The sequence below is a fragment of the Marinobacter sp. DSM 26671 genome, from assembly GCF_900112835.1.
Classification (GTDB): domain Bacteria; phylum Pseudomonadota; class Gammaproteobacteria; order Pseudomonadales; family Oleiphilaceae; genus Marinobacter; species Marinobacter flavimaris.
Genome location: NZ_FONF01000008.1, coordinates 114,357 through 226,374 on the forward strand (window position 1 = coordinate 114,357; position 112,018 = coordinate 226,374).

A 112,018-nucleotide genomic window follows, 5' to 3' on the forward strand; every position below is an offset into this window, starting at 1 on the left:
GTCACTGGAGGGTGCCGAGGTTTCACCCTCCGTGGACGCGGGCAATGCCCCCTTACCCGCTGCCCCCGAGAGCGTCCGCGCCCGGCCCGGCGAGGTTTCTTCCAGATACTTGGGTACGAACTCATCCCAACCCACGAATATGCCGCGAATCTCGCGGGAACTGCCGAACTTCACCTTGATGTCGCAAGGACCTACTTCGATGGTCGCCTTGCCCCGGAAATCAGGCCCCTCGACCTCAATGCGAGCACCAAGACTGATGCTGATTCGAATGGTACCCAGGAAGGTTTTTATCTTCACACCGGCGGAAATGCGGGCGTAGGCGTCCGCCATGAAGTAGAACGGATCGAAATAGACAATGGCATTCGCACCAAAGGCTATGCGGGCCCAGGCGAAGCCAAAGTCGGCACTGACCTCCACTGCCACCCCTGCCATCAAGGCTTCTGATGTGAGGGCAAAGTAAGAGACACCCTTGATCACAATGGCGTTGGACACCCGCCATTGCAGGCCCAACCTGGCAACAATCGGATACCCGTCACGCTGAAAGCTGGGATGATAGCCACCCAAGGTCAGAACAAACTGGCCCGCATTGGGGCCGAGCCACCAGGTAGCAAAAGCAAAGCCCCCCGTCAGTCGGACTTCGGGGTACAACAGCCAGCTATTGTCGGTAAGCTGCGCCTGAATCAGGAACAGCCCCTCCGAGGACGAGAACCGGGCTAGCAACCCCAGCTCAATGGATACCAGTGCGGCCTGGGGCCTGGGCAAAGCCATTCGAGCCAGACCAAAGAGATTGAGTTCCAACCCGTTGCCCACGGAAACCGACAACACCGCGACACCGTCCACCAGAGAAAAGCTGGTAAAACTGATGCCGGCGGCAAACCAGAAGTTACCCGGCTCCGGAGGGAAGTATTCGGCAAGCTTTCGCAACTCCTCCAATGGATCGGAGGACACGCTCGCCGCGGGATCCAGAGCCTTGATGAAGGGGTATTCGCCAAACTTTGACAGGTCATCCGGAACGCGTAGCCCCCGTTTGATACCCAGACCGCCCCCAATACCAGTCAGGAAGAAGGCGGGAGGACCACCAATGGGGCCTTGAATGGCACCGAATACAAAGAACGAAGGCAGCCCTTTGTCGTCGCTGTATCCGCCGAACAAGGAGAGTCCATACACCCCGAAGCGACCCATCAGCATTCCGACGTAGCCGATCTGTCCCTCCAGGTCTGTTTTCAGAAGACCACCAGCGATAGACAGACCACTGAAGTCCCCGGAAACACCCAGGCCTTTCAAATCGACCGCCCAGTTGGTCAACTCGAAAACGTCCCCACCGAGCCAGTGCAGGCCAAGCTCCTCAACCGATGCCGTTAGCCCGAACAGTGAGACGCGCGCATCGAACAGCAGCGAAATCCCGGTAACGGACCCATCAACTTCGGTGACATCAAAACCGAATTGCTCGAGATAAAGCGGGCCTAACTGTCTCTGGATCGCCAGCCACCAGGGGCCAGGCGGATCCCCTGCCCGCAATGAAATGCCAAGGTCGCCGCCCGGGTTCTTCTGAATCGCCAACGCCGGGCTGAAGGCAGGACAGGCCGAGGGCGACGCATCGTTTCCGGCGTCGCTCATGATGTTATTGGCAACCGCATTGTCGCCGCCAGCCGCCGAGGGCACGATGGCCAGCCCATCAAGCTGAACCTGAACGCCGCCACCTAACCCTGCCGGCACCGCCTCGCCGTATAAATGAACGCCGATGGCGTCGATACTCATAATACCCAGGTTCAGCAAAGGCCCTGCATTTTTGCCAACGCGAACGCCCAGACCAGCGATGGAGAAACCCGCATTCAGTTGAAAATCGCTGCCGACCTTTTCAACGAGCAAGATCGACAAACCCGGCGCGATTCCGGGCGACGTCACCCAGTTGGCGACCACTTCGAGATCCACCGTCGGGTCGCTGCCGCCGAGCGAAATACGCTCGCCCGGGGGCAAAGACACGAAGATGCCTGCAAGATCGCCGTTGCGGGTGAAGCCGACATCCACTTTGCCATCAATGGTAATTTTCAGGTTGTGGTCGGCCAGGTTGAAGCCGAGCTGGAACAGGCGCTTCAACAATGCTTCCGGGTCGACGATGTCGTCAAACAAAGTGGGATCAAGAGTTGGTGTGCCACCGGTGAACAGGACATCCTGCAGGGCATCAACCGCATCCGCTCCCAATGTACCAAGTGCTTCCAAGGTGACACCCGCTGCCATGGAAACAGCCTGGGACAGGAGCGCCAGGGCCACAGCTGCGGGCTCGCTGTCTTCTGTTTCACCGGACGGCGACTCTTCAACAACAACCACCCGCGGCGGCGTCTGATTCAAAGCCCACCGGAACTGAACGGACTGGTCACCCGCACCATCGGTGACGAGACCAAGGGCGGCCATTCGGGAGAAACCGGCGCCGGACACGCCGGCTTCAATTTTCGCTACAGGGCGAAGAATCAAACCATTGCCAACGTCGAATCCGCTTGCCACATAGGAAACAGCAACTGCAACGCCGCTCGCGCTGAGTCGCACCCGGTCGAATCCGACCGTTCCGACATCCGCTATCGAAAGAGCCGCGGCCAGTTCAATGGCAGGGCCCGTGGGGCTGGCATCCAGAGTGATCTCCACAGGATCCGTGCTACCCAGTGACAGTCGACAGATTCCCGTCGCAGGCGTCGATGTCGAAACGACAGTACCCGCAGGGTCGAGAGCATTGGCCAACTGCGAAATTGCGGTAACAACCAGATTGGGCAGGCGGGATAAAAGTACCCCGGCGGGGTCTGCGGCAAAGGTCTGAATTCTGGCGTCGGCAAACTGATTGGATTCCAGAAGATCCAATGCGCTACCCAACTCAAACACTGCCGTAGCCACATTTTTTTGCAGCGACGGCGTCGGGTTGGCCCTTTCGGCAATCAATGCGTTAAGCGCGACCGGGATGGCCATACCTGCTCCAGTCGCCAGAAGTGATCCCAGGCCCGGTCCCGAAGGGTAAATCTGCATGGGCGCTGCAGGGGCAGCCCGCAAGAGGTCGATGCGAATGTCTGGCGATAGGGAGATAGCAACGCCCTTCCCATCAAAGGTCGCCGAACTGGAAACGAGGGTGCTAATCGAGCCGTTGGTGGCTATGGACAGGCCGCCGCCCAGGCTGATGATGACCGGAGTCGCGCCCAATGAATGACTTGTTTCGATGGCGACGGCTACATTCAGCCGTTCTGAGGCCACCCCGTAGGTTACGGACACCTCATTACTGAAATCGAATCCGCCTCCGGTGAAGCCGGGTATCAACAACTGGCCGAGCGCATCGAACGCCTGAATCGCCTGGCCAAACGGGTCGGCCTTCCAGGGTGCAGCGCCTGTCTTCAGCCAACCCACCGGGTCCATAAACAACGCCCAGGGCAGCAACACCCTACGTGAGGGCAGTTCAGAAGGCGGCGCCAGCAAATCCAGGCCATCCATTATCACCTCAATGGCGACCCTCGCATCGTCAGAAGCGGTTTCGCGGAGGTGATCAACTAATCCCGCCAGAAGCGTTGACGGGATGAATCCCGCTCCCAGTTTCGCCAGGGCGGCCTGCTCGGAAGTGCTTAGCGATGAGAGAAGATTGATTGACGTCGCGGACAATGAACCGGGAGTTTGCCAGGCAATAGTCAGGGCGGGTGAAACTCCACCCGTTGCTGCACTGGCTACAAGCCGAAGACCACCCACATCCGGCTCGATTGCGCCGATGGAGCCGGAGATGGAGACCGAGGATGCCGAAGCAAATAGCGTCAGGCCCAGTGGAACAAGGTCTGCCGCCACATGGTTTACGTCCAGAGCAAAGGCGCGGGAGTTCAGATCGACGGCAATGGTTGCCGCATCGAGTGCCCAGGATATCTCGGCGCCTGCGCCACCAAATCCGCCAAGCGCCCTTAGTGCGCCGGCAAGGTTGGCCGGAGATGCATCTACCGCCGCGTTGATTGCGGCACTGGTATCCAGAATAAGCTGATCAAAACCTTCCGGATCATAACCACCTCCGGCAACCAGCCCGATGTCGGCAAGCAGTTGGCTGAGATCCGGAGATGCCGCAGCCAAGCGCCCCACAACTTCGGCCAGAATCAAATGAACCTCAGACGTGGGCAAGCTCGGCGAGGCTACACCAGCCCCGCTTTCAATCACCCACTGGTCCCGCCGCACCCCGAAGCAGTTGGCCTCGTGCAGAACTATCCGGGCGCCAGATACCCGCGTGCTTCCGGCCAAGGGCAGGTACAACCGGGCAGATACCCAGCGCACCTCAATGTCGTTCTGGCCGGCGCCCGGGCCACCAACAAGCCAACCATCCTGAACGCCGAAATGCAGATCCACGATGACCTGCCTATCTGTTTGCACCTCAAAGCCATCGCCACCGGGGCCTCGATCGCAGGTCGCCAGTTCCAGGATGGCCCCCGCCCCGAGGAAGACGCCGCCGAGATTGGCATCAATAACTGGCAGATCCACACCGGCGTGCAGTTTGGTTGGTGGCGTTGCCGGAGGCTCATAGGTTTCGTGGCGGTAGGCAATGGCACCGGCAACGGTTGCAGCAAGACCGGCTTCCAGGGCTTCGGCGTCAAGGGCGCCGAATACCGCGTCTACCGGAAGGCCGGACCGGATCGCTTGCTGGTCCGCCCGCAAAAGCTCATCAAGGCTGTCGGGTGTTAAACCGGCGGCCCGGGACGCCCGCTCAAGAACATAGCCAAACTGCAAGAGGGCGTTGGATTCTCCGGCAATCTCCTCTTCGTTAATCGTCTCGGGCTCTGGTCGCTGGAGCTGCAAGAGGAGCCGCAACGCGTCGCCGCTCAACCCCGACAACAAGCCATTCAGGGAAACCGGCGCCCAGGGCGCGCCTACCGTTACCACCCGATCAATCGAAGTGATCGTACTTGCCGCCTTGATGGCAGCCGCCCCGGCGGAACCGAAGGCAACAACCGTTATGGGCGTGGCCCGATCCTGCAACACCTCGATCAGGCGCTGGCATTGCTCGTCTATGGCACCACGATCAGGTCTCGCTGCCGCGGCTGTTGTTGGATTCGGCAGGCAGATGGACCAGTGTCCGTTGGCGGACGCCGGAACGCCGGGTCCGCTGACCTCTCCCCGAACATCCAGGCTGTCGCTTCCGAAACAGGTACTCCAGAGGTCCTCACAGCCCACGTAAACCACAGAGTCAGGTGCGCTTCCGAAGGCTTCCTGCGGCAACAGGTTGATGGCACCGAATGCCACCAGTTCACGATAGCTCAAGCCTCCAATGTCGATGCCATTCACACCGGTTGGCAGCGAGGCTGGGCGGCCGATCAGGCCGTCGGTACCGGTGAAGCGATCAATTAACGCCTGAAACCCCTCGTCCAGGCGGTTCCGGCCCGTCATCAGATCGGCGAGCTCCGGAAGCTCCGTACCTGCCGTCCGAATCGCTTCTGCAATGGAGGCCAACTCCGTCGGCTCGCTGGAATCGAAATTGCCAGCTGGAGGTTGATACCGCCCGCGGTGGATGTCGCAGCCAGGGTCCAGCCACACCGCAACGCCCGGCGCCCTGGAGTCTGCGGCAATGGCGGCTCGATACGGCGTGCGTTCATTGCCATTGCCCAGCGGTGCCCACTGGCGGAAGCCGCTGAAAAGGTATGAGAGCGGGCTCATCGCCACCCGAACATTGCTGCAATTCAGTACCAGATCACCCATCCAGGATTTCAGAGCAGCTTCCGGGTCGCTCAAAAGCTGCTCAATGGATAGACGAGCTCCCTCGCCATTCCAGCCAATCAGGTCCGTAAGCGCGGTGATAATCGGCGAGCCCAGTCGCCGAAGCAACGCGGCCACCGCGTTTTCGATGCCCCCCCAATCCGCGCTAAAGCGGACCGTGCCATCGCTGCTGAACTCAGGCAGCGGCAACGGAACTTCGATGGTTGAACTGTCGGATGCATCGACGGCTTCAACTTCGACTGACAGGTCTGGCGCATCCACACGCACGGCAAAGCCCGTTGAAGCCCCCCAAACCACCGAGGCACCGATCGACCGGGCCGAGACATCAACCTGCCCCATATCCAGCCTGAGATCAGATCCATCGGCTTCCCGCAGCCGGGTGCCAGCGTTAATTCGGCTCAGGAACTCCGCACTCGGCGCCGAAAAATTCAGCCGCAACAACCTTGCGCTGACAAAAACGTCTGATCGCTTGTCGTCCAGAACAGTGTTTTCGAGGCGAGCTTCCAAATCAAAATTGATCCAATCACCGTCGATCGAAACCTCAAGCGCTACAGGGTCCAGATCAATGCTCCAGGGATCCGCTGCCGTCCCGGCGCCCGAAACACTGGTTGAGTTACCGGTGATGAGTTCCTGGGTTGACGTTAAAACAACCGCCATGGCTGCCGGCGAGGCAACGAGTGAATTCCAGTAGGCGGCCGTTTTACCCAGAGGGTCGGTCAGGAGTTCGATCGCCGAAGGGCCGGAGATACCGGTGGGCGGATCAAGCCCCAGCAGTTGGGAACAGATCTCGCCGGGGCGACCCAGAGTGGCCAATGCCGAAACCAAAGCACCGTCGACCAGGCTCTCGGCGGCGTCCAGCGCGGCATCGGGAGACGACAGATCCAATAGCTCATGATTGGTGCCGCCGAGCGTGACGTTGTGAGCCGTCAATGCAAAAGCCGGTTTTCCGCCGGTCAGAGTAATACCGGTTTTGATTGATCCAATTGCCGGGTCGCCCGCAAGCAGTGGCGACCCCATGCCCGCTACCTGCCCGAATACAGCAAGAAGCGACAAATTCGGCACGGCTTTGATACTGCCATCCAGGGTTGCCAGCGTAAGCAGGTCCACCTGCGCCTTCACTTCCGCCCCGGCCTGAGGTCTGAGCGAACCTTCCAGCCAGGGCGTGATGATCAATCCCCCGGCAGCTGACGACGCCACACGTAAACCAACGGCTCCGGCCAATGATCCGTCACTGAACTCAATGGCGCTTCGGCCAGAATTGACAGTACCGCCCAGCAGCGTGGCCCACTGGCCGAGCCAGGCATTGCGAGCGGGTGCGGAAGAAAGGATGGATTCAATCCAGCCGGTCAGCGCAGACACGCCATTTGTAATCAGTGACTCCAGCGGAAATGGTGGAATATTCGGAACAGATCTTAATCCCGCCAAACCGGTGAGCGCCGCAAACGGAGCGGTCGCCGCATTGGTGGTATCGAGCGCCTCGGCCTGGGCCTGAATCAGGCCCGTCATGAATTCCAGAAAATCGGAGCCCAGCTCGTTAATGTTATCCACGGTGAGCTCAAAATCCCTGGGCGCATTGGTGCCAGGGAGCTGAAGCCGTTCAAAACCGAGACTGAATTCCAGATCATCAGAGGGGCTGGTTGGAACGTCCACACCCACGGATACGGCGCCAATGTATAGGTCCCCTGGCGCAGGGGCATCGTTGGAAATAATGACTTTGATGGCTAATTCGATGTGCGCGTCGTCCCGACCCAACACCAGCCAATCGGGTTGCGCCCCGGAAATGTCCAGCGCTCCAGCGCCTTCCCGTTCGAACTGGAATACCGGAACATAGGCACTTACAGAGATTGCGGGCACTGAGCTAGCGCTGTCGTATTCGATGCCAAATCCGACTCTGGCGCCGTTGTCGGCCTCCTCCACCACTACGAAAACAGTCGCACCGGAGTCGCTGAAAAGCGGGACCCAGATAGCGCCCCCTTGCTCTTCCCTGTCCGGTGCTCCCAGCACGTCATCAACAAAAGCGATCAATGCCTCTCGCTGCTCGTCGAGGTACATCATCGAACTGAGGCCGCGCTTGCTACCGTTGGGATTGCCTAACGGGTCCTGGAACCAGTCACCCTGTAGTTCACCGTCTCGGGTCAGGCCAACTGCTTCCGCCAGTGTGCCAAAAACGTCCAGATTCTGGTCAGCACCCATGTCAGACTCCCGGCATCAGTGAAAACCGGGCAACAGGTTGCACCAGCATTTTGTTCGGAGCAGCGGCGATCGCGCCAGGAACCAGCGGCAAACCACGCTTGTCGTTGCCAACCTCGGCGCAGAACACGGAAGCGACTTCCAGCACGGACTCCCAGGCGAACGCCTGAATCGCGTCCCGCCAGGCCAATATAAGTTCTTCCGGGCCCTCGAGGTCTTCGAACGTGGACATAACAAGGCCGCTTGGCGACTGTTTGGTGCCAACGCCAATCGGTACCGGAATACTGAGCTTTCCATGCTCTTCGCATTCCGCGCTCACCGTTACCGTGATAACGCCGCTGGAGAATTGAATACGGGTTTGGTCACTGTGGATGAGCAGCTCGCTGTCGCCTTTGGTCCAGACAACCAGGGGTGTGCTGTTTCGCGGCAAATCGAGAACCAGTCGAACCACTTCCGAAAGCACACGCTGGGCGTCTTTACCGGGAACAGTCAGCAGGTCTGGTGACAGGTCACCGACATCAAGCAGAACATCAGCATCGATGCGGTTTAGCCAATCGAATTGGGAGAAGTCGACGGTGATAAAGCGGGCGAAATTTGCCATAGCGATCCCTCGCAGCGAATGTCTTGCGCAGGTTTCGAGACCGGCAGGAAAAACATCCTTCTTTCCCGTGGTAGCCGGACTGCAGCATCAAAACCCTGTTGCGTAGATTCAGGCCATAGGCCCCGGAAACAGCAAACAGCGTCATGAATTCAAGCTATGACATAAGGGAGTATAGGCAGGGTGAAGGAGGGTGCAAAAAAATTGGATAAATTTTAATCAAATGAGCCGATTAATCATACATATCATGAGTATCGGATCATGATTAACGGGCTTTCAAGGCCCCGGAATACCCGCTTCGGCGTTGGTCAAGAAAGGTCGCAGGTACGTCAAATCAGGCATGCGCCTTCCAAAATAATGTGAAAATCTGGTGACTGCGCAGAGTCATTCAAAACCTGCCTCAACCATTCAGCCACCGCTTGGCCTCAGCTATCACAGTATTCATTCTCGCCTGAAGTGATCGATTCCGGGGAACGCTGAGATACAACGTTTCGCTGACCGGGTGAGAGAGACGATGAGCTTTGATGCCCTCAGACTTTTCAAAGGCCTCAACGGCATGTGCTGGTAAAACAGCAAAGCCCAGCCCCAGGCTGACCGGCTCCAGGATCAAACCGATCTGGTTCGAGAACCCCTTTCTGGGATACAGGCTACTGTGCTGAAACTCGGTGTAATTGGGACCAAGAAGCAAGCCGGCGTGATGACTTCCATCAGGGTGGTCGATAAACCCGAGGGTCATCAACGTCTCCCAATCCGGTTCTTCGACCGTAGCAGGTGTTACCAACAGCAGTGATTCTTGCGCGATGGGCGTACAACTCACTTCCGCCAGGGTAGATTTTGCCGTCATGAATCCGATATCAACAGTGGATTCGGCGATTGCCTTTTCCACATCAGGATTCGGCGCAAACCGGTAATCAATAATGAGCTTCGGGTGCTTGCTCTGCAGCGACAACAAATGAGGATACAGCTTCAGCCCCACACTTCCCGGAGACATAAGCCGCACAGTTCCCTCATAGGGCGGGTCCTCACCAACTGTTTGCTCAAGATTCGACAACGCCAGGAGAATGTCCTGCGCCTCGGCATAAAGCTTTTCGCCGGCACCCGAAAGCGAAAATTGTTTCCCCTGTCTGACGAGCAATTCCGTACCAAGCTGCTCCTCAAGCTTACGCACATGCTGACTTACCCCCGATTGTGTCATGTGGAGACGTTCGGCTGTGCGGGTGAAATGTCCCACTTCAACCAGCGTGCAAAACGAGCGTAACCAGGTGGTATTTATCATTACTTTTCGTAATCTTTTAAAGAATAAATGATAATTTTAGCTGATAAACACCAGCATGTAACCTGCTCTCAGTCTCACTAAAGGAGGACAGGCAATGAGCAACGTGTACCCAAGAAATTTCTCGCACATCGGCATATCCGTGCCGGACCTTGAGCAAGCCGTGAAGTTCTACACAGAGGTTATGGGTTGGTATTTGATTATGGAACCAACCGAGATCGAAGAGGACGAAAGCGCCATTGGGGAGATGTGCACCGATGTTTTCGGTGCCGGCTGGGGAAGCTTCCGTATTGCTCATTTATCGACGGGCGACAGAATCGGTGTGGAGCTTTTTCAATTTAAAAACCAGACCAACCCGGAAGACAATTTCGAGTACTGGAAAACCGGCATCTTTCACTTTTGTGTGCAAGACCCGAACGTCGAGGAATTGGCTGACCGTATTTTGGCTGCTGGCGGGAAAAAACGCATGGAGAAGCCGCGCTACTATTATCCCGGCGAGAAGCCCTACCGGATGATCTATATGGAAGACCCGTTTGGCAACATTTTAGAGATCTATAGCCACAGCTATGAGTTGATATACAGCGAGGGTGCCTACTGATAAAGGCCAGAACAGTTCAAGGGGGCTTTCCGAGGCGGAGAGCCTCCTGGATTTACCAATACTGAGGATCGTTGAATGCCTCAACGCAACACGCCTGCCCCAGTGGGAGTTTAATACTGCCGCCATCCAACGACTGCCCCAGCCACCCCTCTGGATGGGTTAATTTAAATGGCGCTTCCGCAACCTCTTGAGGTACGTGTTCGAAACCCGCTTTTGAATAGTAGTTCGGATCACCATAGGTGAAAATGAGTTCGACACCCCGTTCACGCAAGTGCTCAATGCCAAAATTAATCAGTTTTTGACCAACGCCTTTCCCCTGATGGTCCGTATCAACGGCTACCGGTGACAACATAAAAGCGTTTACGCGGGAACCGAACGACAATCTCGTGAAAAAGATACACCCGACTATCTGCCCTTGCTCGGTAGCGATGAACCCGAACATGTCATCGGTTTCGGTCCCGTTCATCAACTCATGCACCAGATGGCCAATCAGCTTTTCCTCGGACTCACCTTCCGAATCAGAGAATGTCCGGGTAAACAGGACCTCGATTTCCTGACGATCAGACTCGCTAGACTTCGAGAATTTCATGGCTTGAAAACCCTATTGAGTTCCTTGAAGAACAGGCCGTTTTTATACATAACGGGAAGCAGTGGAAAAATTGTCCGGCGACAGCGGCTGGCTATGGATTATTCGTAGTGGCTCCAGAGCCTGAGGACTTTCACCACTTGCTCGTCCTCTAGCACTTGGTAGACCAGACGGTGCTGAATATTGATTCGGCGTGAATAGGCTCCCGAAAGATCACCTATGAGCTTCTCAAGCGGAGGGGGCTTGCGGTATGGATCTTCTGCTATAAGCGCCAACACTTCCTGGGCTTTTGGTTTGAGACCGCTGAAGGCCAGCTTTTTTGCATCTTTCTGGGCTTGCTTGGTGTAAACCAACTTCCATGTCACCAGTCCAGCTCCTCATCGCATTCATCCTCGGGGGTATCCATCCCCTCACGAATAGACTCCCGCATACCAGGCACGGAGAGCAGGTAAAGCGTTTCCTGAATTGCAGACCAGTCTTCCTCGGAAACCAGGACGGCTTTGTTCCGCTTACCCATGATGACGATTGGTTGGTGGGACTCGGCGGTCTCGTCGATCAACCGATATAGGTTGCTGCGCGCCTCAGTTGCTGTGATTCCGGTCATGACGCACCTCTTGCGTGTTCAACTTTTCACCAAGTGTACGCTTTTGGGTACGTACGTCAAGGCGAACGTATTGCATAACGCCCTGGCTTTGCGGAGCGGCGAAGCGCCAGCTCAGGCGCGTCCGACAAGAGCCTTTGGCTAAATTCTTGAATGCGCACTATCATGCGCATAAACTGAGGCCATGCATTAAATAGCCACTTGGAGGCTGGAATGGCCGAACTCTACAACACAGCCGCACCGAAAAAAGCTGCGAACCTCTCAGTCAATAGCGATCTACTGCGTAAGACCCGTGAACTGAACATTAACTTGTCTGCTACCCTGGAGCGAGCCCTGAAAGAAGAGCTTGCCAAACGCGAAGCAGAACAATGGGTTGAAGAAAACAGGTCTGCGATAAAAAGTTATAACGATTTTGTCGAACAACATGGATGCTTCGGCGATGAATTCAGGGAATTTTGATGGCACAGTTCGATGTATACCTCAACCCAAGTAAAACTAGCAAAGCTCACTACCCTTACCTTGTCGATATTCAAAGCAGCCTGCTGAGCGAACTGGCAACTCGTATCGTCATTCCTTTGGGGAAACGCTCCGCATTCGGTGGCGAAGCCATGCAAGGACTCACCCCAGAAATCAGCTTTGCAGACCAGGAGCTTCTCCTGTTGACCCCGCAAATTTCCTCTGTTTCTGAAAAGCATCTCAACAATCCGATTGGTTCTCTATCACATTTCAGAGATCAGATTGTTGGAGCCCTAGACATGGCTATCACTGGCATTTAGCAGCTAATTACACGAACGCGTTCGTATATCACCCGTTTATCAAACTCCTAAAACTGTTTTTGGAGTGCAAAGCACAGTTGACGAAGGCTTCTAACTCTCCCAGTTACTGGCTGGAATTCGCTTAACGTGGATGTGGCTGATAAGCCGGATGATGAGCTCTTCCCTGCCGAGCTTCAGGGTCAGGGGGTTATCGGTGCGGTTTTCAACCATTCGTCTGGTGGTCTCCGGTCCGGAAGGAGCACGGCGGAAACCGGGTTCCGCCGTGATTGGGATTATTGCATGTCGTTGAAAGCAGCGTCGGTTCTCGCTGCCAGGATGAAGTCGTTCTTGTGCAGGCCGCCGATTTCGTGGCTCCACCAGCTCACTGCAACTTTGCCATATTCCAGAACAACCACCGGGTGATGGTCTTCTTCTTCGGCAAGTTCGCCAATCTTGTTGGTGAACTCCAGGGCCTTCAGAAAGTTTTTAAGTTTGTAGACCTTATGAAGCTGTCCTTCCCCGTCAATTTCCAGAATTTCCCAGTCTGGGACCTCTTTATGCAGCTGCTGCTTTTCTTCCTCGGTCGCCTTGCTTGCGTTCGGGCTGCAAGCTTCACAGCTGTGTGCTTTCAGGTCACTCATTTCAACCTCCATGGTTGATGGCTGTATTACAAGCGTGGGTCGTGCCCTTCGCTTTATCAACCCTTCTCTTGAAATCCGGCGGCTTTCCGAATACTGTATATTTAAACAGTATTTTGAGAGTTTTCATCATGAGCGAGCTTCTGAACACGCTGATGCAGGATGCCCGTGTCTGGCAGGGGCACCGCCACACCCAGACCACACAGCCTGCGCAATCAACCGGTTACCAGGTGCTGGATAACCAGCTCGGAGGCCTGGGCTGGCCCCGGGGTGCCTTGAGCGAATGCCTGCTGGATGCACCGGGTATTGGTGAGCTGCATTTGCTTCTGCCGCTGATGCAACGGGTGTGCGAAGAGGGCAAAAGCGTGTTCTGGCTGAACCCGCCGCATACGCCCTATGCCCCTGCCCTGGCCCGGGAAGGCGTCAACCTGGACCAGGTGGTGCTGATCCATACCGATGATGAGGGCGACTTTTTGTGGACACTGGAGAACTGCCTGCGCTCACCAGTAACAGGCCTGGTAATGGCCTGGCCGGGCAAGCTGGCCTCACGGGAAGTCCGTCGCCTGCAACTGGCCGCCGAAGCCGGGAGCAATGTGTGTGTGCTGTTCCGGGAACGACGTTACGCCGGGCAGAATTCTCCGGCTGCCCTGCGGCTGGAGCTGGAACCGGGGGAGCAGCAGGATCTCAAGGTGAATGTGCTCAAGCGCCGGGGTAGCTGGCCCGGGCAGCGCTGTTCACTGGCCATGGCCCAGCGGGCCGATCTCTCCTTCCGTGAAACCACCCGGGTTGTCCGGGGCCCCTGGTCGGGTTCAACCGGGTAATAACGCTCCATGCTCTGGCTGTATCTGCATTTCCCGCACCTGGTGCTGGACCATATTCGGCGCACCCGTGAAGATGAGGGCGCCCTGGTGGTGGTTGAAGGCTCTGGCCAGAAGGTGATCCAGGCCTGCCCGGACGCCAGGAGCCAGGGTATTCGTAGCGGCATGCGCCTGAAAACCGCCATCAGCCTGGCTCCGGATCTGGGCATGGTGCGGGCCGATGAAACCCAGGAAGCCAGGATTCTGGAAGATCAGGCCCGCTGGCTGTACCGCTATGCGGCCCATATTGTGTTGGTGCCGCCCGATGGTCTGCTGGCCGAAATTGGCAGCCTTCAAAAACTGTATGGCGGGCTGCCCGCCGTTTGGCAAACCGTGGAACAGGGGCTGAATGAGCGCCAGCTGAATGCCTGGATCGGTATTGGCTATACCCCTCTGTCGGCCCGGCTGATTGCCCGCGCCGGCAAGGGGGAATGCACGGCAGACAAAGGCCACATTCTTCGAAGCCTGAGCCAGATGCCCCTGTTGGCAGCTGAATTCAACGAGAAAGCCTGTACCCGTTTGCAGCGCCTGGGGCTGAACACGTTGGGGGAGGTGTTTGATTTACCGCCCGGCGAACTGGCACGGCGTCTGTCTCCGGAGTTACTGGCTTACATCCAGAAAATCCAGGGCACCCGGCCAGATCCCCGCACGCCCTGGCAGCCGCCCCACTCGTTCCGGCAACAGGCGGATTTTGTGCAGGAAATAGAACACACCCAGGGGCTGCTGTTTCCGCTCCAGCGCATGCTTGTCGAACTGGAAGAGGATCTGTGCTGGCGCCAGCAGGATACCGACAGCCTGCGGCTGGTTCTGAAGCACCGGCATGCGGAACCAACCCGGCTGCAGATTCGCACATCCGGGCCGGAGCACCGGGCCGATCATTTCTTGAACCTGGTTCGTCTGCGGTTGGAGCAACATTCCCTGAGCGCCCCGGTTATCTCCATGGTTTTGCTGGTGAAGCGTTTCCTGTCACGGGAAGCACCCTCCGGGCAGGATCTGCTGGGTGAAACCCAGGATCTGAATGAAGCCTGGCATACCCTGATCAGCCGGCTGCAGGCGCGCCTGGGCGATCAGGCTCTCAGGCAGCTCTCGCCCCAGGCGGATCATCGTCCCGAACGGGCCTGGTCGGCCTCGGAAGTTCTGCGTAAAACCGGAACGCCGCCAGTACCGGCAGCAGAACTGCCCAGGCGGCCGCTCTGGTTATTGAAAGGCCCGCAACCGCTGACCGAGGCGCCCGTTACCTGGTTTTCCGGGCCTGAGCGCATCAGCGGTGGCTGGTGGGATGGCCAGCGCGTGCACCGGGATTATTACATTGCCCAGTTGAGCAGCGGCCAGTTGGCCTGGGTCTTCCGGGATGCCCGGGAAGGCTGGTTTGTGCATGGGTGGTTTGGCTGATGTCCGGGCAGCAGTATGCAGAGCTGTTTTGCTTCAGCAATTTCACCTTCCTCACCGGGGCCTCTCATCCCCACGAACTGGCTGAGCGAGCGCATGAGCTGGGCTACACCGCCCTGGCCATCACCGATGCCTGCTCCGTTGCCGGCATTCCCCGGGCCTGGGCGGCGCTGGCAGAAAGTCCTGTAAAACTCATTACCGGCAGCTGGTTTGAGTTGTCGGATGCCCCCACCGGCGCCGCTTCTCCTCGCTTTATCCTTCTGGCCCGCACGCGCAAAGGCTATGGCCAGCTTTGCCAGTTGATCACTACCGGCCGCCGGCGGGCTGAGAAAGGCCATTACCAGCTGTATTACCGGGACATTGAAACCCACACCCTGGATGACTGCCTGTGTCTGTGGCTGCCCCCATCGCCTACCGAAGCGGATTCCGATCAGGCGCTGGCCTGCGGCGAGTGGCTGGCCCGACTGTTTGACCCCCGGATCTGGATTGCCGCGGCCCGCACCCTGGAATCCGGCGAGGAGCAGCGGCTGGCACGGATACACTGGCTGGCCGATCAGCTGCGCATTCCCGTGGCTGCCGTGGGCGAGGTGCACATGCACAGCCGGGAGCGCCAGCCGCTGCAGGATGTACTGACAGCCCTGCGCAATCACACCAATCTGGAGAATGCCGGCCACTGCCTGTTCCAGAATGGCGAGCGATACCTGCGCCCCCTGCCCGTTCTGCAACGGCTGTTTCCGGAAGCCTGGCTGCATGAAACCCTGACCATTGCCAACCAGTGCACCTTCGAGCCCGGCAGCCTGCGCTATGAATACCCGCCAGACCTGGTGCCGGAGGACGAGACTCCGGCCGGCTACCTGAAACGGCTGACCCGCGAAGGCGAGCGCCGGCGTTACCCGGATGGCACACCACTGCAGGTTCAGAGCCTGATCCGCAAGGAGCTGGGCCTGATCTCGGAGATGAACTACGAGCATTACTTCCTCACCATCCACGATATTGTCGACTTTGCCCGCAGCCGGGGGATTCTCTGCCAGGGGCGGGGGTCGGCAGCAAACTCTGCGGTTTGTTATTGCCTGGGCATCACCGAGGTGAACCCGGCCCGGGTGGAACTGCTGTTCGAGCGGTTTATTTCCAAAGACCGAAACGAACCGCCCGATATCGATGTGGATTTCGAGCACGAACGTCGTGAAGAGGTTATCCAGTATATCTACCGGCGTTATACCCGTGAGCGCGCCGCCCTGGCTGCCACGGTGATCCGTTACCGGCCCAAAAGCGCCATTCGGGATGTCGGCAAGGCCCTGGGGTTTGATCCGGCCCTGGTGGAACAGCTGCTGGAAGGCATCGACTGGCGGGACAAGGCCACCAACTGGCGCCAGCAGATTCTCGACAAGAAAATCACCCGCAACCCACAGGTGGCGGACCAGTTCTTCACCCTAGTGAATACCCTGCTGAGCTTCCCCCGACATCTGTCCCAGCACGTGGGCGGTTTCGTGATCAGCGCCGGGCCACTGGCCGAACTGGTGCCAGTGGAGAACGCTGCCATGGCCGACCGCACCGTAATCCAGTGGGACAAGGACGACCTTGAGAGCCTGGGGCTGATGAAGGTGGATGTGCTGGCCCTTGGCATGCTCTCCGCCATTCGAAAAGCGCTGGAACTGATCAGCGATGAAAAAGGCCAGCCTTTCCGGATACAGGACATTCCCCAGGAAGACCGTGACACCTACGCCATGCTTCAGACAGGCGACAGCATCGGCGTATTCCAGGTGGAATCCCGGGCCCAGATCAACATGCTGCCCCGCCTGAAACCGGAAACCTATTACGATCTGGTGATTGAGGTGGCCATCGTTCGGCCGGGCCCCATCCAGGGTGACATGGTGCACCCGTACCTGCGCCGAAAGCACGGCCTGGAGCCGGTGGATTACCCGAACGATGCCGTGCGCAAGGTGCTGGAGCGCACCCTCGGTGTGCCCATCTTCCAGGAACAGGTGATCAAACTGGCCATGGTGGCGGCCGGCTTCTCCGCCGGCGAAGCCGACCAGTTGCGCCGGGCCATGGCGGCCTGGAAATCCCACGGCGACCTGACCCCGTTCCGGGAAAAGCTAGTCACCGGTATGCTCGAACGTGGTCACGATGCCGACTTCGCCGAACGGCTGTACCAGCAAATCTGCGGCTTTGGCGGCTATGGCTTCCCCGAATCCCACGCCGCCAGCTTTGCCCTGCTTGTCTACGTCTCCGCCTGGATCAAACGGCACTATCCGGCGGCCTTTTACTGTGCCCTGCTTAACAGCCAGCCCATGGGGTTCTATTCTCCCTCACAACTGGTGCAGGACGCCCGCCGGCACAATGTCACCGTGCTGCCGCCGGATGTAAATGCCAGCCAGTGGGACCACAACCTGCAAGACGAAGACCGCCATCTGCGACTGGGCCTGAGGATTATCCAGGGTCTGTCCGTTAGCGGCGCCGAGCGTATCCACCAGAACCGGCCAGCCGAGGGCTACCGCTCTGCCAGCGAGCTTCGCCGCCTGGCCACCCTGAACCAGCGGGATATGGAACTCCTCGCCGGCGCCAACGCCATGCCGGGCTTCACCGCCAACCGCCACCAGGCGTACTGGCAACTGCTCGACCATGAACAACCTGCGGAGCTGTTCGCTCAGGAGACGGCGGTCGATTATCAACCGGACTACTGTGAGCAATTGCCGGAACCCTCCGAAGGCCAGAACGTGCTGGCCGACTACGCCAGCCAGGGCCTCACCCTGCAGCGTCATCCGCTAGCGTTATTGCGGGAACAGGGCCACCTGAAGTTCTGTCTCAGCGCCGAACAGCTCAAATCCACCAAAGCCGGCATCCCTGTCCAGGTCGCCGGCCTGGTCACCGGCCGCCAACGCCCCGGCTCCGCTTCCGGCGTTACCTTCGTCACCCTGGAAGACGAAACCGGTAATGTGAACGTGGTGGTGTGGCTGGAAACGGCACGGCGACAGCGCAAGCCGTTACTGACTGCCCGATTGCTGCATGTGATGGGAGTGCTGGAGCGACAGGGGGACATTGTGCATGTGATGGCAGGTCGGCTTTCGGACCTCAGCCACCTGATTCAGTCGTTACCCGTGAATTCCAGGAATTTTCATTAGACACAAAAAAACCCCGCACAGAGGCGGGGTTTTTTGTACTGCGGTGAACAAATCAGCCAAGAAGCTTGATCATTACACCCGCAGCAACCGCAGAGCCGATAACGCCAGCCACGTTCGGGCCCATGGCGTGCATCAGCAGGAAGTTCTGCGGGTTGGCTTCCAGGCCCACCTTGTTGGAGACCCGCGCTGCCATCGGCACCGCAGATACACCGGCAGAACCGATCAGCGGGTTGATCTGCTCTTTGCTCAGCTTGTTCATCAGCTTCGCCATCAGAACACCCGAGGCAGTACCCACACCGAAGGCCACGATACCCAGGCCCAAGATACCCAGGGTCTGGGCGTCCAGGAACTTGTCTGCCATCAGTTTGGAACCAACGGACAGGCCAAGGAAAATGGTCACGATGTTAATCAGCGCGTTCTGGGCCGTGTCGCTCAAACGCTCGACCACGCCACATTCACGCATCAGGTTACCGAAGGTGAACATACCCAGCAGCGGCGCTGCATCCGGCAGGAACAGAACGACCGCAATCAGAACCACCAGCGGGAAAATGATCTTTTCCTGCTTGCTGACAGGGCGCAGCTGCGTCATCTTGATCTTGCGCTCTTCAGCGGAGGTCAGTGCTTTCATGATCGGCGGCTGGATCATCGGCACCAGTGCCATGTAAGCGTAGGCAGAGACCGCAATGGCACCCAGCAAGTGCGGGGCCAGAACACTGGAGACATAGATGGAAGTCGGGCCATCTGCACCACCAATGATACCGATAGCGGCGGCTTCCAGAATGTTGAACTCCAGAACACCGGTCCAGTCCAGCAGCGCAGCACCAATGACAGTACCGAAGATACCGAACTGGGCAGCGGCACCCAGCAGCAGGGTCTTGGGGTTAGCCAGCAACGGACCGAAGTCGGTCATCGCGCCCACACCCATGAAGATCAACAGCGGACCAACCGTACTGCCAATGATCACGGAGTAGAAGTTATAGAGCATGCCATTGCCGTAACCGAAATCCTGGGCCAGGGAGTTGGCCATCGCCATTTCGGAGTAGCTGGCCTCTTTTACGGCCACCTTGAAGGCGTCTTTCAACTCTGGCGTCACCGCCTGCCCGACCTGGTAGGCCACATCCAGAGGTGCGGCCAGAGCAGCCAGAATCTGAGTTGACTCTTCCTTCAGGGCAAAATGGATGGCATTTTCCGCCGCAGTCAGGGCAAGGCCTGCCTCCGGAATATTCGCCAGGATGCCGCCGAACCCGATGGGTACCAGAAGCAACGGCTCAAATTTCTTGTTAATCGCAAGATAGAGAAGCAAGAGGCCGATGGCGATCATGATCACCTGGCCGATCTCGATGTTGAACAGGCCACTACCTGTCCAGAGTGTCATTAATTTATCCATGGAATGCTGGCCCTTATGCGATTGTCAGCATTTCGTCATCAGGGGAGACGGCATCACCGACCTTGATGAAGACTTCGCCGATTGTGCCGGCTTTTGGCGCGCGAACCTCGGTTTCCATTTTCATGGCCTCGAGGATAATCATCACATCGCCCTCTTCCACGGTGTCACCCGGAGAAACCAGAACCTTGAAGATGTTGCCGCCCAGCGGTGCAACCACAGGCTCGCCTTCACCCGCTGCAGGTGCCGGAGCCGAGGAAGCAGCCGGTGCGGAAGCGGCACCGCCCTCGCCCTGGATCTGGCTGATCTCGCCACCTTCGGAAACGGCAACCACAAACTTCTTGCCATTCACTTCAACGGTGTAGGTCTCAGGGCCTTCAGATTTCGCGGCCGGAGCAGCGCTTTCAGCGGTCGGAACCGGCTCGAACGCATCCGGGTTGTCACGGTTTTCCAGGAACTTCAGGCCGATCTGCGGGAACAGCGCGTAGGTGAGAACGTCGTCTTCAACGTTGTCAGACAGTTTGATACCCTTCTCGTCGGCCAGCTTCTTGAGTTCGTCAGTCAGCTTGTCCATTTCCGGCTCAAGCAGATCCGCCGGACGACAGGTCACAGGCTCTTTGCCATCCAGAACACGCTCCTGCAGTTCCTTGTTCATCGGCGCCGGTGCAGCACCGTACTCGCCTTTCAGGATCGCAGAGGTTTCTTTGGAGATGGACTTGTAGCGCTCGCCGGTCAGAACGTTCAGTACCGCCTGGGTACCGACGATCTGGGACGTCGGGGTTACCAGCGGGATGAAGCCCAGGTCTTCGCGAACCTTGGGAATCTCGTCCAGAACCTGATCAAACTTGTCGCTGGCGTTCTGCTCACGCAGCTGGTTTTCCATGTTGGTGAGCATGCCACCTGGTACCTGGGCAATCAGGATGCGGGAATCGGTCCCACGCAGGCTGCCTTCGAATTTCGCGTACTTCTTGCGCACCTGGCGGAAGTAGCTGGCGATTTCTTCCAGCAGGTTGAGGTCCAGGCCGGTGTCACGGTCAGTGCCCTCCAGAATCGCAACGACGGCTTCTGTGGGCGAGTGACCGTAGGTCATGCTCATGGAGGAAATGGCCGTATCCACGTTATCGATACCGGCCTCCGCAGCCTTGATGGCGGTAGCGGTCGACATGCCGGTGGTGGCGTGACACTGCATGTGGATCGGAATATCCAGCTCTTTCTTCAGACGGCTGACCAGATCATAGGCCACGTACGGCTTGAGGATACCGGCCATGTCCTTGATCGCAATGGAGTCCGCACCCATGTCGGCAACTTCTTTCGCCAGCTCTACCCACATCTCGATGGTGTGCACCGGGCTGGTGGTGTAGGCAATGGTGCCCTGGGCATGCTTGCCGGTCTTGCGAACGGCCTTAATGGCACGATCCAGGTTACGGGGATCGTTCATCGCATCGAAAATACGGAATACGTCAACGCCATTTTCAGCGGCACGTTCACAGAAACGGTCCACCACATCATCCGCATAATGACGATAGCCCAGCAGGTTCTGACCGCGCAGCAGCATCTGCTGCTGGGTGTTGGGCATGGCTTTTTTCAGCTCGCGGATGCGCTCCCAGGGATCTTCGCCCAGGTAGCGAATGCAGGAATCAAAGGTAGCGCCGCCCCAGGATTCCAGGGACCAGAAACCGACCTTGTCGAGTTTCTCGGCAATTGGCAGCATGTCATCCAGCCGCATACGGGTGGCAAGCAGGGACTGGTGGGCGTCACGCAGGATAACGTCCGTAATCCCCAGCGGTTTCTTTGTGTCAGTCATCGTGTCAGCCTTCTGTTTAAAGGTTCTAGTCTTTTACCGGTTCACTTCTTGTGGCGGGACCGGAATTGTGCAATCGCCTTCTTGATGGCCTCGGCGGTGTCAGGGTCAACCGACGCGGGCGCCTTCGGCTTGGCACGTGGCGTTTTGGCCGGGGTTGCCGGCTCTGGCGGCGCAAACCGTCCTATGAGCTTGGACATGAGGAGTGTCGCGAACACCAGAATAATGAGGAACACGAATACAAACCCCATTCCGGCAATCATCAGATCGACGGCTTGTGACATCAGGTCATTCATATCGAACAGCTACCTGTATTGATTTATATTTCTCCCGATCTGTGCCCGGACTGACCAGTTAGACTAAGGTCTAACACGCTTCCGCGACAATTCGGGGGGCAAAATCCTGCGTAATTTACCGTTTTCAGGGTGCCCGGGCAACCTGAATGCAAAAATCTATACGGGGTTTCCGAGCGTCGCGGTCCGAAAAGACACGCATTTATACAGACGAAGCAATTCTCATTCAGGCATATCGAACGCGTATTTTCCGCCCCTTGACCTTGCCACTTTCGAGCCTGGCCAATGCCTTAGCTGCAAGCGACTTCTCTACCGCGACAAAACACTGATGATCAAACAGATCAATCTTGCCGACAGCTTTGCCAGGCAGGCCTGCTTCGCCCGTCAGGGCACCCAGGACATCGCCGGGACGAACCTTGTCTTTGCGACCACCGGCAATGCACAGGGTCTTCATGGCGGGCACGACCGGTTTCAGCGGCGTCGCCAGGAGTTTCTCTGTGTCTCCCCATGTCACGCTGCGGCCTCTTTCGGACTCGATGCGGGTAATCTTGTGCCCCTGGGCCGGCGTGCAGAAGGTAACAGCATGACCCCGCTCCCCTGCCCGGCCGGTGCGCCCGATCCGATGGGTATGCACTTCGGGATCCCGCGCGGGCTCGGCGTTGATAACCAGGGGCAGAGACTTTATGTCGAGGCCACGGGCAGCCACGTCGGTGGCAACCAGGATGGAGCAGCTCTGATTGCCAAACCGCACGAGCACGCTGTCTCGATCCCGTTGCTCCAGATCGCCATGCAAAGGCAGCGCAGAGAAACCCCGCTCACCAAGTTCCGCCGCCATGTCGTCACACTGCTGTTTGGTGGTGCAGAAAACGATGCAGGACTCGGGCTGACGCTCGGAAAGCAGCGCTACGATGGCATCCGATTTGGAATGTGGCGACACTTCGTAGAACAGCTCTTCAATGTCCGGGTTGTCACCGGCTTCCTCGGCCCGAACGTCTACCGGGCTTTTCTGGTACTGCTTGCTCAATTCACGGATGGGCGCCGGCCAGGTCGCCGAAAACATCATGGTCTGGCGTGATGGCGGAGTCTGGGACAGGATGTCTTCCATCGCTTCCTGAAAACCCATATCCAGCATTCGGTCCGCCTCATCAAGCACCACGGTTTTAAGCCGCGCCAGCGAGAGGGTCTGCTTGCGCAGGTGGTCCTGAATCCTGCCCGGGGTACCCACAACAATATGAGCGCCATGGCTCAGGGACCCGATCTGGGGGCCGATGGCAACACCACCACACAGAGTCAGCACCTTGATATTGTCCCGGGCCCGCGCCAGCTCACGGATAGCTTTGGCGACCTGGTCTGCCAGCTCACGGGTCGGGCACAGCACGAGCGCCTGAACCGCGAACAGACGGGGATTGAGCCGCTCAACCAGGCTGATGCCAAACGCCGCCGTTTTTCCGCTACCGGTTTTGGCCATGGCAATGATGTCTTTTCCCGCCAGCCCCGGGGCAATGGCCTTCGCCTGAATCTCCGTGGGTTGGGCAAACCCCAGCTGGTTAAGGTTCGAGCACATGGCGGTAGACAGGCCAAAGTCGTTAAAAGAAGACATAGAAGAAAATCCCGGATTCAGCGGAAGCTGGTTATGAAGGCAATAATGAGGGCGTATACTAGGCCGAAATGATACCAGAATATGCAACGAAAGAACGGAGTTACTGATGGCATCCCTGCAGGATCAATTGCTGAAGGCCGGCCTTGCCGACGAGAAAAAAGCCAAGGCCATTCGCAGCGAAAAACGGAAGAAAAGAAAGCAGCAACCCAAGGGGGCTGTGGAAGTTAACGAGGCCGAGACCCGTGCACGTCAGGCCCGTGAGGAAAAAGCAGAGCGGGATCGCCAACTCAACCTGGAGCGCCAGCGCGCTGCCGAAAAGAAAGCCATCCAGGCCCAGATCCGGCAATTGGTAGAAACCAACCGGCTGGACCGAAGCCGCGGCGAAACCTCCTATCAGTTTGTTCATGACAAAAAGATCAAGAAGCTCTTCGTAGACGACACTATGGTCGATCAGCTATCCCGCGGCCGCCTGGCAATTGTTTTCGTGAACGATAACTACGAGATTGTGGCGGAAGGTGTTGCCCGAAAAATCATGGAGCGGGATGAGAGCGCCGTGGTGGTACTTCATGATCGCAAACAGGACGATGCAGGCGAGGATGATCCTTACGCAGGCTACGAAATCCCTGATGATCTGATGTGGTAACGCACTACTCAACCGCAGATACACCCTTTTGGTACTACATGCACCCGGGAAATACATAGGTACTACTCATAACCCCAAAACTTCTGACTTGGCCTATACTTTAGTTATATCCATAGAACGAAGGGGATTAACCATGAGAGTGAAAAAATCATTGAGCTTGATAGCTGGCGCCACGTTACTGGCGTCTTTGGCCAGTATGCCGGTTGCCGCCCAATCGGACGACCAGGTTTTCGGACGGGAACTGATGACCCAGCAAGAGCTGCAACAGCACCGGGAAACCATGCGCAACCTGAACACCGACGCCGAGCGTGCGAAGTACCGCCAGCTGCACCATGAACGGATGATGGAACGAGCCAGAGAGCGTGGCGTTGAGCTCAGAAACGGCATGGGACAGGGTTCCGGACAAGGCATGGGTAAAGGCCAGGGCATGGGCCAGGGTATGGGGCAGAAAAACGGCCAGGGTATGGGCCAGCAAAATGGACAGGGCGCCGGGGGTGGCGGTAACGGCAAGAATCAGCAGTATAAGATGAAAGGCTCGAACAGCCAGTAGTCGGACATTGCTGTTCAGGGCCACAAAAAAATCGGGGCTGATTGTCAGCCCCGATTTTTATTTGCGCCTTTTACCTCGAGATTATTCAGGCATTGCGTAGACGCTTACGCGCCCACAAGCCGCCCATCGCCATCAGCACCAGGCCCGGCAGAACCGGATCGAACGGAGCACCTGGTTTGCCTGCGGTGCAACCAAAGATGGTACCGCCGCCACTACTGGACGCTGCAGTGGGCTCTTCAGGCTCGGGTTCAACCGGAGTATCTGGAATCATCGGATCATCAACTGCACCATTCAGACCGGTAACCCTGAACGTGAAGCTACAAGTCGTACTCACACCATCACCGGTACAGGTTGGCCAATTGGCAGCCGCGCCCACTGAAATTGTGGGGTTGATATTGACGTTGGCGAGATCTTCAATCGGGCCTTGAACATAACCGGCAACGCGTTCATATGCCGCTTCATCAGCCAGAATCGTCGCGTTTACAGCCTCAACAGTTTCGAACGAACCGTCTGCCAACTCATACAACCCATCCTCACCCTCATCAGACCTCCATGTAGCGTAGAGGGAGCCGTCTGAAGTATTGAGCACTTTCGGAGGTTGATTAGCCCACTCGGCGAAGGCATCAATGGCTACAGCCTCGCCATCGATCAGGACTTTGAAACCCTCGCCCGTATTGTTGTAATCGGCAACATACAGGCCAGCAGCAGAAGACTGATTCAATGAAATTGCATCAGGTACAGTATCTTGGGCATCCCCCTCACCCAAGGTATCCACAATTGGCCCTACATCGTCGGCTACGCTCGGGTCGAAGTTAATGCTGTTGGGATCCCATCGATCAGCGAGAGTATCTACCGTATTGTCGCCATCGGCATCTACCTCAACTGTCGTACTAAAGACTTTTTCATAAGTCTGCCAATCCGGCGCGGAAGCCGTTCCGGCGTTATAAGCCAGAAGGATCGAGTCGTTGGCCGGATTACCATCGTGATCAATAAACCATCCCGTGGGCGTTTCGCTCAGCGTCCGCCAATCACCAAACAAAGAACTGTACTGCGTGGCAATGGTGCCATTGGTTTCAAGCACATCTCCATCATCAGCCGTAGCAAGCGATTCAGTAAATGGAGCAACCTCGGTGCTGAAGAAAGGCAATCCCTCAACTTTACTACCGCCGAAAAGGCCGCCGGGGTACTTACCAACAGGCCCGATACTCAGTTTAGCGCCATCTGCAAAGCCGAAACCCAGACCATCACCAACAGATGAACGCATAAACTCGCTTCCAACCCCAAAACCGAGCTCGAAACGGATCGCATTCAAATCACCGCCAACCGAATTGGAGGCGTCGGTAAGATTGGAAAACTTGCCAATCACCCGATAGAGACTTACCGAATCATCGGCTGACACATCGACAACAATGTCGATGGGACCATTGGTTTCGGTTGTTTTAAGCTTGAAACGCTTTCCGGAATCAGGCGGGGCTGTACAGTTGTCGCCGGGGGCACGATCGGGCTGAGCCATCAGGCAACCGGCAAAATCGTATGTCTGCTGGGCGGTGAACGGCTCGTTATAGACCTTGATCCCCAACCCTACATTGCCAAAATCGTTAACCGGATCGAGCCACCCAAAGCTGGCAGTTCCCTCTGTATCGGTATACACCAAGGTTTTACCTTCAACCGGTGGAACCGCAAGGTTTTCTTCGTTCACTCCCTCCATCGTTGCCGCAACAGCCACACACGGCAGGCCAATCATGGAACAAAACACGGCGCTAGCAAGTCGATGTCTCGCAAAATCATTTTTATAGTAGTCATAATGCTTTCCCTAATGCAGTTCAGAAAATCCAAAACATAGAGCAGTTCAAGATTACCGTTCATTCACAATCGTAAAGCACAAAAACCGATAAGCAAATGCTTTTTAGTTACAACTAGTAGAACAATCTAGCACGAACAGTTCTCATGCTTTTGCCAGAAGCGCAAAGCTGCAACATCGCGATCGGCCGTATACCCAGCCATGAGGCGCCCACGAACAGGAATCTCAAGACAATTACCTGTGAAAGAAAACTCCATTACACCGCTCGCAGTTGCAGCCAGTCGTTCCTGTCTAGCCACCGAATCGATAGGTGTGACTTTTTGTCGCACCCTCAAAGCCGAGCAGACCTGAATACCAATCAGGCAGTGTTCACCTTCGAGTCCTTGTAGGCTCACTGCTTAATGATTTTATATTTCGGAGAATTGCTGCATTTCCGTATCAAATAAACTCGTCCAGAAACTATCTGTTACGGTATGCCTCTGGATTCTTTTGATAAAAGCGGCCTTAATAGCTGCAAATAAAAGATTCCAAATTTCCTCGGTGTATCAATTTCGTTTGCTGCCTCGCGCTAAAAATGAGGCAAAACCACGCTTTGATGCTGCCCTCAAGCAAGTAAGGAAAACCATGACAGTCTCGAGCTTCCTCACCAACATGACCATCCGGACCAGATTGGCTGGCGGCTTTGCGGTTCTCCTGCTGCTGACCATCGTAGTGGGATTGGTAGGTGATCGGGCCCTGGAGAGCTATGGCCAACGTTCGAACATTGTTGCCATGCTCGGGCAGGTAAACACCAACCTGACCGAAGCCCGGGTTGAGGAGAAGAACTTTCTGCTGACCGGTGAGGCGCAGGCTGTTGCCCGGACTCAGGCCCAGGGCGACCGGGTTCTGGAGCTGACCAATGAGATCAAGCCGCTGCTCGCAGTCGCCAAGGATATTGAAACCTTGGGCCAGATCCAGGCAGACGTAAAACAATACCAGCGGCTCATGGGCGAGGTTGAAACCAACATTGGTGAACGGGAGGCAGCGCTCGAGCGCCTTGAAACCAGTGCCCGCATCTTCGGATCTTCTTTGAAGGCCCACAGCTCTCTGTTCTTCGCTTCAGCCATTTTCGAGGATATGCGTCGCTCTGAACGCAAGTTCCTGATCGAACATGATGACGCCAGCGTCAAGGCTTATCTCGATGATGCGAAAAGAGTCCAGGGCCCGCTGAAATCAGCGGCGATCACGACCGAGGAAAAAGACCAGATCAATGCTGCGCTGAAGACCTATGTCAATGAATTTCAAACGGTCGTGGATCTCACCAACTCCGGAAAACAGCTGTCGGATGATATGGTCAGCACAGCTCGCAGTGCCATCGAATCGGCAAATAACCTTCGGGCACTTCAGACTGAGAAAATGGAGGCTGATCGTGAGCAGGCTTCCTGGTTGATCTTCGGCGCGACCGGTATCGCCCTTATTCTTGGCATCCTGATGGCCCTACTCATTACCCGCGCCATCGTCTCCCCTGTTAACCAGGCAGTGAGCATCGCCTCCGAGGTGGCTTCTGGCAACCTGACCGTGGATATCAAGGCCAGCGGTACCAACGAGATCGGACGACTGATGGCTGCCCTGGCTACCATGGTGACCAGCCTCCGGGAATTGGTAAGAAGTATTGAGTCGGGGGCCTCCAATATTGCAGCCTCGGCAGAAGAACTCTCAACTGTTACCAGCCAGACCAGCGATGGCATCAATCGTCAGAAGCAGGAAACCGATCAGGTTGCTACCGCCATGAACGAAATGACCGCAACCGTTGGTGAGATCGCCCGCAGCGCCGAACAGGCCTTTTCCGTGGCCGCCGATGCGGCCAGCCAGGCCAGCGACGGTGAGCGGGAAGTCCGCGCGACCGTAGATCAGGTCAACAATCTGGCACGGGAAGTCAGCCAGAGCATGGAGACCATCCAGGGACTCCAGAAAGAAACCGCGAACATCGGCACCGTTCTGGATGTGATCAAATCCGTCGCCGAGCAGACCAACCTGCTGGCGCTGAACGCCGCTATCGAGGCAGCGCGGGCTGGTGAGCAGGGTCGCGGCTTTGCCGTGGTGGCCGACGAGGTGCGCTCTCTCGCACAGCGGACACAATCATCGGCCCAGGAAATCGAGACTCTGGTAACGTCACTTCAGAACAGCGCCGGTGACTCGGTGTCCGCGATGGAGTCCAGCACCACCATGGCCTCGAACACCCTTGAACGTGCCACGGCAACCGGAACGACCATTGAGCGCATTGCCCGTGCTGTAGAGGAGATCAAACAGTACAACAGTCAGATTGCCACAGCTTCCGAACAACAGACTTCGGTGGCCGAGGAAATCAACCAGAACATTACCAGCATTCGGGATGTTACGGATCAGTCCGCCGCCTCATCGAACCAGACCGCCAGCTCGAGCAGCGAACTGGCAAGGCTGGGCAGCGACCTGCAGAACCTTGTTTCACGTTTCAGGCTGTAATTGAACAGCCTGCTGCCTAATCATCCCGATTCCAGTACACCCGAACGAGGTTCGATTCCTTGGTGTACTGGATGTCCAGATTACCGTCGTACGCTCGCTCAATAGCCTCCCCGGTGCCCCGGGGTAGATGCAGATCGGTGAATTTCACCACCAGCTCTCCCTCTGGACCGTCTTCCACACTCATAAGACGTTTCATCGGGTGCTCGAGCTTTTCTTCCTCGACCTTGTTGTGGATGAGTTTCAGGATTGCATCTCGATGCTTACCCAGAAAGCCCCCGGAGAGAGTCAGTATTCCAGCTGGCATATTATCCCGGATTCGCTCACAAGCCGGACACATAAGCTCGTTAAGCTCGCCTGCGGGTGGCGTTGCCCACTGCCAGCGCCCTTTATGGAAAGCTGCACCGCACTCGGAGCATATCGCTGGCTCCTTGGGCTTGGATCTGGCTACGTATGGATCGTGAATCTCTTCTTTGAGAAGCCGGTCATCCCGTCCGTGGCCAGCTGCAACACTGTCTTTGCCGCTCATGCCCTCACTCCTTTCCCTGATGACGGAATCTGGTCGTTCATTGCAGCCCGTGACGGTCAAAAATTTCCCTGACCTCACGTTCGGTCTCTGCAGGCACGATGACCTTGACCAGCTTGGCGTCTTCGTCGATGTAGATGTTATCCCGGGGAATGCCGGTCGCAATCAAGTCATCCCAGGTATTCTTGGCCTGGTCGCGATCCCGATAGGCGCCGTTTACTGTTTTGCTCATGAGTGAAACCTCCTGTTTGATTTCGATTTCCTTACATCTGAAAGAATAGGCAGGGAGGGTGGAGCTGTGCAAATATTGATCAACCGGAAATTGACGGAGAGCAAGACTGGAAGGCTAAAGCAAAACGCCCCAGCCTGTGGGGTGCACAAACTGAGGCGCTTTGGACTTTATTTGGCACGGCTGGGAGGATTATTCGGGCCTTTGGCCCTCACCCCTTCGGGGTCGCCGTCGCATTGCTCCGGCGTTCCTCAACCCACTGCGTGGGTTTCGGTCGAACCTCTTATCGGTTCAAATCCTCCCAGCTATACAAAGCAAAACGCCTCAGCCTGTGAGGTTCACAAACTGAGGCGTCTTGATCTTAATATGGCGCGGCTGGGAGGATTCGAACCTCCGACCGCCTGGTTCGTAGCCAGGTACTCTATCCAGCTGAGCTACAGCCGCTTAAAACTTGTGGCAGGTTGATCGATGGCGCGGCTGGGAGGATTCGAACCTCCGACCGCCTGGTTCGTAGCCAGGTACTCTATCCAGCTGAGCTACAGCCGCACATTGATCACTTGCTGTGGTTGAGTGCTACTTCAACCTGTCTCTCTTTCCTCAAAAAGGAAATGGCGGAGAGGGAGGGATTCGAACCCTCGGTACGATTGCTCGTACGGTTCCTTAGCAGGGAACTGGTTTCAGCCACTCACCCACCTCTCCTTGAGAACGGGGCGTATACTACCATAATTTTTCTGTTTTCATAGGGTTGACACGAGATTTTTCGGGCCCGTTTCCCCACACCATCAAAAAAGCCGTTCAGGTTTCCCTTGAACGGCTTTCTGACTCTCAGCTGTTGCCGGGCTCGGGCTCTTCAGAGCCTTTTTCCGACTGAATCCGCTGGTAGATTTCTTCACGGTGTACCGCGACTTCTTTCGGGGCATTGACGCCAATGCGCACCTGATTGCCTTTCACTCCCAGGACGGTGACGGTGATATCGTCGCCGACCATCAGAGTTTCGCCCACGCGGCGAGTCAAAATCAACATATCCCTTACTCCCTATCCAGAGCTACCTGTTCCGATAAATGGTTTTTTGATCTATTTATTGCTTTTATAGTGGGATCACTTACTGATCTGTAGACGCACATTCCCTTATACGGTGCACGTTTGTCATAGGCTCAGTATATGACGCCCTTTTTTCGGAGGCCCCGCAGACCGACCTTTTATCTGCGGTTTTCAGGCCTCTTCCGATACCGCGGGCTTGTCCAGTTCAAATGCACTGTGAAGTGCGCGAACCGCAAGCTCAAGGTATTTCTCGTCGATCACCACGGAAATCTTGATTTCTGATGTGGAGATCATCTGGATATTGATTCCCTCGTTGGACAGCGCCTCGAACATCTGAGTGGCCACACCAGCGTGAGAACGCATACCGACACCCACGATACTGACTTTGGCAATCTTGCTGTCACCGGCCACTTCACGAGCACCCAGTTCGTCTGCAACACGCTGAAGCACTTCTTTCGCACGCTTGAAATCATTGCGATGGACGGTGAACGTGAAGGCTGTGCGGTTATCCTCACCCACGTTCTGCACGATCATATCCACTTCGATATTGGCGTCACTCACCGGCTTCAGAATACGCAGCGCGCTGCCCGGGGTATCCGGTACGCCGGCAATGGTCAGTTTGGCTTCATCACGGTTAAAAGCGATGCCGGAAACAACCGGTTGTTCCATGGCGTTTTCATCCTCAAGAGTAATCAGGGTGCCCTCGCCTTCCTGGAAGCTGGAAAGAACCCTTAATGGAACGTTGTATTTACCTGCAAATTCTACAGAGCGGATCTGGAGCACTTTCGAACCCAGACTCGCCATTTCAAGCATTTCCTCGAACGTAATCCGTTCAAGCCTGCGCGCAGTGTCGACAACCCTTGGGTCGGTTGTGTAGACACCGTCAACGTCAGTGTAGATCTGGCATTCGTCTGCCCTGAGCGCTGCCGCCAGAGCCACCGCTGTGGTATCGGAGCCGCCACGCCCGAGCGTAGTGATGTTTCCACTCTCGTCTATGCCCTGGAATCCGGCAACCACAACCACTCGACCAGCATCCAGATCTTCGCGCATGCGCTGCTCATCGATCTGTTTGATCCGCGCCTTGGTATGGCTGCTGTCGGTCAGGATGCGCACCTGAGAACCGGTGTAGGACCGTGCTTCACAACCGAGCTTCTGCAGCGCCATGGACAGGAGCGCAATGGTTACCTGCTCACCAGTGGATACCAGCACATCCATCTCACGCGGTGTCGGCTCCTCCATGATGTTGTTGGCCAGGGCGATCAGCCGGTTGGTTTCACCGCTCATGGCGGAAACCACGACAACAACATCATGACCTTCCTTCCGAAAACGGCTCACCTTCTCGGCTACCGCTTCAATACGCTCGGTTGTTCCAACCGATGTGCCACCAAATTTCTGAACCAACAGAGCCATTATTTTCCCAATATCCGAAACGGGGACTCACAGCGGAGTGACACTCCGCCACTAAGAAGAAACGGGCGGGATTATAAACCCCAGCCCGCCGACAAAAACAGTTGCTTAAGCGATATTTTTCTCGACCCAGCCGGCAACACCCGCCAGGGCATCCTCCAGCTTGGATGGATCGTTGCCACCACCCTGAGCCATGTCGGGTCGCCCCCCGCCCTTGCCATCGACCTGCGCGGCCAGATGCTTCATGAGGTCCCCGGCCTTGATCCGGCCCGTGGCCGATTTTGTAACACCGGCAACCAGAGTCACCTTGCCATCTTCCACGCTGGCCAGAACCACAACGCCCTCGCCCAGCTTGTTCTTCAGCTGATCAGCCGTCTCCATCAGGGCCTTGCGGTCAGCACCTTCCAACTCGGAAGCCACCACCTTGAGCCCGCCGACGTCGACAGCGGTGCTGGCCAGATCGGTACCGGCCGAGGAAGCAAGTTTTGCCTTCAGCGCGCCCACTTCCTTCTCAAGCTGACGGTTGCGGTCAATCGTCTGCTGGACCTTTTCAATGACCGACTCGCGGGAGCCTTTCACCAGACGGGCCGCCTCGCGAAGGGTACGCTCGGTGCCGTCGATCCAGTCCAGCGCGCCCATGCCGGTAACGGCTTCGATACGACGGACGCCGGATGAGATGCCACTTTCAGAGGTAATACGGAAAAGGCCAATGTCCCCGGTACGGGAAACGTGCGTACCACCACACAGTTCAACGGAGTAATTGTCGGTACCCATGCTGAGTACCCGAACCACATCCCCGTACTTTTCCCCGAACAGCGCCATGGCACCCTTTTCCTGGGCCTTTTCCATGTCGGTAATTTCGGTCTGGACCGGGCTGTTTTCCAGGATCTGCTCGTTCACCTGGCGCTCAATCTCGCGAAGCTGCTCCGGAGTAACGGCCTCGAAATGGGAGAAATCGAAACGCAGTTTATCCGGGTCCACCAGTGAACCTTTCTGGCTAACGTGCTCACCCAGTACCTTGCGCAGGGCCGCGTGCAGTAGGTGCGTAGCGGAGTGGTTACGCTTGGTTCGCTCGCGACGGGCGTGATCAATCCGCGCATCGACTTCCAGCCCCGGAAACAGCTCGCCCTCGATCAGGGTGCCAAGGTGCAGGTGGTTATCCCCCTCCTTGCGGGTATCCGTTACCTTGAACCGGCCGCCGCTCCAGGTCAGCAGACCAGTATCGCCGACCTGGCCACCAGACTCGGCATAGAACGGCGTACGTTCGAGCACCACAACGGCCTCATCACCGGCTTCGGCGGTCTTTTCCTCGCCGTTCACGATGACTGCACGGATTTTCTCGTGGCCGTCAATGTGCTCGTAACCGGTGAACTCGGTCTTGCCCTCGAGCTGTAGGCCCGCGGCGTTGTAGTCGATGCCGAATTTGCTGGCTGCCCGGGCGCGCTCGCGCTGACCTTCCATCGCCTTCTCATAACCTTCGTAATCCAGCGTCAGGCCTCGTTCGCGAGCGATGTCGTTGGTCAGGTCGACCGGGAAACCATAGGTGTCATAAAGCGTGAAGATTGTCTCGCCCGGAATCTCGGCACCCTTGAGTTCGGCAATGTCCTGCTCAAGCAGACGCAAACCCTTGTCCAGCGTCTTGGCAAACTGCTCCTCTTCCTGCAGCAGAACCTTTTCAATCTGTTTGCGGCTGCTGACCAGCTGCGGGAAGGCCTCGCCCATCAGCTCGCACAGTGCACCGGTGAGTTTGTAGAAAAACGGCCCGGTTGCACCCAGCTTGTTGCCATGGCGTGCCGCGCGGCGAATGATACGGCGCAGCACAAAACCGCGCCCCTCGTTTGAGGGCATGACGCCGTCCGCGATCAGGAAGGCGCAGGAACGGATGTGGTCCGCGACCACACGCAAAGATGCTTCCGTGGTTGCGGCACCGCCCAGAATCTGTGAGGCGGCTGCCAGCAAATCCTGGAACAGATCAATTTCATAGTTGCTGTGAACACCCTGCAGAACCGCCGTGATGCGCTCCAGACCCATGCCAGTGTCAACAGACGGCTTGGGCAGCTTCAACATCTCACCGTCAGCGGTGCGGTTGTACTGCATGAACACCACGTTCCAGATTTCGATGTAGCGGTCACCGTCCTCTTCCGGTGATCCGGGGGGACCACCAGCAACATCCGGGCCGTGATCGTAGAAGATTTCGGTGCAGGGACCGCAGGGACCGGTGTCCCCCATCTGCCAGAAGTTGTCTGAGGCGTAACGGCCGCCTTTGTTATCGCCGATACGGACGATACGGTCTGCCGGCACGCCGATTTCCTTGTTCCAGATGTCGAAGGCTTCGTCATCTTCCGCGTAAACGGTAACCCAGAGTTTCTCCTGAGGCAGGTTCAGCCAGTTCTCGCCGGTCAGGAATGTCCAGGCGTAGTTGATGGCTTCCCGCTTGAAGTAATCACCGAAGCTGAAGTTGCCCAGCATCTCGAAGAAGGTGTGGTGACGGGCGGTGTAACCGACGTTTTCGAGGTCGTTGTGCTTGCCGCCAGCGCGGACACATTTCTGGGACGAGGTTGCCCGGGTGTAGTCGCGCTCTTCACGACCCAGGAACAGGTCCTTGAACTGGTTCATTCCCGCATTCGTAAACAACAATGAGGGGTCGTCCGCAGGTACCAGCGAACTACTTGGAACAATGGTGTGACCTTGCTGCTTGAAATAATCGAGGAATGCCTGTCGCAACTCTGCGGTTTTCATAGCCCTTTGATACCTTTCCAGAAACCCGGCGGAAATGCCGCCCGGTCCGCGATTGAATACGGATACTTACATGCTTGTGCAAATCCGCTACTCTAGCACACGCCGAGAACAGGAAAAACGTGAAACATCACAGGAGATTCCATGCCCCGACGCTTCCATGACGCCGAGGAACTATTCCCACCAGCCACCGCCCTCAAACGTGCCCTTGCCATTATTTACGACGGTTTGATCAGCATTGCCGTGCTGCTTGTCGCTACCTGGGGATACACCATGGTGGCTGGCTGGATCACCGGCTGGGACAGGTACGAACAGATGGCCGAGGCAGGCCAGCTTTCCGGGGACCCGGGGCTGACGTTCACGTTGTTCCTGACCCTTTACCTGTTCTTTGCCTATTTCTGGACGCGCATTGGCCAGACCCTGGGGATGCAGGTCTGGCGGATTCGAATTGAAAACATTGATGGTACTTCGGTGAGCTGGAGCAAGGCGCTCAGGCGTTACGTGACGGCGGCGGCTGTGATCTTCCTGACACTTCTGGGCAGCTACTACCTCGGAGCTGCCACCCTGTTTCTGGGCATCCCGGCTATTGTTGCGCTGTTCTATCCGATCAATGGTCTGTCCATTACCGACCGCCTCTCTGACAGCGTGGTTGTATCCATACCCAAAGAAGCGACCAAAAAGTAATGGTTTAGCCGGTGGGATAGCAGGGCTGGTCAACCAGCCCGCCGCATCAGGATGCCACCAGCCACGGCGCTTACCGCGATGGGCACCAGCACCGCAAGCATTGGGTTGAACCCGTATACAAGGCTCATTGGCCCAAGAAAATCCTGCATATATTTGAACAGAAGCCCCACCAACAGCCCGGTAAACACCCGGAATCCCATGGTTACCGACCGCAACGGCCCAAAGATGAAGGATATTGCCACCAGCACCATGACCGCCGTTCCCAGAGGCATGAGCGCCTTCTTCCAGAACGCCAGCCAATAGCGGGAGGCGTTGAGGCTTTGCTCGCCAAGATAGGTGGCGTATGTGTAGAGTCCGGTCATCGAAAGATTCTCAGGCTTCACGATCAACACGCTGAGAACGCCGGGCGAGAGGCCGGTTTCCCAGCGCAGGGTCCGGTCGTCAACGCGTACTGTCCGATCATCCTCGAAGCTCGTGGTGCGAACATTCTCCAGCAACCAGTGGTCGCCCTGATAAATCGCTCGCTCCGCAAAACTTGCGGCCAGCAGCTGCCGATCATCATCAAACTGGAAACGCGACACTCCATGCAGGACGCCATTCGGTTGCACGGCATTCAGATGGATGTATGAATCCCCTTCCTTGTGCCAGACCCCCGAAGCCGACGCCACGTTGCTACCGGCGCCCAATGCCACCGCCTTGTAACTCTGGGCCACGCGCTCGGCAGGCGGAGCCAGATATTCGCCTATCAATACACCCATAACCACGATAACCAGCGCCGGCTTCATTGCGGACCAGACAATACGCTTGAGCGATACGCCGGCAGCCCGTACAACCGTCAACTCCGAGGAACTGGCCATAGAACCCAGGCCCACCAGGCAGCCCATAAAGGCACCCAGCGGCAGATAATCGTAGATTCGTCTTGGCAGGGTCAGAAAGACATACCAGAGTGCGTCCAGGATCTGGTAGTTGTTGCGGATGTCATCCAGTTCGGCGATGAACGCAAAAATGAGATCAAGGGACAACACCACCATCATCACGAGGAACATCGCACCGCCAACCGTGCGCATTACATACCCGTCAATCTTGCGCACGAGCACCCCCATCCCGAATCAGGCGCCGGCGGTACAACCACGCTGGGCCGAACTGAAGCCATAGCCCGAAGCCGAGGAACAACGCGTGGACCCAGAGCATGCCCAGCCATTCCGGGACCTTGCCGGCCGCCAGCCAGTCCCGGGCGACAATGAGCAGCCCGAGATAAGTAATGTAGACAAGCATTGCCGGTAACAGATGAAAGAACCGGCCCTGGCGTGGATTCACGCGGCTCAGCCTCACTGCCAGCAACGTCACAATTGGCACGATGAGCGGCAGCGAAAAACGCCAGTGCAGCAACGCACGATCTTCCAGGCGGTCTGACTGCATCAGGCTCCAGGTACTGGCGCCCTCTTCCCGCTGCTTGGTGCCAGCCTCGCCGCCCTCAATCTTCAGACCGTAGGCTTCGAAATCGATCACATTGTAATTCAGCTGGCCCGCGGCGCCCTCAAAGCGACCGCCGTTTTCCAGAATGAGAAAACGGCTGCCGGTTTCCGGATCGATCAGCTGGGAGCCGGAATCTGCGGTTATGATCGTCAGGCCACGCCCGTCCGGCGCGTACTCGGCGATAAAAACGCCCTGCAACTGGCGCTTGTCTTCACTCAAAGCCTCGGTATAGGTCACCCGTCCGCCAGAGGAAAAATCCTGGAAGCGCCCGGGCGCAAGCATTTCAAACTCGGTTGCCTTTCGTTGTTCGTTCAGAATTTCCTGAACCTGATTCATTCCCCAGGGCGACACGTAAAGACTCATGGCACCGACAATGATCATCACTGGCAGACTGCCCAGAAGCGTTTTTCCCAACAGTGCCTTGTCACTCACCCCACAGGCGGACAGGACCGTCATTTCGCTTTCGAGGTACATACGCCCATAGGCGAGCAGGATACCGATGAACAGCCCGAGGGGCAGAATCAGCTCAAGAAAACCCGGAAACCGAAAGGCCATGATCTCCAGCAGCACACCGGCCGAAATGCTGCCCTGGGCCGCACTGTCGAGATATTTCAGGAAACGGCCACTCATGAACACCAGCAGCAGGATGCCCGAAACGGCAACCATGCTGATCATGATCTGGCGTATGAGGTAACGGAAAATGATGCTCAAATCGGTCTCTCTGGCGGTATCCGCTGAAACGTGGAGGTCGCTGGGAACTGCGCGTATTCTATGTAACCTTGGTGCCGAATGACAGAGTAGCGGTATTACACCGGCATAAAGGCACAGACAGGCACGGAAGCGGCGCCAATCGCTTGATAATTTCCCCGCAAGCCCCAATGCTAGACTAGATCACAATCAAGAACGATTCCCGCCGCCGGCGGGAGCCTCGTGAACAATCAACAGGAGTTGCCATGAATTTCAGCCTGAGCAGTAAAGCCATCGCCAGCACCAAAGCAGACTGTCTCGTAGTTGGCTTGCCTGAGAAAGGCACCTGGCCCGATTCGACGAATCAGGCCGATGAGGCTCTGGGCGGGATGATCAAGACACTCCAGAAGGCCGGTGACCTGTCCGGCAAGAATGCCACGACGCTGACCATTCCTCTGGCTGATCAGCCCTGGACTCGCCTGCTTGTGGTTGGCACTGGCAAGGATGAAGATCGCAACCCTGCCAACTACCGTAAAGCGTTGATCGCGATGATGACCGCGCTCAAGGACGGTCCGTCCAAAAGCGTCGCGATCGCCCTCGCAGATACCCCTGTAACCGGCGAAGAAGCAGTGAGTTCTGAAGCAGCCCGTGTCAGTCTGATTGGCCGGACCCTTGAAGATCAGCTTTACACCTTCAGCGACTTCAAGAGCGAAAAACCCGCCGCCCGGAAGCTCAACAAAGCTATTGTGCATGCCTCCAGTGCCGGCAAGGCCCTCAAGGATGCCTTCAACCTCGGTCTGGCCACCGGCCGTGGTATGAATCTCACCCGGGATCTGGGCAACACGCCGCCCAACATCTGCCACCCGGAATGGCTGGCTCAGCAAGCCAAGAAGCTGGCCAAGGATTACGACTGCATCAAGACCGAAGTGCTTGACGAAAAGCAGATGGAAAAGATGGGCATGAACACCATCCTGGCCGTGGGCAAAGGCAGCACCCAACCGCCGCGACTGATCGTGATGGAATACCGTGGTGGCAAGGCCAAGGACAAGCCCCACGTACTTGTGGGCAAAGGTATCACCTTCGACACCGGCGGTATCAGCCTCAAGCCCGGCGAGGGCATGGATGAAATGAAGTACGACATGGGCGGCTCCGCCAGTGTCTTCGGCGCCATGAAAGTGCTCGCCGAAACCCAACCCAAGATCAACGTGGTGGCTGTGATTGCCGCAGCAGAGAACATGCCGGATGGCGGCGCTTCCCGCCCTGGCGACATCGTGACCACGCTCTCCGGCATGACTGTTGAAATCCTCAACACCGACGCCGAGGGGCGCCTGGTATTGTGCGATGCCCTCACCTACGTGAAGAAGTTTGACCCGGCCGCCGTCATCGATCTGGCGACCCTGACCGGCGCCTGCATCATTGCACTTGGCAATCACGCCACCGGCCTGCTGGCCAACAACGATGAACTGGCCAACGAGCTTCTTGCTGCCGGCGAGCGTGCCGGTGACCGGGCATGGCGCCTGCCGCTCTGGGACGAATACCAGAGCCAGCTCGACAGCAACTTTGCCGACATGGCCAACATCGGTGGCCGCCCTGCAGGGACCATAACAGCGGCCTGTTTCCTTTCCCGCTTTGCCAAGGACTATCGCTGGGCGCACCTGGACATCGCCGGCACCGCCTGGCACTCCGGCAAAGCCAAGGGCTCATCCGGTCGCCCGGTGCCCATGCTGGTCGACTACCTGATGTCCCATGCAGGAAAGTAAGCCCTCCAGCTCTTCGGAGACCGGCAGCCCGGCTGCCGGCCACTCCGGACAGGAAGACCGGAACCAGCGCTACTGGTTTCACATCCTTGCCCAGAACATGCCCGCCGCACGCAATCTCCACGCTGCAAAACTCGTGGACAAAGCCTGGCAGCAGGGCGACCGCGTGTGCGTCGTGTGCGATACCATGCAACACGCAGATGAGCTGGACGACCTGCTCTGGAACTTCAGCCCGGACGCATTCATCCCCCATAGCGTTGTTCCGGACTCCGCCACAACCTGCTCCGACCCCGTTGGCATTCTGCTTTGCCCGCCGGCGCCAGAGGATTGGGATACCGTGATCATTCTCTCCGCAACCTTGCCGGCGGATGCCGACCGGTTCAAGCGACTGGCCCTGGTTGCCCATAACGACCCGAATGTTCTTAATCAGGCGCGGTCACACTTCAAGCAATTGCGGGCACTGGGGATTGAACCCCGGGTGCATGATCAGAGGAAGCGTTAGGTTCGCCGCAAACAGGGCGACCATGTATAATCGTGCGTCTCAATTTTCCCTTGTGAATCAACCAACGGTCACTGCAGAACCCCATGGAAAAAACCTACCAGCCAGAAAACATCGAGCGCCAGTGGTACGAAAACTGGGAATCCAAAGGGTACTTCCGCCCCAGCGGTGAAGGCCAGTCCTACAGCATCGCGATCCCGCCGCCCAACGTAACCGGCAGCCTGCACATGGGCCACGCGTTCCAGCACACCATCATGGACACCCTCACCCGCTTCAAGCGCATGCAGGGCCGTAACGCACTGTGGACGGTTGGTACCGACCACGCCGGCATTGCCACCCAGATGGTGGTTGAGCGCAAACTCGCTGCGGAAGAGGACAAGACCCGCCACGATCTGGGCCGGGAAGAATTCATCAAGCGCATCTGGGACTGGAAAGAGCACTCCGGGGGCACCATCACCCGCCAGATCCGCCGCCTTGGCAATTCCGTGGACTGGGACAACGAACGCTTCACCATGGACGACGGCTTCTACAAAGCCGTTCAGGAAGTGTTTATCCGCCTGTACGACGAGGGACTTGTCTATCGCGGCAAGCGGTTGGTGAACTGGGACCCGAAACTGCACACCGCCATCTCCGATCTGGAAGTTGAAAACAAGGAAGAAAAAGGCTTTTTCTGGCACCTGCGTTACCCGCTGGCTGACGGCACGCAAACCCAGGATGGCAAGGATTACCTGATCGTTGCCACTACCCGGCCGGAAACCATGCTCGGTGACACGGCCGTGGCCGTGCATCCGGAAGACGAGCGTTATCAGCACCTGATTGGCAAGCACGTGATGCTGCCGCGGGTGAACCGCCGTATCCCCATCGTTGCCGACCATCACGCCGATCCGGAGAAAGGCTCCGGTTGCGTGAAGATCACGCCGGCCCACGACTTCAACGACTATGCCGTGGGCAAGCGCAACAATCTGCCGATGATTAACGTCATGACCCAGGACGCCAACATCCGGGACGTGGCCGAGGTGTTCAATGCCGACGGCACCGAAAACACCGAACTCGACGGCACCATGCCGGGCGCCTACGCTGGCCTGACCCGCGAAGCGGCGCGCAAGCAAATCGTTGCCGATATGGAAGCCGAGGGGCTGGTCGAGAACATCGAGGATCACGCACTCAGCGTTCCACGCGGTGACCGGTCGGGCCTGATTATCGAGCCCATGCTCACCGACCAGTGGTTTGCCGATGCCAAGACCCTGGCCAAGCCGGCCATTGAAGCGGTGGAAGACGGTCGTATCCAGTTCGTACCCAAGCAGTACGAGAACATGTACTTCGCCTGGATGCGCGATATCCAGGATTGGTGTATCTCGCGCCAGCTCTGGTGGGGCCACCGCATTCCGGCCTGGTACGACGCCGACGGCAATATCTACGTGGGCCGCAGCGAAGATGAAGTGCGCCAGAAGCACAACCTGGACGCCAATGTCGCCCTCGAGCAGGATGAAGACGTTCTTGATACGTGGTTCAGCTCTGCCCTGTGGACGTTCGGCACCCTGGGTTGGCCAGAGATCACCGAGCGCCTGAAAACCTTCCATCCGACCGACGTGCTGGTCACCGGCTTCGACATCATCTTCTTCTGGGTAGCCCGGATGATCATGATGACCATGCACTTTATGAAGAACGAAGACGGCAGCCCCCAGGTGCCCTTCCATACCGTCTATGTCACCGGCCTTATCCGTGATGAGCACGGCGACAAGATGTCCAAGTCCAAGGGTAACGTGATCGACCCGCTGGACATGATCGACGGCATCAGCCTGGATGACCTGCTGGAGAAACGAACCGGCAACCTGATGCAGCCCAAGCTGGCCGAAAAAATCGGCAAGCGCACCAAGAAGGAATTCCCGGAGGGCATCACCGCCCACGGCACCGATGCCCTGCGCTTCACCCTTGCCGCCATGGCAACGACCGGCCGCGACATCAACTGGGATATGAAGCGCCTGGAAGGCTACCGCAACTTCTGTAACAAGCTCTGGAACGCAGCCCGCTACGTGTTGATGAACACCGAAGGCGAAGACTGTGGCGTGAATGACGAGCCCGTGGAACTGTCTCTGGCAGACCGCTGGATCATCAGCGAGCTGCAGAGCTGCGAGCAGGACGTGATCCGTCACCTGGACCAGTACCGCTTCGATCTGGCGGCCTACGCGCTCTATGAGTTCATCTGGAACGAATACTGCGACTGGTATCTGGAGCTGTCCAAGCCTGTGCTCAGTGATGAAGACGCCAGTGCCGAAGCCAAACGTGGCACCCGTCGCACCCTGGTGCGCGTACTGGAATCCGTTCTGCGCCTGGCGCACCCGATGATGCCGTTTATCACCGAGGAAATCTGGCAGCGGATCGCGCCCCTGGCCGGCAAGACTGGCGACAGCATCATGCTGCAGGCCTACCCGCAACCGGATGCCACCAAGCAGGATTCAGCGGTTACCGCTGATATTGAATGGCTCAAGGGGGTGATCGTTGCCGTGCGGAACATCCGGGGCGAAATGAACATCTCGCCGGCGAAGAAGATCCCGGTATTGCTGCGTGGCAAAGACGCCGAGGATCAGCGCCGCATGAATGACAATCGCCAGTTCCTGAGTTCCCTGGCCAAGCTGGAGAGCCTGGACTGGTTTGAGGGTGACAAAGCCCCCATGTCTGCCACCCAACTGGTGGGAGACATGGAAGTACTGGTTCCCATGGCCGGCCTGATTGACAAGGAAGCCGAACTCAAGCGTCTGGACAAGGAGCTGGAACGCCTGCAGAAAGAGATCGGTCGCCTGGAGGGTAAACTGGGTAACGAGAAGTTCACGGCCAAGGCTCCGGCCGAGGTGGTCGAGAAGGAACAGGAAAAACTCCGGGACGCCCAAAGCAGCCAGGCCCGCCTGAGCCAGCAAAGGGCCGATATCGAGGCCATGTAACCGGCATGATCGGTATTCTCGGTGCAGGCTCTCTGGGAAGGCTCTGGGGCGCAATGCTACCCAACGGTTGCGTTGCCTTCGTCGCCAAACCGGGCGAGCCCACCGACTCAAGCGTCGATTACCGTTTCCGGCCCTTTGAGGGGCCGGAATCCTCCATACAGATTCCCTTCCTCACGACCGGCGACACGCCGGACCTGATGCTGGTGACAACCAAGGCCGGTGATACCCTGAGCGCTGTAGCAGGCGTGATCGACCAATTACCCGTTGATATCCCCATCCTGCTTTTCCAGAACGGACTGGGCAGCCAGCAAGCTGTCGCCGAGCGGTGGCCGGAGCGCCCGATCCTGGCCGCAACCACCACCGAGGGCGCAAATCGACCTGAACCGGGGCTTCTCGTCCATGCCGGTACCGGCGATACCTGGGTGGGTCCGCTGACGGAGCAGGCCAGATTCTCGGTGGACCGCGCGGTCGCCATGCTGGAAGACTCCGGCCTGGCCATCCATCGGGAGCCGGCCATCCTTCAGCGACTCTGGCAGAAACTGATCGTCAATGCGGGCATCAATCCCTACACCGCCATCCTGAACTGCCCCAATGGCGACATCCTGTCTGCAGGGCTATATCAGAACACCATCGACGAGCTTTGCCGGGAACTATCAGAGCTGATGAGCGCCGCCGCCCAGATCACGGAAACACCGGATTCCCTGCGCCAACGCATTGAACAGGTCGCTCAAAACACCGCGGGTAACACATCGTCCATGCGTGCCGATGTTCTCCGCAAACGCCAAACCGAGATAGACTTTATCAACGGGTATCTGGCAAAACTAGGAAAAGAACTCGGTATCGACACGCCGGTGAACCAAATGCTGACCGAACGGGTACAACAACTGTCGTCACATTAACAGGAGCAGACTGATGGGCAACCGCCTTTCCAAGATTTACACCCGTACCGGAGACGATGGCTCCACGGGCCTGGCCGATGGCAACCGGATTGCCAAGAATGCCCAGCGAGTTGAAGCCATGGGCACCGCTGATGAACTCAACTGCCATATCGGGTTGCTAATCGAAACCCTGGACAGCGACGACGAACTGGTGGAGAGCCTGCGCCGCATTCAGCACCATCTGTTTGACCTGGGGGGCGAATTTGCCATCCCCGGCAGCCGTGTGATTGGTGACGAACACATCGAATGGCTGGAGGGCACCCTGGACCGGCACAACGAAGGCCTGCCACCGCTGAAGAATTTTGTCCTGCCCGGAGGCAGTCCCGGCGCCGCCCAATGTCACCTTGCCCGGGCGGTCTGCCGTCGTGCAGAGCGGGTTGTCGTCGCCCTCGGCCATGAGGACTCTATCAACACCGCTTCCCGACACTACCTGAACCGTCTATCGGATCTGTTGTTTGTCATCGCCCGCGTACTGGCCCGGCGCGAGGGTGGCGAAGAGATTCTCTGGGAACAAAAAAAATCCGGCCTCTAAGGGCCGGATTTTTTATGCGCCTGATCGCGCGCAAAGGTCGCACCGATCAGACCTTGAAGGCTTCCACCAGACGCTGAAGCGACGCTGTCAGTTGCGACATTTCTCTGGAAGAACCCAGGGTTTCTTCAGCATTGGCGGCGGTTTTCTGGCCCAGCTCGCCAATCTGCTCAACGTTCGAGTTCACGTTTTTCGCGACGGCAGACTGCTCTTCGGCGGCCTGGGCGATCTGGTGACTCATATCCACGATCACGGAGATGCCCTTGGCGATTCTATCCAGGGCCTCTGTCACCTCTCCGGACTTCTGCACCGTTGCCTCGGTCACGTCCCGGCTGTTGGTCATGGCCGACACCGCGTCTTTGACGCCGCTCTGGAGCCGGGAAATCATGCCTTCGATTTCTTCCGTCGATTTGTGCGTGCGCTGTGACAGCGAGCGAACCTCATCGGCAACCACCGCGAAACCACGCCCCTGCTCCCCGGCCCGGGCCGCCTCGATCGCGGCGTTCAGGGCGAGCAGGTTGGTCTGCTCGGCGATGGCCTTGATCTCGACCAGCACCTGACTGATGTTGTCACTGTCCTTGCTGACCCGGTTGATCACTTCCACCGCGCCTGAGATTTCACCCGCCAGCTTGTTGATGGTTTCAACCGTGTCGGCCACCACGCCCCGGCCGGTTTCTGTGTCCTGTTCGGCATTGCTCGCGCTGTCCGCAACCCGGTGCGCGCTTTCGGTGACTTCATGAACCGCCTCAACCATCTGGTTCATGGCTTCATTGATCTGGCCGCTTTCTTCCATCTGACGCGCAACCGCTTCGCTATTGGCCGCAGCGGTGTCATTGACCCGGGTGGCCTGCTGGTCTACGTCCGCCGTCGTCCGGCTGACAGAGCGGATCAGCTCGGCAATCCGGTCGGTCATGTTATTGAATTCCGTCGTCAACTCGCCCAGCTCATCGCGGTTGCGCAAACTGATGTGCGTGGTCATGTCGCCGGCGGCAACGTTCCGTGCGGCTTCGCTGAAGCGGTTGATGGCGGTACGTACGGACATGAAGAAGCCGATGTAGAGATAGACAACCACAAGCAGCACGGCGATCAGGGCAACCACAATCAGGCGACGCTGGTTGATCTCACTCTCGAGCCGTGCGCGCAGGTTCGAGTCGACCACGCTGAAGGCAGCCGTCTTGACGTCGTCGTAGTGGGCCAACTGCCCGGACATCAGATCGTCGTATTCGGTCCAGGGCATTTCCAGACGCATGGGCGTTATCACGTTCAGATCCAGATGATCCCGAACCACCATCAAACTCTCGTCAACCCGTTGAATGGCGTTGCCTGCCTGATTGGCGAGGGCCGGCGATGCTTCAGAAGCAAGAGCCAAAGCCGGTGAAAGCAAGGAGGTGCGATTGGTCAACTGGTCATAGATTTCGTTCAGGGTTTCGCTCAGGGCGTAACCTACCTGCCCCTCGACCAGTGCGAAGATTCCGTAGGATTTTGCCCGACCGATCACGGTGCGTGCAGCCGGGAGAGAGTCCTGGACCAGGCCCAGAATCAACTGGTTTTCTCTTGAGGCCCCCTGCCCCAAACCAGAGATTTCAATGGTGGCCGAAAGCAGCGCCTGTGCCTTCTGGACGAATTCCTGATAATACTTGAACTGAGGATCGAAGCTGCCCTGGTAATTGTCATCGGCCCGCAATGCTTCCCACTCCTGGCGAAGGCCTTCAACCTGATCGGCCCAGGAGCCAGTCGTATCAAACGAGCGCTCTTCTGCGGTCAGAGCCGCCAGCAGGCTGTCAATCTCAGTGGCCGCTTCTTCGGAAACTGCGGTAATGGCACTCTCATCCTTGATGATCGCCGGTGAGCGATAGTCTCGATAATCCATCGCCGCATCCACCAGCCGATCCACTTGCTGGAGTTGCTCCAGCCCCTCGACACCCCGGGTCATGGTCTGAACCGAGCGATTCAGCTCGGAAATGGCAAGCCAGGACAGCCCGCCAATTGGTAAAAGGAACAGAATGCTGATGAGACTGAACTTGTAGACCATCGGCAGCCGGTTCATCAGGGCAATGGCAGGATTAATGAGTTGCTTCACAGGGACCCTCGTGCTGGCAAATAACCACTGAACGTTAATTCTTTTCTTCTATTGTCGCCTAAAGTCTTAAAAACTTAAGCTTTATTTGTTGTTAAACTGCAATGTTTTATAAAATCCGGGCTAAACGACGCCGGAAATAACCAGCAGGGCGAGTATGCATATCCATACCAGCATGCTTCTGTTCAGCAGATCCCTTACCGCTCGCAGACTCCTTCCCCCAAACGCTGTCCACTCATCCGGGTGAATCCGGGAAAACCTCGCTGGATCCAGTGCATACCCGGTTAACGACCCGTTGGCCGAAATCATGAGTACCTCGCCCGCTTTTTTGGAGATTCCGGTCAGAGTCTGGCGAGTTTCACGCAGCCAGCCGGCCAGATCTCCGGCAATTCCGAACGTTAACGACAAAAGCCTGGCAGGAATCCAGCCGGCAAGGTCGGACATTTTTGCAAACCTGGGCCTGGCCGGCGCCTGCGGCCATTGCTCGGCGAGCGCTACCAGCCCACGCGCCAGGACCGCGAGACCGATACCGCCAACCACATACCAGAAAGCCACCAGAAAAAAGCGCTGGAACACCGAAACCATCAGTGCCTTGGACAGGGAGAGGTGCATGGCCTCGGGAGACACTGCGGCTCCCCGTTCATCGGCCGGAAGAAGGTCTTTCACATGATGCCAGGCCGACTGCATGTCTCCCCGATGCCACGCCTCCGCATAGGCCCGCAGTACCTGTCGCCAGCCCGGCGTTCCCATAAGGACGACCAGCACCAGGAACTCCAGCGGGTAAGCCGCCATTCTCCAGCCAGAAGACACCAGCAGGTATTCCGCAAGCCCCAGTATCAGGGCCGGCAACAGGACCAGTGCCAGCCCGGTTGCTATCCCCGATTCATGGCCCGCCCTGACCCGGCTGCCGTAGCGGAACCAACGGCGCCAGACCTCATCGCCAGACAGCATGTCCAGGGAATCCAGACGCCTACGTACCATGTAGGCCAGAAGAAACACAACAAATACCATTCAGACGTTCCTCCCCGATCCTCGGACTATTTCCAGGGCTGACCGGAAATACCGCCAGTCAAAAGCCGGGCCGGGATCGCTCTTCCTGCCGGGCGCAATGTCGCAGTGCCCGGTAATCCGATTGGCCGTGATATCCGGCCAGGCCGTCATAATCAGGTCCGCCACTTTCGCCAGCATGCGATATTGCTCGGTGGTGTAAGGGGTGTCGTCGGTCCCTTCCAGCTCAATCCCGATGGAAAAATCATTGCATTCCTCCTGCCCTTCAAAACACGATCGGCCGGCATGCCAGGCCCGATCAAGCAGGCTGACAAACTGCACCAGCGCGCCATCGCGGCGAATCAGCAGGTGCGCAGACACCTGGACGCCCTCGATAGTCTTGAAGTAGGGGTGCGCAGAATGGTCGAGTTGGTTGCAGAAGAAGTCTTCTATTTCGCGGCCACCAAACTGGCCCGGAGGCAGGCTGATATTGTGGACGACCAGAAGAGAGATGCCCGCTCCATCCGGACGAGGCCCGAAATTCGGCGAAGGGGTCCAGCGGGCGAAGGAAATCCGCCCGGTTTCGCGAAGCGAATTTCCATCGGTACCGGAGGCGGAAGGGCGTTCGGAAAAAACGTCTGAATCGGGCAAAGTAATTCCAAAAGTTTCAGAGCATTACAGCCTCTGATTGAATCACAAAGTTGCCACGGTTGCTACGAATCAGTCCTTGCGGCTGCTGCGCAGGTTGTCGATGATCGACTCCAGTGCCCGGTCGAAGATCAGACCATCATCCAGCATGCTGATTTTCCCGAATTCCATGTCGGCGGCCAGTTCCTGACGCAGATACTCTGCCACCTTCGCGCCACTGCGATTCACAAAGATATATTTGCCAGTGGCCTTGATAAAGGCCGCAAGCTTACAGCGCACCCGGGTTTCGTCGCGGGTAAGTTCAATCCAGGAACCCACACGCAGGCTTTCGGCCTTTGACAGCCACTCTGGAGATACTGAAGCAGTCTGCGTTTCAGCGTCCGCCTGGGAGGCAGCCTCGCTGACCACAGAAACAGGCACTTCAGGCTCGGCCGGCGAGGGCGTTGCTTTGACAGCGTCTTCGGCCGCCGGCTCAGGGGGCTCGACGGGCTGCTCAGCAGCGGGCTCCGGAACGAGCAGATCCTCTGGTTCCGAAGGTGATTCCGGCCTGGACGGAGCCGTCACCAATCGCTGGAAAACATCCACATGGGCAAGTTCAAGGTCGCGAATCGCCGCATCGGTGGCAAACGGGTCCCAGGAAATATCCTGCAGTGCCTTGCGAAGGTCGTCCACAATGGCCGGTATTGCCCTCAGCAGATCTGACCTGGTGGTATCAGTGACCGGGCGCGGATCCACACTCCAGACCAACTGCTCGGTCAGGTTCCGGGCGTGCTGCCACCGGTCGCTTTCCTCGCCCTCCCGGAGGACAACCCATTGCAGGTACCGGGTCCAGGCTTCGCTCAGGAGGCCGGCAACCGGTTCGGGCACGTCCCGCTGCTCTGTCAGCTCCTTAACCAAGCCTTCCGCCGCCTGGGACGCCCGCTCCTGTCGAGCCCGCCCTTCTTCAGCATCCCGAAGACGTTGCTCGACGAGCTCACGACGTCGGCGATCGAGATCCATGAAGTGGCTGAAATCTTTCAGCAACTCCTCGAACAGGGAGACGTTGGTAGTGAACTCAGACAGAACCCGATCTACAACCGATTCGATTTTGTCCCGAAGCGGGTCTCTTTGCCCGGCCTTCTTCTCGGTCCAGCCAATGGCCGAGAGTGCCAGCTCGTTAAGCAGTTTTCGAACCGGGTGACCGCCCCGATTGAAAAAGTTCTTGTCACTCAGCGCCACTTTCAGCACCGGAATCTGCAGGCGCCCGATCAATGCTTTCATCACCGGATGCAGTTGGCGATCTTCCAGAATAAAGTCGAACAGCATGGAAACCAGATTGATCACGTCACTGTCGACCTGCCCAACGCTCAGGCTGTTGCCATCGCCGGAACGCAGGATGGGTTGAAGCTGCTCGCTCAGAGGTACAACGGTACCTTCACCCCATTGCCTGCTGCTCGACTGCGCTTCTGTCAACCGGGCCATGAGCCTGTCGGTATCAATGTAGCTTTCGCCGACCGGGGATCCGCCAGTGACAGCATTAGACTCACCGCGATGCAACAGCGCGCTGAGCTCCGAGAAAGTGGCCTGTGATTGAGACATACCCTGACTCTCGCTGGCAGAATCCGCCTGACCGCTGGCACTGGTCGGCACTGAACTCTCTGCTGACCCACGCTGACCGGAGCGGGAGGGCACCTTGCCGGTGGGCGGTCGTTTCATGTCAGGCATTACGCCTTCACTGATCAAGGTGCGATTGGCTTCTTTGTAGAAATCACCGAGGGTATCGGCAAGCAGGCGATCAAACAGCTTCAGAACCACCAGCTTGGCCCGGATATCAATGTCGAGGTCTGCACAGGCCTCGGCAACACCGCCACAGATGATTTCAGGGCTCAGCGGCATTTGTGCGTCTTTCAGCTCGATGCCCGGCACCAGATGCCCGACCCGGACGGTAAGCAGACGGATCTGTTCGGTATAACGGTTCCGGAGTTTATTTATGAGATTGTCGACTGCCACCTGCTGCTCAAGCTGGGAATGATCAACGAGGCTGAGAGAGTCCTCGTCAACTTCATCCAGGGACCTGGCACTTTGCTGGGGCTGGAACCTTCCGATTTCATTGAAAGCCTGGCTGACGTACTGGAGGATCGAGACCACCATGGCCTTGCGACGAAGCCTGAGCTCCCGCATGGCATCAAAGTAGGCGGTCTGGTCGAGGTTGGAGCCGGCTCTGTCCGCGAGTTCAAACAGGGCATCATCGGCACGATCGAAAAAACTGGCAAGAACGGACTTGAGGGACTGACCCGATGCGTCACGCAGGCGCACGAGGGACGCAGGCAAAGAAAACCGGGCGGGCGGTTTCCGGCCTGAAAAGCTGACAACCTTGTTATCGTGCACCATCTCGCTGCTCCGCCTTGTATTACACAATTGCCTGTTTATTTCTCCACTTCACATGATACGAGCTGCCCACGTCAGGTTGTGTCAGAATTTGTCACCTTTTGTGTAGACCTGACGTGCATCACAGTTTAGCAGCCCAGCCCCAAGAGTTTGGCGATTCACCGGCGGCGCTTTAGAATTGACAGCCTGAAACGCCGTCAACCCACTGCACCGGACTTTTTGCCCTATGATTGCCCCTGAACTCCTCCGCCAGGCCAGAATTGAAAATGTTGCCCAGAGTCTGCGGGAGGACATCGGCGATGGCGACATTACGGCCAGACTGATACCAGCCGACAAACAGGCAACAGGGCGGGCAATTACGCGGGAAACCGCCACCATCGCGGGCAGGGAGTGGGTGGACGAGGTTTTCCGACAGGTGGATCCGGCCGTTGAGCTGAACTGGCAGGTGGCCGATGGAGAGACCGTGTCACCGGATCAGGTGTTGTTTACCATGCAGGGTTCGGCACGAAGCCTGCTGAGCTCCGAACGCGCGGCTCTGAACTGGCTCCAGTCCCTGTCTGGCGTTGCGACCGCCTGCGCGGGCTATGCCGCCCGGGTTGCACACACCGGTGTTCGACTGCTGGATACCCGTAAAACCCTGCCCGGTCTGCGCCTGGCCCAGAAATACGCTGTAACCTGTGGCGGCTGCTTCAATCACCGGATCGGGCTGTGGGATGCCTTCCTGATCAAGGAAAATCACATTGCCGCCTGCGGCTCCATTGCCCAAGCTATTGAAGCCGCCCACCGGATTGCGCCGGGCAAACCGGTGGAGGTGGAAACCGAGAACCTTGACGAGCTGGAACAAGCCCTTCGAGCGGGTGCAGACATCATCATGCTGGATGAGTTCTCACTTGAAGACATGCGGACCGCGGTCGCTACCACTGGTGGCAAAGCAAAGCTGGAGGCATCCGGGGGAATCAATGCCGACACCCTGGTGCCGATCGCCGAAACCGGCGTGGACTTCATCTCGATTGGCGCGCTGACCAAGGATTTAAAGGCTGTCGACCTGTCAATGAGACTGGACTGATCACTCCCCGCTAAGCAGGCGATCGATCACCTCCAGCTCCCGAACCAGCCTGCTACCGGACTCCGGTCGCCCCCGGAAATGCTCTTCGGCCATCGGCGCTATGCCGGAGGCCGAGGGCAACGGGTGGTCGTTTTCGATAATGATCTTCATTCTTTCCACAAAGACAAATTGCAGCCACTGGGTAAATTCCAGCGTATCGATGCAAAAGGGCTGCGCACTCTGGAACGCCTCGTCCGGTGGCGGCTCTGACTCCCAGAGCCCCAGCTGCCGCAACTCCATCTCAATGTTCAGAAGGCAGTCCGCAACCTGCCCGACCGGGTTACCGGATTCGGTCATATCAGTCTCGCTTCAATCGTTAAGCGGCTCAAGCTCCACGGTTTCGCCATGCAGAACCCGGAACAGGTCCTCGTACTGGCGCGTCAGCGGGTGCTTGGGTGCCATGTGAATCAGGGGCTGCCGGCTCTGGTGGGACTCTTTCATCTTCACGGAACTTGAGAGACGCACAGGCAGAACCGGCAAGCCCTCCTCGGTAAGCTCCCTGACCAGCTGCTTGGGCAGGCTGGCCCGCGGCTGGAACTGGTTGGCAACAATCCCTTCGACAACAAGATCCTCGTTGTGATCTTCCTGCAGATCACGAATCTCGTTGAGGATGTTGTACAGCGCCTGACGGGAAAAATCGTCACAGTCGAAGGGTATCAGGCAGCGCTGGGCTGCAATCAGGGCAGACCGGGTATAGAAATTGAGCGCCGGCGCGGTATCGATGTAGATCGCATCGAAGGATTCACCCAGTTTTTTCAGGGCTTCCCTCAGCTTGTATATCTTGTGCTTGGCCTCCAGCTTGCGCTCGAGAAAATCCAGCTCCGGGCTGGAGGGCATCACAAACAGGTTCTTGAACGGTGAGGCATGGACAAATTCGTCCGGACGGCGATTGAACACGGTAAAGGCCACCGTCTGCTCCAGCATATCCGCAACGGTGTCCTTGAGCTCGCTGGCAGGCTTGCCCAGCAGATAATGGGTGGAGTTTCCCTGCGGATCAAGATCCACGACCAGGGTGCGCTTTCCACGAGCGGCGCTGATAGCTGCGAGATTGCACGTGATACTGGACTTGCCGACACCGCCTTTCTGGTTGAATACCACCCGTCTCATATTGCCTCTCCCTTGATGAATCCGTTATCGATTTCTGCCCTGCGATGAACCCATTCCAACTCACCACCCCATCACTGTCTTCACAAACGGAATAGTAAGCCGCCGCTGTGCCTGAAGTGAATTTTCATCCAGTATATCCAGAATCCCCAGCAAATCACCGAGCCTTCGGGGCGCCCGGCGCATTATATAGCTGGCCACATCATCCGCCATCACCAGGCCACGTTTCTCGGCACGGGCCCTGAGAATGGTCAGGCGATCCTCATCCCGGTAAATACCCAACTGGATGATCAGCCCGTGACTGAATCTGGAGACCAGATCCGGCAACTCAAAGGGCAAACTGGCCGGCAAATCGGCCAGACTCACCAGCAAGAGGCCGCCTCGATCGAGAATCCGGTTATAGAGATGAAAAATGGCCTCTTCCCAGACCCGCTGGCCTGCGATGCGGTCGACATCGTCAAGACAGACGATCTCATGGGTCTCAAGCCCCGACAAGGCATCGGGACCAAAAGGCTCTAGCTCTGCGATGCTGATACACACCGCTGCCCTGCCCTGCTTTTCGCCCAGGTGGCACACTGCCTGTAGAAGATGGCTCTTGCCGGTATCGGCATCACCGCACAGAACAACGACAGGCATATCATCAGGTTGCTGACAAACGCTTTCAAGACGCTGGGCTGCGCTCGTGTTCCGGTCGCCATGGAAATTGTCGAATCGGGCGTCGTCACGCAGCTTGACCCCGAGCACCAACTGGGATGCGGTCATGGCCGGGTAGCCCTCCAGGCCCGCAAGCCCCACACAAACAGGTAATGCGCCCCGCTGAACACGGTGGAAACAGCCACCAGGATAATGCCGGCATCCACCACCCAGGGCTGCATCGGCAGGTCCGCCAGAAGCACGATGATGGCCAGGGCTACAAGAATCTGGATAAACGTATTGATCTTGCCGGGAATGCTGGGCTCCATATCGTATCGACCAACCTTGTAGTGGTAGGCCAGAGCGCCGACCACAATCAGCAGATCACGCCCCAACACCAGCAGAAACAGCCACACGGGCAGAACCTCGGTGAGAGTAAGCATCAGGTACGCGGTGATCAACAAGGCCTTGTCGGCGAGAGGATCTGCAATTGCACCAAGCCTGGAACGCCAATTGAAATGGCGGGCAAGGAAGCCGTCAACCGCGTCTGTGCCGGCGGCCAGAAAGAATATCAGCAACGCCCGGCGATAATCTCCGATCAGTAACGCTCCCGCGAAGGGAGCGATCAGAAGAATGCGCAGGAACGTCAGGGCATTGGGAATCCAGCGCCAGCGGTGCAAATTCAAAAGACTCCCTCCGGTTACACCTTATTCGCCGCCATCGCTCCCGATGACAGAAGACGGTTGCCAACGATAATACAGAACCTGGTACAGGGATTCGAACGCTTCCCTGGCATCTTCCTCATCGACGGGCACCGGCTGATAGGTAAACAGGGCAGTCTCTTCAGACGCCTCCGCAGAGGTTTGCTGATCCGGGCCAGCCGGCTGCGATACCTCGCTCTCGAGCGCCTCTTGCGGGTTCGACCCAGACGACGCCACCTGGTCCTCTGCTGTGCGGGCGGTAACCGGAGGTTCTGCCGGAACGTCGGCCTCCATTGGAACGAAGCGCGGATCCAGGGCGATGTACTCCCGCAGCTGGTCCAGCTCACCGGAGAAAGCCACCCGCAGGGTCAGTTGCTCGTCCCGTACCCGATGGGCACCAACGCTAACCACGGGGGTCAGTCCTTCCAGCACCTTATTGGCGCCGGCATAGTCTTCAAGCGACGTAACGCCACGCAGCACAATGTCCACCTGGGGCGAATCGCCCACTTCCGACGCAGCAACCGCGTATCGGCTGGCGTACAGCTCGGCCCAGCGATTAATCATGGCCTCTGCCAATGCTTCCGGAGTCTGTGCGGTTACTGACTCTTCGCCAGCATTCATGGCCATACCATCGAAGACCCAGCCGGCACGCCATTGCCCGCCAGCACGGCTGACCCGCACCAAAGCGAGCACATCATGGTCCAGATTCCCGGATGCAGACTTCACCCGGCCAATAAACTGCCCCCAGATATCCGACAACAACTCCCGGTCTGCGGCGAAATCCGCCGGGGGCAGCGCCACGGGCAAGCCACGCTTTCTGGCCGCCTCATCGAACGCAGCCCTCCAGGCTCCTGCGTCTTCCTGACCAGAGCCGGCCCCGGGCCGTGTTACGAGTGTTCTCGAGCCACGATCCTCGGCAGCAATCCAGGCCAGTGTGAGCGGTCTGTTGGCACCCCACACCGGCGCATCAATTGCAGCCAGCGCGCGATTCACGCCAACCGCTCCGAAGGACATGCTCAGAACACTCTGGCCGGACTCGCCACGGGCAACCTGATAGGAAAGAAGTAACGACTCGGCATCGGACAGCAGGGCTTCAACGCCCTCCATCGCCAGTACGTCTCGGGTACCGGAAACCCTTACCATTACCTGGCTCAGCCCGTCTGCATATCCCTGGGCGAGTTGACCCGACGAGGACCCTTCCACCGGTACTTTGGCTGAATAAAGACCGGAAACGGTCACTGCGGTTGCCTGGGCGGAAAACCCAGACAGCAGAACGGTGAACAACGCAACTACCCACGTCCCGGATAAAGACCTGTGTGCCGGCTTTTGCCCTGATACTGACATGAAACACCCTGCAATTCGCATGAATGGCGCATAGGATACACCATGCCCCAGGGTGTGAGTAGCGGCCCCGGATTTCGGAAAAGCAATATACATTTGGAGCGCCACACCGCACCTGTTAAAATCCGCCGCCTGACCCACTGGCCAACGGTTAAGTACACCATGAGCGAACAGAAGCCCTCCCTGACCTACCGCGATGCTGGCGTAGATATTGATGCCGGCAATGAACTCGTCAGCCGAATCAAGGACACCGCCGCGCGCACCCGCCGCCCCGAGGTTCTTGGCGGTCTCGGCGGCTTCGGCGCCATGGTCTCCATCCCCGCCGGATATAACGAACCGGTTCTGGTTTCCGGCACCGACGGAGTGGGCACAAAGCTCAGACTGGCCATGCAACTGGACAAGCACGACAGCATCGGCATCGACCTGGTCGCCATGTGCGTGAACGATCTGGTTGTCGGCGGCGCTGAACCGCTTTTCTTCCTCGACTACTACGCGACCGGCAAGCTGAACGTAGACGTTGCCACTCAGGTGGTTGCCGGAATCGGCGAGGGCTGCGAGCAGGCTGGCTGTGCGCTGGTCGGCGGTGAAACCGCTGAAATGCCGGGCATGTACGAAGGCGACGACTACGATCTGGCTGGCTTCTGCGTAGGCGTTGCCGAACGCAGCGAGATTATTGACGGCGGCCGCGTCCAGGCCGGAGACGTGCTGATTGCCCTGGGCTCTTCCGGCCCTCACTCCAACGGCTACTCCCTGATCCGGAAAATTCTGGAAGTCAGCAACGCTGACCTCGAGCAGCCAATCGGCGATACCACCCTGGCCAACGCCTTGATGGCACCGACTCGAATCTACGTAAAGAATCTTCTGCAGCTGATTCGCGAAGTCGACGTTCGTGCCCTCTCCCACATCACTGGTGGTGGCCTGCCGGAAAATATTCCCAGGGTGCTGCCGAACGGCACCATCGCTGCCATCGATACCAACAGCTGGTCATTGCCCCCGGTATTCCAGTGGCTCAAGGACAACGGCGGCGTTGCCAGTGAAGAGATGTACCGCACCTTTAACTGTGGTATCGGCATGATTGTCTGCGTGCCTGCCAACCAGAAGGAGCTGGCCCTGGATACCCTGAAAGCACTGGGCGAACATGCCTGGCAGGTAGGCCTGATCGAACGTGCCGATGACGAACAGGCAGATGCCTGCGTTCGCTATGCACCGGGGCTGCTGTCGGCATGAAGGCAGATCAGACCCCGTTACCGAAAATCCTGGTGCTCGCATCCGGAAGCGGCACCAACCTTCAGGCACTGATTGACGCCAGCCGGGAGCGGGATTTTCCCGGGCAGATCATTGCCGTTGGCTGCAACCAGCCCGGCGCGTTTGCCCTTGAGCGCGCGGCCCAGGCAAATATCGAGACCTTTGTGGTAAACCACAAGAATTTCGAATCCCGGGATGAGTTTGATGCCTCCCTGATGGCGGAAATCCTCCGATACAATCCGGATCTGATTGTCCTGGCAGGCTTCATGCGCATTCTGACCACGGATTTTGTTCGGGCATTCCGGGGTAAGATGCTGAACATTCACCCGTCCCTGTTGCCGAAGTACACCGGGCTGAATACTCACCGTCGTGCACTGGAAGCGGGCGATACCGTACATGGCGTTTCCATCCACTTCGTTACCGAAGAGCTGGATGGTGGCCCCGTGATTGCCCAAGCAGAAGTGGCGATTGTTTCCGATGACACGCCAGAAAGCCTCGCGGAGAAGGTGCAGGCCAAGGAACACATCCTCTACCCCATTGTTGTGCGCTGGTTCTGTGAGGGCCGGATTCAACTGGGTAGCGATTATGTGTTGTTCGACGGCGAACCCTTGAACGCTCCGATGCGCTTGCCGGACAACTGAGGCATCGCCTGAACGAATTGTCATCCCCGCATCCTGCCCGAGCAGCTACACTGTCGCCATTGATGACGGTAATTGTTCGGGTTTAACAAGATGCTTTCACGACGTCTCATCAGATTTGGTTGCGCCGCACTGCTGGCCTGTCTCGGCATTCTCGCCGGACCGGTCACACTGCATGCCGAGACCGAAGCGGACCTGACCCCCTTCGAGGCCAGCTATACCGCAGCCATGGAGAAGGGTCTCTCTCTCAATGGCACCGCAAAACGCACACTCTCCTCCCAGGGCAACGATGTCTGGCTGTACCGCACGGATGTCGACTCCTTCATTGTCAGCATCGATGAATCGCTGGTATTCCGCTGGGAGGACGGGCACGTCATACCCATGCGATACCGATACCGCTTATCCGGTTTCCTGATCAGCGACCGCAAGAACTCTATCGACTTCGACTGGTCCGCAGGCGTCGCAACCGGGGAATACAAGGGAAAGCCCTTCGAACTGGCGCTGGAAGAAGGCCTCCTGGATCCGCTGGGCTACCAGCTTCAGCTGCACCAGGACATCAAGAATGGCAAGCGGGAAATGACCTATCGGGTGCTCGACGGTAATTCTATCGACACCGATCGCTTCGCGGTGATCAATGGCGAGAATATGAGCACCGGCAACAAACAGAGCGCCACCCTGAAGGCGGAGAAGGTTCGCGAGGATTCCAAGCGCCAGACGCTGATGTGGTTCTCGCCGGAGCAGAATTTCCTGCTAGTCCGCCTCAGGCAGGTTGAGCCGGACGGCAGCACCTACGAATTGAAACTCAAGGAAGCAGAGTTCGAGCGCTAGACCTCACGCCCGGCCTCGCGCCACACGGCCTTGACCTCATCGGCAATGATCCGGAGGCCCTCGGCAACCCGATCGTCGTCCTGGGAGTAGGTCACGCGCAGACACTCATGCCGGTGCCTCCAGCCATCTTCCGGTAATCCGGGAAAGAAATAGTGTCCGGAAACGACCAGAACCCCTCGGCTCTTCAACCGCTGATACAGCTCAAGGCTGCAGATCGGCAGATCCGGGAACCAGAGCCACAGGAACATGGCGCCCTCGGGCTTGTGCACATACCAGCGGCAGCTGTCCTCTCCCATGGCCTCCCGGAACGCGGATACCGCCCGTTCCATCTTCGCCTTGTAGAACGGGCAAACCACATCCCTGCTCAGGGACAATATTTCGCCGGAACGAACCAGAGGCTCGGCCAGCATGGCGCCAAAACTGCCCGTGGCCAGGTTCATAATGGCATTAATGCCTGACAACGCCTTGATCACCGGCTCGGCGGCAATCACGATTCCGGTCCGCGCTGCCGGCAAACCAAGCTTCGAGAGGCTCAGGCAGAGGATGATCTGGTCGTTCCAGGTGGGTGTTGCATCAACGAACAGCAAGCTCGGAAATGGTGTGCCATACGCGCCATCGACGATCAGTGGTATGTCGTGTTGGCGGGCGAGCTCTTCAAGCCGGGCAAGCTCTTCGTCAGTAACGACGTTACCGGTCGGATTGGTGGGACGTGACACACAGATAGCGCCGGTCTCACCGGTAACCTCTACGGCATCAAAATCCACCCGGTATTTGAACTCGTGGGCGTCGGTGAACGAGATGTCCGGCTGCACCGCATGGAACAGGCCCGGTTCAATGCCAGCGTCAGCGTAGCCGATGTACTCGGGCGCAAGCGGCAAAAGAATATGCTTGCGGTTACCGTCGCCGTAGTCTCCGCCAAACATGTTGAACAACATGAAGAAGGCCGCCTGGCTGCCGTTGGTCAGGGCGATATTCTCAGGTTTCAGGCCCCAGCCATATTCGCGGTTGAGCAGCTCGGCGAGCGAGGCGATAAACTGCTTTTCCCCCTGAGGCGGATCGTAGATGCCGACCAGACGGCGAACATCGCCCTCGTTACGACTCATATCCGCGAGAATTTCCTGTACTCTCTGCTGGATCTCGGGAATATGCCCGGGATTTCCCCCGCCCATCATGATCATGTCGTCGCCGGATGCCATGGCGTTACCCAGGTCATCCATGAGGGACGTGATACCGGCATCGGCGGTGAACTTGCGACCAAAAGCAGAGAGTTTCATGGGATAAAATCCATCTGACCTATTCTGAATACAACGGGTAATACCGAAAGTGTAGCTTGCTCGCTCCCCAACGTTTATTCGGTGAGCGAAATGCCAAGGTTACTGACGCCCTCGTTGGCTGCATCCTCCCGGAGACGGGCCACGAACTGATCGGTTGGCGTGCGTTGGCGCTTCAGCTCCAGGATCAGGTCCCGCTGGAAGGTTTTGTCTTCTTTCATCAACGGGTGATGATCAAGCAGACGGACGAGCTCGTCTTCCTCGAGGTCTTCCCCTTCGGACAGCTCAATAAAGTTCATCACGGTTCCGGTCGCCATCTGTGACGCATCGGTAGCGCGGTGTTTGGAGGGGTTCAGGCGGTTCAGCAGCGCCTGCTCCAGTAGCTGACAGAAGTCGAAGGCCGGGTAAACACCGTAGGCGTCGTAGGCGTCCACGTCCGGCGACAGGGTTTCCAGTTTGGCGAGCAACTGCGGGATCGCCGATTCGGAGACGTCTTTTTGGAGCAAGTCCCAGCCAAGATCGAGAAGCTGGCGCATTTTGGCACCGGTCTTCAGGCCCATGGCATCGGCAAACAGGGCGTAGTTCGGGAATGAGCGCTCAGCCAGAGCGAGCAGGAAGGCGCATTCGCGCCATCCCTGCAGTTGTGAAACGGCTTTCAGGAACTGGTTGGCGTTCATGTCCTGGGCAGGGTCACGCCGGTCTGGCCAAGATATTTGCCACCCCGGTCTTTGTAGCTGGTTTCACAGATCTCGTCGGATTCAAAGAAGAGCATCTGGGCGACGCCTTCGTTGGCGTAGATCTTCGCCGGCAGGTTGGTGGTGTTAGAGAATTCCAGCGTAACCTGGCCTTCCCATTCTGGTTCCAGCGGGGTGACGTTGACGATGATGCCGCAACGCGCATAGGTGGACTTGCCCAGGCAGATGGTCAGGACGCTTCGTGGAATGCGGAAGTATTCAACGGTGCGGGCCAGTGCAAAGGAGTTCGGCGGGATGATGCAGACGTCGCCGGTGTAGTTGACGAAGCTGTTTTCGTCGAAGTTCTTCGGGTCCACGGTGGCGGAGTGGACGTTGGTGAAGATTTTGAATTCGTTGCTGCAGCGTACGTCGTAGCCGTAGCTGGAGGTGCCGTAGGAGATCACGCGGCCTTTTTCGGTTTCACGAACCTGTCCGCTTTCGAACGGTTCGATCATGCCGTGTTGTTCGGACATCCGGCGAATCCACTTGTCGGATTTGATGCTCATTGGCGAAGTCTCGTATCCACTGGGAAAATTGGGGCGTAGTTTACCTTTTCCCTTGGGGTCTGTCGAAGGCTGTCGAGTCTTTACTTCTGGGGGCTGCGGCTGGGTGCTCGGACCTCAGAATTGGCGGGCTGCGCTCATAGGAGCAGCCTTCCAAAAACCGCTACGAGCACATCCATGTGCGCTTGGCGAAGGCCATCCATGGCCTTCGACATTTTTGGAAGGCTGCCCCTAAGACCGCGAACTAACATCGGAGTGAAACGCCGCAAACCTTGAGACGTTGTCAGTGCTCCGTCACTGAAACGCTTGAGATCGAACCGGAAAGGTTCCGCTCCCGAGTGGACAGTTCAGCCCCTACCCTTCTCGCGATATCGCGGTAACGGCGGGCCACTTCGGAGTCCGGTTCGGCGATTACCGAGGGGGTGCCGCCGTCGGTCTGTTCGCGGATGGTCATGTGCAGGGGCAGTTGGCCGAGGAGTGTGGTGTCGTATTCCTGGGCAATGCGCTCACCGCCGCCGTGGCCGAAGAGGGGCTCTTCGTGGCCGCAGTTGCTGCAGATATGGACGCTCATGTTTTCGACCACGCCAAGCACCGGGATATCGACTTTGCGGAACATTTCGATGCCTTTCTTGCCGTCCAGCAAGGCAATGTCCTGGGGTGTGGTGACGATGACGGCGCCGGTTACCGGGACTTTCTGGGCCAGGGTGAGCTGGATGTCTCCGGTGCCGGGGGGCATGTCGACGATGAGGTAGTCGAGTTCGTTCCAGAGGGTCTGCTGGAGCAGTTGCATCACGGCGCCGCTGACCATGGGGCCGCGCCAGACCATGGGGGTTTTCTCGGTAACGACAAAAGCCATGGAGTTGGCCTGGAGGCCGTGGGCGTCCATGGGGACGAAGTATTTGTTTTCGCGGGTGTCCGGGCGTTTGCCTTCGGGCACGCCGAGCATCATGCCGATGCTGGGGCCGTAGATGTCGGCGTCCAGGATGCCGACCCGTGCGCCTTCGGCCTGGAGTGCGAGGGCCAGGTTGACGGCAGTGGTGGATTTACCGACGCCACCCTTGCCCGACGCGACAGCGATGATGTTTTTCACGCCGGGTACTGCGGGCAGGTCTTTCTGGACTTTGTAGGAGTGGATTTTCTGGCCCACGTGGACGTCCACATTTTCGACACCGGCGACGTCTTCCAGAGCATTACCGACAAGCTGCTTGAGGGCACCTGCAATGCCTTTCGAGGGGTATGGCAGCTCGACCATGAGGGTGACGTTTCCGCGCTCGTCGGCGTTCAGGGATTTTACGGCACCCAGTTGGTAGAGGTCCTTGTTGAGGTAAGGATCACGGTACTCGCGAACCGCTGATTGCAGGGCCTGCTCAGAAATCTGTGTCATCGGGTTCTCCGGAATAAGCTCATGCTCGATTTTAAGCACGGAAACAGGTGATTCGGGTGAAAATTATCTGCTCGGAAGGTATCATCTGTGCCCGTTTCTGACCATATGGGGTCTTTACCTGGGGCAATCAATCAAGACAGCCACCAGTTCCCCGTTTTGTCTTTCCAACCCGTGTCAACATAAGGTTCGGACATCACCATGACGCAAGCGAGCAAACAACAGCGCGATATTCTGGTTACCAGCGCCCTGCCGTACGCCAACGGCCCTATTCATCTGGGGCACCTGCTGGAATACATTCAGACCGACATCTGGGTGCGTTATCAGAAGATGCGTGGCCAGAATTGTTACTACGTTTGCGCCGATGATGCCCATGGCACTGCCATCATGCTTCGTGCCGAGCGGGAAGGCATTACCTCCGAGCAGTTGATCGACCGGATCCGCGAGGAGCATCAGGAGGACTTCGCCGGGTTCCACATCCGGTTCGACAACTATTACACCACCCATTCCGAAGAGAACCGTTATTTCTCGGAATATATTTACCGTCAGCTTCAGGAAAACGGGCACATTGCCACGCGCAAGATTACCCAGTCCTACGACCCTGAAAAGAACATGTTCCTGGCGGACCGGTTCATCAAGGGCACCTGCCCCAAGTGCAAAACCGAGGACCAGTACGGGGATAACTGCGAGGCCTGTGGCGCAACCTACACGCCGGCCGAGCTGATCAATCCGCGCTCGGCGGTTTCCGGCGCCACACCGATCGAGAAAGAGTCCGAGCACTATTTCTTCAAGCTGCCGGATTTCCAGGACTTCCTCGCCAAGTGGACCCGCAGCGGCACGCTGCAACCCCAGGTGGCCAACAAGCTGGCGGAATGGCTGGACGCAGGCCTTCAGGAGTGGGACATCAGCCGTGATGCGCCCTACTTCGGTTTCGAGATTCCGGACGCGCCCGGGAAATACTTCTACGTGTGGCTGGATGCGCCGATCGGCTACCTTGCCAGCTTCAAGAACCTTTGCAACCGGGAAGGCATCGATTTCGAGCACTTCTGGAAGGCCGATTCCACCGCCGAGGTCTACCACTTCATCGGCAAGGACATCATCAACTTCCACGCGCTGTTCTGGCCGTCCATGCTGCACGATGCGGGCTTCCGCACACCAACCGCAGTCTGGGCTCACGGCTTTGTCACCGTTAACGGGAAGAAAATGTCCAAGTCCCGCGGCACGTTCATCATGGCGCGCACTTACCTGGATCACCTGAACCCCGAATACCTGCGCTACTACTTCGCTGCCAAGCTGACCGGCAGCGTGGATGACATGGACCTGAATCTGGAAGACTTCGCTGCCCGGGTGAACTCGGATCTGGTGGGCAAGGTCGTCAACATTGCCAGCCGCAGCGCTGGCTTTATCACCAAGCGCTTCGACGGCCAGCTCGGCCAGGTTACCGAGCATGCCAAACTGAAGGAATTCATAGAGGCTGGGAAGGAAATCGAGGAATTCTACGAAACCCGCGAATTCGGCCGCGCGATGCGCCGGATCATGGAGCTCGCCGACATTGCCAACCAGTATGTTAACGACGAGCAGCCGTGGGTGATCGCCAAGCAGGAAGGCCAGGACGAGAATCTTCAGGCCATCTGCACCAACGCCATCAACATGTTCCATCTTCTGATGACCTATCTGGCACCGGTGCTGCCGGAGACCGCCAAGGCCTCCGAGGCTTTCCTGAATGCACCGCTGGACTGGAACAATCGGAGCGAACGCCTGGAGAACCACGGCATCAACAAGTTCAAGCCTTTGATGAACCGCGTGGATATGGCCCAGATCGAGAAAATGCTGGATTCCTCCAAGGAGGAGTTGCCCGCAGCGACCGGAAAACCAGCACCCGCTGCCAATCTTGAACCCATCGCCGATGAAATAGAATTTGGCGATTTCGCGAAAGTGGATCTTCGGGTCGTTAAAATTGTCAAGGCAGAGCATGTGGAAGGTGCCGACAAGCTTCTTCGCCTCACCCTTGACATAGGGCATGGCGAGCGCAACGTGTTTGCTGGTATCAAGTCAGCCTACAAGCCGGAAGATCTCGAGGGACGCCTGACCGTCATGGTCGCCAACCTCAAGCCGCGGAAGATGAAGTTCGGAGTGTCCGAGGGTATGGTTCTGGCGGCCGGCCCGGGAGGCAAGGACATCTTTATCCTGTCTCCGGATTCGGGCGCCACGCCCGGCATGCGGATTATGTAAGGGCGACCGGGCTGAGCGCTGACAGGTGCCAATGGAGCAAGGTAAATGACCGAATATCTGCTGATTCTGGTCAGCACCATTCTGGTGAACAATTTTGTACTGGTTCAGTTCCTGGGCCTGTGCCCCTTTATGGGCGTATCCGGAAAACTGGAGACGGCCATGGGGATGTCCCTGGCCACCACGTTCGTTCTGACCCTGGCTTCGGTGTGCAGTTACCTTGCCTATACCTACCTGCTCGAGCCGCTGGACCTCGCGTTCCTCAGAACCATCACCTTTATCCTTGTGATTGCCGTGGTGGTTCAGTTCACCGAGATGGTGGTGCGCAAAACCAGCCCGTTGCTTTACCGGGTATTGGGCATCTTCCTTCCGTTGATCACCACGAATTGCGCGGTGCTGGGCGTCGCCCTGCTTAACATCAACAAGAACAACAACTTCGTTGAGTCCGTGTTGTATGGATTTGGTGCAGCAGCGGGCTTCTCGATGGTTCTGGTGCTGTTCGCCGCCATGCGTGAGCGCATCGCCGTGTCCGATGTGCCGGTGGCCTTTCGCGGTGCTGCCATCGGGCTGGTGACAGCCGGGTTGATGGCCCTGGCTTTCCTGGGCTTTGGCGGCCTGGTCAGCGTTTGATCGGCCGGCGGGATTAGGAGTAACAGGTTATGTGGACAAGCGTTCTTGTTGCCGTTTTGGTGCTTCTGGCCCTGGCCGTTGTTTTCGGCGGCCTGCTCGGATTTGCGGCCGAACGGTTCAGGGTGGAGGGCAACCCGCTGGTGGATCAGATTGACGCCCTTCTTCCCCAGACCCAGTGTGGCCAGTGCGGCTATCCCGGTTGCCGGCCCTACGCCGAATCCATTGCCGAGGGGGGGCCGATCAACAAATGCCCGCCGGGCGGCGAGTCTACCATCAAGGCACTGGCAGACCTGCTGGATGTGGAACCGGAACCCCTGGATGCCGAACACGGCGTTGAACAGGTCAAACGGGTTGCGGTGATTCGTGAGGACGAATGCATTGGTTGCACCAAGTGCATCCAGGCCTGCCCCGTTGACGCCATTCTTGGCGCCGCCAAGCACATGCACACGGTCATTGAGAGCGAATGCACCGGCTGCGATCTGTGTGTTGATCCCTGCCCGGTGGACTGCATCGACATGGTGACGGTGGAACCCGATATTCGTACCTGGACCTGGACACCGCCCAAGTCCGGACTCATTGCCACCGATCGCCAGGGAGCCAGTGCCTGATGACTCAACTCTGGGATTTCTCCGGCGGCATCCATCCTCCGGAACACAAAGACATCTCAACCGCGCGTCCGATTCGCGATGCCGGCATGCCTGCCCAGTTGGTTCTGCCACTTCAGCAGCACATCGGTGATCCGGCGGAGGCCATTGTTGAGGTCGGCGAGCGGGTCTTGAAGGGCCAGAAAATTGCCGACGTTAAAACCGGCATGGGCGTTCCCGTTCATGCACCGACATCCGGAGTGATCGAGAGCATCGCCGACTTCCCTGTCCCCCATCCCTCAGGTATGGCGGACCGGTGCATCACCCTGAAACCGGATGGCGAGGACCAATGGTGCCAGCGCAGTCCAGTGGCGGATTATCGTTCTCTGGAGCGCGACGAGGTTCTGCAAATTATCCGTGATGCCGGTATTTCCGGTATGGGTGGAGCCGGCTTTCCCACCAATATCAAACTCCGGCCACCAAGGGATCGCAAGGTCAGCACGCTCATTCTGAACGGCGCAGAATGCGAGCCCTATATCACCGCTGATGACATGACCATGCGGGAAAAGGCCGACGAGGTGGTTGCCGGGCTGAAAATCATGGCGTGGATTCTGCGCCCCGAGCGTTGCGTGATCGGTATTGAGGACAACAAACCCGAAGCCATTGCCGCGCTGCGAAAAGCCACCGAAGGCACCCAGACCGAAATTGCGGTTGTTCCCACCAAGTATCCCTCAGGTGGCGAGAAACAGCTGATCCAGATACTGACCGGCATGGAAGTGCCCAGCGGCGGAATTCCCGCTGATATCGGCGTGATGTGCCAGAACATCGGAACCGCCGTTGCCGTGGCAAATGCGGTCCTGGAGGGTACGCCGCTGATTTCCCGAATCGTTACCATCACGGGGGAAGCCGTTCGGGAACCGGGCAACTTCGAAACGCTTATTGGCACACCGATTGAGCATCTGCTCGGGCAGGCTGGTGTTAACCAGGATGCGGTCAGCCGCCTGGTGCTTGGCGGCCCCATGATGGGTTACACACTCACGACCGAAGCGGTACCGGTCATCAAGACCACCAACTGCGTGATTGCGGCAACGGCAGCTGAACTGCCGGCACCACCACCGGAACAACCCTGCATCCGGTGTGGCCAGTGCGCCGAAGCCTGCCCCATGGAGCTGTTGCCGCAGCAACTTTTCTGGCACGCCAAGGCCACCGAATTTGAAAAGGCGGAGCACCTGAACCTGTTTGACTGCATAGAATGTGGCGCCTGTTCCTATGTTTGCCCGAGTTCGATTCCGCTGGTTCAGTACTATCGGTTCGCCAAGGGTGAAATCCGTGCCCAACAGGCAGAACAGTTGAAAGCCGACCGGGCCCGGGAACGCTTCGAGGCACGCCAGGAACGCCTCGAGCGCGAGCAACAGGAGAAAGAACTGAGGCGCAAGGAGCGGGCGCAGGCCGCAGCCGAAGCAGCCGCGAAAAAACAGGCAGAGGCGGAGAAAGCGGCCGCCGAAGGTCAGGCTGTTGACGAACGTGCCGCCAAGTCGGCGCTTGTGGAGCAGGCCCTGGCCCGTAAGAAAGCAAAGGCACAAGCGTCCCAGTCGCCTGCCCCCAGTGCACCGCCGACCGAAGAAAAGCCCGACATCGAGGCCCTTGAGAAGCAGCTGGAGCAGGCCAGGTCCAAGCTGGAAACCATGCAAGGCATGCTTGATGACGCCAAAGCCCAGCAGGCAGACAACGTCGAGAAGCTGGAGAGGGCCGTGGCCAAGAATCACGATCGGGTGCAAAGAGCGGAAGAGGCGCTGTCTGAGGCCAGAGAAAAGCTGGCCGCCGGTCCGACTGAATCCCAGACAACCCACTAAACGAGATCAGGCAACACATCCATGGCATTTGTTCAGCAGTCATCGCCACACGCCCACAAGGCCCGGCCAACATCCCGCGTGATGTTATGGGTGCTTATTGCGGCCTTGCCTGGCCTGTTGGCCCAGACGCTATTCTTCGGCTGGGGCAACCTGATCAACGTGGTCTTCTGTATTGCCCTGGCGATCGCCTCTGAAGCTGCCCTGCTCAAGCTCAGAAAAAAGCCGGTTGCCTTCTTCATCAAAGACAATACCGCCGCCGTCACCGGCCTTCTGTTGGCTCTGTCGCTGCCCCAGTTTGCGCCCTGGTGGGTATCTGCGGTCGCAGTGATCTCGGCTATCGTTGTGGCCAAACAACTCTATGGCGGGCTGGGCTCAAATCCTTTCAACCCTGCCATGGTTGGTTACGCCCTGGTTCTGGTGTCTTTTCCGGTTGCGATGACAACGAACTGGGCAGAGCCCGCCATGCTCTGGGACGGTGCTCCGGGCTTTGGCGAGACCCTGGCAACCATAGCCTCCGGCCAGCAAACAGCGGTCGATGGCTGGACAATGGCAACGCCTCTTGACGAGTACAAACACAAGATCACCACCCACACAGCAACCGAGGTGCTGAACCACCCAACGTTTGGTGAGGGTATCGCCAGAGGCTGGGAATGGGTCAATGCGGCATTTCTGGCAGGAGGCCTTCTGCTCATCGCCCTGCGGATCATTACCTGGCACATTCCGACAGGATTTCTTGGTGGGATGATCGTAATGAGCCTGGCCTTTGGCAACAATGCCGACCTCTATGCACCACTATCCCTGCATCTGCTTGCAGGCGGGACCATGCTCGGCGCCTTTTTTATCGCTACCGACCCGGTGTCAGCAGCTACGAGCCACCAGGGGAAACTCATCTATGGAGCGGGAATTGGCATTCTGATCTACCTGATCCGCACCTGGGGCAATTATCCCGACGCCGTGGCGTTCAGCGTTCTGCTGATGAATTTTGCCGTTCCTTTCATTGATCATTACACACCTCCACGCACTTACGGCCACCACAAGGCCCGTCGGGGTGTACCGGGGAGCCAGGGGTAATCATGGCTGCAGTTGCACAGTCCATCCGCCGCAGCGCCATCGGGCTCGGCCTGTTCGCCGTGATCACCGGCGGCACCATTGCCGTAACCCAGGTGGCCACGGAAGAGCGAATTCGTGAACAGGCCGCCCGCGCAGAGGCCCAGGCCCTGTATGAAATCATTCCCGAAAGCCGGCACAACAACGACCTGCTCAGGGATACGGTACAGTTGCCTGCCAGTGAGCGCCTGGCACAGCCCGGCCCTCTGAACGTCTGGGTAGCTCGACAGAACGAGCAGCCCATTGGCATGATAATGCCCGTGGTAGCACCCGACGGGTATTCCGGCAAGATTCATCTCCTCGTGGGAGTGGACATGACGGGGACCATTCTCGGAGTGAGGGTAACCAGTCACAAGGAAACGCCGGGGCTGGGAGACCAGATTGAAACCCGCAAATCCGACTGGATCAAGAGTTTCGATGGCCGCTCGCTGGGCAAACCGCCGCATCGGGAATGGAACGTTAAAAAGAATGGTGGAGAATTCGATCAGTTCACAGGCGCAACGATCACGCCAAGGGCTGTAGTGAAAGCGGTTCAGAAAGCACTGATCTATTTTCGGGAAAACCGTCAGATTATCCGTGAGCGGCTCAACGAAGAGCCGTCACCGAGAGACAAGATCCTGAACCCTGAAGCGATTGCCGGCGAATCGTCCAATACGGAGCATTCCTGACCATGGCAACCAAATCATCGAGCGAAATCATCCGCGACGGGCTCTGGGACAACAACCCGGCCCTCGTCCAGGTGCTTGGGCTATGCCCGCTTCTGGCCGTGACCAGTACCGTTGTTAATGCCATCGGGCTGGGGCTGGCTACACTCATGGTGCTCATGGGGTCCAATCTTGCGGTGTCACTGATTCGCAATTTCGTAAGCGAGTCTGTGCGCCTGCCCGCATTCGTCATGATCATCGCTTCATTCGTAACCTGCGCCGAACTGCTCATGCAGGCCTTTACCTATGAGCTTTATCTGATTCTTGGCATCTTCATTCCACTGATCGTCACCAACTGCGCCATCCTCGGCCGGGCTGACGCTTTTGCTTCCAGAAATCCACCACTTCCGGCACTGCTGGATGGCGCCATGATGGGCCTTGGCTTTCTGGCGGTGCTGGTTGTCCTGGGCGGCCTTCGGGAACTCATCGGACAGGGCACCCTGTTTGTGGACATGCACCTGCTGCTGGGCCCCGTTGCTGCCGACTGGGTGATCCGCCCCTTCGACAACTACCCGGATATGCTGTTCATGATTCTTCCGCCCGGCGCCTTTATCGGGCTAGGACTGCTGATCGCGCTCAAAAATGGTATCGACAACCATCTGGAAGAGCGCCGCAAGGCACATGAACCAGCGCCTGTAGCAGCAGGCAGCAAGCGGGTCCGGGTTACCGGGAACGTATCCTGAGTCCGCACTTGCACAAGACTGAGAGCTGATGAACAAACAGAAACGCATTGAGATCTTCACCCGCCTCAGGGAGGCCAACCCCAACCCGACCACCGAGCTGAACTATTCCAGCCCGTTCGAGTTGCTGATTGCCGTTATTCTTTCGGCCCAGGCCACGGATGTGGGTGTCAACAAGGCTACCGACAAGCTTTTCCCGGTCGCCAACACACCTGAGGCCATCCTGGCCCTGGGAGTCGATGGCCTGAAGGAATACATCAAGACCATTGGCCTGTTTAACAGCAAGGCCGAGAACGTGATCAAGACCTGTCGAATCCTGATTGAGAAACACGGCGGCCAGGTGCCGGAGCGGCGGGAGGATCTGGAGGCGTTGCCCGGAGTCGGTCGCAAAACCGCAAACGTGGTCTTGAACACCGCTTTCGGCCACATGGCCATGGCAGTGGACACTCACATCTATCGCGTGTCGAACCGCACCGGCATTGCGCCCGGCAAGAACGTTCTGGAGGTGGAGAACCGGTTGATGCGCCTGGTGCCAAAGGAGTTCCTGCTGGACGCGCACCACTGGCTGATTCTGCACGGGCGCTATACCTGTACCGCCCGCAAACCGAAATGCGGCGCCTGTATCATTGAGGACCTGTGCGAGTTCAAGCAGAAACGGGATTATCTCTGAATCCGCGGCGTAAAAAAGCCGGCATCTTGCCGGCTTTTTGTTTCAGATGCCAAGCCGCGGTTAGCGCTGACCCAGCATTTTCTCCTTCAGATCCTTCTGAGCCGGCTTATCGGACAGCCAGATTCCGAACAGGGCCTTTTTAAAGGCCAGGTCGCCAACCGTGTCCTTTTGCTCGCCGTTCTTGAGGACCCGCACGCCTTCGCCCGGCAGGTACACCAGATCGAAAACGTCACCCTCGGTGATTTCTTCCTGGAAGACCGCCATAAACTGGTCCACATCCTCCTGGATAGAAGCCATATCGCCGTCGGTGGAGGCCTCGAAACCTTCCAGGGTGGCCTCTGTCATGCGTTCGCTGGTAATCATGCCGGAGATGATGTGCAGAGTGATGGCCTGGGGCTCATCTGCGTTAATCACGGCCTCACCATCGTCGATGGTCTCGGGAACGTACAGACCGCCGACATACAGGTCCATAAACCATTTGGAACGGGTACCTGCGCCATTAAGCGTGAGTTCGGTATCCATGGCGGAATAGGTATCCGGAACATCAACACCTTCCACGGTGAGGGCGGCGGCTGGAGCAGACAGCAGGGCCGTCAGCGTCAGAGACGCAAAACCGGTTGTAAGAGCCTTCTTCATAGTCCTTTCCTTTTCGATCGTTATTATTGACGTGTTTCATTCGTGCACCGGGTTTCGACACCCTTATCCCCGCCCGGTCACGGCATTCTATCAACGGCGCTGGCGGGCGGGACGCGCCCTGGTTCTCATTTGGAGCGATCCTGAAACACAAAAAAGCCGGCCAGGGATTCCCTGGCCGGCTTTGGATCGAAAGAAAAGAAAGACGTTACTTGAACAGCAGGTTTCCTGACAGGCCTTCCTTCTCCAGGATCTCCCGAAGACGACGAAGCGCCTCGACCTGGATCTGTCTTACTCGCTCACGGGTCAGACCAATCTCCTGGCCGACTTCCTCCAGCGTGCTCACCGGGTAGCCCCGCAGACCAAAACGGCGTGACAGAACTTCCTGCTGCTTGTCGCTAAGCTGGTCAATCCACTTCTCCAGGCAGGAACACATATTGTTGTCCTGCAAGAGATCCGCCGGATCCGAAGCCCCTTCATCCGCTACGGTATCCAGAAGCGACTTTTCGCCACCGGCACCAATGGGAGTGTCCATGGAAGCGACGCGCTCATTGAGACCCAACATCCGCTTAACGTCGGCCACGGGCTTATCGACCATTCTGGCGATTTCCTCCGCCGAGGGCTCATGATCCAGTTTCTGGGTCAGTTCCCGCGCTGCACGGAGATACAGATTGAGTTCCTTGACCACATGAATCGGCAGACGGATGGTGCGGGTCTGATTCATGATGGCCCGCTCAATGGTCTGGCGAATCCACCAGGTGGCGTAGGTGGAGAATCGGAAACCCCGCTCCGGATCAAACTTTTCCACCGCCCTGATCAGGCCAAGGTTGCCCTCTTCGATCAGGTCCAGCAGGGTCAGCCCGCGGTTCACGTAACGTCGTGCGATCTTCACCACAAGGCGAAGGTTGCTCTCGATCATCCGTTTGCGGCCGGACTCCTCTCCCTTGCGTGCCAGACGGGCAAAATAGACCTCTTCTTCCGGCGTAAGCAGGGGGGAAAAACCAATTTCGTTGAGATACAGCTGAGTGGCATCCAGCTGCTTTTGACTGGTGAAATAACGTCCCTGGGTGGGGATGTCCTCTTCTACTTCGGCCACTTCTTCGGTGGACTCTTTTTCAACTTTCTCTTCTGCTAACAATTGATCCTCGGCATCGTCCATGTCCGATACACGATCAATGATGATGTCTTCTTGCTCTGCTGACATTTGTCTTGCCCCGCCTCTCAATAATCCTGGATGTTCGCCCGATACTTCTTGTTATTGCGGACGTCTTTGTCTTCACGCTTTTTTCTTCAGGACATTTTGTTGGTCGGCCTGTCATGGCCTTTACCGTTCTTGTTTTTCTTGCGAACGCGGTGTTTTGTCAGTGCCAGGGTGTGCGATCAGGGCAGCCCTCTGACTGCGTCATTCATTAGCGCGGCGGCAGATAATGGACTGGGTCAACCGGATTGCCATTTTTGCGAATTTCAAAATGCAACATGGGTCGTTCAGCGCCACTGCTACCGAGCTCTGCGATCACCTGCCCGGCTTTCACATCCTCCCCTTCCTGCACCAGAATCTTCCGGTTATGAGCGTAAGCACTTAAATAGTGCTCGTTGTGATTCACGATAATCAGGTTGCCGTATCCAAGCAACCCGTTGCCGGCATAGACCACATTCCCGGTGGCCGCAGCTCTTACAGCATCCCCGGCTTGCCCGGCAATATCAATACCTTTATTGACTTTTCCGGATGTTGAATATCCAGCAATTAAAGTGCCAACGTGAGGCCAGCGCCATTCAATCCGGGCCACGGTCTGGGTCTGGGAAGCGAGCGGCGCGCCCTTGTTCGCTGCTCTCGTCACCGCAGGTTTGGGTGCCGTGGCGGCTGTCTGTTTTGGAGGCGAAGCACGACTCGCCGTTTTCGGCGGTTGCGATCCAGACGGCTTTTTGGCAGCTGTAGTCTGGCTGCCCGAGGTTACACTTCCGCGAAGATCCAGACGAATCACCTGACCTGCTTTGAGATTCCAGGGCGGGCCAATGCCATTGGCGTCGCCAAGCTCGCGGTAGTCCCGACCATACCGCCAGGCTATGCTGTAAAGGGTTTCACCGGGTTTGACGACGTGACGGCCCCAATAGACCGGGGGATTGTAAATGTCGTCCTGGTAGAGTGCCGGCGTGTTACAGCCGGAAAGTAGCAGCAGGGCCATGAGGGGCAGGAGTGCAAGGCGGCTGGCCAGCACCTTTTTCGCGGGGCGATCAGGCTCTGAGGCACCGGACGGGAACCGCGGGGACGCCGGTGAAACGGCATTGATGAGCCCACGCATGAATCTCACAGGAATAAAACTGACCCAGTTATGAAAAATCCGTATAACCGCTGTCGGTTGTCGAAGCAGTTTCTAAAGTTTTTATAGTAACTTGCTAATATATTGCACATTTTTCTCGCGAAGCCAAGTTACTAACCGACCTCCCTTGTTACCTCCAGAAACATCCGTTTTGTGCGTTAGGTAACACTCTTCGCACACAGTCGCCTCAAATCACCTCGATGGTGCGACCTCTCCATGCCGGGAACCGAGCCACTCCACCAGCAGAACGAGGGCAAAACCGGCCGCCGCCATGAGCAGGGCAAATAGCACCTGGGGATCCTGGCCGGCCTGCTCCGCAAAGGTAGAGGGCCAGATACTCGTCTCATTAAGAGGAACTTGTTCACCGGAGCTGTTGGTACGCCAACTGAGAGTCTCCTTCCAGGGCCAGACCTTGTTGAGCGCTCCAATCATGAAGCCGGTGAGCAAGGCGAGCACGAGATCATGAAAATGGTGGAACGCCCAGGTGATCAGGCGGGCGATGGATAAAAGACCCACCACGCAACCTGCCATAAACAGAAGCAGAATGCCCGCGTCCAACGATTTGATCGCGGCGAGCACGGGCGCATACATACCAATAATCACCAGGATAAAGCTGCCCGAGATGCCAGGAAGAATCATGGCGCAGATGGCCAGCGCGCCGGCACCAAAGAACGCCAGAGTGGAAGGCGCAACCTCGCTGGCAGACAGGGTGGTTATCCACCACGCGATAACAATGCCGAATAACAGCGGAACCAGCAGTGCGGGCTTGTAGTGTCGCACCTGACGCCCGACATGCCACACCGAAGCGACGATCAATCCAAAGAAAAAGCTCCAGATCAGGATCGGGTAGGCTACCAGCATATAGCTGATCCCAGATGCCAGGGTAGCAATACTGGTCAGGACGCCCGCCAGCAAGGCGACCAGAAAAGTTCCGTCACAGGCGTGCCAGAACCGACTGAACCGGCCGCGAATCAAGTCATGGAAAACTGCTCCCGGAACCGCGTTGATAGCTTCCAGGAGGCGGAAATAGATACCGGTGATGAAGGCAATGGTGCCACCGGAAACCCCTGGAACGATATCAGCGGCACCCATGGCGATTCCCCGAAGAAATACGGCTGCAGGGTGGTGGCTGCGTGCAATATCGTTGTCCGGGTTTGGTTTACTTTCTGAAGAGTCGACCATGATTATCGGACAACCCCGCCCAGAAGCGGCACAAACCGGACCGGTTCCAGCTCCTTGTGATCAAAGCGATCTCCCCGCCGGGTTACCTGCACCAGCACCTGGTTCTCCTCACCGACAGGGGCAATCAACACGCCACCGTCTGCCAGTTGGGCGAGCAATTCGGCTGGAACTTCAATGGGCGCTGCGGTCACGATAATGCCGTCGAAAGGGCCACGTTCAGGCCAGCCCATGCCACCATCAGCATGTTTCAGGAACACGTTTCTGGCGTTCAGTTGTCGCAACCGGTCCCGGGCCCTGTCCTGAAGCGCCTTGATCCGCTCGACGCTGTAGATTTCGGCGAACAGGCGGGAGAGCACCGAGGTCTGGTAACCGGACCCGGTGCCAAGTTCCAGGACCCGTGAGGGCCCGTGGGCAAGCATCAATTCAGTCATGCGGGCCACTATGTAGGGCTGTGACAAGGTTTGGCCGTAGCCAATCGGTAGCGATGTATCTTCGTAGGCCCTATGGGAAAGCGCCTCATCCAGGAAAATGTGCCGTGGCACCTCTCCCATAATCTCAAGTACCCGGTCCGACTCGATGCCGGCTTCCCTGAGGCGCTGAACCAGTCGCATCCGGGTCCGTCGGGAGGTCATCCCGATGCCTTCGAGCTGCGCTGTCATCCCCGCCCCTCCAGCGAAACCTCCAGGGTATCGACCCAATCCCGGAGCCGTGAGAGCGCCTCATGCCGGGTCATGTCGATGTGAACCGGGGTAACCGAGACATAACCTTCACGTACGGCATTGAAATCAGTGCCGGGACCGGCGTCACCGCCGACACCTGCCGCCCCGATCCAGTAACGCTCTTTGCCGCGAGGACAGGTCATCGGGACGGCACCCTCTGCCCGTTCCCGGTGGCCCAGGCGCGTCACCCGAATGCCAGCCAGTTCCTCCCAGGGAACATCCGGGACATTCACGTTGAGAATGGAGCGAGGCCCCAGCACCAGGGGGCGCTCGTTCTCGAGCAGCACCCGGACAACCCGGGCGGCGGTCTCGTAGTGAAAGTGGCCATCGTTGACAAGGGAGACGGCAATGGCGGGAAGTCCGAGGTGGCGACCCTCGGTTGCCGCAGCAACGGTACCGGAGTAGATAATGTCGTCGCCTAGGTTGGCGTGGGTGTTGATACCCGACACCACCCTGTCGAACGGCTCACGGAACAATCCGTTCACCGCCAGATGGACGCAGTCGGTCGGTGTTCCATCGACCGAACGAAAACCGTTGGGATGTTCCTCAACCGTCAGGGGGCGATTGAGCGTCAGGGCGTTACTGGCGCCGCTGTGATCCCGGTCAGGCGCCACGACCTCAAGCTCACCCAGTCCTTTTAAGCCATCAAACAGGGCTATGAGCCCCGGTGAATGAACGCCGTCATCATTCGACAACAGAATACGCACAGTGTTCTCCGCTAGCCTTGTTGTTCGTTGTGTCGGCCGAGGCTCATGTCCTCAAGCTCGAAAATATCACTCAAAATCGTTGTCGCGTACTGGCCGGGCGAAAGAAAAAACGCCAGCTCCAGACAGTCCTCAGCGACCCACTGCCAGGAGAGGCTCTCCGGTTTTACCGCCAATGGCCTTCGCTCCGGTTTCATCCGGCTGACCGAAAAAAGGGCGGCCAACTCCGGGGTTTGCTCGACAATGCCCCGCTCGAAGGTTTCCAGGGGCCCGGAAGCGGTGGTGCCGCCGTCACCCCACAGTGGACCTGTCGCTCCTGCCTCGGCCCAGCTGCCATCGTCTACCCGAGCTGCCAGCACCTCATTGAACAGCCAGGAGCGCGCTGCCGAAAAATACAATACGTTTTTCGAGCCGTCGCTGCCAGCTCGCTTTTTGCCACCCCGGCCTTTTCCGCCGGACCGGCCACGTCGGTTCAGGGTAGCGGGATCGAGATGCACCGCACGGTCAAGGTTAGCGCCATCATTGCCAAACCGTTGGGGGCCAAAGTAGTTTGGAGCCCCAATATCGCCCAGACGCTCCAGCGCTCGGTCAATAACCTGGTGCTCACCGGAGACGGCCCTCAGGGTAATCGTGAAGCCATTACCCCTGTGCTCCCCGCGCCGCAATTTCCGCGCCTGCCGCGAAACCGCCAGAACCGGCCAGCGTAGGCCAATCTCCCGGATCAGAGCGGTGTCCTGATCCTCGTTTCCGGGACGGTACAGACTGAACCACTGGCGGGTCACAGCATGCCTATCCTTGAGCCCACAGAAACCGACATCAAAGTGACGACACCCGGCGATCCTGGCCAATTCGCGGGCAACATACTCTGTGTTATCACCCACTTTCTCCAGTTTCAAACAAAGATGCTCGCCACTGCCTGCGATTACATCTCCCTCGACGGCCGGGCCGCTTTCCGGCAGCTCCAGCAATTCGTCGACAATGAAATCGCCCGGGGCGGTTTTCAGGCGGCCAGAGGCAATACGACTGCCGCCGGAGGTTGGCCAGTCAAGGCGCCAGTTGCTCAAGATTCCACCGGTTCAAGCAGGCAGATCGCCTGGCAGGCAATGCCTTCGCCGCGCCCGGTAAAACCCAGCTTTTCCGAGGTGGTGGCTTTCACGCTGACACGACTGGCCGGCACACCCAGATCTTCGGCAATGTTCAAACGGATGGCATCGATATGGGGCGCCATCTTGGGAGCCTGGGCAATGATTGTGGTATCCACGTTAACGACGGAGAAACCCTCGTCCCGGACCCGGTTCACAACCCGACGCAAAAGGTCCCTGCTGTCGGCCCCTGCCCACTCGTCACTGGTGTCCGGGAAGAAATGCCCGATGTCGCCAAGCGCGGCAGCGCCCAGCAATGCATCTGCCAAAGCATGCAGCAGGACATCACCATCAGAATGAGCCTTGAGCCCGTGGGAATGCGGAATGCTTACGCCGCCAATAATCACAGAGTCGCCTTCGCAGAAGGCGTGGACATCGAAGCCCTGACCAATACGCATAATGTGCTCCGGAACACTCCGAAAGTTCAGAATTGGCTCAGAATGAAGCCTGCCAGTGCCAGATCGGCGGGCACGGTGATCTTGATATTGTCCGGCCGCCCTTCAACCAGCACCGGCATGTTACCGGAAAACTCCACCGCGGAGGACTCATCGGTCACCGGAAGGTCCCGGGCAAGAGCTGCCTCCAGAGAATCAACAAGAACACGATAGCGAAACATCTGGGGCGTCAGAGCCCGCCACAACCCCGTGCGATCAACGGTCTCAATCACTTCCGGAAGCTCAGCAGTAACGGCTTTCTTTAAAGTGTCGGCAACCGGCGAGGCAAGCAGCCCCCCGACAGGATGGCTGTAGAGCCGGTCAATCAGATTTGAAAGATCCCGGGTATCAAGGCAGGGCCTCGCCGCATCGTGCACCAGAACCCAGTCGTCATCTTTCACCTGTTCCGCCATGGCGTGCAGCGCCGACAACACCGAACCAGCTCTTTCGGAACCGCCGGTACAGGTCTGGATTCGGCTATCGCCGCTGGCTTCGGTATCCGGCCACCAATGGTCGGCCGGGTGCAATGGCACCATGCAGCCGGAAAAAGGCGCGGAATCCATGAGTCGGGAAAGGGTGATGTCGAGAATGAAACGCTCGCCAATCCGAAGGTACTGTTTCGGTTGCTCAGCCTGCATACGCTGGCCGATGCCGGCGGCAGGAACAATCAGCCAGAGTCTCGGGGAAGGCATAGACAATCAGTTTTCAACAACCAGGAAAAAGGTCTCGTCGTCTCTTATCAGGCCGAGGTTCATTCTGGCCCGTTCTTCAACGGCGCCCTGCTCGTTACGCAGATTCCTGACTTCCGCATAGAGACGTTCATTGCGGGTAGCCAGCTCGGCATTTTCTTCACGTTGCTCGGCAATGGACTGCTCCAGAGCCCATACCTGCGCAAAGCTGCCCTCCCCGACCCACAGGCGCACCTGCAGCAGGAGAATCACAACCACCATTAAGGTCCAGAGCAACTTCATTGCCGATTCCGTTCAAAATTCAATCAATCAAAATACCAACGCCGGACGTTGAGTATAGACCTTAGAGTAGATTAGCAACAAATTCTTCTAACTGCCTGTACAAAAAGGCCATCATGTCCGGAATTTCGCCCAGAACACGATGGCCTTAACAGTTTTTCGCCAATTACCGGCCAGACACTCTGCCAGAACCGGTGGGATCAGTCGATCAGCCCTGCCCTTTGATTTCGCTCAGGCCGCGGTAAGGCGCCTTACCGTCCAGCGCTTCTTCGATGCGCAGCAGCTGGTTGTACTTGGCAACACGATCCGAACGGCACAGGGAACCGGTCTTGATCTGGCCGGCGCAGGTCGCCACCGCCAGATCGGCAATGGTGGTGTCCTCGGTTTCACCGGAACGATGTGAAATCACGGCAGTGAAACCGGCATCCTGGGCCATCTTGATGGCATCGAGGGTTTCGCTCAGGCTGCCGATCTGGTTGAACTTGATCAGGATGGAGTTACCCACGCCCTTCTCGATACCCTGCTTCAGGATTTTGGTGTTGGTCACAAACAGGTCGTCACCGACCAGTTGAACCTTGGCGCCCAGTTTGTCGGTCAGCACCTTCCAGCCATCCCAGTCGCTCTCGTCCATGCCGTCTTCAATGGAGACAATCGGATATCGCTCACACAGACCTGCCAGGTAATCGGCAAAGCCCTCGGAATCGAAGCTCTTGCCTTCGCCGGACAGCTGGTACTGGCCATCCTTGTAGAATTCGGAAGATGCACAGTCCAGGGCGAGGGTCACATCGGTACCAAGCTTGTAACCGGCCTTCTCGACCGCTTCCTGGATAACCGCCAGCGCCGCTTCGTTGGAGGGCAGGTTGGGAGCAAAACCACCCTCATCACCAACCGCTGTGTTCAGGCCCTGGGCCTTCAGCACTTTTTTCAGGCTGTGAAAAATCTCCGCGCCAACCCGCAGGGCTTCAGAGAAGCTCTTGGCGGAAACCGGCTGAACCATGAACTCCTGGATATCAACGTTGTTATCCGCGTGCTCACCACCGTTCAGAATGTTCATCATCGGCACCGGCATGGAGAACTGGCCGGAGGTACCGTTGATGTCTGCAATGTGTGCATACAGTGGCTTGCCCAGGGAGATAGCTGCAGCCTTCGCCGCCGCCAGGGAAACTGCCAGGATGGCGTTGGCGCCCAGGTTGGCCTTGTTCTCGGTACCGTCGAGGTCCAGCATGATCTGATCCAGAGCACGCTGATCAGCTGCATCTTTGCCTACCAGTGCATCACGGATCTTGCTGTTCACGGCTTCTACAGCCTTAAGAACACCCTTGCCAAGGTAACGGGAAGCGTCACCATCACGCAGTTCCAAGGCTTCCCGGGAACCCGTGGAGGCACCAGAAGGCGCGCAGGCGCTGCCGACGGTGCCGTCTTCGAGGATAACGTCGGCTTCTACTGTCGGGTTACCGCGGGAATCCAGAACCTCACGGCCCTTGATGTTGGCAATCTTGGTCATTCTTCTCTGTCTCCAAGTTCATGTTCAAATTCGGGAGTCAGAGCGAACGGGAACGGCCCTGCGAAAACCGCTACGAGCACATCCATGTGCGCTTGTTTCGGGCCATCCATGGCCCTCTACATTTTCACAGGGCCGTTCCCGCTCGCTCCCATAGTCCGCGTAAAACGCCAACACCGCCAATCAGGCGGTGTCGATAGATTTAAAGCTTTTTACCAGATCATCCACAGCTTTCACCCGCTGCAGGAAGGGCTCAAGCTGGCTCAGCCGCAAAGCGCAGGGGCCATCGCACTTGGCTTTGTCCGGGTCCGGATGGGCCTCCAGGAACAAACCGGCCAACCCCTGGGACATACCCGCCAGCGCCAGGTCAGTCACCTGGGCACGTCGGCCACCGGCCGAATCCGCGCGTCCGCCGGGCATTTGCAGGGAGTGGGTCACATCGAACATCACCGGTACGTTCATGGCTTTCATAATGCCAAAGCCCAGCATGTCGACAACCAGGTTGTTGTAGCCGAAGCTGCTGCCCCGCTCACACAGGATCACCTTGTCATTGCCGGCTTCCTCGCACTTGGTGATGATGTGCTTCATTTCCTGGGGAGCCAGGAACTGGGCCTTCTTGATGTTGATCACCGCACCGGTTTTCGCCATGGCGACCACCAGGTCGGTCTGGCGGCTCAGGAAAGCCGGCAGCTGGATGATGTCGCATACCTGCGCTGCGAGAGCGGCCTGGGCCGGCTCGTGGACGTCCGAAATAATGGGAACACCAAACTTGCTTTTGATGTCCGCCAGAATCTGCAGCCCTTTCTCAAGGCCTGGACCACGAAACGAATTCACCGACGAACGGTTGGCCTTATCAAACGACGCCTTGAAAACGTAGGGAATGCCGAGCTTGCCGGTGGCCTCAACGTAGGCCTCGGCAACCTCCATGGCCAGCTCCGGCGACTCAAGGACGTTCATGCCACCAAAGAGCACAAACGGTTTGTCGTTGGCGACGTCGATTCCCGAAACGTTTACAGTGCTCTGCGCCATGCTCAGGATCCTTTCTTACAGGCCAGTGCTGCCTCAACAAAGCCTTTGAACAGCGGGTGGCCGTCCCTGGGTGTGGAGGTAAATTCCGGATGGAACTGACAGGCGACAAACCAGGGATGATCCGGCGCTTCAACCACTTCGACCAGACGACCATCGGTCGAACGACCTGAGATCTGAAGACCGGCCTCTTCCAACTTTGGCAGGAAGTGGTTGTTGACCTCGTAACGATGGCGATGACGCTCGCGAATGGTTTTCTTGCCATAGCAGTTGGCAATGGTGGAACCTTCGGTAAGCACGCAATCCTGGGCGCCGAGACGCATGGTCCCGCCAAGATCAGATTCTTCCGTACGCTCTTCGCGCTCTCCGGTGGAATCCAGCCATTCGGTGATCAGGCCCACCACCGGCTCCGGCGTGTGCTCGCGGAATTCTGTGCTGTGAGCGTCGGTCAGACCGGCCACGTTCCGCGCGTATTCAATTACAGCAACCTGCATACCCAGGCAGATGCCAAGGTAAGGCACCTTGTTCTCACGGGCATACTGAACCGTGCGGATCTTGCCTTCCACGCCGCGCTCACCGAAACCGCCCGGCACCAGAATCGCGTCGGCACTGGTCAGCGCACCGGTGCCATCACGCTCGATGTCTTCGGAATCGATGTAGTTGATATTGACCTTGGTGCGGGTCTTGATGCCGGCGTGCAGCAGGGATTCGATCAGCGACTTGTACGCGTCGAGAAGCTCCATGTACTTGCCAACCATGGCAATGGTCACTTCCTGCTCGGGATTCATCAGTGATTCAACAACGTTGTCCCACTCACTGAGGTCCGCAGGACGTGCATCCAGGCCGAATCGTTCGATAACGAGCTGATCCAGGCCATGCTCATAGAGCATGCGAGGAATGGCGTAAATGGATTTTGCATCCTGGAGAGGAATAACGGCCCGCTCTTCGACGTTGGTGAACAGGGCAATCTTGCGTCGTGAACTGGCGTCCACCTCGTGCTCGGAGCGGCACAGCAGGATATCCGGCTGCAGACCGATAGAGCGCATTTCCTTGACCGAGTGCTGGGTGGGCTTGGTCTTGATCTCACCCGCAGTGGCAATGTACGGAACCAGGGTCAGGTGCATGAAAAGTGCACGCTGGGGACCGACTTCAACCTTCAGTTGGCGGCAGGCTTCGAGGAACGGCAGGGATTCAATATCGCCTACCGTGCCACCAATCTCGATCAGCGCTACGTCGGCGCCAGCAGCACCTTCAACGACCCGGCGCTTGATCTCGTCAGTGATATGGGGGATTACCTGCACAGTTCCGCCCAGGTAGTCGCCACGGCGCTCCTTGCGGATTACTTCCTCGTACACCCGACCGGTGGTGAAGTTGTTGCGCTTGCTCATCGGGGAGCGGATGAAGCGCTCGTAGTGGCCCAGATCGAGGTCTGTTTCCGCGCCATCCTCGGTGACAAAAACCTCACCGTGCTGGAACGGGCTCATGGTGCCGGGGTCCACGTTGATGTACGGGTCCAGCTTGAGAATAGTGACCTTCAGGCCGCGTGCCTCGAGGATCGCAGCCAGAGAGGCTGATGCGATACCTTTCCCCAAGGAGGACACGACACCGCCGGTGACGAAAATATAACGCGTCATGCAGATTCCGTGATTGTCTGGTTCGGTGAAGGAGGGAGATTGTCATCTCAAGATGGGACGCCAGACTACCAGAAAGGCCCCATTGACTCAATCACATTCCCGCTCTACGACCAGCCGCCAACCGGCGGCATGGGCGCCTCCCGAGTATTGTTCAGAACACCATAAATCGCCAATGGCAATGAGCTCTGCTGCGTCCCCGGAACCCGCGAAAACCAGCGGCAGACGGGCCCTTTCCCAGGGTGGAACGCCGACTTCCTGCAGCCATTTCTTGAGCGAACGGGACGGCCCACCGGGACGGAAACGGACCCGCTCGCCACCCTGCCTCGTAAATATCCGTATTGGCGGCAACGACTGTTCCGGGGTAACGACAGATTCCAACCTGAGGGACCACTCTCCCCACGCCACGCCCTCCCCCGGCTCGAGATCGACCGGAGCGTCCGGTAAAGGGCCGCGGTCGGGAACCAGGCAAAGATCACCCTGGAAACGTCGCAGACTGAAACCGTCGGACCGGAACTCCGGCTCCCGATCCTCTGCGGCAAACAGCAGGTCCCGAATGAACTGCTGCCAGTCACCAGGGGTGGGCGCATGAAACCCGCGTTCCCGTGCCCACCAACGGACCAGATTCTTCTGCTCCGCCAGAGGCAGTGTTTTCAGGCCATCAACGGGGAGACGGTCCCGGTCGCCGCCGATTGCCTGCCACTGCAAAGCGGCCAGCTTGCGGTTCAGCGCTTCGCTCTCGCCACAGGATTCCGCCGTGTGCCGCAGCCTGCGATTCAACCCCGGCCAGCGATCCCGCAAGAGCGGCAACACAGTGTGACGGAGGAAATTCCGGTCAAATCGCTGGTCGGTATTGCTGGGGTCTTCAACCCATGACAGGCCAGCGACCCGGGCCCAGCGCTCGAGTTCGGCCCTCTCAAACCCGAGCAGGGGCCGGACGAGGGTCGCGGTGCCCAGCTCACGACTGGCCGGCATGCCCGCTAGCCCGGCCACACCGCTGCCCCTGAGCATCCGGAACAGAACGGTTTCCGCCTGGTCATCCCCATGGTGAGCCATCAAAACCAGGTCGCCCTTCCCGACCAGCGCCTCGAGGGCGGCATAGCGGGCCTTGCGGGCAGCTTCCTCTATACCCGCACCCGAGCTACGACCACCATCGACGGTTACCCGCTCAACCACAAGCGGCACGCCAAGTCGCTCACATTCACCGCGACAAAACGACTCGGTATCCGATGCATTGGGTTGAAGCTGATGATTGATATGGATCGCCCGGACAGCGCCGGAACAGCCATGGCAGTGGGCTGCCAGGTGCAATAACAGGGTGGAATCGAGGCCACCGCTCAGGGCGACCCAAAGACGGGCGTGATCGGGGAGTTCTCTGACCGGGGCACACAGGGCCTCCGGCCAGTGGAATCCGGAACCGGGCTCAGCGCCCGGTGTCATAGCGGGTCAGCCGCTCGTAGCGGCGGGATACCAGCTCATCCAGTGGCAGGCGGCTGAGCTCAGCGACGCCTTTCGCCAGAACCTCTTTGAGGGATTCCGACATTTTTTCAGGGTTGCGGTGAGCACCGCCGAGGGGCTCGGTTACCACGTTATCCGCCAGCCCCAGATCTTTAAGCCGGTCAGCCGTAACACCCATGGCCTCCGCCGCCTGGGCAGCGTATTCGGCACTTTTCCAGAGGATCGACGCACAGCCCTCTGGGGAAATCACCGCGTAGGTGGAATACTGCAGCATGTTCAGCTGGTCACAGACACCGATGGCCAGCGCGCCACCGGAACCGCCCTCACCGATCACCGTGGAGATAATGGGTGTCTTGAGGCGGGACATCACGGCCAGGTTGAAGGCAATGGCCTCACTCTGCCCACGCTCTTCCGCACCAATGCCGGGATAGGCACCCGGCGTGTCGATGAACGTGAGAATGGGCATCTTGAACCGCTCGGCCATTTCCATCAGGCGCAGGGCCTTGCGATAGCCCTCAGGGCGCGGCATACCAAAGTTGCGCTTTACCTTGTCCCGCACTTCCCGGCCCTTCTGGTGACCAATCACCATTACCGGCTTGTCGTCCAGCCGGGCAGTACCCCCTACGATCGCCAGGTCGTCTGCATAACGGCGATCGCCGTGCAGTTCATCGAAATCCTCAAACATGGATTCGATGTAGTCCAGGGTGTAGGGCCTGCGGGGATGGCGAGCCAGTCGGGCAACGTCCCAGGGTTTGAGATCGGAGAAAATGCTCTCTGTGAGGCTGACGCTCTTTTTCTTCAGCCGGGTGATCTCGTCGGTGATATTGATGTCGGTGTCATTGCCAACCATCCGAAGCTCTTCAATCTTGGCTTCCAGGTCGGCGATTGGCTGTTCGAAATCCAGATAGTTAGGGTTCATGATGTTCCATCATTTTTTGCCAGGCGGGAAAATGCTCCGCCAAACCAGAATTTACACAAAGATAGCAGCGCCCGGTCAGTGGCTAAAGCGGACATTGGTATGAGTCCGCTATCTGACAAACTTTTAATTTTCAGCTTACTCAATCATAGACCAGTTCTACCGACTGGTCGCCTACGAGGTAACGGAGCTCCAGTAGCAGGTTGTCATCCGGCTGCACCCGCCAGGATTCACCCAGCTCGATCCGGGTGGACGCCTCGGGGCTGCTGTACTCAATCCAGACCGGACTGCCATCACAGCGGAACGGCCTCAGGGTGGTGTCCAGTTTGTCCAGCAGTCCGTTCTGCAGCTGATCGGCGTGCAGGTTGAGCTTCAACCCACGGCTAAACTGCTGACGAGCGCTCGCGACATCCATCACCGAGCTCACCCGCATCTTCGTCTGGCCGGAATAGTCGTCGTGGCTCACCTGACCTTCCACCACAATCACCTGGTCAGATTGCAACAGCTCCCGATTTTCAAAGAAGGCTTCCGAGAACAGGGTCGCCTCTATCCGCGCGCTCCTGTCATCCAGCGTAATGAAACACATGGTGGAACCGGTGCGGGTTTTCATGGTGCGCTGGGCAACCACCAACCCGGCGACGCGCTGGGGTGACTTGTTCGGCTTCAGATCGGCGATGGAGGACCGGACAAACCGCCGAACCTCTTTCTCGTATTCATCAAACGGGTGGCCGGTGAGGTAAAGCCCCAGGGTATCTTTCTCCCCTTTCAGCCGCTGTTTTTCGGGCCACTCGCGCATGCCGGCCACGTCCTCGTAGGGATCGCCACCATCACCGGCCTCGAGCATTTCGCCGAACATATCCATCATGCCGACGGACTCGTTACGGGATTGCTGGCCGGCCTGCTGCACGGCCTTATCGATGCTGGCCATCAACTGAGCCCGGCTGGCGCCAAGCTTGTCCATGGCGCCGCACCGGATCAGCGCTTCCATGGCGCGCTTGTTGACCTTTTTCAGGTCAATGCGTCGGCAAAAATCGAAAATATCCTGATAGGGCTCGCCATCGCCACGACCTTCCACGATGCTCTGAATCGGGCCCTCGCCCAGGCCTTTGATAGCACCGAGGCCATACACAATCTGGCCTTCGTCGTTGACGGTAAAGGTGTATTCCGAACGGCTGACGTCTGGCACCAGAAGATCCAGTTTCATGTTCCGGCACTCTTCTACCAGCGTGACCACCTTGTCGGTGTTCTGCATATCGGCAGTCAGTACCGCGGCCATGAATTCTGCCGGGTAATGGGCTTTCAGCCAGAGTGTCTGGTAGGACACCAGTGCATAGGCGGCGGAGTGGGATTTGTTGAAGCCGTAGCCGGCAAACTTCTCTACCAGGTCAAAGATGTTTTCGGCCAGGGTCGTGTTGATCCCGTTCTGCTCACAGCCATCCAGGAAAAACTGCTTCTGCTTGGCCATTTCCTCGGGCTTTTTCTTACCCATGGCGCGCCGCAGCATGTCCGCATTACCAAGGGTATAACCAGCCATCACCTGGGCGATCTGCATGACCTGCTCCTGGTACAGGATAACCCCGTAGGTGGGCTCCAGAACCGGCTTCAGGCCTTCATACTGGTAATCCGGATGCGGGAAGGACATGGGTTGGCGGCCGTGCTTACGGTCGATAAAGTCGTCCACCATGCCCGATTGCAGCGGCCCCGGCCGGAACAGGGCCACGAGGGCGATCATGTCTTCGAGGGAGTCCGGTTGGAGACGGCGAATCAGGTCTTTCATGCCCCGGGATTCCAGCTGGAACACCGCCGTGGTTTCCGCTTTCTTGAGCATGTCGAACGAGGGCACGTCATCCAGCGGAATCTCGTTAATGTCGAGCGGCTGCATGCCCTTCTTTTCCCGGCGCGGATTGATCATGTTCAGCGCCCACTTGATGATCGTAAGCGTCCGCAGGCCCAGGAAGTCGAACTTCACCAGGCCGGCGTCTTCCACGTCGCCCTTGTCAAACTGGGTCACCAGGCTTCCGCCCTCGTCGTCGCAGTACAGGGGCGAAAAATCGGTGATCTTGGTAGGCGCGATCACCACGCCGCCGGCGTGTTTACCGGCGTTCCTGCACACGCCCTCGAGCTTCAGGGCCATTTCCCAGATTTCCTGGGCTTCCTCGTCGTTCTCGAGAAACTCGACCAGCTGTGGCTCCTGCTCCAGAGCCTTCTCCAGGGTCATGCCCGGCTCGAACGGGATCATTTTGGACAGCTTGTCGGCCAGGCCATAGGATTTGCCCTGCACCCGAGCAACATCCCGCACAACCGCCTTCGCGGCCATGGTGCCGAAGGTAATGATCTGCGACACCGCCTCACGCCCGTATTTCTGGGCGGTGTATTCGATCACCCGGTCCCGACCCTCCATGCAAAAGTCGACGTCAAAGTCGGGCATGGAAACCCGTTCCGGGTTCAGGAACCGCTCGAACAGCAGGTCATATTCTAGTGGATCCAGGTCAGTGATCAGCTGGGCGTAGGCCACCAGCGAGCCGGCACCGGAACCCCGGCCCGGCCCCACGGGCACACCGTTGTTCTTGGCCCACTTGATGAAGTCCATCACGATCAGAAAGTAGCCCGGGAACCCCATCTGGATGATGATATCCAGCTCGAAGTTCAGGCGCTTGTAGTAGGCCTCGCGTTTGGCATCGTATTCCGGATCGTCCTTGCTGAGGGTCTTGGCCAGCCGCTCTTCCAGCCCCTCCTCGGAGACCTTCCGGAAATAGTCGTCCATGGTCATGCCATCGGGAATCGGGTAATTGGGCAGGAAATACTCACCCATCCGAACCTTCACCGAGCAACGCCGGGCAATCTCCACGGTGTTCTCGATTGCTTCCGGGATGTCGCTGAACAGCTCGATCATCTCATCGGCGCTGCGCAGGTACTGCTGGTCACTGAACCGGCGATCACGGCGCGGATCATCCAGGGTACGACTCTCACCGATACAGACCCTGGCCTCGTGAGCCTCAAAGTCTTCCGCCTCCAGGAAGTGCACATCGTTAGTGGCAACCACCGGAAGGCCAAGAGCACCGGCCAGCTCAACACTCAGGTGCAGGCAGTCTTCGTCTCCTGGACGACCGGTGCGCTGTAACTCGAGGTAGTAGCTATCCGGGTACAAATCCATCCAGTAACGGGCGCGCTCGCGGGCCAGTTCCGGTTTGCCCGCCATCAAAGCCTTGCCCACATCGCCCATTCTCGAACCAGAGAGCGCAATCAAACCGTTCGGCCGAGCCTCAAGCCATTTGCGCTGGATGATCGGCTTGCCAAACCGCTGCCCCTCGGTATACCCCAGGGAAATGATTTCGGTGAGGTTGAGATAACCGTCGTTATCTCGCGCCAACAGCGTGATGCGGAACGGATTCTCGGGCTCGTCCGGATTTTCCAGCCACAGATCGGCGCCAATGATGGGTTTGACGCCCGCGCCCATGGCCGCCTTGTAAAAGCGAACCAGCGAGCACATGTTGGATTGCTCGGTCAGGCCAACAGCCGGCATGCCCAGCTCGGCAACGCGCTTTATCAGCGGTTTAACCCTGACCAGGCCATCCACCATGGAGTATTCGGAATGGACGCGGAGGTGTACAAAAGTCTGCGACATAACGTCAGGTTATTCCTGCTGTGTAATTCAGTTGGGGCGGCCGGCTCAACCGCCGATCACGGCCCGAAGTTCTTCTTCGGTCTGGGGTCCGAAACGGGTCTCGACCAGATCGCCGCCCGGATTAACCAGAAAAGTGGCAGGCAGCGCGACCGGTAACGTCCAGCCGAACCCCGGCCCTGGATCGTCCGCCAGCATGGTAAATTCAATCCCCATACGCTCGCCCAGTTCGACCAATGCGTCACCCCGTACCCCATCAAAATTGACGGCGAGTACGGTAATGTCGGGCGCCTTGTCCAGCTCATTGAGCTCGGGAATTTCCTCGAGGCACGGTTTGCACCATTCCGCCCAGTAGTTAACCAGCACCCACTGGCCGCGCAAGGTGTCCCAGTTCAGTTTTGTGCCTTCTGCCCGCTCAAGCTCGATTTTCTGACAGCCGGACATCACCAGAATGAGCAGCGCCACGGCCAGAACATGCAGGCCGGAACGCCCACGGACAGAATCAGGGTACTGCACTGGAAAACCTCCTGTTAGACTACCGGCCACAGAAATCGTGGACTCCATTCAGACAATCAGGCACGAAGATGACAGAACCAACCCGGATTTTCCACAACCCTCGCTGCTCGAAATCCCGCCAAACCCTTGAACTGCTTACCGAACGGGGAATTGAGCCAGAGATTATACGCTACCTGGAAACACCACCGACAGAGCAGGAGCTCACGGATATCCTGAACGCACTGGATCTTCGCCCCCGCGAACTGATGCGCACGAAAGAAAAAGAGTATAAAGAACAGGGCCTGAACAGCCCCGACCTGAGCGACGAACAACTCATCGCCGCGATGGTAGCGACACCGAAACTGATTGAACGACCGATTGTGATCGCCAACGGCAAAGCAGCACTTGGCCGGCCACCGGAAAACGTTCTCTCGATCCTGTAACGCCGAACAATCTCCTCCAGCCAGATCAGAAGGATCTCTGATGATGTCCGATCAATTGCCCTATGTTCTCGTGCTATTTTACAGCCGCACAGGCCAGACTGCGGAGCTGGCCAGCCAGATTGGTCGTGGCGTGGCCCGGGTAACAGGCATGGAAGCGAGGTTGCGGGCGGTACCGCCGGTTTCACCGGACACGGAAGCGTCCCTGCCCGCAGTTCCGGACTCTGGGGCGCCCTACGCCAGCAAATCCGATCTCGTAAATTGCGCCGGCCTGGCCATCGGCAGCCCCACCCGCTTTGGCAACATGGCAGCGCCCCTGAAGCATTTCCTCGACACGACCGGCGACCTCTGGCTGAGCGGAACCCTGGAAGGCAAACCGGCGGGCGCGTTTACCTCTACCGGCAGCCTCCATGGCGGGCAGGAAACGACTCTCATGACCATGATGATGCCGCTGCTGCATCATGGCATGGTGGTCTGTGGTCTCCCCTACTCGGAGAAGAGTCTCGGCGAAACGGACACCGGTGGCACACCCTACGGCCCTACCCACTGGGCCGGAACCGGCGAACAGCAACCCCTGAGCACGCATGAGAAAGCCCTGTGCCAGGCCTTCGGCGAACGTCTGGCGCGACTGGCGCTGAAACTCGCTGACTGATACGCGACCGGGCGCAGGACGTACTTTGCTTTACACTTATCGACTCCGGAACACACTATGCTGAACAACCCGAAGGCCCGCATCACTGTGCGGGCGACGATCGCCCTTTACATCGGCGTGCTTGCCACCCTGCTGATTACCACGTTCTACCCGGCTCCCGTCGAGGGTGTTTCAATACCCCTGATGCTGGCGGTGAAACTGGTCCCGCTTCTGCCCTTTGCGGTCACGGTCTTTCGCGGTCACAATCGGGGCTATATCTGGATGTCCTTCGTGGTGATCTTCTACTTCACTCAGGCCGTTGTTTCGGCATGGCTGAGCGAAGGCGCCCCGGGGCCGGTCATTTTGACGGTACTGACCTTCCTGTTGTTCACTGTTGCCATGATTCACCTGAAGGTGAACCGGCCGGTGGCAGACGGAAACACACCCTGAAGACCTGGAACTGACCCTCTATGGCTGACACAAGCAACTCCGGAACGGTGCAGCGGCCACCCGCGCCGCCCAGAAGTACCCTGACCCTGAGAGATGTTTGCACCGCGCTTGTTACCAGCGGGGAAATCAGCCAGGAAGACGCAGAGCGGGTGTTGTCGGCCAACCTGGGCGCGGCAACCGGCGACGGACAGAAAGGCAGGCGCCACCCGCTGGAACTGGTGGCGATTGCCGCGCTGACCAGCCAGAAGAGCGGTCGTACCCTGGATCTGGATCGGCTGACTCACTGGCTGGCCGACTGGGCGGGGCAACCCTATTACCATATTGATCCCCTCAAGATCGACACACCCGCCATTGCCCGGGTGATGTCTTACGCCTTTGCGCAGCGCCATGGCATCCTGGCCGTTGAGATCGGCGCCGATGAGGTGCTGATCGCCAGCGCAGAACCTTTCAAGAGCGATTGGGTGCAGAACCTTCAACAGGCCGTTCGCAAGGATATCCGGCGCGTTGTCGCCAATCCCGAGGATATCCGCCGGTACACCGTGGAGTTCTACCAGCTCGCCAATTCCGTCAGCAAGGCCAGCGGCAGCCAGGGCCCGGGTGTTGCCGGCAACCAGAATTTCGAGCAGCTGCTCGATCTTGGCGCCAGCGAACATCCGGACGCCAATGACCAGCACGTCGTCAAGATTGTCGATTGGTTGCTCCAGTACGCCTTCGACCAGCGCGCCTCGGATATTCACATAGAGCCCCGCCGCACGGTCACCCAGGTCCGGTTCCGGATCGACGGCGTTCTGCACAACGTTTATGAGTTCCCCGAGCATGTGGGCGTGGCGGTGACCAGTCGCCTCAAGATCCTCGGTCGCCTGAATGTGGCGGAAAAACGCCGCCCCCAGGACGGTCGTATCAAGACCCGCAAACCCGACAACCGGGAGGTGGAACTGCGTCTGGCCACCATGCCGACTGCCTTTGGCGAAAAGATGGTCATGCGGATCTTTGATCCAGACGTGCTTTTGAAGTCCTACGAGCAACTGGGATTCGGCAAGGAAGACCGCCAGCGCTGGCAGGAAATCACATCCCGCCCACACGGCATCGTCCTTGTCACCGGGCCCACTGGTTCCGGCAAGACCACGACCCTGTATTCGACCCTGAAACAGATTGCATCGCCCGAGCTAAACGTCTGCACCATCGAGGATCCCATCGAAATGGTGGAGCCGGCGTTCAACCAGATGCAGGTTCAGACCAATATCGACCTGACCTTTGCAGCCGGCGTAAGGGCGCTGCTGCGTCAGGACCCGGATATCATCATGATCGGCGAGATCCGCGACCTGGAAACGGCGGAAATGGCCGTGCAGGCTGCCCTGACAGGCCACCTGGTGCTATCGACCCTGCATACCAATGACGCCCCGAGTGCGATCACCCGAATGATGGAACTGGGCATTCCGCCTTACCTGATTCGGGCAACGGTACTGGGCGTGATGGCACAACGGCTTGCCCGAACTCTGTGCCCCCATTGCAAGGCGCCCGGGCCCGCGGACGAACAGGCGTGGCAGACCCTCACCCGGCCCTGGAAATCGCCGGTTCCAAAGCAGTTCTATCAGCCCGTGGGTTGCCTGGAATGCCGGAACACAGGGTATCTTGGCCGCGCAGGGGTTTATGAAATTATGACGCTGTCTGGCGCATTGCTACGACAGATCACCGATCATTGCGAGCTGGAGCAGCTCAGGCTGGATGCCTACAAGGAAGGCATGAAATCCCTGCGCTTGAGTGGTGCACAGAAAGTGGCCGCCGGCCAGACAACGGTGGAAGAGATTCTGAGGGTGACGCCGGAAAGCCAGCGCTGAATGAGGGTCAGGCTCCCGGGCGCAATCCGCACTGGCCCAGTAATTCCTGCCAGGCTTTGGTGTGGGCCATCATGGCCACGTCCAGTTCCCGCCACAGGCTGGCCTCGGCGCTCTGTGAGAGATGCCGCTCATACCAGCCGGCGAAACTTTCTGGCATGACCGCCCGCTGCATTTCCGCCAACTGCTCGAACGGCTCGATGAGCGCCACCCGTCCCTGGGTCACAGTGCTCATATAGGGTTGGATCTTTTCGATATAAATACTGAAAAACATACTCTGAACAATATCCGACTGGTTGTTCGGCTGGCCGTTAATACACAGAGGCTTGCCTTCAATTCTCTGCCTGAGCAATGCCGTCCCGTCCTTCAGCCTTGCAGTCAGAAGAAGCGCGCTGTTGATCAACTGACCGGCGCGGTATTCTGCCTGCCAGCGCTGATGAACGTCGCCGGCAAAGTCGAGGGAAACCGCCAGATCTTCAGAGTACAAACGGGCCACTGCTGCGTTCAGGCTGTCGATATCAAGGGCGAGATCAGACACCGGATTGCCCTCTGGCGCGACGGGATAGTAGCCCTTGGCCAGGGTAAACAGCTTTTCGATTTCTTCGACGCCCCAGGTGGCATTCCAGATAGCAATGGGCAGGGATTCAAGCTTGCTCTCGATACCACCGACAAGCTCTTCGGCGAACTCCTCATCTTCTATATCCGGCAGACAGTCCCTGGCCGCTTCGATAAACCGGATTTCATAACGAAGGCGGTTCAGGGGCTGCATAACCCGCCCCATCACCGAGTTTTTCTCACCAACAACGTACTGGAGTTCACAGCCGTAGAGCGATAGAAAATCGAGCATTCCCATGTCCAGTTCGGGCATGGTCAGCACACGGTCACGGCGGCGGGGAAGCTGGCTGGCGGAGGGAATGTCAGAAAACTCGGGATCGGCTTCCAACACGCGGGCCACCCGCTCCACATACTCGTCCATCATGGGACGCGCATCCGAGAACGGGTCGCAACCGGCAATAAGCACGGCGAGAACCGGCGCAAAGATTCTGCAAATTCCGGTTCCGGGCATTCATTCCTCCTGCGATGGCGTTAAAAAGCCCTGGGCCTAGCGCTTTTGCAGCAGGGTATCGACCTCCGCAAAATCACTGGCAACGAAACGTTCGGTTTCCGGCAGATCTCCCTCGCGAACAAGCCAGGCAGTTTGCATGCCGGCTTCCTCGGCTGCCTCCAGTTCAGCTTCCACATCAGACAGGAACAGCACCGTGCAGGCCTCGACGCCCAACTCAGACAGAATATTCCGGTATGAAACGGTCTCTTTCTTGCCACCGATACGGGTATCGAAATAGCCCGAGAAAAACGGCGTAAAATCGCCTTCCGTGGTAAAACCGAAAATCAGCTTCTGGGCTTTCACCGAACCTGATGAATATACGAACAAACGCAGCCCCCGATCATGCCAGCGTTGAAGGTAGTCGGCTGCGTCAGCATAGATGTGACCTTTCAGCTCTCCCTGCTGATATCCCTGCTCCCAGACCATGCCCTGCAGCGTCTTAAGAGAGGTTTCCTTGCGGTCTTCCCTGATCCAGGTTTCAAGCACTTGGATCAGCCCTTCGACATCCTCACGCGCAACGCCTGAAACCTCGGCCACTGCGTCCAGTTGCTCAGACACAGCCGGGCTGTCCTGATGCTGTTCACGGACAAAACGCGGCAGGTGCTCGCTGGCATAGGGAAACAGGACATCGTGCACAAACGAAATAGAGCTGGTGGTGCCTTCGATATCCGTGAGCACAACCCGGATCATTCGGCCGCTCCTGCCAGCGCCTCATAGCGAGGCAGGCGACCGGCGATGTCTTCACCGGTAAAGTCCGCCACCCAGCCCTCGGGGTTGGTGAACAGGCGAATGCAGGTAAACGCAGGCTCCGGGCCCATATCAAACCAGTGACGAGTGCCATCGGGCACACTGATCAGATCGTTTTTCTGGCACAGCACGGCGAAAACCTCGTTGCCGAAGTGCAGGTAAAACAGACCCTGGCCACGGACAAAGAAACGAACTTCGTCTTCACTGTGGGTGTGCTCATCCAGGAACTTTTGCCGGAACGCGTCTTTCTGCGGATTGTCCGGGTTCAGGCTGATCACATCCGCGGTCTGAAAACCACATTCGTGCTTCAGTTTCGAGACTTCCTCGCTGTAGGCCTCAAGGATGTCTTCCTGGGAGGCGTCAGCCGGCAGATCTTTCGTTGGCCACTGCTCATAGCGCACACCGTGCCGGGCCAGAAGCTCCCGTATTTCTTCAGGATTCCCGGTCACTTTGCGTGCCTTTTCGGGCTGGCTCTGGTCGAAAATACTCAGGGTAGTCATGGGCGAACCCTCATGGTTTCAAGCTCACATTCAAACAGGAATTCAAAGGCCTCGACATGGCGCAGGCAATCGGCCATGGTTTTGCCCCAGGTGTACAGGCCATGGCCACGAATCAGGTAGCCTGGCTGTTCCGGATGCTCCCGGAACCATTCGCGAGTTTGCTCCGCCAACGCGTCGATGTCCTGGGTGTTGTCGAACACCGGAACCGTCAGGACTGATTCGTGGGTCTCAACGCCGGTAAACGCCTTCTGCAGCTCATAGCCTTCCAGCGCCAGTGGCTGGCCGGGCTCAAGCAGACGACTGAGCACCGTTGCCTTCACCGAGTGGGTGTGCAGAACCGCGCCCACCTCGGGAAAGACCTCATACAGCACCGTATGCAGCCTTGTTTCTGCAGAGGAGCGACAGTCGCTCTGTACCGGCCGGCCGGCCAGATCGACCACCATGACATCACCCGCCCCCAGCTGTCCCTTGTGACGGCCTGAAACAGTAATGGCGATGTGTTCGGCATCAATGCGGGCAGAATAGTTACTGCTGGTTGCGGGCGACCAACCCTGCTGGTACAGGAATCGACCGGCTTCCACAATCGCATCCGCGGCGACGGCGTATCGGGTTACATCAAACACGAGTTCTCTCCCGGGTTTCAGAGCGCTTGGGACACTCCCATGGGCGCCATTATAGGGACGAACCAGCTCCTCGCAAATGATGCCGTGCGGCAATCAGATCGGCGACAATGGAGACAGCAATTTCTGCCGGTGTCTTGCTCGGAATATCAACACCAATGGGAGCTCGCAGGCGTTCGAGTGCCTCTTTTTCAAGCCCCAGAGATGCCAATCGTTCCCGCCGGGCTTCCGAAGTTCTTTTCGACCCCATTGCGCCTATGTAAAAGGCACTGGAGTGAAGAGCTGCAAGCAACCCCATATCATCGACGCGCGGATCATGGGCGAGGGCCAGAATACCGGACCAGGCGTCGCCAAACTGTGTCGAAATCAGATCATCGGGCAGGCGCCGGTCCAGGGGAATCCCTTCAAAACTCCAGCCGTCGGCGAAGGCCTCCCTCGGCTCACAGAGGGTGACAGCAAAATCCGCCGCGGTCGCGAATTCAAAAACGTAACGGGCGACTTCGCCGGCACCGATCAGCAACAGCCGGCACTCGGGCTGCAAAGCATGAAGAAGCTGTTCACCGTCGAAGTGGACCGCGTTACCGGCCCGGGAGACAGAATGCTCCAGCGTCGCAGCCCCGTTTATCGGCACGCGACGAACCACCGATTCGCGATCGCGCAAGGCAGCCGCCAATGCCTGAACGTGATCGAGACCCACCTGGCCCCGGTAGGGTTCAATCAGAAGCCGTATCCGGCCACCGCAAGGCAGCTGGAAATGATCCCGGTCATCGTCGGTAATTCCATAATCAACGAAAACCGGATGGTCCGGCCCGTCTTCCGCTGTGCGCCGGAGCAGATCCTCTTCCAGACAGCCACCGGACACCGACCCGCTCCAATGACCGGATTCTGCAATCGCCAGCCAGGAGCCGACCGGACGCGGCGAGGAGCCCCAGGTGTCCACTATGGTGCAAAGCCAGGCTCTCTGGCCTTCCGCCAGCCAGCGAGACATTCTCTCTAATACGGTCTGGCGGCCAGTAGCGACCGAATAGGCAACGCTTGAATCAGGCATTGGCTCTCAATGGCAGGCTACGCTGCCGCTTTCCATTGAGCGCAAACAGCGCATTTCCCAAGGCCGGGATCACCGGCGGCACGCCCGGCTCGCCGACTCCAGTCGGCGACTCGCTGCTTGCAACAATATCCACCAGTACCTCAGGACGCTCGTACTGCCTCATTAGGGGATAGTCGTGGAAGTTGCTCTGCTGGACCTCGCCATTCTCCAGCGTGATTTCTCCATAAAGTGCCGCGGTCAGCCCAAACAGGATACCGCCCTCGATCTGGTCCTCCACGATACGGGGGTTTACGACCTGGCCACAGTCCACCGAGCAGGTGACCTTGTATACCCGGATCGCACCATTCTCGATTCCGGCTTCCACCACCTGGGCAACGTACGTTCCGAAACTCCGGAACAGGGCGAGCCCCCGGGCCCGACCCTCTGGCACCGGCGACTGCCAGTCGGCCAGCCTGACAACCCGGTCAAGCACTTCAAGGTGCCTCGGCTCGTGGCCAATCAGGCGACGACGGAACTGGTATGGATCCTCACCTGCCTCATGGGCAAGTTCGTCCATGAAGGTTTCGACGGCAAACCCGTTGTGGGAGAAACCTACCGAACGCCACCAGGTAATCGGAATGCCGGGATCGGTGTGGGTATGACGGATATCAACGTTGGACACCCGGTACGGATACTCGATGGCACCCTCGATTGCGGAGAAATCCTTCGGCGTCGCAATGCCTTCGGCCATCAGGCCGACACTGCCCAAAGTGTCGTACATGAATTTTGGCGCCCAGGGATACTGGGCAGGGGCCGCATTGCGGACATACCAGTCCAGGATCTGAGGACCAACAATCTGGTGATGCCAGCCCGTCAGCTCAGCACCAGACAGGCTGGCTTTCATACGGTGCAGCATGGCCGGGCGATAAAGATCGTGGCGGGTGTCCTCTTCACGGGACCAGATGACCTTAACCGGCCGTCCGACCCGGTAGGCCACTGCCGCCGCCTCTTCGATATAGTCCTGAGTCAGTCGACGGCCAAAACCGCCGCCGAGAAAGGTCGTATTGATAGTGATATCGTCGGGGCCAAGATTGGTCACCCGGGCTGCTGCAATCCGGCCAAGGTCCGGCGCCTGTGTAGGGGCCCACACTTCCATGCCGTCCTCTCGGTACCAGGCCGTGGCATTCATGGGCTCCAATGTCGCGTGGGCCAGGTAGGGCTGGGCATATTCCGCTTCCACTACCCGGTCGCCCTCCTCCATGGCACTGGCAAAACTGCCCTCACTACGCTCGGACTCTCCGGGATCGTCATCGGCGGCGGCGCGGTAGGAGTCGAACACGTCGCCCGTAGACAGAGACACGGCATCCGAAAAATCCCAGTCTATCTTGAGCGCGTCCTGAGCCTTCCGGGCACGCCAGTATTTGTCGGCAACAACGGCCACGCCACGCTCGATCTCAAATACATCAAGCACACCCGTCATTGCACGGACCTGATCAGCGTTGAAGTCCCGGACCCGGCCGCCGCTCCGGGGAGGCCGTGAAACAACGCCGTACACCATGTCCGGAAGATCGACATCAATCCCGTAAACTGCGGTTCCCGTGGACTTCGCCCGGGCATCGAGTTTGCCTCGCTGCTTGCCAATGTATTTCCATTCGCTCTGCGGCTTGAGCGCTATGTCACCACGCAGCACTTCTTTGGCGGCCAACTCAACCAACTGGCCATAGGCCATGGAGTCGATACCGTTCGGGTGCACCACCCTGCCTTCACTGGCGCGACATTCGGTTGCTTCGACGTTCCATACACGTGCTGCCGCCATAACCAGCATTTGCCGGGCTTCCGCTCCGGCCGTTCGAAGCGGCTCCCAACTGGTCGCAACACTGGTGCTACCGCCTGTCAGTTGCAGCTTGTACAGAGGATTTCGATACTCCGGCGCCACCGGTGCAAAGCGTGGGGTGATCCGCTCCGGCTGGATTTCCAGCTCTTCGGCAATCAAAGTGGTCAAGCCGGTGTAGGTGCCTTGCCCCATTTCGACCCGGGCCAGGGTGAAGAAGACTTCATCATCGGCAGTCAGTTCCAGCCAGGCATCGGGACGCCATTCGCCCGTGTCCGACTCATACCCCGTCTGGATTCCCGCGCAGCCCGGCAACGTTATTGAAACCATGAGGCTGCCGGAGGCACCGGCACTGACCTTGAGGAAATTTCGTCGATTCATCGCCATGTTATGCGCCCCCCCCCTGAGCGCCGTCTGACGTATCAGCGACGACGGATTCCACGGCTGCAATGATCCGCGAGTAGGTGCCGCATCGGCAAAGATTGCCTGTCATGGCCGCGACAATTTCCTCACGTGAAGGCGCCGGATTGCTGGCCAGAAGGTGGGCCGCACTCATGATCTGGCCCGACTGGCAGTAGCCGCATTGAGGAACGCCGTGTTCTATCCAGGCATCCTGCAGTGCATGAAGACGACTTCCCTCCCCCAGGCCTTCAATCGTAACCACATCACCACCCGCGGCCATTTCGACCGGTGTCGAGCAGGAGCGCACAGGCTGCCCGTTCAGGTGAACTGTGCAGGCACCACAGAGGCCCGCGCCGCAACCGAATTTAGTTCCCTTGAGCCCCAGCTCATCACGCAATACCCATAGAAGAGGCGTATCCCCTTCAATGTTCAGCGACCGCTCGTCGCCATTGACTGTCAGGCTCACGGCCATCCCAACCCTCTCCTTTACCTGCATCCGGTGTTGTTTCCGGATTTATTATTGTCGCTACCCCTATGGCAGATACCAGAGTCCTATCTGACGACTTCTTCGCCATCCTTGTTAACCCAGATCTTGCGTTCGCCGGACTCCATCTTGCCGTTTGAGTCCCAGACCTCCCGATCCGTTGTGGCCTCTTCAACCTTGCCGTTGTCGTTCCAGATAACTCGATCCTTACAGCCCGCCAGTGCCAGTACGGCGAATACAACCAATACAGCTTTTTTCACGACGATAACCTCCGTTCAGCCGCCACCGCGGCTCTTATTAAGGAATACCTGGGATTGGCAGCCCTAACGGCTGCCGTGGAGTTCACGATTATGCTGCTTATCCCGGTCACTCTTTCGCACCATGACATAAACAGCCCCCGTACCACCATGGTGTTTCTGGGCCGAATGAAAGGCCAGGACATCGTCCAGCTCCGGCAACCATTTGGCGAGGTAGCTTTTCAACTGGGCGATACCATCAGGATTACGCTCGCCCTTGCCATGAAGAATGATGACCGACCGCAGGCCATAGCGCACGCAATCACCGATGAACCTGAAGACTTCGCGACGGGACTGCTCAACGGTCATACGGTGCAGATCAAGGCGCGCTTCGATCGGATACTGGCCCAGCCGGAGCTTTCGAAATACGCCGTGCTGGATGCCTGGCCGCTGCCAGCTCAGGATATCGTGGGCCGTAAGCGGCTCTACCATGTCGGAAGTCAGGGGATTGGTGTCCCGCGCGGGCTTTTCAACAGCCGCCCGCTGACGTTCCAGATGACCTGGCGTCAGTTCCCGGGGCGTTGTCACCTCGGCCCGGTTGGGCTTGCGGATACGCCGGACGTCTTTCATTTCCTCAAGGAAGCTGAGGCGCTCTTCTTTGGTAGTCATGGCGTTACAATTAATGACCTGTTTCAGAGACCGACTTTACCACCCGGGTAACCGGCCTTAAAGAAAACTGATCTATGTCAGACTTATTGCGACCAAAATCGTAGGGCAACAGATGCTTTGGCTACACTACACTTCAGACGGACAATAATAACCAGCGAGTGACGACGGACATGGCCTCAGCGCACCAGGAAAATGACCGCCCGCAGAACATCCGCGCCATCATGACGTTTTTGCGGGAACACGCGCCTTTCTCCAGCATGGATGACTCCCATCTTGCGCATTTCGCGGAGAACGCCTCCATCCAGTTCTACGCCGATGGCGATATCGTGCTGTCTCCGGATCAGGATGTCGTTAAACGATTTTACGTGGTCAAACAGGGGCGGATTCGTGGCGAGCGCCACAACGACAAAGAAGACCGCACGGAAACGACCTTCGAAATCAGCCAGGGCGAGTGCTTTCCCCTCGCCGCCATGATCGGCGAACGGCCAACCAGAACCCTGCATCGGGCAGACGGCGACACCTTCTGCCTCAGCATCGGGCAGACAGCGTTCGTTACACTCTTTGCTGAAAGCGAACCTTTCCGGGATTTTTGCCTGCGGGGCGTCAGCAGCCTGCTCGATCAGGTGAACCGGCGCATACAGTCAAGTGCCATGGCCTCAATCGGGTCCAGCACGTCCCTCGATACGCCACTTGAACGCTATGCCCTGCGCAATCCGATTGTCTGCTCGCCCGATCTGCCGGTGCGTAAAGCCGTGGCCCGAATGCACGAAAACAACGTCGGCAGCATTATCGTTACCGATGAAAACCGTATCCCGACCGGCATTTTCACACTGCGGGACCTTCGCACCATGATCGCCGAGGGCACCGGCCCCCTGGATACACCCATACAGCAGGTAATGACCAAGAATCCCTGCTGCCTTCCCTCACATGCGGATGCGTTCGAAGCTGCCATGCTGATGGCGGAGCATCATTTTGCGCATCTTTGCGTCATCGACGATGACCGTAAACTGATTGGCGTGGTTTCGGAACGAGACCTGTTCTCCCTGCAGCGCGTGGACCTGGTAAACCTTGCCCGCACCATTGGCACGGCCACCCACCTGCGCACCCTGGTCAGCCTGCGAACAGACGTATCACGCCTGGTGGATGCAATGCTCGCCCACGGCGCCGACTCCGGCCAGGTGGTCAAGATCATCACCACGCTCAATGATGTAACCGTCCGACGGGTCCTGGAACTGAACATCAAGAAGAACGACCCGGGCATTCCCTTCACCTGGCTGACGTTTGGCAGCGAGGGCCGCCAGGAGCAGACCCTGCTGACCGACCAGGACAACGGCATACTGTTCCAGACGCCGGAAGGGATGACCGCCGAACAGGTCCGGGAAAAGCTGTTGCCCTTTGCGCGAAAGGTAAACGACGAACTGGCCGAATGCGGCTTCACCCTGTGCAAGGGCAACATCATGGCCAGCAACCCGAAACTCTGCTTGAGTGACAAGGAGTGGGACGACTGGTTTATCCGGTTCATTGATGCCTCCACGCCCCAGAACCTGGTGTATTCCTCAATTTTTCTTGATATGAGGGCTATCTACGGTCCAACCGAGCCGCTGAACGATCTTCTGGACAAGATCCTCACGCGGATCCGGAAAAACGCCCTGTTCCAGAAAATGCTTGCCGGGAACGCGTTTCAGCGGAAGCCGCCGCTCACCATGTTCCGCAATTTCCGCTATATATCCGAGGGCAACAAGCACTCACTGGACCTCAAGCGTCAGGGCCTGGCGCCGTTTGTTGAGGCAGTGCGGGTTTTCGCCCTGGCGAATGGCGTTGAGACAGCGAACACGCTGGAGCGCATGGATGAGCTGGCGAAAAAGGGCGTCTTCGATCCGAAAGATGCCAACGCCTGGAAGGAAGGTTATAGCCTGATCCAGGCGATCCGCATGCGGGCCCACCAGGAAATGCTGGCAAAGGGAGAGGAGCTCACCAACTACATCGATCCCGACGATCTGAACCCACTCGACCGTCGAATCCTGCGGGAATCTTTCAGGCAGGCGCAGCGGTTGCAACAGAAACTCGAAGTTACCTACCAACTCTGACCTTCAGGCGCGAGACATGCTGGAACAGATCAAACAATGGATTGAGCATCGCCGGGGCGGAAAAATCGGCAGCCACGATCCTGGCAATCTGCCCAACCCGAAAACGCCGGGAGAACAGTTGCTTACGGACTGCCGTCTGATCGTGCTGGATCTTGAAACCACGGGACTGAACCCCTCCAAGGACGAGGTGATCGCTATCGGGGCCGTCGCCATCCGCGGCGGCATTATCCATCTGGGCGACCAGTTCGACCTGATCCTCAGGCGTCCGGAGCTCGACATCCGCGAAACCGTGCTCATTCACGGGATCGGGCCCGAGGCGCTGACCCAGGGGCACGAAATCGAGGATGCCCTTCTCTATCTTCTTGAGTGGATGAACGGCGACCCGATCCTGGCCTACCACTCGGCGTTCGATCAGAAATTTCTGGAAAAGACCCTGAAGGCGCAGCTTGGCTATACCCAGCCTCATACCTGGATGGACGTGGCCGACTTGATGCCTGCATTTTTTCCAAACACCAAGACCGGTGGCAAAGGACTCGACAACTGGGCCGATTATTTCGGCCTTGAAGTCAGCGAACGTCACCACGCCGCTTCCGATGCTCTCGCTACAGCCGAACTTACCCTGGTCGCACTTAATAAGGCGCGGTCGGAAGGGGTAAAAACTCTCAAAGGGCTTTACGACAAGCTCCATTACCATCGGCGCCTGCAAAACATGCATCGTTTCTGAATCGATGCCTGGCGGAACATCGCATTTATAGACCGACGTCACGCCAAATTACTGAGAATTAGACCTTTTGCCAATATCTATAAATCGCTTGACCAGTAAAGTCAGTAGGGACAACTAGTCGGAGAAGTACTTATATGAATAATAAATTCTCTAACAGAAGTGCCTCACCAAAAACCCACCCAACCTCCACAACAACAAAACAGGAGTGATCCTATGTCAGCAGGTCATAGCTACGATGCTGAAGCGTACTGGAAGGCGAATCTGCGCCTGATATTCGGGAGCCTGATAGTCTGGGCCCTGGTATCTTACGGCTTTGCAATTCTGCTCCGTCCGATGCTTGCCGGTATTCCGATTGGTGGTACTGATCTGGGCTTCTGGTTTGCCCAGCAAGGTTCCATCCTCACGTTCATCGCTCTGATCTTCCACTACGCGTGGCGCATGAACAAGATCGATGAAAAATTCGGCGTGCACGAGGAGTAAGAACGAATGAGCCAATTTGCCATTAACATCATTTTCGTAGGGGGCTCATTCCTCCTCTACATCGCAATTGCTATCTGGGCCAAGGCCGGAAGCACGAGTGACTTCTACGTTGCCGGCGGCGGTGTTCATCCGATCACCAACGGCGCAGCAATCGGCGCCGACTGGATGTCCGCGGCATCGTTTATCTCCATGGCAGGTCTGATTGCTGCCGGTGGCTACGCCAACTCCACCTTCCTTATGGGCTGGACTGGCGGTTACGTTCTGCTGGCCATGCTGCTGGCTCCGTACCTGCGGAAGTTTGGCAAGTTTACGGTTCCCGAGTTTATCGGCGACCGTTTCTACAGCAAGAATGCCCGCCTCGTAGCGGTTATCTGCCTGATCGTAGCGTCTGTTACCTACGTTATCGGCCAGATGGCTGGTGCTGGTGTTGCCTTCTCCCGCTTCCTGGAAGTTGATTCCACCGTTGGCCTCATGATCGCGGCTGTCGTGGTCTTCATCTACGCAGTTATGGGTGGCATGAAGGGTATCACCTACACCCAGGTGGCACAGTACTGCGTGCTGATCATTGCCTACACCATTCCTGCTGTGTTCATCTCTCTGCAGCTGACCGGTAACCCGATTCCAGGTCTGGGTCTGTTCTCGACTCACGTGGATTCCGGCATGCCGATCCTCAGCAAGCTGAACCAGGTTATCACCGACCTCGGCTTCAATGAGTACACCGCCGATATCGACAACAAACTGAACATGGTTCTGTTTACCCTGTCGCTGATGATCGGTACTGCAGGCCTGCCACACGTTATCATCCGCTTCTTCACCGTACCCAAGGTGGCTGACGCACGCTGGTCCGCAGGCTGGGCTCTGGTATTCATCGCCCTGCTGTACCTGACTGCGCCGGCGGTTGCTTCCATGGCTCGCTTGAACCTGATGACCACCATCTACCCGGACGGCACCTCAGCGGAGCCCATCCAGTACGATGAGCGTCCGAACTGGATCAAGGAGTGGGAAGTAACTGGTCTTATCCAGTTCACCGACAAGAACGAAGACGGCCGTATCCAGCTTTACAACGACAGCGAAGCCTTCGCGCCTACGGCTGAAGCCCGCGGCTGGAACGGCAATGAGCTGGTCGTTAACCGGGATATCCTGGTACTGGCCAACCCGGAAATCGCCAACCTGCCAGGCTGGGTCATCGGTCTGATCGCAGCGGGTGGTCTCGCAGCAGCACTGTCCACAGCGGCCGGTCTGTTGCTGGCGATCTCCTCGGCGGTCAGTCACGACCTGATCAAGGGTTCCATTAATCCGGCGATTTCGGAGAAAGGCGAGCTGCTCGCAGCACGGATATCGATGGCCGTTGCGATCGTTGTTGCCACCTACCTTGGGGCAAACCCTCCAGGCTTTGCGGCACAGGTCGTTGCCCTGGCCTTCGGTATCGCGGCAGCATCCCTGTTCCCGGCGCTGATGATGGGCATCTTCTCCAAGCGCGTGAACAATACCGGTGCCATCGCTGGTATGCTGAGCGGTCTGACGTTCACCCTGGTATACATCTTCGTGTACAAGGGCTGGCTGTTCATCCCGGGTACAGCTAACCTGCCAGACACTCCTGAAAACTGGGTGCTGGGCATCTCCCCGCTGTCAATCGGCGCGGTTGGTGCAATCGTCAACTTTGCGGTAGCCTTCATTGTATCCAACGCAACTGAAGAACCGCCCGTTGAGATTCAGGAACTGGTTGAAAGCGTCCGTTACCCACGTGGTGCCGGTCAGGCTCAAGACCACTAAGCAACATCTCAGCCTGATTTGTTCGATGAACTGACAGGTTGATACTGAACGGGCTTCCTCAATGAGGAAGCCCGTTCTTTTTTGAGGAAGTCATAATATGTTCTGGACATTTGTCGCTACTGTAGTTTGCGGCCTTGGCGCTGCTGGTATTGCACTGGGTATTCGCGCCGCCACTCGAAACAAAGCCCCGAAGTGGATCATCCCCGTTTTTGCCGGCGCGGGCATGCTCGGCTATCTCATTTACATGGAATACACCTGGTTCGACCAGAAAGAAGCACGTCTGCCGGACGAAGCGGTGGTTGTGAGCACCGAATCCGACGGCATCCTGTGGCGCCCATGGACCTTCGTGCTCCCTTACGTCACCGCATTTTCCACGGTCGACACCAAAAGTATCAGCCGTGATACCAGCAGCGAAGACATCGTCCGGTTTACCCTCTATCGCTTCGAGCAGAAGATGACAGACGCGGTTTCTCATCGCGTTCACATCATTAACTGTGCGACCCGGGAACTGGTACCTCTGGGATCTGACGGAAGCCCGCGAGTGGATAACCTTAAACTGCTCGAGCCCGGAGACCCCCTGTATGAAACCGTCTGCGCCGAGTGATAACTCGTTAGCGTGATGCACCAACCTGCTGATACTGTCGGGAACGCGTAACCATGATTAGTGCCTGGCTGCTGGTCCTCATTTCCATCACCTACATCTCGATCCTGTTCGTGATCGCCTGGGCCGGCGACAAACACCCCGGGTTATATCGCAGGCGCCTGGCACGCACGCACATATACGCACTCTCCCTGGCAGTCTACTTCACCTCCTGGACTTTCTACGGCGCCGTTGGACGCGCCACCCAGGAGGGTCTGGGGTTTCTCCCCATCTACCTCGGGCCCTTGCTGGTCTTCGTGTTCGGTGCGCCCTTGCTGCGCCGGATCATCTATATCAGCAAGCGCAATAACAGTACCTCCATTGCCGACTTCATCGCCTCCCGGTATGGCAAATCCCAGCTCCTGGCCGCAATGATTGCAACCTTTGCCCTGATCGGCAGTGTTCCCTACATTGCGTTGCAACTGAAAGCCATTGCAATGGGCTTCAACGTGCTCTCGGCTACCGGAACAGGCTATGAAGAGCTGAGCACGGCGGCCTGGAGTGACTCCGCGTGGTACATCACCCTTGCCCTGGCGGTCTTTACCGTTCTGTTCGGTACCCGACACCTGGAATCCACCGAGCATCATCGGGGCATGATCCAGGCCGTGGCCTTCGAATCACTGATCAAGCTCGTGGCTTTCGTCGCTGTGGGGCTGTTCGTTGGCTACGGGCTCTATGGCGGGTTTGGCGATCTGTTTGAACGGGCTCGGGACGCCGACCTGATCGGCACCCTGACCACCGATGGTATCGAAGCGCCGGCATTCATTACCCAGACACTCATTGCCATGCTCGCGATCATCTGCCTGCCCCGGCAATTTCATGTCATGGTGGTTGAAAATACCGATCATCGGGACTTCGAGATTGCCCGCTGGGCTATGCCGATCTACCTGATCGTAGCCAGCGCCTTTGTGCTTCCTATTGCCGCTGCGGGCCTGCTGTCGCCCGAGGCCTCTGCTGGAAATCCTGACATCCTGATACTGCAGCTGCCGATCATGGCAGGCGAGGAATGGCTGGCCATACTGGCGTTCCTCGGTGGCGGGTCAGCGGCTGCAGCCATGGTAATCGTGTGCTCAGTGGCGATTGCCACCATGGTCAGCAACGAGATCATCATGCCGGCCCTGCTGAAATTTTTCCGACCGGGCATGAACCGGCGCACGGACCTCAGCTACCTGCTCCTGAGTATCCGCCGGGTCGCTATCTTTGTGGTGCTGCTCACCGCCTATGGTTTTTATCGGATGGCCGGCGAAGACTACAGCCTGACGGCCTTCGGCCTGCTGTCATTTGCGGCAGCGGCGCAGTTCGGGCCGGCGCTGGTAGGCGGCATTATCTGGCGCCGGGGCAATTACATGGGCGCCGTCTGGGGCCTTGGCCTTGGTTTCCTGATGTGGTGTTACACCCTGCTACTGCCGGCACTGGCCACCACCGGTTGGGTCAACGACACACTGATTGAGCAGGGAATCTGGGGACTGAACTGGACGCGCCCCACTGCCCTGTTCGGGTCCGAGCTGGACCAGACCAGTCACGGCATTATCTGGAGCCTCGGCATCAACACTTTGGTGTACATCGTACTTTCGATGCTGACCCGTCAACGTGTCCGAGAGAAGATCCAGATTGCCTCCTTCTTCCACGATCCGCAGCCCAAAGCGGAGACCGCGCAGCATCAGAGCTGGCAGGGCGAAATACTGACATCCGACCTCCAGGCGCTAACCGACCGGTTCATGGGTGAAGAACGCTCGGAAACCATTTTCCGGAATTACGAACGCCGCAACGCCATCCGTTTGCACCCGCACCGCCCGGCATCGGCGCACCTGATGAAATACATCGAGCGCCAACTGGCCTCGGTGATCGGCGCCTCCACCGCCAGGGTGGTCCTGGAATCGACCCTCACCGGCCGGGACATGCAGATCGAGGATGTGGTCAGCATCGTCGACGAAGCGTCCCAGGCCATGACCTTCAGCCGGGAGTTGCTCCAGTCAGCGATTGAAAATATCAGTCTGGGCGTGTCTGTGGTTAACCACCAGCAGCAACTGGTGGTCTGGAACCACCGATATCTGGAACTGTTCACCTACCCGAAGGGCTTCGTCAGGGTCGGTCGGCCTGTTGAAGATCTGATGCGCTATAACCTTACCAATGCCAATCTATCTGCCCGCCGGATTGATGAGATCGTCGTCGATCGCTGCACGAGCATGCGGGAGGGACGGCCGATGTCCTACGAGCGCCAGAGACCGGATGGTACGGTGTTACGCATCGATGGCAGCCCGATACCTGGTGGTGGCTATGTCACCACGTTCCAGGACATCACGGCCATGCGCAGAACCGAGCAGGCCCTCAAGGAGACCAACATCTACCTCGAGCAGCGGGTCAAGGAGCGCACCCAGGAGCTTCAGGTCATCAATGAGCAGATGCTGAAGGCCAAATCGGTGGCAGAACAGGCGAACCAGAGCAAGACACGCTTCCTAGCCTCTGCCAGCCACGACCTTCTCCAGCCCCTGAACGCAGCCAGACTGTTTACCTCTGCTCTCGCCGGGAAAGCAGATGACGGCGAGATGAAAGATCTCGTGGACCACATCGACAGCTCTCTCGGGGCTGCCGAGGAAATCATCAGCACCCTGCTGGATATTTCAAAGCTGGACGCGGGTGCGTTGGAGCCCGATATCGGGGTCTTCCCCGTGAACGAGATCATGCGCCACCTGGCAACCGACTTTTCAGCAATCGCCAAGGACCAGAACCTGGAGCTGCACGTTGTGCCCAGCACGGCCTGGATCCGATCCGATTCCAAATTGCTGCGTCGTGTGGTCCAGAATTTCCTGTCCAACGCCATACGTTACACGCCGGAAGGCAAGATTCTGCTCGGGTGCCGGCGTCTGAAAGGCTATATTCGTATAGAAGTCTGGGATACCGGTCCCGGTATACCCGAGGACCAGCTGGCACACATTTTCGAGGAATTTCGTCGGTTTCAGCATGGCCGGGATAAAAAGGGCCTGGGGCTCGGTCTCGCCATCGTTGACCGTATCAGCGGCATGCTGAACCACCCGGTCAGCGTCCATTCCGTCCAGGGCCGAGGCAGTGTCTTCGGTATCACCGTGCCAACAGCGGCTCCGGAACAGAACGAGACCACCGCTGCCAAGCCCGCATCGGGCTCACGCAGGGTATCCAACCTCGGAGGCCTGCATTTCCTGTGCATCGATAACGATCCGGCTATCCTGCAGGGCATGGTCGCGTTGCTTGGGAACTGGAAATGTGACGTAACGGCCGCCGAAAGCCTGGAAGACGCCATGGAAAAACTGGAAGGGAATCGGCCTGATATTATACTTGCCGATTATCAGCTGGATGATAACAAGAACGGCCTCGATGCCATGGACAGCATTCGCGGTGCTCTTAATGCCAACATCCCGGGCATACTCATCACCGGTTATATGGCGCCTGAAGTTCGGGAGGATGCCATCAACCGGGGCTACCAGATTCTCTACAAACCGGTGAAACCGGCTGCACTGAGGGCACTGGTTAACAAGCTACTGAAACAGAAGCGCTCATGACCGACACCAAAGCGGACGCCAATCCTTTCGGCAAACTCAACTATCTCGTCATCGATGACTTCGAAAATTTCCGGTTGTCCATTCGCCAGATGTTGCGCAGTTGTGGCGCTGACTCTATCGAGCTGGTCTCCAATGCCAGTCAGGCCATCCAGCACTGTACCTACAATCACGTGGATGTCGTGTTGTGCGACTTCAACCTGGGAGAGGGCAAGAATGGCCAGCATATCCTCGAGGACCTCCGGTATAAAAAATTACTGAAGCGCTCATCCCTGTTCCTCATGGTAACAGCGGAGACTTCCAAGGAAATGGTCATGGGGGCGAGGGAGTACCAGCCCGATGCCTATCTGACCAAGCCCATCAACCGGGCTGTACTCGAGAAACGTCTTAGCGCCCTGATCAGCCAGCGCAACACACTCATGCCCATCAATCGGGAAATCGACCGGGAAAACTACCCGGAAGCCATTTCGCTCTGTCTCCAAATGCTGCCCCGGCAGCCACGTTACAAGACCTGGTTAATGAAAACCCTGGGCGACCTGTATTTCCAGCTCGGGGACCTGGCCCACGCGCTCAAAACCTTCGATGACGTTCTTGCGCAACGGGAATTGTCCTGGGCAAGGCTCGGACGCTGCAAAGTCCTGCTCTCCAATCGAAGCTTCGACCAGGCGGTAGACGGCCTGCGAGAGCTTATTGCAAATCATCCGGACTATATGGAGGCCTATGACCTTCTGGCAGAGGGGTTCGAACGGCAGGGCCGGCCGACACAGGCACAGCAGGTACTGGAGAAAGCCATAGAGCATTCCCCCAATGCCCTACTTCGGCAAAAGCATCTGGCACAGCTGGCCGGCTCCAACCAGGATCTCGACACATCATCCGAGGCCTGGCAGCGCACAGTAGAGCTTGGCACCCACTCGATTCACGACAATTCAGAGCATTACCTCGCCTTGGGCCAGGCACTTTCCGACCTCAGCGAGGGCAATCTTGAAGAAGAAGGCAAAGAAAAAGCCAGGGAAGCACTGACCGTTCTCAAGAAGATGGAAAAAAGATTCGAGGCTGAGGAAGGTATCAATCTGCGGAGCCAGATCGTCCAGTGCCGGGTTTATGCGGGACAGGGTCAGGATAAAGAGGCGACCAAAATCCTCGAGAAGATCAGACCGGAAATCGACAATGCTGCAGCCCTGGATGCCGCAACGGGTCTTGATTACGCCAAGACCCTGTTTCGACTCGGACATGAAAGCGACGCCAAAGCGCTGTTACGAGAGATGTCAGAGCGGTTCAGCAACGAGCCTGACATACTTCAGAAGATTGAAAGCCTCCTTGATGAGCCCGTAGGGTTCCGGCAGAAAATCAAAGCCCGAACCCTCAACCGGGATGGCATAAAAGCGTTCGAAGCCGGGAACCTGCAAGAAGCCGCGGAGATCTTTTCAAAGGCTCTGGAAATCGTCCCGGACCACGCCGCCCTGAACCTTAACCTGGTTCAGGTGCTGATGAAAGAGAATGACAACAGTCCCGGTGACGCTGAGCTCCTCAAACGCTGCCAGACTTGCCTGGATCGCCTGGCAGGACTGCCGGAGCAACACCGCCAACATCGGCGCTATATCGCCTTACAACGAAAACTGAAGGGGCTGATGGTATGAAAGACCAGAATATCGATTTTTCCATGGTGCTTGCCTCAGCCGTTCACGATATGAAGAACTCGCTTGGCATGCTCCTTAATTCCCTCGACGAGCTTCGCAGCGAGCACGAGGAAAGCCTCGGGGAATCTTCCCGCTTCAATACCTTGCAGTACGAAGCCGAACGGATGCACAACGATCTGGTGCAACTCCTTGGTATCTACCGGCTTGGCGAGAACAACCTCTCGGCACACATTGAGGAGCACTTTGTGCCGGATTTCCTCTCGGAACACCTGGCCAGACACAACCCTCTTCTGCAAGGGCTCGGCATTGATGTTTCCGTGGACGCTGAGGACATAAACGGCTTTTTCGACGAGGATCTGTTGACCGGTGTACTCAATAACACCATCAACAATGCCATCCGCTATACCCGCAGCAGAATCCGGCTTACCGCTGGTGAGAGAGACGGTTATCTGGTGATCGGTGTTGAAGACGATGGCAAGGGCTATCCCGACAGCATGCAGCACACGGGAACACTCAACTTCAAATCCCTTGATTTCAAGAGTGGCAGTACCAGCCTCGGGCTGTTCTTCGCCTCATCCGTTGCCAGACTGCACAGTGAGGGAAAGCGAAGTGGGTCGATAAAACTCCACAACGGTGGAAGCCTCGGTGGTGGTGTGTTTGAGATCTGGCTGCCCTGATCCAGGTCTTTTCTGAAGGCAATAAAAAACCCCAGCATCGAGGATGCTGGGGTTTTTGGTATTAGGAGCCTGACGATGACCTACTCTCACATGGGCAACGCCACACTACCATCGGCGCTGGTCTGTTTCACTTCTGAGTTCGGGATGGGATCAGGTGGTTCCAGACCGCTATGGTCGTCAGGCAAAACGGTTGATCACTGGGGGACGAGAAGGAACTGAGTGATGTTGATTTCGTTTGAGCGGTTAGGCTCTGCGTTATCCGCAATTGTCTTGGGTGTTATATAGTCAAGCCGCACGAGCAATTAGTATCGGTTAGCTCAACGCCTCGCAGCGCTTACACACCCGACCTATCAACGTCCTGGTCTTGAACGGCTCTTCAGGGACCTCAAGGGTCCAGGGAG

97 protein-coding genes, 3 tRNA genes and 2 rRNA genes (1 of these 102 running past the window's edge) are annotated in these 112,018 nt (G+C 57.8%); 39 read left to right on the forward strand and 63 right to left on the reverse strand.

What is annotated here, in order from left to right; genetic code table 11:
- The 3 genes from BM035_RS10995 to BM035_RS11005 form a co-directional block, all read right to left on the reverse strand.
- On the reverse strand, positions 1 to 7,908 hold the 5' portion of the coding sequence (locus tag BM035_RS10995; RefSeq protein WP_092031866.1) for a DUF6603 domain-containing protein. It extends 1,920 nt beyond the left edge of the window; the window shows 7,908 of its 9,828 coding nt (coding positions 1–7,908); it begins with the start codon at positions 7,906 to 7,908; its stop codon lies beyond the left edge, outside the window.
- Position 7,909: 1 nt separating this feature from the next.
- On the reverse strand, positions 7,910 to 8,506 hold the full coding sequence (locus tag BM035_RS11000; protein ID WP_008172101.1) for a hypothetical protein: 597 nt from the start codon (positions 8,504 to 8,506) through the stop codon (positions 7,910 to 7,912).
- Between the two features lie 397 nt (positions 8,507 to 8,903).
- Complete coding sequence (locus BM035_RS11005) at positions 8,904 to 9,779, reverse strand: LysR family transcriptional regulator (protein ID WP_092031868.1); 876 nt, start codon at positions 9,777 to 9,779, stop codon at positions 8,904 to 8,906.
- Between the two features lie 94 nt (positions 9,780 to 9,873).
- Between BM035_RS11005 and BM035_RS11010 the strand changes: the two genes are divergently transcribed.
- Positions 9,874 to 10,374, forward strand: a complete 501-nt coding sequence (locus BM035_RS11010; RefSeq protein WP_008172104.1) for a lactoylglutathione lyase family protein — start codon at positions 9,874 to 9,876, stop codon at positions 10,372 to 10,374.
- Positions 10,375 to 10,426: 52 nt separating this feature from the next.
- Here the strand turns inward: BM035_RS11010 and BM035_RS11015 are convergent, their stop codons facing one another.
- From BM035_RS11015 to BM035_RS11025, 3 genes are all read right to left on the reverse strand, one after another.
- Positions 10,427 to 10,963, reverse strand: a complete 537-nt coding sequence (locus BM035_RS11015) for a GNAT family N-acetyltransferase (protein WP_008172106.1) — start codon at positions 10,961 to 10,963, stop codon at positions 10,427 to 10,429.
- A 98-nt stretch (positions 10,964 to 11,061) separates the two neighbouring features.
- Positions 11,062 to 11,325: a Txe/YoeB family addiction module toxin gene (locus BM035_RS11020; protein ID WP_008172108.1), complete on the reverse strand. Its 264-nt coding sequence runs from the start codon at positions 11,323 to 11,325 to the stop codon at positions 11,062 to 11,064.
- Entirely contained in the window at positions 11,322 to 11,564 is a 243-nt protein-coding gene (locus BM035_RS11025) for a type II toxin-antitoxin system Phd/YefM family antitoxin (RefSeq protein WP_008172109.1), read from the reverse strand. Before BM035_RS11025 ends, BM035_RS11020 begins: the two co-directional genes overlap by 4 nt.
- A 210-nt stretch (positions 11,565 to 11,774) precedes the next feature.
- Between BM035_RS11025 and BM035_RS11030 the strand changes: the two genes are divergently transcribed.
- Positions 11,775 to 12,020 carry a type II toxin-antitoxin system CcdA family antitoxin gene (locus BM035_RS11030; protein WP_008172111.1) on the forward strand — a complete coding sequence of 82 codons (246 nt, stop codon included), beginning with the start codon at positions 11,775 to 11,777 and terminating at the stop codon, positions 12,018 to 12,020.
- Positions 12,020 to 12,337 carry a CcdB family protein gene (locus tag BM035_RS11035; protein WP_008172112.1) on the forward strand — a complete coding sequence of 106 codons (318 nt, stop codon included), beginning with the start codon at positions 12,020 to 12,022 and terminating at the stop codon, positions 12,335 to 12,337. Before BM035_RS11030 ends, BM035_RS11035 begins: the two co-directional genes overlap by 1 nt.
- Before the next feature lie 272 nt (positions 12,338 to 12,609).
- On the opposite strand, the gene BM035_RS11040 is transcribed toward BM035_RS11035, so the two are convergent.
- On the reverse strand, positions 12,610 to 12,957 hold the full coding sequence (locus tag BM035_RS11040; protein ID WP_092031871.1) for a 4a-hydroxytetrahydrobiopterin dehydratase: 348 nt from the start codon (positions 12,955 to 12,957) through the stop codon (positions 12,610 to 12,612).
- Positions 12,958 to 13,085: 128 nt separating this feature from the next.
- Here BM035_RS11040 and imuA point away from each other — a divergent pair, with 128 nt between their 5' ends.
- Genes imuA through BM035_RS11055 form a run of 3 tightly spaced genes read left to right on the forward strand, consistent with a single transcriptional unit; the run spans position 13,086 to position 18,322 of the window.
- Positions 13,086 to 13,775: a translesion DNA synthesis-associated protein ImuA gene (gene imuA, locus BM035_RS11045; protein ID WP_092031874.1), complete on the forward strand. Its 690-nt coding sequence runs from the start codon at positions 13,086 to 13,088 to the stop codon at positions 13,773 to 13,775.
- Between the two features lie 9 nt (positions 13,776 to 13,784).
- Positions 13,785 to 15,203, forward strand: coding sequence for a Y-family DNA polymerase (locus tag BM035_RS11050; protein WP_008172120.1), 1,419 nt, complete (start codon positions 13,785 to 13,787; stop codon positions 15,201 to 15,203).
- Positions 15,203 to 18,322, forward strand: a complete 3,120-nt coding sequence (locus tag BM035_RS11055) for an error-prone DNA polymerase (protein ID WP_053114932.1) — start codon at positions 15,203 to 15,205, stop codon at positions 18,320 to 18,322. The genes BM035_RS11050 and BM035_RS11055 overlap by 1 nt, the downstream gene beginning before the upstream one ends.
- A gap of 52 nt (positions 18,323 to 18,374) precedes the next feature.
- Here BM035_RS11055 and BM035_RS11060 read toward each other — a convergent pair whose 3' ends face one another.
- The 4 genes from BM035_RS11060 to dbpA form a co-directional block, all read right to left on the reverse strand.
- A complete protein-coding gene (locus BM035_RS11060; protein ID WP_053114931.1) occupies positions 18,375 to 19,709 on the reverse strand; it encodes a sodium ion-translocating decarboxylase subunit beta in 1,335 nt (444 codons plus the stop codon).
- Between the two features lie 13 nt (positions 19,710 to 19,722).
- On the reverse strand, positions 19,723 to 21,510 hold the full coding sequence (oadA, locus tag BM035_RS11065; protein WP_053114930.1) for a sodium-extruding oxaloacetate decarboxylase subunit alpha: 1,788 nt from the start codon (positions 21,508 to 21,510) through the stop codon (positions 19,723 to 19,725).
- Between the two features lie 41 nt (positions 21,511 to 21,551).
- On the reverse strand, positions 21,552 to 21,803 hold the full coding sequence (locus BM035_RS11070) for an OadG family protein (protein WP_008172126.1): 252 nt from the start codon (positions 21,801 to 21,803) through the stop codon (positions 21,552 to 21,554).
- A gap of 223 nt (positions 21,804 to 22,026) precedes the next feature.
- Entirely contained in the window at positions 22,027 to 23,400 is a 1,374-nt protein-coding gene (dbpA, locus tag BM035_RS11075) for an ATP-dependent RNA helicase DbpA (RefSeq protein ID WP_008172127.1), read from the reverse strand.
- Between the two features lie 106 nt (positions 23,401 to 23,506).
- Here dbpA and BM035_RS11080 point away from each other — a divergent pair, with 106 nt between their 5' ends.
- Both BM035_RS11080 and BM035_RS11085 read left to right on the forward strand, forming a co-directional pair.
- Entirely contained in the window at positions 23,507 to 24,043 is a 537-nt protein-coding gene (locus BM035_RS11080; RefSeq protein ID WP_008172128.1) for a DUF2058 domain-containing protein, read from the forward strand.
- Positions 24,044 to 24,176: 133 nt separating this feature from the next.
- Positions 24,177 to 24,593: a hypothetical protein gene (locus tag BM035_RS11085; RefSeq protein WP_139216035.1), complete on the forward strand. Its 417-nt coding sequence runs from the start codon at positions 24,177 to 24,179 to the stop codon at positions 24,591 to 24,593.
- An 85-nt stretch (positions 24,594 to 24,678) separates the two neighbouring features.
- Here the strand turns inward: BM035_RS11085 and BM035_RS11090 are convergent, their stop codons facing one another.
- On the reverse strand, positions 24,679 to 26,292 hold the full coding sequence (locus BM035_RS11090; protein WP_217646348.1) for a choice-of-anchor F family protein: 1,614 nt from the start codon (positions 26,290 to 26,292) through the stop codon (positions 24,679 to 24,681).
- 726 nt (positions 26,293 to 27,018) lie between these two features.
- On the opposite strand from BM035_RS11090, the gene BM035_RS11095 reads away from it, so the two are divergent.
- A complete protein-coding gene (locus BM035_RS11095) occupies positions 27,019 to 28,875 on the forward strand; it encodes a HAMP domain-containing methyl-accepting chemotaxis protein (protein ID WP_053114927.1) in 1,857 nt (618 codons plus the stop codon).
- Between the two features lie 16 nt (positions 28,876 to 28,891).
- On the opposite strand, the gene BM035_RS11100 is transcribed toward BM035_RS11095, so the two are convergent.
- From BM035_RS11100 to alaS, 8 genes are all read right to left on the reverse strand, one after another.
- The gene (locus BM035_RS11100; protein ID WP_053114926.1) at positions 28,892 to 29,401 is read right to left on the reverse strand and encodes a BCAM0308 family protein; all 510 of its coding nucleotides are present in this window, start codon (positions 29,399 to 29,401) and stop codon (positions 28,892 to 28,894) included.
- Between the two features lie 37 nt (positions 29,402 to 29,438).
- Positions 29,439 to 29,630: an SPOR domain-containing protein gene (locus BM035_RS11105; RefSeq protein WP_053114925.1), complete on the reverse strand. Its 192-nt coding sequence runs from the start codon at positions 29,628 to 29,630 to the stop codon at positions 29,439 to 29,441.
- A gap of 364 nt (positions 29,631 to 29,994) precedes the next feature.
- Positions 29,995 to 30,071: transfer RNA gene (locus BM035_RS11115), tRNA-Arg, on the reverse strand.
- 25 nt (positions 30,072 to 30,096) lie between these two features.
- Positions 30,097 to 30,173, reverse strand: a tRNA-Arg gene (locus BM035_RS11120).
- A gap of 63 nt (positions 30,174 to 30,236) precedes the next feature.
- Positions 30,237 to 30,326 (reverse strand) — tRNA-Ser (locus BM035_RS11125).
- A 126-nt stretch (positions 30,327 to 30,452) separates the two neighbouring features.
- Positions 30,453 to 30,650 (reverse strand): carbon storage regulator CsrA, encoded by a 198-nt coding sequence (gene csrA, locus BM035_RS11130; protein ID WP_008172808.1) that lies wholly within the window; start codon positions 30,648 to 30,650, stop codon positions 30,453 to 30,455.
- 189 nt (positions 30,651 to 30,839) lie between these two features.
- Entirely contained in the window at positions 30,840 to 32,078 is a 1,239-nt protein-coding gene (locus BM035_RS11135) for an aspartate kinase (RefSeq protein WP_014576751.1), read from the reverse strand.
- Positions 32,079 to 32,183: 105 nt separating this feature from the next.
- Entirely contained in the window at positions 32,184 to 34,814 is a 2,631-nt protein-coding gene (alaS, locus tag BM035_RS11140) for an alanine--tRNA ligase (protein ID WP_092031884.1), read from the reverse strand.
- Positions 34,815 to 34,955: 141 nt separating this feature from the next.
- On the opposite strand from alaS, the gene BM035_RS11145 reads away from it, so the two are divergent.
- A complete protein-coding gene (locus tag BM035_RS11145) occupies positions 34,956 to 35,495 on the forward strand; it encodes an RDD family protein (RefSeq protein WP_092031887.1) in 540 nt (179 codons plus the stop codon).
- Between the two features lie 29 nt (positions 35,496 to 35,524).
- On the opposite strand, the gene lptG is transcribed toward BM035_RS11145, so the two are convergent.
- Entirely contained in the window at positions 35,525 to 36,586 is a 1,062-nt protein-coding gene (lptG, locus tag BM035_RS11150) for an LPS export ABC transporter permease LptG (RefSeq protein WP_062784951.1), read from the reverse strand.
- Positions 36,573 to 37,682, reverse strand: coding sequence for an LPS export ABC transporter permease LptF (gene lptF / locus BM035_RS11155; RefSeq protein ID WP_008172817.1), 1,110 nt, complete (start codon positions 37,680 to 37,682; stop codon positions 36,573 to 36,575). Before lptF ends, lptG begins: the two co-directional genes overlap by 14 nt.
- 242 nt (positions 37,683 to 37,924) lie before the next feature.
- Here lptF and BM035_RS11160 point away from each other — a divergent pair, with 242 nt between their 5' ends.
- The 5 genes from BM035_RS11160 to BM035_RS11180 all read left to right on the forward strand — a co-directional run bounded on the left by BM035_RS11160 (position 37,925) and on the right by BM035_RS11180 (position 44,323).
- Entirely contained in the window at positions 37,925 to 39,418 is a 1,494-nt protein-coding gene (locus BM035_RS11160; RefSeq protein ID WP_092031890.1) for a leucyl aminopeptidase, read from the forward strand.
- Positions 39,405 to 39,917, forward strand: coding sequence for a DNA polymerase III subunit chi (locus BM035_RS11165; RefSeq protein ID WP_092031892.1), 513 nt, complete (start codon positions 39,405 to 39,407; stop codon positions 39,915 to 39,917). The genes BM035_RS11160 and BM035_RS11165 overlap by 14 nt, the downstream gene beginning before the upstream one ends.
- Before the next feature lie 83 nt (positions 39,918 to 40,000).
- Positions 40,001 to 42,853: a valine--tRNA ligase gene (locus BM035_RS11170; RefSeq protein ID WP_092031894.1), complete on the forward strand. Its 2,853-nt coding sequence runs from the start codon at positions 40,001 to 40,003 to the stop codon at positions 42,851 to 42,853.
- 5 nt (positions 42,854 to 42,858) lie between these two features.
- The gene (locus BM035_RS11175; protein WP_053114922.1) at positions 42,859 to 43,752 is read left to right on the forward strand and encodes a ketopantoate reductase family protein; all 894 of its coding nucleotides are present in this window, start codon (positions 42,859 to 42,861) and stop codon (positions 43,750 to 43,752) included.
- Positions 43,753 to 43,765: 13 nt separating this feature from the next.
- Positions 43,766 to 44,323, forward strand: a complete 558-nt coding sequence (locus BM035_RS11180; protein WP_014576743.1) for a cob(I)yrinic acid a,c-diamide adenosyltransferase — start codon at positions 43,766 to 43,768, stop codon at positions 44,321 to 44,323.
- Between the two features lie 46 nt (positions 44,324 to 44,369).
- On the opposite strand, the gene BM035_RS11185 is transcribed toward BM035_RS11180, so the two are convergent.
- The 4 genes from BM035_RS11185 to BM035_RS11200 form a co-directional block, all read right to left on the reverse strand.
- Positions 44,370 to 46,400: a methyl-accepting chemotaxis protein gene (locus tag BM035_RS11185; protein WP_053114921.1), complete on the reverse strand. Its 2,031-nt coding sequence runs from the start codon at positions 46,398 to 46,400 to the stop codon at positions 44,370 to 44,372.
- Positions 46,401 to 46,520: 120 nt separating this feature from the next.
- Positions 46,521 to 47,408, reverse strand: coding sequence for a hypothetical protein (locus BM035_RS11190; RefSeq protein ID WP_008172824.1), 888 nt, complete (start codon positions 47,406 to 47,408; stop codon positions 46,521 to 46,523).
- A complete protein-coding gene (ampD, locus tag BM035_RS11195; RefSeq protein WP_062784867.1) occupies positions 47,409 to 48,035 on the reverse strand; it encodes a 1,6-anhydro-N-acetylmuramyl-L-alanine amidase AmpD in 627 nt (208 codons plus the stop codon). It lies immediately after the preceding gene.
- Between the two features lie 69 nt (positions 48,036 to 48,104).
- On the reverse strand, positions 48,105 to 50,402 hold the full coding sequence (locus BM035_RS11200) for a DUF1631 domain-containing protein (protein WP_092031896.1): 2,298 nt from the start codon (positions 50,400 to 50,402) through the stop codon (positions 48,105 to 48,107).
- A gap of 223 nt (positions 50,403 to 50,625) precedes the next feature.
- On the opposite strand from BM035_RS11200, the gene nadC reads away from it, so the two are divergent.
- Positions 50,626 to 51,465 (forward strand): carboxylating nicotinate-nucleotide diphosphorylase, encoded by an 840-nt coding sequence (nadC, locus tag BM035_RS11205; protein WP_092031899.1) that lies wholly within the window; start codon positions 50,626 to 50,628, stop codon positions 51,463 to 51,465.
- On the opposite strand, the gene BM035_RS11210 is transcribed toward nadC, so the two are convergent.
- From BM035_RS11210 to BM035_RS11230, 5 genes are read right to left on the reverse strand one after another with little or no spacing between them, the layout of a single operon-like run.
- The gene (locus BM035_RS11210; RefSeq protein ID WP_008172829.1) at positions 51,466 to 51,801 is read right to left on the reverse strand and encodes a YqcC family protein; all 336 of its coding nucleotides are present in this window, start codon (positions 51,799 to 51,801) and stop codon (positions 51,466 to 51,468) included.
- Positions 51,802 to 51,813: 12 nt separating this feature from the next.
- Entirely contained in the window at positions 51,814 to 52,611 is a 798-nt protein-coding gene (locus tag BM035_RS11215) for a ParA family protein (protein ID WP_008172831.1), read from the reverse strand.
- Positions 52,612 to 52,671: 60 nt separating this feature from the next.
- The gene (gene hda, locus BM035_RS11220; protein WP_008172833.1) at positions 52,672 to 53,370 is read right to left on the reverse strand and encodes a DnaA regulatory inactivator Hda; all 699 of its coding nucleotides are present in this window, start codon (positions 53,368 to 53,370) and stop codon (positions 52,672 to 52,674) included.
- The gene (locus tag BM035_RS11225) at positions 53,367 to 53,927 is read right to left on the reverse strand and encodes a CDP-alcohol phosphatidyltransferase family protein (protein ID WP_175497385.1); all 561 of its coding nucleotides are present in this window, start codon (positions 53,925 to 53,927) and stop codon (positions 53,367 to 53,369) included. Before BM035_RS11225 ends, hda begins: the two co-directional genes overlap by 4 nt.
- A 21-nt stretch (positions 53,928 to 53,948) precedes the next feature.
- A complete protein-coding gene (locus BM035_RS11230) occupies positions 53,949 to 55,226 on the reverse strand; it encodes a DUF2066 domain-containing protein (protein WP_092031901.1) in 1,278 nt (425 codons plus the stop codon).
- 219 nt (positions 55,227 to 55,445) lie between these two features.
- Here BM035_RS11230 and purM point away from each other — a divergent pair, with 219 nt between their 5' ends.
- From purM to BM035_RS11245, 3 genes are all read left to right on the forward strand, one after another.
- A complete protein-coding gene (purM, locus tag BM035_RS11235) occupies positions 55,446 to 56,510 on the forward strand; it encodes a phosphoribosylformylglycinamidine cyclo-ligase (RefSeq protein ID WP_092031940.1) in 1,065 nt (354 codons plus the stop codon).
- Positions 56,507 to 57,169, forward strand: a complete 663-nt coding sequence (gene purN, locus BM035_RS11240; protein WP_014576731.1) for a phosphoribosylglycinamide formyltransferase — start codon at positions 56,507 to 56,509, stop codon at positions 57,167 to 57,169. Before purM ends, purN begins: the two co-directional genes overlap by 4 nt.
- 90 nt (positions 57,170 to 57,259) lie before the next feature.
- Positions 57,260 to 57,994 carry a DUF3108 domain-containing protein gene (locus BM035_RS11245; RefSeq protein WP_008172842.1) on the forward strand — a complete coding sequence of 245 codons (735 nt, stop codon included), beginning with the start codon at positions 57,260 to 57,262 and terminating at the stop codon, positions 57,992 to 57,994.
- On the opposite strand, the gene BM035_RS11250 is transcribed toward BM035_RS11245, so the two are convergent.
- The 4 genes from BM035_RS11250 to apbC all read right to left on the reverse strand — a co-directional run bounded on the left by BM035_RS11250 (position 57,991) and on the right by apbC (position 61,886).
- On the reverse strand, positions 57,991 to 59,268 hold the full coding sequence (locus tag BM035_RS11250) for a valine--pyruvate transaminase (protein ID WP_053114916.1): 1,278 nt from the start codon (positions 59,266 to 59,268) through the stop codon (positions 57,991 to 57,993). The two genes, BM035_RS11245 and BM035_RS11250, sit on opposite strands and share 4 nt — an antisense overlap.
- A 74-nt stretch (positions 59,269 to 59,342) precedes the next feature.
- Positions 59,343 to 59,942 carry a YjaG family protein gene (locus BM035_RS11255; RefSeq protein ID WP_008172846.1) on the reverse strand — a complete coding sequence of 200 codons (600 nt, stop codon included), beginning with the start codon at positions 59,940 to 59,942 and terminating at the stop codon, positions 59,343 to 59,345.
- Positions 59,939 to 60,505: a dCTP deaminase gene (gene dcd / locus BM035_RS11260; RefSeq protein ID WP_008172848.1), complete on the reverse strand. Its 567-nt coding sequence runs from the start codon at positions 60,503 to 60,505 to the stop codon at positions 59,939 to 59,941. Before dcd ends, BM035_RS11255 begins: the two co-directional genes overlap by 4 nt.
- A gap of 280 nt (positions 60,506 to 60,785) precedes the next feature.
- Positions 60,786 to 61,886, reverse strand: a complete 1,101-nt coding sequence (gene apbC, locus BM035_RS11265; protein ID WP_053114915.1) for an iron-sulfur cluster carrier protein ApbC — start codon at positions 61,884 to 61,886, stop codon at positions 60,786 to 60,788.
- 198 nt (positions 61,887 to 62,084) lie between these two features.
- On the opposite strand from apbC, the gene metG reads away from it, so the two are divergent.
- From metG to nth, 8 genes are read left to right on the forward strand one after another with little or no spacing between them, the layout of a single operon-like run.
- Positions 62,085 to 64,115 carry a methionine--tRNA ligase gene (gene metG / locus BM035_RS11270; RefSeq protein WP_092031904.1) on the forward strand — a complete coding sequence of 677 codons (2,031 nt, stop codon included), beginning with the start codon at positions 62,085 to 62,087 and terminating at the stop codon, positions 64,113 to 64,115.
- Between the two features lie 45 nt (positions 64,116 to 64,160).
- Positions 64,161 to 64,742: an electron transport complex subunit RsxA gene (gene rsxA / locus BM035_RS11275; RefSeq protein ID WP_014576726.1), complete on the forward strand. Its 582-nt coding sequence runs from the start codon at positions 64,161 to 64,163 to the stop codon at positions 64,740 to 64,742.
- 29 nt (positions 64,743 to 64,771) lie between these two features.
- Positions 64,772 to 65,350, forward strand: a complete 579-nt coding sequence (rsxB, locus tag BM035_RS11280; protein WP_092031906.1) for an electron transport complex subunit RsxB — start codon at positions 64,772 to 64,774, stop codon at positions 65,348 to 65,350.
- Positions 65,350 to 67,179: an electron transport complex subunit RsxC gene (rsxC, locus tag BM035_RS11285; RefSeq protein WP_008172859.1), complete on the forward strand. Its 1,830-nt coding sequence runs from the start codon at positions 65,350 to 65,352 to the stop codon at positions 67,177 to 67,179. The genes rsxB and rsxC overlap by 1 nt, the downstream gene beginning before the upstream one ends.
- 21 nt (positions 67,180 to 67,200) lie before the next feature.
- On the forward strand, positions 67,201 to 68,250 hold the full coding sequence (gene rsxD / locus BM035_RS11290; RefSeq protein WP_008172861.1) for an electron transport complex subunit RsxD: 1,050 nt from the start codon (positions 67,201 to 67,203) through the stop codon (positions 68,248 to 68,250).
- A gap of 2 nt (positions 68,251 to 68,252) precedes the next feature.
- Complete coding sequence (gene rsxG / locus BM035_RS11295; RefSeq protein ID WP_014576722.1) at positions 68,253 to 68,954, forward strand: electron transport complex subunit RsxG; 702 nt, start codon at positions 68,253 to 68,255, stop codon at positions 68,952 to 68,954.
- Positions 68,955 to 68,956: 2 nt separating this feature from the next.
- Positions 68,957 to 69,673 (forward strand): electron transport complex subunit E, encoded by a 717-nt coding sequence (locus BM035_RS11300; RefSeq protein ID WP_008172865.1) that lies wholly within the window; start codon positions 68,957 to 68,959, stop codon positions 69,671 to 69,673.
- Positions 69,674 to 69,701: 28 nt separating this feature from the next.
- Positions 69,702 to 70,340, forward strand: coding sequence for an endonuclease III (gene nth / locus BM035_RS11305; protein WP_008172868.1), 639 nt, complete (start codon positions 69,702 to 69,704; stop codon positions 70,338 to 70,340).
- 60 nt (positions 70,341 to 70,400) lie between these two features.
- Here nth and BM035_RS11310 read toward each other — a convergent pair whose 3' ends face one another.
- The 17 genes from BM035_RS11310 to BM035_RS11390 all read right to left on the reverse strand — a co-directional run bounded on the left by BM035_RS11310 (position 70,401) and on the right by BM035_RS11390 (position 89,110).
- Entirely contained in the window at positions 70,401 to 70,976 is a 576-nt protein-coding gene (locus BM035_RS11310; protein WP_014576720.1) for a chalcone isomerase family protein, read from the reverse strand.
- 205 nt (positions 70,977 to 71,181) lie between these two features.
- Positions 71,182 to 72,177, reverse strand: a complete 996-nt coding sequence (gene rpoS, locus BM035_RS11315; RefSeq protein ID WP_053114911.1) for an RNA polymerase sigma factor RpoS — start codon at positions 72,175 to 72,177, stop codon at positions 71,182 to 71,184.
- Between the two features lie 205 nt (positions 72,178 to 72,382).
- Positions 72,383 to 73,273, reverse strand: a complete 891-nt coding sequence (locus BM035_RS11320) for a peptidoglycan DD-metalloendopeptidase family protein (protein WP_092031909.1) — start codon at positions 73,271 to 73,273, stop codon at positions 72,383 to 72,385.
- Between the two features lie 210 nt (positions 73,274 to 73,483).
- The gene (locus BM035_RS11325) at positions 73,484 to 74,473 is read right to left on the reverse strand and encodes a DUF368 domain-containing protein (protein WP_053114909.1); all 990 of its coding nucleotides are present in this window, start codon (positions 74,471 to 74,473) and stop codon (positions 73,484 to 73,486) included.
- Positions 74,474 to 74,475: 2 nt separating this feature from the next.
- On the reverse strand, positions 74,476 to 75,132 hold the full coding sequence (locus BM035_RS11330) for a protein-L-isoaspartate(D-aspartate) O-methyltransferase (protein ID WP_014576717.1): 657 nt from the start codon (positions 75,130 to 75,132) through the stop codon (positions 74,476 to 74,478).
- On the reverse strand, positions 75,129 to 75,899 hold the full coding sequence (surE, locus tag BM035_RS11335) for a 5'/3'-nucleotidase SurE (protein WP_008172880.1): 771 nt from the start codon (positions 75,897 to 75,899) through the stop codon (positions 75,129 to 75,131). Before surE ends, BM035_RS11330 begins: the two co-directional genes overlap by 4 nt.
- A gap of 11 nt (positions 75,900 to 75,910) precedes the next feature.
- Positions 75,911 to 76,960, reverse strand: a complete 1,050-nt coding sequence (truD, locus tag BM035_RS11340) for a tRNA pseudouridine(13) synthase TruD (RefSeq protein WP_092031911.1) — start codon at positions 76,958 to 76,960, stop codon at positions 75,911 to 75,913.
- A complete protein-coding gene (gene ispF / locus BM035_RS11345) occupies positions 76,957 to 77,436 on the reverse strand; it encodes a 2-C-methyl-D-erythritol 2,4-cyclodiphosphate synthase (RefSeq protein ID WP_092031913.1) in 480 nt (159 codons plus the stop codon). Before ispF ends, truD begins: the two co-directional genes overlap by 4 nt.
- 26 nt (positions 77,437 to 77,462) lie before the next feature.
- On the reverse strand, positions 77,463 to 78,164 hold the full coding sequence (gene ispD / locus BM035_RS11350) for a 2-C-methyl-D-erythritol 4-phosphate cytidylyltransferase (protein ID WP_062784901.1): 702 nt from the start codon (positions 78,162 to 78,164) through the stop codon (positions 77,463 to 77,465).
- Between the two features lie 6 nt (positions 78,165 to 78,170).
- Positions 78,171 to 78,443, reverse strand: a complete 273-nt coding sequence (locus BM035_RS11355) for a septum formation initiator family protein (protein WP_008172887.1) — start codon at positions 78,441 to 78,443, stop codon at positions 78,171 to 78,173.
- Positions 78,444 to 78,648: 205 nt separating this feature from the next.
- The gene (gene eno, locus BM035_RS11360; RefSeq protein WP_008172888.1) at positions 78,649 to 79,944 is read right to left on the reverse strand and encodes a phosphopyruvate hydratase; all 1,296 of its coding nucleotides are present in this window, start codon (positions 79,942 to 79,944) and stop codon (positions 78,649 to 78,651) included.
- 180 nt (positions 79,945 to 80,124) lie between these two features.
- Positions 80,125 to 80,970, reverse strand: coding sequence for a 3-deoxy-8-phosphooctulonate synthase (gene kdsA, locus BM035_RS11365; RefSeq protein ID WP_092031915.1), 846 nt, complete (start codon positions 80,968 to 80,970; stop codon positions 80,125 to 80,127).
- Positions 80,971 to 80,972: 2 nt separating this feature from the next.
- Positions 80,973 to 82,601 carry a CTP synthase gene (locus BM035_RS11370; RefSeq protein WP_092031918.1) on the reverse strand — a complete coding sequence of 543 codons (1,629 nt, stop codon included), beginning with the start codon at positions 82,599 to 82,601 and terminating at the stop codon, positions 80,973 to 80,975.
- Positions 82,602 to 82,688: 87 nt separating this feature from the next.
- Positions 82,689 to 84,038: a tRNA lysidine(34) synthetase TilS gene (gene tilS, locus BM035_RS11375; RefSeq protein WP_092031920.1), complete on the reverse strand. Its 1,350-nt coding sequence runs from the start codon at positions 84,036 to 84,038 to the stop codon at positions 82,689 to 82,691.
- Positions 84,022 to 84,975, reverse strand: a complete 954-nt coding sequence (gene accA / locus BM035_RS11380) for an acetyl-CoA carboxylase carboxyl transferase subunit alpha (RefSeq protein WP_008172897.1) — start codon at positions 84,973 to 84,975, stop codon at positions 84,022 to 84,024. The genes tilS and accA overlap by 17 nt, the downstream gene beginning before the upstream one ends.
- A gap of 139 nt (positions 84,976 to 85,114) precedes the next feature.
- Positions 85,115 to 88,597 carry a DNA polymerase III subunit alpha gene (gene dnaE / locus BM035_RS11385; protein WP_092031923.1) on the reverse strand — a complete coding sequence of 1,161 codons (3,483 nt, stop codon included), beginning with the start codon at positions 88,595 to 88,597 and terminating at the stop codon, positions 85,115 to 85,117.
- 45 nt (positions 88,598 to 88,642) lie between these two features.
- Complete coding sequence (locus BM035_RS11390) at positions 88,643 to 89,110, reverse strand: TlpA family protein disulfide reductase (protein ID WP_092031925.1); 468 nt, start codon at positions 89,108 to 89,110, stop codon at positions 88,643 to 88,645.
- A 68-nt stretch (positions 89,111 to 89,178) separates the two neighbouring features.
- On the opposite strand from BM035_RS11390, the gene arsC reads away from it, so the two are divergent.
- Genes arsC through BM035_RS11410 form a run of 4 tightly spaced genes read left to right on the forward strand, consistent with a single transcriptional unit; the run spans position 89,179 to position 92,448 of the window.
- Positions 89,179 to 89,532, forward strand: a complete 354-nt coding sequence (gene arsC, locus BM035_RS11395) for an arsenate reductase (glutaredoxin) (protein ID WP_092031928.1) — start codon at positions 89,179 to 89,181, stop codon at positions 89,530 to 89,532.
- Positions 89,533 to 89,575: 43 nt separating this feature from the next.
- Positions 89,576 to 90,181, forward strand: a complete 606-nt coding sequence (gene wrbA / locus BM035_RS11400) for an NAD(P)H:quinone oxidoreductase (protein WP_092031943.1) — start codon at positions 89,576 to 89,578, stop codon at positions 90,179 to 90,181.
- A gap of 57 nt (positions 90,182 to 90,238) precedes the next feature.
- Positions 90,239 to 90,610: a DUF2069 domain-containing protein gene (locus BM035_RS11405; RefSeq protein ID WP_008172908.1), complete on the forward strand. Its 372-nt coding sequence runs from the start codon at positions 90,239 to 90,241 to the stop codon at positions 90,608 to 90,610.
- Positions 90,611 to 90,630: 20 nt separating this feature from the next.
- Positions 90,631 to 92,448: a GspE/PulE family protein gene (locus tag BM035_RS11410; RefSeq protein ID WP_092031931.1), complete on the forward strand. Its 1,818-nt coding sequence runs from the start codon at positions 90,631 to 90,633 to the stop codon at positions 92,446 to 92,448.
- Positions 92,449 to 92,455: 7 nt separating this feature from the next.
- Here BM035_RS11410 and BM035_RS11415 read toward each other — a convergent pair whose 3' ends face one another.
- From BM035_RS11415 to smrA, 9 genes are all read right to left on the reverse strand, one after another.
- Positions 92,456 to 93,511 (reverse strand): DUF3080 domain-containing protein, encoded by a 1,056-nt coding sequence (locus BM035_RS11415; protein ID WP_092031932.1) that lies wholly within the window; start codon positions 93,509 to 93,511, stop codon positions 92,456 to 92,458.
- A gap of 36 nt (positions 93,512 to 93,547) precedes the next feature.
- Entirely contained in the window at positions 93,548 to 94,240 is a 693-nt protein-coding gene (gene mtnC / locus BM035_RS11420; protein WP_053114902.1) for an acireductone synthase, read from the reverse strand.
- Positions 94,237 to 94,797 (reverse strand): 1,2-dihydroxy-3-keto-5-methylthiopentene dioxygenase, encoded by a 561-nt coding sequence (locus tag BM035_RS11425; RefSeq protein ID WP_008172914.1) that lies wholly within the window; start codon positions 94,795 to 94,797, stop codon positions 94,237 to 94,239. The genes mtnC and BM035_RS11425 overlap by 4 nt, the downstream gene beginning before the upstream one ends.
- Positions 94,794 to 95,420: a methylthioribulose 1-phosphate dehydratase gene (locus tag BM035_RS11430; protein WP_008172915.1), complete on the reverse strand. Its 627-nt coding sequence runs from the start codon at positions 95,418 to 95,420 to the stop codon at positions 94,794 to 94,796. Before BM035_RS11430 ends, BM035_RS11425 begins: the two co-directional genes overlap by 4 nt.
- Positions 95,421 to 95,469: 49 nt before the next feature.
- Positions 95,470 to 96,465 (reverse strand): XdhC family protein, encoded by a 996-nt coding sequence (locus tag BM035_RS11435; protein WP_227497803.1) that lies wholly within the window; start codon positions 96,463 to 96,465, stop codon positions 95,470 to 95,472.
- Complete coding sequence (locus BM035_RS11440) at positions 96,458 to 98,662, reverse strand: xanthine dehydrogenase family protein molybdopterin-binding subunit (RefSeq protein ID WP_008172917.1); 2,205 nt, start codon at positions 98,660 to 98,662, stop codon at positions 96,458 to 96,460. Before BM035_RS11440 ends, BM035_RS11435 begins: the two co-directional genes overlap by 8 nt.
- A 1-nt stretch (position 98,663) precedes the next feature.
- Positions 98,664 to 99,149, reverse strand: coding sequence for a (2Fe-2S)-binding protein (locus BM035_RS11445; RefSeq protein ID WP_008172918.1), 486 nt, complete (start codon positions 99,147 to 99,149; stop codon positions 98,664 to 98,666).
- A gap of 80 nt (positions 99,150 to 99,229) precedes the next feature.
- Complete coding sequence (locus BM035_RS11450; RefSeq protein WP_008172919.1) at positions 99,230 to 99,421, reverse strand: membrane lipoprotein lipid attachment site-containing protein; 192 nt, start codon at positions 99,419 to 99,421, stop codon at positions 99,230 to 99,232.
- Positions 99,422 to 99,484: 63 nt separating this feature from the next.
- Positions 99,485 to 100,066, reverse strand: a complete 582-nt coding sequence (gene smrA / locus BM035_RS11455) for a DNA endonuclease SmrA (RefSeq protein WP_008172920.1) — start codon at positions 100,064 to 100,066, stop codon at positions 99,485 to 99,487.
- A gap of 170 nt (positions 100,067 to 100,236) precedes the next feature.
- Here smrA and BM035_RS11460 point away from each other — a divergent pair, with 170 nt between their 5' ends.
- From BM035_RS11460 to BM035_RS11495, 8 genes are all read left to right on the forward strand, one after another.
- Entirely contained in the window at positions 100,237 to 102,153 is a 1,917-nt protein-coding gene (locus BM035_RS11460; protein WP_014576697.1) for a putative nucleotidyltransferase substrate binding domain-containing protein, read from the forward strand.
- 16 nt (positions 102,154 to 102,169) lie between these two features.
- The gene (locus BM035_RS11465) at positions 102,170 to 102,877 is read left to right on the forward strand and encodes a 3'-5' exonuclease (protein WP_008172922.1); all 708 of its coding nucleotides are present in this window, start codon (positions 102,170 to 102,172) and stop codon (positions 102,875 to 102,877) included.
- A gap of 213 nt (positions 102,878 to 103,090) precedes the next feature.
- The gene (locus BM035_RS11470; RefSeq protein WP_008172923.1) at positions 103,091 to 103,357 is read left to right on the forward strand and encodes a DUF4212 domain-containing protein; all 267 of its coding nucleotides are present in this window, start codon (positions 103,091 to 103,093) and stop codon (positions 103,355 to 103,357) included.
- 6 nt (positions 103,358 to 103,363) lie between these two features.
- Positions 103,364 to 105,130, forward strand: a complete 1,767-nt coding sequence (locus BM035_RS11475) for a sodium:solute symporter family protein (protein WP_092031935.1) — start codon at positions 103,364 to 103,366, stop codon at positions 105,128 to 105,130.
- Positions 105,131 to 105,227: 97 nt separating this feature from the next.
- A complete protein-coding gene (locus BM035_RS11480) occupies positions 105,228 to 105,734 on the forward strand; it encodes a hypothetical protein (RefSeq protein ID WP_014576695.1) in 507 nt (168 codons plus the stop codon).
- Between the two features lie 53 nt (positions 105,735 to 105,787).
- Positions 105,788 to 109,306, forward strand: a complete 3,519-nt coding sequence (locus BM035_RS11485) for a hybrid sensor histidine kinase/response regulator (protein WP_008172926.1) — start codon at positions 105,788 to 105,790, stop codon at positions 109,304 to 109,306.
- Complete coding sequence (locus BM035_RS11490; protein WP_092031938.1) at positions 109,303 to 110,940, forward strand: tetratricopeptide repeat-containing response regulator; 1,638 nt, start codon at positions 109,303 to 109,305, stop codon at positions 110,938 to 110,940. Before BM035_RS11485 ends, BM035_RS11490 begins: the two co-directional genes overlap by 4 nt.
- Positions 110,937 to 111,617, forward strand: a complete 681-nt coding sequence (locus tag BM035_RS11495; protein WP_008172928.1) for a sensor histidine kinase — start codon at positions 110,937 to 110,939, stop codon at positions 111,615 to 111,617. The genes BM035_RS11490 and BM035_RS11495 overlap by 4 nt, the downstream gene beginning before the upstream one ends.
- Before the next feature lie 67 nt (positions 111,618 to 111,684).
- On the opposite strand, the gene rrf is transcribed toward BM035_RS11495, so the two are convergent.
- Both rrf and BM035_RS11505 read right to left on the reverse strand, forming a co-directional pair.
- Positions 111,685 to 111,799: ribosomal RNA gene (gene rrf, locus BM035_RS11500) — 5S ribosomal RNA — on the reverse strand.
- Between the two features lie 99 nt (positions 111,800 to 111,898).
- Positions 111,899 to 112,018, reverse strand: a 23S ribosomal RNA gene (locus BM035_RS11505); the annotation flags it as partial.

What these genes read in the sequence shown, in the direction of transcription:
- BM035_RS11000 (WP_008172101.1), bottom strand. Translation starts at nt 8,506, where the DNA reads ATGGCAAATTTCGCCCGCTTTATCACCGTCGACTTCTCCCAATTCGAT.
- BM035_RS11005 (WP_092031868.1), bottom strand. Translation starts at nt 9,779, where the DNA reads ATGATAAATACCACCTGGTTACGCTCGTTTTGCACGCTGGTTGAAGTG.
- BM035_RS11010 (WP_008172104.1), top strand. Translation starts at nt 9,874, where the DNA reads ATGAGCAACGTGTACCCAAGAAATTTCTCGCACATCGGCATATCCGTG.
- BM035_RS11015 (WP_008172106.1), bottom strand. Translation starts at nt 10,963, where the DNA reads ATGAAATTCTCGAAGTCTAGCGAGTCTGATCGTCAGGAAATCGAGGTC.
- BM035_RS11025 (WP_008172109.1), bottom strand. Translation starts at nt 11,564, where the DNA reads ATGACCGGAATCACAGCAACTGAGGCGCGCAGCAACCTATATCGGTTG.
- BM035_RS11030 (WP_008172111.1), top strand. Translation starts at nt 11,775, where the DNA reads ATGGCCGAACTCTACAACACAGCCGCACCGAAAAAAGCTGCGAACCTC.
- BM035_RS11035 (WP_008172112.1), top strand. Translation starts at nt 12,020, where the DNA reads ATGGCACAGTTCGATGTATACCTCAACCCAAGTAAAACTAGCAAAGCT.
- BM035_RS11040 (WP_092031871.1), bottom strand. Translation starts at nt 12,957, where the DNA reads ATGAGTGACCTGAAAGCACACAGCTGTGAAGCTTGCAGCCCGAACGCA.
- imuA (WP_092031874.1), top strand. Translation starts at nt 13,086, where the DNA reads ATGAGCGAGCTTCTGAACACGCTGATGCAGGATGCCCGTGTCTGGCAG.
- BM035_RS11050 (WP_008172120.1), top strand. Translation starts at nt 13,785, where the DNA reads ATGCTCTGGCTGTATCTGCATTTCCCGCACCTGGTGCTGGACCATATT.
- BM035_RS11055 (WP_053114932.1), top strand. Translation starts at nt 15,203, where the DNA reads ATGTCCGGGCAGCAGTATGCAGAGCTGTTTTGCTTCAGCAATTTCACC.
- BM035_RS11060 (WP_053114931.1), bottom strand. Translation starts at nt 19,709, where the DNA reads ATGGATAAATTAATGACACTCTGGACAGGTAGTGGCCTGTTCAACATC.
- oadA (WP_053114930.1), bottom strand. Translation starts at nt 21,510, where the DNA reads ATGACTGACACAAAGAAACCGCTGGGGATTACGGACGTTATCCTGCGT.
- BM035_RS11070 (WP_008172126.1), bottom strand. Translation starts at nt 21,803, where the DNA reads ATGAATGACCTGATGTCACAAGCCGTCGATCTGATGATTGCCGGAATG.
- dbpA (WP_008172127.1), bottom strand. Translation starts at nt 23,400, where the DNA reads ATGTCTTCTTTTAACGACTTTGGCCTGTCTACCGCCATGTGCTCGAAC.
- BM035_RS11080 (WP_008172128.1), top strand. Translation starts at nt 23,507, where the DNA reads ATGGCATCCCTGCAGGATCAATTGCTGAAGGCCGGCCTTGCCGACGAG.
- BM035_RS11085 (WP_139216035.1), top strand. Translation starts at nt 24,177, where the DNA reads ATGAGAGTGAAAAAATCATTGAGCTTGATAGCTGGCGCCACGTTACTG.
- BM035_RS11095 (WP_053114927.1), top strand. Translation starts at nt 27,019, where the DNA reads ATGACAGTCTCGAGCTTCCTCACCAACATGACCATCCGGACCAGATTG.
- BM035_RS11100 (WP_053114926.1), bottom strand. Translation starts at nt 29,401, where the DNA reads ATGAGCGGCAAAGACAGTGTTGCAGCTGGCCACGGACGGGATGACCGG.
- BM035_RS11105 (WP_053114925.1), bottom strand. Translation starts at nt 29,630, where the DNA reads ATGAGCAAAACAGTAAACGGCGCCTATCGGGATCGCGACCAGGCCAAG.
- csrA (WP_008172808.1), bottom strand. Translation starts at nt 30,650, where the DNA reads ATGTTGATTTTGACTCGCCGCGTGGGCGAAACTCTGATGGTCGGCGAC.
- BM035_RS11135 (WP_014576751.1), bottom strand. Translation starts at nt 32,078, where the DNA reads ATGGCTCTGTTGGTTCAGAAATTTGGTGGCACATCGGTTGGAACAACC.
- alaS (WP_092031884.1), bottom strand. Translation starts at nt 34,814, where the DNA reads ATGAAAACCGCAGAGTTGCGACAGGCATTCCTCGATTATTTCAAGCAG.
- BM035_RS11145 (WP_092031887.1), top strand. Translation starts at nt 34,956, where the DNA reads ATGCCCCGACGCTTCCATGACGCCGAGGAACTATTCCCACCAGCCACC.
- BM035_RS11160 (WP_092031890.1), top strand. Translation starts at nt 37,925, where the DNA reads ATGAATTTCAGCCTGAGCAGTAAAGCCATCGCCAGCACCAAAGCAGAC.
- BM035_RS11165 (WP_092031892.1), top strand. Translation starts at nt 39,405, where the DNA reads ATGCAGGAAAGTAAGCCCTCCAGCTCTTCGGAGACCGGCAGCCCGGCT.
- BM035_RS11170 (WP_092031894.1), top strand. Translation starts at nt 40,001, where the DNA reads ATGGAAAAAACCTACCAGCCAGAAAACATCGAGCGCCAGTGGTACGAA.
- BM035_RS11175 (WP_053114922.1), top strand. Translation starts at nt 42,859, where the DNA reads ATGATCGGTATTCTCGGTGCAGGCTCTCTGGGAAGGCTCTGGGGCGCA.
- BM035_RS11180 (WP_014576743.1), top strand. Translation starts at nt 43,766, where the DNA reads ATGGGCAACCGCCTTTCCAAGATTTACACCCGTACCGGAGACGATGGC.
- BM035_RS11190 (WP_008172824.1), bottom strand. Translation starts at nt 47,408, where the DNA reads ATGGTATTTGTTGTGTTTCTTCTGGCCTACATGGTACGTAGGCGTCTG.
- BM035_RS11200 (WP_092031896.1), bottom strand. Translation starts at nt 50,402, where the DNA reads ATGGTGCACGATAACAAGGTTGTCAGCTTTTCAGGCCGGAAACCGCCC.
- nadC (WP_092031899.1), top strand. Translation starts at nt 50,626, where the DNA reads ATGATTGCCCCTGAACTCCTCCGCCAGGCCAGAATTGAAAATGTTGCC.
- BM035_RS11210 (WP_008172829.1), bottom strand. Translation starts at nt 51,801, where the DNA reads ATGACCGAATCCGGTAACCCGGTCGGGCAGGTTGCGGACTGCCTTCTG.
- BM035_RS11215 (WP_008172831.1), bottom strand. Translation starts at nt 52,611, where the DNA reads ATGAGACGGGTGGTATTCAACCAGAAAGGCGGTGTCGGCAAGTCCAGT.
- hda (WP_008172833.1), bottom strand. Translation starts at nt 53,370, where the DNA reads ATGACCGCATCCCAGTTGGTGCTCGGGGTCAAGCTGCGTGACGACGCC.
- purM (WP_092031940.1), top strand. Translation starts at nt 55,446, where the DNA reads ATGAGCGAACAGAAGCCCTCCCTGACCTACCGCGATGCTGGCGTAGAT.
- purN (WP_014576731.1), top strand. Translation starts at nt 56,507, where the DNA reads ATGAAGGCAGATCAGACCCCGTTACCGAAAATCCTGGTGCTCGCATCC.
- BM035_RS11245 (WP_008172842.1), top strand. Translation starts at nt 57,260, where the DNA reads ATGCTTTCACGACGTCTCATCAGATTTGGTTGCGCCGCACTGCTGGCC.
- BM035_RS11250 (WP_053114916.1), bottom strand. Translation starts at nt 59,268, where the DNA reads ATGAAACTCTCTGCTTTTGGTCGCAAGTTCACCGCCGATGCCGGTATC.
- BM035_RS11255 (WP_008172846.1), bottom strand. Translation starts at nt 59,942, where the DNA reads ATGAACGCCAACCAGTTCCTGAAAGCCGTTTCACAACTGCAGGGATGG.
- dcd (WP_008172848.1), bottom strand. Translation starts at nt 60,505, where the DNA reads ATGAGCATCAAATCCGACAAGTGGATTCGCCGGATGTCCGAACAACAC.
- apbC (WP_053114915.1), bottom strand. Translation starts at nt 61,886, where the DNA reads ATGACACAGATTTCTGAGCAGGCCCTGCAATCAGCGGTTCGCGAGTAC.
- metG (WP_092031904.1), top strand. Translation starts at nt 62,085, where the DNA reads ATGACGCAAGCGAGCAAACAACAGCGCGATATTCTGGTTACCAGCGCC.
- rsxA (WP_014576726.1), top strand. Translation starts at nt 64,161, where the DNA reads ATGACCGAATATCTGCTGATTCTGGTCAGCACCATTCTGGTGAACAAT.
- rsxB (WP_092031906.1), top strand. Translation starts at nt 64,772, where the DNA reads ATGTGGACAAGCGTTCTTGTTGCCGTTTTGGTGCTTCTGGCCCTGGCC.
- rsxC (WP_008172859.1), top strand. Translation starts at nt 65,350, where the DNA reads ATGACTCAACTCTGGGATTTCTCCGGCGGCATCCATCCTCCGGAACAC.
- rsxD (WP_008172861.1), top strand. Translation starts at nt 67,201, where the DNA reads ATGGCATTTGTTCAGCAGTCATCGCCACACGCCCACAAGGCCCGGCCA.
- rsxG (WP_014576722.1), top strand. Translation starts at nt 68,253, where the DNA reads ATGGCTGCAGTTGCACAGTCCATCCGCCGCAGCGCCATCGGGCTCGGC.
- BM035_RS11300 (WP_008172865.1), top strand. Translation starts at nt 68,957, where the DNA reads ATGGCAACCAAATCATCGAGCGAAATCATCCGCGACGGGCTCTGGGAC.
- nth (WP_008172868.1), top strand. Translation starts at nt 69,702, where the DNA reads ATGAACAAACAGAAACGCATTGAGATCTTCACCCGCCTCAGGGAGGCC.
- BM035_RS11310 (WP_014576720.1), bottom strand. Translation starts at nt 70,976, where the DNA reads ATGAAGAAGGCTCTTACAACCGGTTTTGCGTCTCTGACGCTGACGGCC.
- rpoS (WP_053114911.1), bottom strand. Translation starts at nt 72,177, where the DNA reads ATGTCAGCAGAGCAAGAAGACATCATCATTGATCGTGTATCGGACATG.
- BM035_RS11320 (WP_092031909.1), bottom strand. Translation starts at nt 73,273, where the DNA reads ATGCGTGGGCTCATCAATGCCGTTTCACCGGCGTCCCCGCGGTTCCCG.
- BM035_RS11325 (WP_053114909.1), bottom strand. Translation starts at nt 74,473, where the DNA reads ATGGTCGACTCTTCAGAAAGTAAACCAAACCCGGACAACGATATTGCA.
- BM035_RS11330 (WP_014576717.1), bottom strand. Translation starts at nt 75,132, where the DNA reads ATGACAGCGCAGCTCGAAGGCATCGGGATGACCTCCCGACGGACCCGG.
- ispF (WP_092031913.1), bottom strand. Translation starts at nt 77,436, where the DNA reads ATGCGTATTGGTCAGGGCTTCGATGTCCACGCCTTCTGCGAAGGCGAC.
- ispD (WP_062784901.1), bottom strand. Translation starts at nt 78,164, where the DNA reads ATGCCTTCCCCGAGACTCTGGCTGATTGTTCCTGCCGCCGGCATCGGC.
- BM035_RS11355 (WP_008172887.1), bottom strand. Translation starts at nt 78,443, where the DNA reads ATGAAGTTGCTCTGGACCTTAATGGTGGTTGTGATTCTCCTGCTGCAG.
- eno (WP_008172888.1), bottom strand. Translation starts at nt 79,944, where the DNA reads ATGACCAAGATTGCCAACATCAAGGGCCGTGAGGTTCTGGATTCCCGC.
- kdsA (WP_092031915.1), bottom strand. Translation starts at nt 80,970, where the DNA reads ATGGCGCAGAGCACTGTAAACGTTTCGGGAATCGACGTCGCCAACGAC.
- BM035_RS11370 (WP_092031918.1), bottom strand. Translation starts at nt 82,601, where the DNA reads ATGACGCGTTATATTTTCGTCACCGGCGGTGTCGTGTCCTCCTTGGGG.
- tilS (WP_092031920.1), bottom strand. Translation starts at nt 84,038, where the DNA reads ATGACACCGGGCGCTGAGCCCGGTTCCGGATTCCACTGGCCGGAGGCC.
- accA (WP_008172897.1), bottom strand. Translation starts at nt 84,975, where the DNA reads ATGAACCCTAACTATCTGGATTTCGAACAGCCAATCGCCGACCTGGAA.
- dnaE (WP_092031923.1), bottom strand. Translation starts at nt 88,597, where the DNA reads ATGTCGCAGACTTTTGTACACCTCCGCGTCCATTCCGAATACTCCATG.
- arsC (WP_092031928.1), top strand. Translation starts at nt 89,179, where the DNA reads ATGACAGAACCAACCCGGATTTTCCACAACCCTCGCTGCTCGAAATCC.
- wrbA (WP_092031943.1), top strand. Translation starts at nt 89,576, where the DNA reads ATGTCCGATCAATTGCCCTATGTTCTCGTGCTATTTTACAGCCGCACA.
- BM035_RS11405 (WP_008172908.1), top strand. Translation starts at nt 90,239, where the DNA reads ATGCTGAACAACCCGAAGGCCCGCATCACTGTGCGGGCGACGATCGCC.
- BM035_RS11410 (WP_092031931.1), top strand. Translation starts at nt 90,631, where the DNA reads ATGGCTGACACAAGCAACTCCGGAACGGTGCAGCGGCCACCCGCGCCG.
- BM035_RS11415 (WP_092031932.1), bottom strand. Translation starts at nt 93,511, where the DNA reads ATGCCCGGAACCGGAATTTGCAGAATCTTTGCGCCGGTTCTCGCCGTG.
- mtnC (WP_053114902.1), bottom strand. Translation starts at nt 94,240, where the DNA reads ATGATCCGGGTTGTGCTCACGGATATCGAAGGCACCACCAGCTCTATT.
- BM035_RS11425 (WP_008172914.1), bottom strand. Translation starts at nt 94,797, where the DNA reads ATGACTACCCTGAGTATTTTCGACCAGAGCCAGCCCGAAAAGGCACGC.
- BM035_RS11435 (WP_227497803.1), bottom strand. Translation starts at nt 96,465, where the DNA reads ATGCCTGATTCAAGCGTTGCCTATTCGGTCGCTACTGGCCGCCAGACC.
- BM035_RS11440 (WP_008172917.1), bottom strand. Translation starts at nt 98,662, where the DNA reads ATGGCGATGAATCGACGAAATTTCCTCAAGGTCAGTGCCGGTGCCTCC.
- BM035_RS11445 (WP_008172918.1), bottom strand. Translation starts at nt 99,149, where the DNA reads ATGGCCGTGAGCCTGACAGTCAATGGCGACGAGCGGTCGCTGAACATT.
- smrA (WP_008172920.1), bottom strand. Translation starts at nt 100,066, where the DNA reads ATGACTACCAAAGAAGAGCGCCTCAGCTTCCTTGAGGAAATGAAAGAC.
- BM035_RS11460 (WP_014576697.1), top strand. Translation starts at nt 100,237, where the DNA reads ATGGCCTCAGCGCACCAGGAAAATGACCGCCCGCAGAACATCCGCGCC.
- BM035_RS11465 (WP_008172922.1), top strand. Translation starts at nt 102,170, where the DNA reads ATGCTGGAACAGATCAAACAATGGATTGAGCATCGCCGGGGCGGAAAA.
- BM035_RS11470 (WP_008172923.1), top strand. Translation starts at nt 103,091, where the DNA reads ATGTCAGCAGGTCATAGCTACGATGCTGAAGCGTACTGGAAGGCGAAT.
- BM035_RS11475 (WP_092031935.1), top strand. Translation starts at nt 103,364, where the DNA reads ATGAGCCAATTTGCCATTAACATCATTTTCGTAGGGGGCTCATTCCTC.
- BM035_RS11480 (WP_014576695.1), top strand. Translation starts at nt 105,228, where the DNA reads ATGTTCTGGACATTTGTCGCTACTGTAGTTTGCGGCCTTGGCGCTGCT.
- BM035_RS11485 (WP_008172926.1), top strand. Translation starts at nt 105,788, where the DNA reads ATGATTAGTGCCTGGCTGCTGGTCCTCATTTCCATCACCTACATCTCG.
- BM035_RS11490 (WP_092031938.1), top strand. Translation starts at nt 109,303, where the DNA reads ATGACCGACACCAAAGCGGACGCCAATCCTTTCGGCAAACTCAACTAT.
- BM035_RS11495 (WP_008172928.1), top strand. Translation starts at nt 110,937, where the DNA reads ATGAAAGACCAGAATATCGATTTTTCCATGGTGCTTGCCTCAGCCGTT.